General features: G+C 60.8%; 110 protein-coding genes (1 of these 110 only partly in view). 60 read left to right on the top strand and 50 right to left on the bottom strand.

Annotated elements, in window-relative coordinates; translation table 11 throughout:
* From K5E37_RS15335 to K5E37_RS15325, 3 genes are all read right to left on the bottom strand, one after another.
* Positions 1-544: the 5' portion of an ABC transporter substrate-binding protein gene (locus K5E37_RS15335; RefSeq protein ID WP_221534335.1), read on the bottom strand. Its footprint begins 473 nt before the window's first position; 544 of the gene's 1,017 nt are visible here — the first part of the coding sequence; its start codon is at positions 542-544; its stop codon lies beyond the left edge, outside the window.
* Positions 545-672: 128 nt separating this feature from the next.
* Entirely contained in the window at positions 673-870 is a 198-nt protein-coding gene (locus K5E37_RS15330) for a hypothetical protein (protein WP_085602906.1), read from the bottom strand.
* Positions 867-1,337, bottom strand: coding sequence for a hypothetical protein (locus tag K5E37_RS15325; protein ID WP_007950541.1), 471 nt, complete (start codon positions 1,335-1,337; stop codon positions 867-869). Before K5E37_RS15325 ends, K5E37_RS15330 begins: the two co-directional genes overlap by 4 nt.
* Positions 1,338-1,745: 408 nt before the next feature.
* Between K5E37_RS15325 and K5E37_RS29445 the strand changes: the two genes are divergently transcribed.
* Both K5E37_RS29445 and K5E37_RS15320 read left to right on the top strand, forming a co-directional pair.
* Positions 1,746-2,009 (top strand): hypothetical protein, encoded by a 264-nt coding sequence (locus K5E37_RS29445; RefSeq protein ID WP_085602904.1) that lies wholly within the window; start codon positions 1,746-1,748, stop codon positions 2,007-2,009.
* A gap of 39 nt (positions 2,010-2,048) precedes the next feature.
* Positions 2,049-2,285 (top strand): DUF2789 family protein, encoded by a 237-nt coding sequence (locus K5E37_RS15320; RefSeq protein ID WP_221534332.1) that lies wholly within the window; start codon positions 2,049-2,051, stop codon positions 2,283-2,285.
* Between the two features lie 6 nt (positions 2,286-2,291).
* Here the strand turns inward: K5E37_RS15320 and K5E37_RS15315 are convergent, their stop codons facing one another.
* From K5E37_RS15315 to K5E37_RS15300, 4 genes are all read right to left on the bottom strand, one after another.
* A complete protein-coding gene (locus K5E37_RS15315; protein WP_221534331.1) occupies positions 2,292-2,495 on the bottom strand; it encodes a hypothetical protein in 204 nt (67 codons plus the stop codon).
* A 113-nt stretch (positions 2,496-2,608) separates the two neighbouring features.
* On the bottom strand, positions 2,609-3,832 hold the full coding sequence (locus K5E37_RS15310; RefSeq protein WP_409348066.1) for a methyl-accepting chemotaxis protein: 1,224 nt from the start codon (positions 3,830-3,832) through the stop codon (positions 2,609-2,611).
* A 609-nt stretch (positions 3,833-4,441) separates the two neighbouring features.
* Positions 4,442-4,846 (bottom strand): TraR/DksA C4-type zinc finger protein, encoded by a 405-nt coding sequence (locus K5E37_RS15305; RefSeq protein ID WP_039767046.1) that lies wholly within the window; start codon positions 4,844-4,846, stop codon positions 4,442-4,444.
* Positions 4,847-5,301: 455 nt separating this feature from the next.
* Positions 5,302-6,570, bottom strand: coding sequence for a hypothetical protein (locus K5E37_RS15300; protein WP_221534328.1), 1,269 nt, complete (start codon positions 6,568-6,570; stop codon positions 5,302-5,304).
* Positions 6,571-6,920: 350 nt separating this feature from the next.
* On the opposite strand from K5E37_RS15300, the gene K5E37_RS15295 reads away from it, so the two are divergent.
* From K5E37_RS15295 to K5E37_RS15285, 3 genes are all read left to right on the top strand, one after another.
* Complete coding sequence (locus K5E37_RS15295; protein WP_221534326.1) at positions 6,921-7,526, top strand: glutathione S-transferase; 606 nt, start codon at positions 6,921-6,923, stop codon at positions 7,524-7,526.
* A gap of 2 nt (positions 7,527-7,528) precedes the next feature.
* Entirely contained in the window at positions 7,529-8,632 is a 1,104-nt protein-coding gene (locus K5E37_RS15290) for a DNA alkylation repair protein (protein WP_221534324.1), read from the top strand.
* A gap of 64 nt (positions 8,633-8,696) precedes the next feature.
* A complete protein-coding gene (locus tag K5E37_RS15285; protein WP_085602893.1) occupies positions 8,697-8,936 on the top strand; it encodes a hypothetical protein in 240 nt (79 codons plus the stop codon).
* Between the two features lie 566 nt (positions 8,937-9,502).
* On the opposite strand, the gene K5E37_RS15280 is transcribed toward K5E37_RS15285, so the two are convergent.
* Positions 9,503-10,156 carry a DUF2931 family protein gene (locus K5E37_RS15280; RefSeq protein WP_085602891.1) on the bottom strand — a complete coding sequence of 218 codons (654 nt, stop codon included), beginning with the start codon at positions 10,154-10,156 and terminating at the stop codon, positions 9,503-9,505.
* Complete coding sequence (locus tag K5E37_RS15275; protein ID WP_221534322.1) at positions 10,156-11,697, bottom strand: DUF2235 domain-containing protein; 1,542 nt, start codon at positions 11,695-11,697, stop codon at positions 10,156-10,158. Before K5E37_RS15275 ends, K5E37_RS15280 begins: the two co-directional genes overlap by 1 nt.
* Positions 11,698-11,869: 172 nt before the next feature.
* On the opposite strand from K5E37_RS15275, the gene K5E37_RS15270 reads away from it, so the two are divergent.
* Positions 11,870-12,226, top strand: coding sequence for a hypothetical protein (locus tag K5E37_RS15270; RefSeq protein WP_221534320.1), 357 nt, complete (start codon positions 11,870-11,872; stop codon positions 12,224-12,226).
* A 109-nt stretch (positions 12,227-12,335) separates the two neighbouring features.
* Here K5E37_RS15270 and K5E37_RS15265 read toward each other — a convergent pair whose 3' ends face one another.
* The 6 genes from K5E37_RS15265 to K5E37_RS15240 form a co-directional block, all read right to left on the bottom strand.
* A complete protein-coding gene (locus K5E37_RS15265) occupies positions 12,336-12,623 on the bottom strand; it encodes an antibiotic biosynthesis monooxygenase (protein ID WP_221534318.1) in 288 nt (95 codons plus the stop codon).
* On the bottom strand, positions 12,620-13,615 hold the full coding sequence (locus K5E37_RS15260; RefSeq protein ID WP_221534317.1) for a zinc-dependent alcohol dehydrogenase family protein: 996 nt from the start codon (positions 13,613-13,615) through the stop codon (positions 12,620-12,622). The genes K5E37_RS15265 and K5E37_RS15260 overlap by 4 nt, the downstream gene beginning before the upstream one ends.
* A gap of 63 nt (positions 13,616-13,678) precedes the next feature.
* Complete coding sequence (locus tag K5E37_RS15255) at positions 13,679-13,981, bottom strand: helix-turn-helix transcriptional regulator (RefSeq protein WP_007950555.1); 303 nt, start codon at positions 13,979-13,981, stop codon at positions 13,679-13,681.
* Positions 13,982-14,096: 115 nt separating this feature from the next.
* Positions 14,097-15,335: a DUF2599 domain-containing protein gene (locus K5E37_RS15250; RefSeq protein WP_221534315.1), complete on the bottom strand. Its 1,239-nt coding sequence runs from the start codon at positions 15,333-15,335 to the stop codon at positions 14,097-14,099.
* Between the two features lie 75 nt (positions 15,336-15,410).
* Positions 15,411-17,102 (bottom strand): DUF2599 domain-containing protein, encoded by a 1,692-nt coding sequence (locus tag K5E37_RS15245; protein ID WP_221534314.1) that lies wholly within the window; start codon positions 17,100-17,102, stop codon positions 15,411-15,413.
* Between the two features lie 135 nt (positions 17,103-17,237).
* Positions 17,238-17,786 (bottom strand): cytochrome b, encoded by a 549-nt coding sequence (locus K5E37_RS15240; RefSeq protein ID WP_221534313.1) that lies wholly within the window; start codon positions 17,784-17,786, stop codon positions 17,238-17,240.
* A gap of 206 nt (positions 17,787-17,992) precedes the next feature.
* Here K5E37_RS15240 and K5E37_RS15235 point away from each other — a divergent pair, with 206 nt between their 5' ends.
* The 7 genes from K5E37_RS15235 to K5E37_RS15205 are packed head-to-tail and all read left to right on the top strand — an operon-like array spanning position 17,993 to position 24,284.
* Positions 17,993-18,667: a thermostable hemolysin gene (locus tag K5E37_RS15235; RefSeq protein WP_221534312.1), complete on the top strand. Its 675-nt coding sequence runs from the start codon at positions 17,993-17,995 to the stop codon at positions 18,665-18,667.
* Positions 18,657-20,138, top strand: coding sequence for an AMP-binding protein (locus K5E37_RS15230; RefSeq protein WP_221534311.1), 1,482 nt, complete (start codon positions 18,657-18,659; stop codon positions 20,136-20,138). The genes K5E37_RS15235 and K5E37_RS15230 overlap by 11 nt, the downstream gene beginning before the upstream one ends.
* Positions 20,135-20,809 (top strand): TenA family transcriptional regulator, encoded by a 675-nt coding sequence (locus K5E37_RS15225; protein WP_221534310.1) that lies wholly within the window; start codon positions 20,135-20,137, stop codon positions 20,807-20,809. The genes K5E37_RS15230 and K5E37_RS15225 overlap by 4 nt, the downstream gene beginning before the upstream one ends.
* The gene (locus tag K5E37_RS15220) at positions 20,796-21,605 is read left to right on the top strand and encodes an SDR family oxidoreductase (protein WP_085602871.1); all 810 of its coding nucleotides are present in this window, start codon (positions 20,796-20,798) and stop codon (positions 21,603-21,605) included. The genes K5E37_RS15225 and K5E37_RS15220 overlap by 14 nt, the downstream gene beginning before the upstream one ends.
* Complete coding sequence (locus K5E37_RS15215; RefSeq protein ID WP_221534309.1) at positions 21,602-22,246, top strand: tetratricopeptide repeat protein; 645 nt, start codon at positions 21,602-21,604, stop codon at positions 22,244-22,246. The genes K5E37_RS15220 and K5E37_RS15215 overlap by 4 nt, the downstream gene beginning before the upstream one ends.
* Before the next feature lie 11 nt (positions 22,247-22,257).
* Positions 22,258-22,920 carry a response regulator gene (locus K5E37_RS15210; protein ID WP_085602867.1) on the top strand — a complete coding sequence of 221 codons (663 nt, stop codon included), beginning with the start codon at positions 22,258-22,260 and terminating at the stop codon, positions 22,918-22,920.
* Entirely contained in the window at positions 22,917-24,284 is a 1,368-nt protein-coding gene (locus K5E37_RS15205; protein WP_085602865.1) for an ATP-binding protein, read from the top strand. Before K5E37_RS15210 ends, K5E37_RS15205 begins: the two co-directional genes overlap by 4 nt.
* A 21-nt stretch (positions 24,285-24,305) precedes the next feature.
* Here the strand turns inward: K5E37_RS15205 and K5E37_RS15200 are convergent, their stop codons facing one another.
* A complete protein-coding gene (locus tag K5E37_RS15200) occupies positions 24,306-25,568 on the bottom strand; it encodes an MFS transporter (RefSeq protein ID WP_221534371.1) in 1,263 nt (420 codons plus the stop codon).
* 99 nt (positions 25,569-25,667) lie between these two features.
* Entirely contained in the window at positions 25,668-26,555 is an 888-nt protein-coding gene (locus K5E37_RS15195) for a LysR family transcriptional regulator (protein WP_221534307.1), read from the bottom strand.
* Positions 26,556-26,688: 133 nt separating this feature from the next.
* On the opposite strand from K5E37_RS15195, the gene K5E37_RS15190 reads away from it, so the two are divergent.
* Both K5E37_RS15190 and K5E37_RS15185 read left to right on the top strand, forming a co-directional pair.
* Positions 26,689-28,338, top strand: coding sequence for a GMC family oxidoreductase (locus K5E37_RS15190; RefSeq protein WP_221534305.1), 1,650 nt, complete (start codon positions 26,689-26,691; stop codon positions 28,336-28,338).
* A gap of 81 nt (positions 28,339-28,419) precedes the next feature.
* Entirely contained in the window at positions 28,420-30,042 is a 1,623-nt protein-coding gene (locus K5E37_RS15185) for an MFS transporter (RefSeq protein WP_085602859.1), read from the top strand.
* A 49-nt stretch (positions 30,043-30,091) separates the two neighbouring features.
* Here the strand turns inward: K5E37_RS15185 and K5E37_RS15180 are convergent, their stop codons facing one another.
* Complete coding sequence (locus K5E37_RS15180) at positions 30,092-30,460, bottom strand: DUF427 domain-containing protein (RefSeq protein ID WP_085602857.1); 369 nt, start codon at positions 30,458-30,460, stop codon at positions 30,092-30,094.
* Positions 30,461-30,884: 424 nt separating this feature from the next.
* Here K5E37_RS15180 and K5E37_RS15175 point away from each other — a divergent pair, with 424 nt between their 5' ends.
* From K5E37_RS15175 to K5E37_RS15150, 6 genes are read left to right on the top strand one after another with little or no spacing between them, the layout of a single operon-like run.
* Positions 30,885-31,565, top strand: a complete 681-nt coding sequence (locus tag K5E37_RS15175; protein ID WP_221534303.1) for a bifunctional 2-polyprenyl-6-hydroxyphenol methylase/3-demethylubiquinol 3-O-methyltransferase UbiG — start codon at positions 30,885-30,887, stop codon at positions 31,563-31,565.
* 34 nt (positions 31,566-31,599) lie between these two features.
* Positions 31,600-33,141, top strand: coding sequence for a class I adenylate-forming enzyme family protein (locus K5E37_RS15170; RefSeq protein WP_221534301.1), 1,542 nt, complete (start codon positions 31,600-31,602; stop codon positions 33,139-33,141).
* A 16-nt stretch (positions 33,142-33,157) separates the two neighbouring features.
* On the top strand, positions 33,158-34,192 hold the full coding sequence (locus tag K5E37_RS15165; RefSeq protein ID WP_221534298.1) for a class I SAM-dependent methyltransferase: 1,035 nt from the start codon (positions 33,158-33,160) through the stop codon (positions 34,190-34,192).
* On the top strand, positions 34,185-35,366 hold the full coding sequence (locus K5E37_RS15160; RefSeq protein WP_221534297.1) for an acyl-CoA dehydrogenase family protein: 1,182 nt from the start codon (positions 34,185-34,187) through the stop codon (positions 35,364-35,366). The genes K5E37_RS15165 and K5E37_RS15160 overlap by 8 nt, the downstream gene beginning before the upstream one ends.
* 36 nt (positions 35,367-35,402) lie before the next feature.
* Positions 35,403-35,789, top strand: a complete 387-nt coding sequence (locus K5E37_RS15155; RefSeq protein WP_085602846.1) for an ectoine synthase — start codon at positions 35,403-35,405, stop codon at positions 35,787-35,789.
* A 45-nt stretch (positions 35,790-35,834) separates the two neighbouring features.
* Positions 35,835-37,049: an MFS transporter gene (locus K5E37_RS15150; protein ID WP_085602844.1), complete on the top strand. Its 1,215-nt coding sequence runs from the start codon at positions 35,835-35,837 to the stop codon at positions 37,047-37,049.
* 93 nt (positions 37,050-37,142) lie between these two features.
* On the opposite strand, the gene K5E37_RS15145 is transcribed toward K5E37_RS15150, so the two are convergent.
* Positions 37,143-38,549, bottom strand: coding sequence for a serralysin family metalloprotease (locus tag K5E37_RS15145; RefSeq protein ID WP_221534295.1), 1,407 nt, complete (start codon positions 38,547-38,549; stop codon positions 37,143-37,145).
* 278 nt (positions 38,550-38,827) lie between these two features.
* On the opposite strand from K5E37_RS15145, the gene K5E37_RS15140 reads away from it, so the two are divergent.
* Together K5E37_RS15140 and K5E37_RS15135 are read left to right on the top strand one after the other, a co-directional pair.
* Complete coding sequence (locus tag K5E37_RS15140) at positions 38,828-40,771, top strand: DNA topoisomerase III (protein ID WP_221534294.1); 1,944 nt, start codon at positions 38,828-38,830, stop codon at positions 40,769-40,771.
* Positions 40,772-40,818: 47 nt separating this feature from the next.
* Positions 40,819-41,322 (top strand): GNAT family N-acetyltransferase, encoded by a 504-nt coding sequence (locus K5E37_RS15135; RefSeq protein WP_221534292.1) that lies wholly within the window; start codon positions 40,819-40,821, stop codon positions 41,320-41,322.
* 12 nt (positions 41,323-41,334) lie between these two features.
* Here K5E37_RS15135 and K5E37_RS15130 read toward each other — a convergent pair whose 3' ends face one another.
* Positions 41,335-41,706, bottom strand: a complete 372-nt coding sequence (locus K5E37_RS15130) for a hypothetical protein (protein WP_052026217.1) — start codon at positions 41,704-41,706, stop codon at positions 41,335-41,337.
* A 127-nt stretch (positions 41,707-41,833) separates the two neighbouring features.
* On the opposite strand from K5E37_RS15130, the gene K5E37_RS15125 reads away from it, so the two are divergent.
* On the top strand, positions 41,834-42,163 hold the full coding sequence (locus tag K5E37_RS15125) for a hypothetical protein (protein WP_085602835.1): 330 nt from the start codon (positions 41,834-41,836) through the stop codon (positions 42,161-42,163).
* Positions 42,164-42,237: 74 nt separating this feature from the next.
* Here K5E37_RS15125 and cynR read toward each other — a convergent pair whose 3' ends face one another.
* Positions 42,238-43,116 (bottom strand): transcriptional regulator CynR, encoded by an 879-nt coding sequence (cynR, locus tag K5E37_RS15120; RefSeq protein WP_221534290.1) that lies wholly within the window; start codon positions 43,114-43,116, stop codon positions 42,238-42,240.
* Positions 43,117-43,236: 120 nt separating this feature from the next.
* Between cynR and cynS the strand changes: the two genes are divergently transcribed.
* The 3 genes from cynS to K5E37_RS15105 all read left to right on the top strand — a co-directional run bounded on the left by cynS (position 43,237) and on the right by K5E37_RS15105 (position 44,694).
* Entirely contained in the window at positions 43,237-43,701 is a 465-nt protein-coding gene (gene cynS / locus K5E37_RS15115; protein WP_221534287.1) for a cyanase, read from the top strand.
* 85 nt (positions 43,702-43,786) lie between these two features.
* Complete coding sequence (locus K5E37_RS15110) at positions 43,787-44,023, top strand: DUF2790 domain-containing protein (protein WP_221534285.1); 237 nt, start codon at positions 43,787-43,789, stop codon at positions 44,021-44,023.
* A gap of 11 nt (positions 44,024-44,034) precedes the next feature.
* A complete protein-coding gene (locus tag K5E37_RS15105; protein ID WP_007950573.1) occupies positions 44,035-44,694 on the top strand; it encodes a carbonic anhydrase in 660 nt (219 codons plus the stop codon).
* A gap of 48 nt (positions 44,695-44,742) precedes the next feature.
* Here the strand turns inward: K5E37_RS15105 and K5E37_RS15100 are convergent, their stop codons facing one another.
* Positions 44,743-46,245 (bottom strand): aldehyde dehydrogenase family protein, encoded by a 1,503-nt coding sequence (locus tag K5E37_RS15100; RefSeq protein WP_221534281.1) that lies wholly within the window; start codon positions 46,243-46,245, stop codon positions 44,743-44,745.
* 69 nt (positions 46,246-46,314) lie between these two features.
* Entirely contained in the window at positions 46,315-47,223 is a 909-nt protein-coding gene (gene glsB / locus K5E37_RS15095; RefSeq protein ID WP_085602824.1) for a glutaminase B, read from the bottom strand.
* 241 nt (positions 47,224-47,464) lie between these two features.
* Here glsB and K5E37_RS15090 point away from each other — a divergent pair, with 241 nt between their 5' ends.
* Both K5E37_RS15090 and K5E37_RS15085 read left to right on the top strand, forming a co-directional pair.
* A complete protein-coding gene (locus K5E37_RS15090) occupies positions 47,465-47,668 on the top strand; it encodes a hypothetical protein (protein ID WP_007950576.1) in 204 nt (67 codons plus the stop codon).
* 57 nt (positions 47,669-47,725) lie between these two features.
* Positions 47,726-48,241 (top strand): DoxX family protein, encoded by a 516-nt coding sequence (locus K5E37_RS15085; RefSeq protein ID WP_221534279.1) that lies wholly within the window; start codon positions 47,726-47,728, stop codon positions 48,239-48,241.
* A 289-nt stretch (positions 48,242-48,530) separates the two neighbouring features.
* On the opposite strand, the gene K5E37_RS15080 is transcribed toward K5E37_RS15085, so the two are convergent.
* A complete protein-coding gene (locus tag K5E37_RS15080) occupies positions 48,531-48,731 on the bottom strand; it encodes a hypothetical protein (protein WP_221534277.1) in 201 nt (66 codons plus the stop codon).
* Here K5E37_RS15080 and K5E37_RS15075 point away from each other — a divergent pair.
* Positions 48,730-49,470 carry a hypothetical protein gene (locus tag K5E37_RS15075; RefSeq protein WP_085666530.1) on the top strand — a complete coding sequence of 247 codons (741 nt, stop codon included), beginning with the start codon at positions 48,730-48,732 and terminating at the stop codon, positions 49,468-49,470. The two genes, K5E37_RS15080 and K5E37_RS15075, sit on opposite strands and share 2 nt — an antisense overlap.
* Positions 49,471-49,500: 30 nt before the next feature.
* Here the strand turns inward: K5E37_RS15075 and K5E37_RS15070 are convergent, their stop codons facing one another.
* Positions 49,501-51,114, bottom strand: coding sequence for a murein L,D-transpeptidase (locus tag K5E37_RS15070; protein ID WP_085602816.1), 1,614 nt, complete (start codon positions 51,112-51,114; stop codon positions 49,501-49,503).
* A 151-nt stretch (positions 51,115-51,265) separates the two neighbouring features.
* On the opposite strand from K5E37_RS15070, the gene K5E37_RS15065 reads away from it, so the two are divergent.
* The 4 genes from K5E37_RS15065 (at position 51,266) to K5E37_RS15050 (ending at position 54,480) form a co-directional block, all read left to right on the top strand.
* Positions 51,266-51,979, top strand: a complete 714-nt coding sequence (locus K5E37_RS15065) for a murein L,D-transpeptidase catalytic domain family protein (protein ID WP_007950579.1) — start codon at positions 51,266-51,268, stop codon at positions 51,977-51,979.
* A gap of 147 nt (positions 51,980-52,126) precedes the next feature.
* Entirely contained in the window at positions 52,127-52,384 is a 258-nt protein-coding gene (locus tag K5E37_RS15060) for a DUF2790 domain-containing protein (protein ID WP_085602814.1), read from the top strand.
* Between the two features lie 12 nt (positions 52,385-52,396).
* Complete coding sequence (locus K5E37_RS15055; RefSeq protein ID WP_039767117.1) at positions 52,397-53,068, top strand: heavy metal response regulator transcription factor; 672 nt, start codon at positions 52,397-52,399, stop codon at positions 53,066-53,068.
* The gene (locus K5E37_RS15050; protein WP_221534274.1) at positions 53,065-54,480 is read left to right on the top strand and encodes a heavy metal sensor histidine kinase; all 1,416 of its coding nucleotides are present in this window, start codon (positions 53,065-53,067) and stop codon (positions 54,478-54,480) included. Before K5E37_RS15055 ends, K5E37_RS15050 begins: the two co-directional genes overlap by 4 nt.
* Here K5E37_RS15050 and K5E37_RS15045 read toward each other — a convergent pair.
* Complete coding sequence (locus K5E37_RS15045) at positions 54,425-55,825, bottom strand: MFS transporter (protein ID WP_221534272.1); 1,401 nt, start codon at positions 55,823-55,825, stop codon at positions 54,425-54,427. The genes K5E37_RS15050 and K5E37_RS15045 overlap by 56 nt on opposite strands.
* Positions 55,826-55,928: 103 nt before the next feature.
* Between K5E37_RS15045 and K5E37_RS15040 the strand changes: the two genes are divergently transcribed.
* Positions 55,929-56,816 carry a LysR family transcriptional regulator gene (locus K5E37_RS15040; protein WP_221534370.1) on the top strand — a complete coding sequence of 296 codons (888 nt, stop codon included), beginning with the start codon at positions 55,929-55,931 and terminating at the stop codon, positions 56,814-56,816.
* Here the strand turns inward: K5E37_RS15040 and K5E37_RS15035 are convergent.
* A complete protein-coding gene (locus K5E37_RS15035; protein WP_085602809.1) occupies positions 56,813-57,433 on the bottom strand; it encodes a cell wall hydrolase in 621 nt (206 codons plus the stop codon). The two genes, K5E37_RS15040 and K5E37_RS15035, sit on opposite strands and share 4 nt — an antisense overlap.
* Positions 57,434-57,632: 199 nt before the next feature.
* Between K5E37_RS15035 and K5E37_RS15030 the strand changes: the two genes are divergently transcribed.
* On the top strand, positions 57,633-58,484 hold the full coding sequence (locus K5E37_RS15030) for a CAP domain-containing protein (RefSeq protein WP_085602807.1): 852 nt from the start codon (positions 57,633-57,635) through the stop codon (positions 58,482-58,484).
* 85 nt (positions 58,485-58,569) lie between these two features.
* Here the strand turns inward: K5E37_RS15030 and K5E37_RS15025 are convergent, their stop codons facing one another.
* The 4 genes from K5E37_RS15025 to K5E37_RS15010 all read right to left on the bottom strand — a co-directional run bounded on the left by K5E37_RS15025 (position 58,570) and on the right by K5E37_RS15010 (position 63,595).
* Positions 58,570-58,725, bottom strand: a complete 156-nt coding sequence (locus K5E37_RS15025; protein WP_102687029.1) for a DUF2474 domain-containing protein — start codon at positions 58,723-58,725, stop codon at positions 58,570-58,572.
* Entirely contained in the window at positions 58,712-59,728 is a 1,017-nt protein-coding gene (gene cydB / locus K5E37_RS15020) for a cytochrome d ubiquinol oxidase subunit II (RefSeq protein WP_007950588.1), read from the bottom strand. The genes K5E37_RS15025 and cydB overlap by 14 nt, the downstream gene beginning before the upstream one ends.
* A 17-nt stretch (positions 59,729-59,745) precedes the next feature.
* On the bottom strand, positions 59,746-61,161 hold the full coding sequence (locus K5E37_RS15015) for a cytochrome ubiquinol oxidase subunit I (protein WP_221534270.1): 1,416 nt from the start codon (positions 61,159-61,161) through the stop codon (positions 59,746-59,748).
* A 109-nt stretch (positions 61,162-61,270) separates the two neighbouring features.
* Positions 61,271-63,595, bottom strand: coding sequence for an FdhF/YdeP family oxidoreductase (locus tag K5E37_RS15010; RefSeq protein ID WP_221534268.1), 2,325 nt, complete (start codon positions 63,593-63,595; stop codon positions 61,271-61,273).
* A 357-nt stretch (positions 63,596-63,952) separates the two neighbouring features.
* On the opposite strand from K5E37_RS15010, the gene moaA reads away from it, so the two are divergent.
* Together moaA and K5E37_RS15000 are read left to right on the top strand one after the other, a co-directional pair.
* Complete coding sequence (gene moaA / locus K5E37_RS15005; protein ID WP_221534265.1) at positions 63,953-64,951, top strand: GTP 3',8-cyclase MoaA; 999 nt, start codon at positions 63,953-63,955, stop codon at positions 64,949-64,951.
* Positions 64,952-64,980: 29 nt separating this feature from the next.
* Positions 64,981-65,880 (top strand): bestrophin family protein, encoded by a 900-nt coding sequence (locus K5E37_RS15000; protein ID WP_127798524.1) that lies wholly within the window; start codon positions 64,981-64,983, stop codon positions 65,878-65,880.
* Positions 65,881-65,912: 32 nt separating this feature from the next.
* Here the strand turns inward: K5E37_RS15000 and K5E37_RS14995 are convergent, their stop codons facing one another.
* From K5E37_RS14995 to K5E37_RS14985, 3 genes are all read right to left on the bottom strand, one after another.
* Positions 65,913-67,199 carry an ATP-binding protein gene (locus tag K5E37_RS14995; RefSeq protein WP_221534263.1) on the bottom strand — a complete coding sequence of 429 codons (1,287 nt, stop codon included), beginning with the start codon at positions 67,197-67,199 and terminating at the stop codon, positions 65,913-65,915.
* Positions 67,200-67,907: a response regulator gene (locus K5E37_RS14990; protein ID WP_007958821.1), complete on the bottom strand. Its 708-nt coding sequence runs from the start codon at positions 67,905-67,907 to the stop codon at positions 67,200-67,202.
* Positions 67,908-68,047: 140 nt separating this feature from the next.
* On the bottom strand, positions 68,048-68,656 hold the full coding sequence (locus tag K5E37_RS14985; RefSeq protein WP_085602796.1) for a tRNA-(ms[2]io[6]A)-hydroxylase: 609 nt from the start codon (positions 68,654-68,656) through the stop codon (positions 68,048-68,050).
* A gap of 159 nt (positions 68,657-68,815) precedes the next feature.
* Between K5E37_RS14985 and K5E37_RS14980 the strand changes: the two genes are divergently transcribed.
* Entirely contained in the window at positions 68,816-69,679 is an 864-nt protein-coding gene (locus K5E37_RS14980; RefSeq protein ID WP_085602794.1) for a universal stress protein, read from the top strand.
* Between the two features lie 110 nt (positions 69,680-69,789).
* Here K5E37_RS14980 and K5E37_RS14975 read toward each other — a convergent pair whose 3' ends face one another.
* Positions 69,790-70,260, bottom strand: a complete 471-nt coding sequence (locus K5E37_RS14975; RefSeq protein WP_221534261.1) for a DUF1289 domain-containing protein — start codon at positions 70,258-70,260, stop codon at positions 69,790-69,792.
* A 469-nt stretch (positions 70,261-70,729) separates the two neighbouring features.
* On the opposite strand from K5E37_RS14975, the gene acnB reads away from it, so the two are divergent.
* Entirely contained in the window at positions 70,730-73,339 is a 2,610-nt protein-coding gene (acnB, locus tag K5E37_RS14970; protein ID WP_045121882.1) for a bifunctional aconitate hydratase 2/2-methylisocitrate dehydratase, read from the top strand.
* 301 nt (positions 73,340-73,640) lie between these two features.
* On the opposite strand, the gene K5E37_RS14965 is transcribed toward acnB, so the two are convergent.
* From K5E37_RS14965 to K5E37_RS14955, 3 genes are all read right to left on the bottom strand, one after another.
* Entirely contained in the window at positions 73,641-74,921 is a 1,281-nt protein-coding gene (locus K5E37_RS14965; protein ID WP_221534259.1) for an HAAAP family serine/threonine permease, read from the bottom strand.
* Positions 74,922-75,176: 255 nt separating this feature from the next.
* Positions 75,177-75,347 carry a hypothetical protein gene (locus tag K5E37_RS14960; protein WP_167748742.1) on the bottom strand — a complete coding sequence of 57 codons (171 nt, stop codon included), beginning with the start codon at positions 75,345-75,347 and terminating at the stop codon, positions 75,177-75,179.
* A 51-nt stretch (positions 75,348-75,398) separates the two neighbouring features.
* The gene (locus K5E37_RS14955; RefSeq protein WP_074688773.1) at positions 75,399-75,593 is read right to left on the bottom strand and encodes a hypothetical protein; all 195 of its coding nucleotides are present in this window, start codon (positions 75,591-75,593) and stop codon (positions 75,399-75,401) included.
* Positions 75,594-75,866: 273 nt separating this feature from the next.
* Here K5E37_RS14955 and K5E37_RS14950 point away from each other — a divergent pair, with 273 nt between their 5' ends.
* Together K5E37_RS14950 and K5E37_RS14945 are read left to right on the top strand one after the other, a co-directional pair.
* Positions 75,867-76,250, top strand: coding sequence for a tautomerase family protein (locus K5E37_RS14950; protein ID WP_007958838.1), 384 nt, complete (start codon positions 75,867-75,869; stop codon positions 76,248-76,250).
* Positions 76,251-76,421: 171 nt separating this feature from the next.
* Entirely contained in the window at positions 76,422-77,390 is a 969-nt protein-coding gene (locus K5E37_RS14945; RefSeq protein WP_007958849.1) for a 2-hydroxyacid dehydrogenase, read from the top strand.
* On the opposite strand, the gene tssA is transcribed toward K5E37_RS14945, so the two are convergent.
* From tssA to K5E37_RS14920, 5 genes are read right to left on the bottom strand one after another with little or no spacing between them, the layout of a single operon-like run.
* Positions 77,387-78,475 (bottom strand): type VI secretion system protein TssA, encoded by a 1,089-nt coding sequence (gene tssA / locus K5E37_RS14940; protein ID WP_221534258.1) that lies wholly within the window; start codon positions 78,473-78,475, stop codon positions 77,387-77,389. The two genes, K5E37_RS14945 and tssA, sit on opposite strands and share 4 nt — an antisense overlap.
* Entirely contained in the window at positions 78,472-82,293 is a 3,822-nt protein-coding gene (locus K5E37_RS14935) for a type VI secretion protein IcmF/TssM N-terminal domain-containing protein (protein ID WP_221534257.1), read from the bottom strand. The genes tssA and K5E37_RS14935 overlap by 4 nt, the downstream gene beginning before the upstream one ends.
* The gene (locus tag K5E37_RS14930; protein WP_085602784.1) at positions 82,290-83,054 is read right to left on the bottom strand and encodes a DotU family type IV/VI secretion system protein; all 765 of its coding nucleotides are present in this window, start codon (positions 83,052-83,054) and stop codon (positions 82,290-82,292) included. The genes K5E37_RS14935 and K5E37_RS14930 overlap by 4 nt, the downstream gene beginning before the upstream one ends.
* 18 nt (positions 83,055-83,072) lie before the next feature.
* Positions 83,073-84,404 (bottom strand): type VI secretion system baseplate subunit TssK, encoded by a 1,332-nt coding sequence (gene tssK, locus K5E37_RS14925; protein WP_221534256.1) that lies wholly within the window; start codon positions 84,402-84,404, stop codon positions 83,073-83,075.
* Positions 84,405-84,450: 46 nt separating this feature from the next.
* Entirely contained in the window at positions 84,451-84,897 is a 447-nt protein-coding gene (locus K5E37_RS14920) for a type VI secretion protein (RefSeq protein WP_085605091.1), read from the bottom strand.
* 228 nt (positions 84,898-85,125) lie between these two features.
* On the opposite strand from K5E37_RS14920, the gene tssB reads away from it, so the two are divergent.
* The 13 genes from tssB to K5E37_RS14855 all read left to right on the top strand — a co-directional run bounded on the left by tssB (position 85,126) and on the right by K5E37_RS14855 (position 100,597).
* Positions 85,126-85,668, top strand: coding sequence for a type VI secretion system contractile sheath small subunit (tssB, locus tag K5E37_RS14915; RefSeq protein ID WP_007958861.1), 543 nt, complete (start codon positions 85,126-85,128; stop codon positions 85,666-85,668).
* 29 nt (positions 85,669-85,697) lie between these two features.
* Positions 85,698-87,182 (top strand): type VI secretion system contractile sheath large subunit, encoded by a 1,485-nt coding sequence (gene tssC / locus K5E37_RS14910; protein WP_007958864.1) that lies wholly within the window; start codon positions 85,698-85,700, stop codon positions 87,180-87,182.
* Between the two features lie 76 nt (positions 87,183-87,258).
* Positions 87,259-87,756: an Hcp family type VI secretion system effector gene (locus K5E37_RS14905; protein ID WP_007958866.1), complete on the top strand. Its 498-nt coding sequence runs from the start codon at positions 87,259-87,261 to the stop codon at positions 87,754-87,756.
* A 15-nt stretch (positions 87,757-87,771) separates the two neighbouring features.
* Entirely contained in the window at positions 87,772-88,215 is a 444-nt protein-coding gene (gene tssE / locus K5E37_RS14900; protein ID WP_221534255.1) for a type VI secretion system baseplate subunit TssE, read from the top strand.
* Positions 88,199-89,992, top strand: a complete 1,794-nt coding sequence (gene tssF, locus K5E37_RS14895; RefSeq protein WP_221534254.1) for a type VI secretion system baseplate subunit TssF — start codon at positions 88,199-88,201, stop codon at positions 89,990-89,992. Before tssE ends, tssF begins: the two co-directional genes overlap by 17 nt.
* Positions 89,956-90,981 carry a type VI secretion system baseplate subunit TssG gene (tssG, locus tag K5E37_RS14890; RefSeq protein ID WP_221534253.1) on the top strand — a complete coding sequence of 342 codons (1,026 nt, stop codon included), beginning with the start codon at positions 89,956-89,958 and terminating at the stop codon, positions 90,979-90,981. The genes tssF and tssG overlap by 37 nt, the downstream gene beginning before the upstream one ends.
* Before the next feature lies 1 nt (position 90,982).
* On the top strand, positions 90,983-93,523 hold the full coding sequence (gene tssH / locus K5E37_RS14885; RefSeq protein WP_221534251.1) for a type VI secretion system ATPase TssH: 2,541 nt from the start codon (positions 90,983-90,985) through the stop codon (positions 93,521-93,523).
* A 77-nt stretch (positions 93,524-93,600) separates the two neighbouring features.
* Positions 93,601-95,097 (top strand): hypothetical protein, encoded by a 1,497-nt coding sequence (locus tag K5E37_RS14880; protein ID WP_221534250.1) that lies wholly within the window; start codon positions 93,601-93,603, stop codon positions 95,095-95,097.
* Positions 95,098-95,222: 125 nt separating this feature from the next.
* Entirely contained in the window at positions 95,223-96,056 is an 834-nt protein-coding gene (locus K5E37_RS14875; RefSeq protein WP_085602770.1) for a hypothetical protein, read from the top strand.
* Positions 96,057-96,092: 36 nt separating this feature from the next.
* Positions 96,093-97,007, top strand: coding sequence for a hypothetical protein (locus K5E37_RS14870; RefSeq protein WP_085602768.1), 915 nt, complete (start codon positions 96,093-96,095; stop codon positions 97,005-97,007).
* A gap of 20 nt (positions 97,008-97,027) precedes the next feature.
* A complete protein-coding gene (locus K5E37_RS14865) occupies positions 97,028-97,978 on the top strand; it encodes a hypothetical protein (RefSeq protein ID WP_085602766.1) in 951 nt (316 codons plus the stop codon).
* A gap of 54 nt (positions 97,979-98,032) precedes the next feature.
* The gene (gene tssI, locus K5E37_RS14860; protein WP_221534248.1) at positions 98,033-100,042 is read left to right on the top strand and encodes a type VI secretion system tip protein VgrG; all 2,010 of its coding nucleotides are present in this window, start codon (positions 98,033-98,035) and stop codon (positions 100,040-100,042) included.
* Between the two features lie 12 nt (positions 100,043-100,054).
* A complete protein-coding gene (locus K5E37_RS14855) occupies positions 100,055-100,597 on the top strand; it encodes a toxin-antitoxin system YwqK family antitoxin (RefSeq protein WP_221534246.1) in 543 nt (180 codons plus the stop codon).
* A 1-nt stretch (position 100,598) separates the two neighbouring features.
* On the opposite strand, the gene K5E37_RS14850 is transcribed toward K5E37_RS14855, so the two are convergent.
* A complete protein-coding gene (locus tag K5E37_RS14850; protein WP_007958887.1) occupies positions 100,599-100,994 on the bottom strand; it encodes a DUF4280 domain-containing protein in 396 nt (131 codons plus the stop codon).
* Positions 100,995-101,184: 190 nt separating this feature from the next.
* Between K5E37_RS14850 and K5E37_RS14845 the strand changes: the two genes are divergently transcribed.
* Positions 101,185-102,252 (top strand): phosphotransferase family protein, encoded by a 1,068-nt coding sequence (locus K5E37_RS14845; protein ID WP_221534244.1) that lies wholly within the window; start codon positions 101,185-101,187, stop codon positions 102,250-102,252.
* Between the two features lie 38 nt (positions 102,253-102,290).
* Positions 102,291-103,058 (top strand): SDR family oxidoreductase, encoded by a 768-nt coding sequence (locus tag K5E37_RS14840; RefSeq protein ID WP_085687598.1) that lies wholly within the window; start codon positions 102,291-102,293, stop codon positions 103,056-103,058.
* A 45-nt stretch (positions 103,059-103,103) separates the two neighbouring features.
* Here the strand turns inward: K5E37_RS14840 and K5E37_RS14835 are convergent, their stop codons facing one another.
* From K5E37_RS14835 to K5E37_RS14810, 6 genes are all read right to left on the bottom strand, one after another.
* Positions 103,104-103,700 (bottom strand): trimeric intracellular cation channel family protein, encoded by a 597-nt coding sequence (locus K5E37_RS14835; protein WP_254778409.1) that lies wholly within the window; start codon positions 103,698-103,700, stop codon positions 103,104-103,106.
* A 916-nt stretch (positions 103,701-104,616) separates the two neighbouring features.
* Positions 104,617-104,859, bottom strand: a complete 243-nt coding sequence (locus K5E37_RS14830) for a DUF1652 domain-containing protein (protein ID WP_084776931.1) — start codon at positions 104,857-104,859, stop codon at positions 104,617-104,619.
* Between the two features lie 179 nt (positions 104,860-105,038).
* Positions 105,039-106,529 carry a helix-turn-helix transcriptional regulator gene (locus tag K5E37_RS14825; RefSeq protein ID WP_221534242.1) on the bottom strand — a complete coding sequence of 497 codons (1,491 nt, stop codon included), beginning with the start codon at positions 106,527-106,529 and terminating at the stop codon, positions 105,039-105,041.
* Positions 106,530-106,606: 77 nt separating this feature from the next.
* The gene (locus tag K5E37_RS14820; protein ID WP_179694516.1) at positions 106,607-107,497 is read right to left on the bottom strand and encodes a LysR family transcriptional regulator; all 891 of its coding nucleotides are present in this window, start codon (positions 107,495-107,497) and stop codon (positions 106,607-106,609) included.
* Between the two features lie 6 nt (positions 107,498-107,503).
* Positions 107,504-109,711, bottom strand: a complete 2,208-nt coding sequence (locus K5E37_RS14815; protein ID WP_221534240.1) for a xanthine dehydrogenase family protein molybdopterin-binding subunit — start codon at positions 109,709-109,711, stop codon at positions 107,504-107,506.
* On the bottom strand, positions 109,711-110,175 hold the full coding sequence (locus tag K5E37_RS14810) for a (2Fe-2S)-binding protein (RefSeq protein WP_221534238.1): 465 nt from the start codon (positions 110,173-110,175) through the stop codon (positions 109,711-109,713). The genes K5E37_RS14815 and K5E37_RS14810 overlap by 1 nt, the downstream gene beginning before the upstream one ends.
* A 118-nt stretch (positions 110,176-110,293) precedes the next feature.
* Here K5E37_RS14810 and K5E37_RS14805 point away from each other — a divergent pair, with 118 nt between their 5' ends.
* From K5E37_RS14805 to K5E37_RS14795, 3 genes are all read left to right on the top strand, one after another.
* Positions 110,294-111,184, top strand: coding sequence for a LysR substrate-binding domain-containing protein (locus K5E37_RS14805; protein ID WP_221534236.1), 891 nt, complete (start codon positions 110,294-110,296; stop codon positions 111,182-111,184).
* A 229-nt stretch (positions 111,185-111,413) separates the two neighbouring features.
* A complete protein-coding gene (locus K5E37_RS14800; RefSeq protein WP_007952852.1) occupies positions 111,414-112,343 on the top strand; it encodes an amidohydrolase family protein in 930 nt (309 codons plus the stop codon).
* A gap of 4 nt (positions 112,344-112,347) precedes the next feature.
* On the top strand, positions 112,348-113,253 hold the full coding sequence (locus tag K5E37_RS14795) for an amidohydrolase family protein (RefSeq protein WP_007952854.1): 906 nt from the start codon (positions 112,348-112,350) through the stop codon (positions 113,251-113,253).
* Positions 113,254-113,373 lie beyond the last annotated feature (120 nt).

Raw genomic sequence — 113,373 nt, 5'->3', positions numbered from 1 at the left:
AAGCCGTGAGCTTCTGCTTGTTCACCACCTCCGACGTCCAGCCGATCGGACTGTTGAGGAACCGGCCCTTGCTCGGGGTTTCCGGGTCCTTGAACACGTCCTTGTACTTCTTCAGATCGCTGACGCTGCGCAGGTCTGGCGCCAGTGGCTTGATGCCCTTGGCCGGGTCGCCCTTGATCACGTATTCCGGTACCCACCAGCCTTCGGTGGCGCCTTTGACCGTGTCGCCCAGGCTGGCGACCTTGCCTTCGGCCTCGGCCTTGACCCACACCGGACTGCGTCCGGCCCATTCTTCGCCGATGACCTGAATGTCGTTGTTGGCCAGTGCGGTCTCAAGAGTGATGGTGGTGCCCGGCAAGGTGTCGGTCGGCAGGCCGTAGCCCTTCTCGACGATGATGCGCAGGACATCGGTGATCAGGCTGCCGCTTTCCCAGTTCAGGTCGGCAAAATGGATCGGCGCCTGTGCCGCGCTCACCGCAGGCACCGCCGTCATCAAGCCGAAGGTGGTCAGGCCAGCGGCCAGCAACCGTCGAAATCCGTTCATGCTTTTGCACCTCGTGCTGTTCACAGCAATAGCAGGATGGCCTGACAGAAGACCGCAAGCCTCTGAATACTCAGTCAACTGACTGTAGACGAGGTTCCTGCTTTTTCAGGGGCATGACACGGACAAGGCTACTTTTCAGAAATTTCCTGCAGGCTCTTCAGCTCGCGTCTGACCATGCTGGCGTATTCCGCAGGCTGCAAGGCATAGATCTGCGAGGCGACCCATCCCAGCCAGGCGCCCTTCAATTCAGCCTTTGCCGTGAACAATCGACGTGCTTCCTCACGGGCGCTGTCGAGGTTCTGCAAATGGAAATCGGCGCGGCTCACTCGCTGGCCTTGAACGTCACCAGTTCGCCCTTGCGCCACTTGGCGGCTTTGGCGGTGACGGCTTTCAGGGTCTTGGTCAGGCCTTCCTGCAACTGCTCGTTGGCGGCAAACACGGTGACCGCGCTGTGGCCTTCCTTGAACACGATGGCATGGCCGTCGGCCGTGGTGACAAACGCGTAGTCGCCCAGACCATACACGGTCATTTTGATTTCGCGAAAGCGGATGTCCATCTTGCCGCCTTCACGGCTCGGCAGCACCGATGCGCTGAAATGATCGCCGACCTTGAGCTTGAGGCCAGGTTTGTCATCGACCACCAATGCGCTTTCGGTGTCGATCTCGGCAACGTAAATGCCTTCGGCGTTCTGCTCGGTGATGTAAACAAAACGCGATTGAAACTGCTTGACCAGCTTTGCCCGCAAATCACCCAGCACGAACAAAGCATGCATATCGAGGTTACTGACTGCCAAAGAAACATCCCCACACTTGAAAAGAGTGCCGTACGCGAAAAGCGCGCACGGCAGAAAAAGTCGGCCAGGCCGAAGGTGTTGCGCGATGACTCGAATATACGCCTGAGCGAGCAAAGTGCTCATTCAACGCGAGTTGCACAAGACTACTGGAATGCCACTCGCGAAACCTGCAAAGACGTTCTCCAAATGTTGAAGGAAAACGCGTCACGGCCGGCCAGAGAAAACTGACTACGAACTTTAGGGAAAAAACTCACCAAGAAAATCACTTTTCCGACATATCGCACGCAAAAAATTGCTTTAGATAGCGCCATGCCGTCAACAGGTGTTGGCGATTCTAGAGCAGCGATGCTGTTCGCGACTACCCGCAACACCCTGTAAATGCGGGTCAATCCATGAAAAGGACTTCATATGTGCACTATGACGCATTTTGCCGTGACTCACGAACCCGCCTTTGCCTTGAACGCTCCAGTGTTCGAGACAGTTCCTACAATCGAGTCTTGCGGTCAGGCACCGTTGTTTCAGGTGATCCCGGCGGGCAACGGCTTTTTCCATATCAGGGAAAAGTCGACGGGGCTTGTCAGAGGTTTCCGCGAGAATCACAACGCCGCCTGCGCCCTCGCCCGTTCACTGGAATCCCGGATCGAACTCCTGGCCAGCGAGCACCTCAGATAAAGAGAGTGACCGACCCCGCCATCCTTCAAGGAGTACACCATGGAACTGCCTGCCTACAACCTGACCACCCTGTTCGATCAATTAGGGCTGCCTTCGGAGGAAACGGCGATCGACGACTTCATCGAAGCCCATCCGCTGGAAGCTGATACCAAACTGATCGACGCCGAATTCTGGAGCCCGCAGCAGGCGCAATTGCTCAAGGAATGGCTGCGTGCCGATGGCGAAGAGGCAGTGATGGTCGATGAACTGAACGTGCGCCTGCACCGGGGCAAATGATTTCAATCAGTGCAGGCTGTCTTCGGCCCTGGCGCTCAATTGCGCGAGCCACGCCGCCCTGCACTCCTCGGCTTCGTCGCGACTGGCAAAAGCGGTGCCGCGCTGCTCGCCATTGAGCAGCACCACCCAGCAGACACTTTGCCCCATCGCGCGCAGCCCGGCGGGAACACCGCTGCCGATCATCACCGCGACATCGACTCTGCATTGCATGCTGACCTCCCAACTTCATTAGCAACCTAACTATGTAGGCATGTTAATGATTTGGATCAAGAGGAAACAGCGACGCCGCTGCACAGCTTAATTGCAGTTCCAGCAACAATGCCTCAGCGCGGATTTTCGGGTTTGTAGCCCAGACGCAACCCGCCCCAATGCCGGCCCTTGACCATGATCGGCACCGACAGGTCGTGCATCAACTCGCCGGTATCGCGGGTGTAAGTCTGCAACAGCACCGGTTGCTGATGGCTGCCGCAGCGGATGCCGGTGCGGTCGGCGAATTTGCGTTTGGTGCGATTGTTGACGGTGTCGACCTGTGCATCCCCGGTCAGCGGCTGGCTGAACGCCTGATTGTGGGTCGGCACATAACCCTGCTGCGTACAGGCGATGGCAAACACCAGACCTTCGTGGCGCGGCAACAATGGTTCCTGAATGGCCGGCAGCACCTGATCGGTGTAGCGGTCGAAACGGGTCTGGAACTTCGCGGGTTGTGTATCGGGAATCGGCTGATACTGGCGGTCGAACAGGTCTTCAAGGCTGATACGCCCTTGTTCGACATCGGCCTCGAACCGCGCGGCAATCTGACTGGCCCCTTCGCGGGCGAGGTCGTAGATGCGCTGGTGATAGTCATCCAGCCCGACTTCAGCCAGACGTTCGCTGATGGTTTCTGCCTGCCCTTCCATCTGCACGGCCGCCTCGGCCAGGCGCCGGGTCTGTTGGTCGCTGATCGCCAGATCGCTGCGCATCTGCTCGATGGCGGTGAACAGGCTGTCGAGCTGCTCACGATTGGTTTCTGCGCCTTGGGCGATTTCGCCGACCTGGGTTTCCACCCCGGCCGCCAGTCGCGCGATGTTTTCCAGGTGCTGACCGGTGTGTTCGACCTGCTCGACACCCGTGTGCAAATCGTCGGAGAGCTGACGAATCTGCTCCACCACCTGCGCCGTGCGTTGCTGGATGTCGGCGACCATCTCGCCCACTTCGCCGGTGGCCGTCGCGGTACGGGCCGCCAGACCGCGCACTTCATCCGCCACCACCGCAAAACCGCGACCGTGCTCACCGGCCCGGGCCGCTTCGATGGCGGCGTTCAATGCCAGGAGGTTGGTCTGGCTGGCGATGGATTGAATCACCAGCGTCACGCGCTGAATGTCATCACTGCGCTGGCTCAAGGCTTCGATCAGTTCGCGGCTGGCATTGGCGCGCTGGCTGAGCTGATGCATGCGCGAGATCGAATCCACCAGTTCGGTGCGCCCCGCTGCGCTGCTGTGATGGGCTTCGCTGGCAGCGCCCAATGCCTCGCGGCTGAGCTGCGAAGTGGCCTGCTCAGTGGCGATCATGACTTCAGCGTTGTTGACGATCTGCGCGGCGGCATCGAGTTGTGATTGCAGCTTGCCGGCCAGCTCCTTGACGGAAAATGCCACGCCGGCAGCTGACAGCGCGTTATGGCTGGTGGTGTAGGAAAGATCGCGAGTCAGCTCGGACATCGCGCTGCTGCTGTCGACAGGTTCCGCATCGGGGACCGCCCGGGAACGCAGGCGCGGCAGCCAGACAATCAGTACCGCCAGCGGCATGCCGACGTACAAGGGCCATTCGCCCAGGCTCATCCCGGCCAGCAACAGCATCAGGGCGATGCTTTGCAGGGTCGGCGTCAGCCAGCGATTCTTCGGCAAAACAACTGGTGCAGGCAGAGCCGCAACCAGAGATCCATCTCTCGTCATTTCGTTACCCCACGCTTGTTCTCATTGTTGTGACTGCATTAAACGCCACTACAACGCCATTATCCATGGTCCGTTAGTCGTGGGTCTGTGGCAGGTCAATGGAATCGTGCGGGGACTTTCCGGCAGACGAGAAAAAGCAAAGATCGCAGCCTTTTGCAGTTCCCGGGGGAGCTGCAAAAGGCTGCGATCTTTTCGCGACGACCCGCATTGAAGGGGTCGCCTCAGGAATCAGGCCTGACGCTGGTGCTTGTCGATCTGCTCGTGACGCTCTTGAGCTTCGATGCAGTACTTGGTGGTCGGGCTGATCAGCAGGCGTTTCAGGCCGATCGGCTCGCCGCTGTCGTCGCACCAGCCAAAGCTGTCTTCCTTGATACGCTCAAGGGCCTGCTCGAGTTGCGGCAGCATGCGCTGGTCGCGATCGATCGCGTTTACCAGCCAGGTGCGCTCTTCTTCCACCGATGCGGCGTCCGCCGGGTCAGCCGGGGTGTCCAGGCTTTCGATGGCAATACGGTTCTGCTCAATGCGCTCATGGGTTTCGACTTTCATGTTCTGCAACAGCTCTTGAAAGAAAGCGTGTTGCTCGGCATTCATGTAGTCATCTGCCGGCATGGCCAGCAACTTGTCCTTTGTCATTGATATCTCTATAAAAAACGTGCATTAAGGCGAATTAGGGAGCGTTCCGGCGAACCGCCTGCGGTCATCGGAAAGGCATCGTTTATTGCAAACGCCACCCGGCACTCAATTTACGAAGGGGCGGCAGTCTAAGGCCCGTTTGAGGCCTCAGCAACTGTAAATACCGGGAATTTGTCCGACAAGGCCCGGAAACTGCTCTGACACAGGCTTCACAGCGCTCATCGGAGTGCGTTTATAGCAAGAAATTCAGTCGAGCGGCTGTATATAGAAGACAAACGTCGGACGAGCGGCGCTTTGTCGCATTTTTCCCGTCTTGCAACCTTACCGTTCCGCATTCAGCGACATTGGCACTGATCTCGAGTCAGGCTAACGATGAGATAAGCCGGAGCAAATCCGGACCCAGGATTGAGAAGGTCTCGCCGACCTGGCGCAGCAGATCGGCAATGACCCATCACTCATTCAAACTCGACGTTGATCGTTTTTTTCAATGGATAGGTTGTGATGCTCGGTTTTTCGACGACGTTTCCCGACTCCTTAAGCACTTCAATGTCGATGTTGATGCCCGAATAGCCTATGGCCACTGGATACTCGAATACTTGACGCAATGTCAGACTTGACGCGGTGGATTTCACGACCGACCCAGTGACACCAGGCATTGCGGGGGTAATAGCCTCCACACGTTTACGGATATCGGCATTGATCTGCGCCAGCTCTGCCTGTTTCTGGTTAATCGCTGCTTGATTGGCCGCAGGCGCGTCTGCTTTCTTGGCCCCCACATCACCGGCCTTTGGAACAACCGCTGCCTTGGCGGCGGCTGCAGGCTTCGCCGCTGCCGTGCCATCGCCGCCGCCATCTGCGTCAGCTGCCGCACCACTGTCTTTTGACGGTGGAGACTTCAGGCCGCGTAACTGAGCTTCCACCGCAGTTTTTCGCTCATCCAGATCAGTCAGCGCTCGCGTGACGGCTGACAGTTGTGCACCACTGCTGTCGGTCGAGGAAATAACCACATCCATTGATCGGGCCAGATAAACCTGAGTCACCAGAACAAGCACAGCGGTTGTGTCTTTGTCGTCACCCTTGACCTCGTTTTTCAAGGAAATGACCGCGCTCTCCAATTGTTTGTAATTGTCGGCCTTGTATTTGTTCATGTGCGTATTGGCTGCCAGCAGCGCATCTCGATATCCCACGCCATAGGTTTCCGCCAATGGCACAGAGTACGCTACCGAATAGGACGATTTTTTTGCACCACTGAACAGTGCACCAATCGCACTGTTCGAAACCCCCAGCCCCAATTCATATTCCCCCAGAGAAGCAAACGTAAAGGCCGGGAACGCAACGAGTGAATTTATTCGGGTTCGCGTTTTCGGCACGAGTAGTGCCGGAACGCCCGTCGGGACCACCAGCCCGGACTTGTCCTCCGGTGTCTTGGCAGGCGAAATATGAGGAGCAAACTTAATCAGTTCGTTGTCGAGGTTCATTCGATCAAACCAAACCGAACTCATGTAGTAGTTCGCGGTTTTCATCTTGGTGCCGGCGTTGGCAGCCCGAACAACATAAATGTCACCGACTTCAAAGTTTCCACGGGGTGGAAAAATCGGTCGCAAATTCAACTGCTCCGTATTGGTCACCCACTCCTGAACCACAATCCCTTTCTCCGGCCGGTTGCTGCAAGCCACTAGACCAATGCACAAAACGCCCACCGTCACTCGCTGATAGTTGTTCATCCCATTTTCCCCTGCCTGGTTTCTCTCCTCCCGTCACGCCTTTATCCAGCGCACAGGTCACCGCCTTAACGATCGAGGGGTCTTGGACTACAAGGGAGTAATACAAACGAGTACTGAGTCAGAGGGCCTGAACTCGCTTAACTTTTCCATCCCTGGTCGGTGCTGGCACTTTGACTATAGATCCGGCAAAGACCTCCGCAAGGGCCGTCCCGGCCTTTATTTTCGGGTGTTTCATCGGTGATACGCTCAGCAACGACCGTCGGCCCGTTGTCACGAGGTAGTCAGCCCACAGACTTTGCCGCTACATTCGTCACCCACATCACCAGATCGTCGCCTCCAGGGAAGTGCACATGAAACTGATCGGAATGCTCGACTCACCGTATGTCCGCCGCGTGGCGATCTCCGCCAAGTGCCTGGGTATTGAACTGGAACACGACCCGGTATCGGTGTTTCGCCATTTCGAGCGCTTCCAGCAGATCAACCCGGTGGTCAAGGCCCCGACTTTGGTGCTCGATGACGGCGAAGTACTGATCGACTCGACCCTGATCCTCGACTACCTCGAATCCCTGTCCGGCAAAACCCTGCTGCCCGCTGACCTGTCGCAACGGGTCAAAGCCCTGCGCCTGATCGGCCTCGGCCTCGCCGCCTGCGAAAAAGCCGTGCAGCTCTACTACGAACGCAACCTGCGCCCGACCGACATCCAGTACCAGCCGTGGGTCGAACGCGTCGAAGGCCAACTCGCCGCCGCCTTCACCGCCCTCGAACACGAACTCGAAAAACACCTGCTGCCCACCGACGGCCCCCTCCAACAGGACGGCATCACCCTCGCCGTCGCCTGGAGCTTCACCGGCCTCGTCGTCCCCGACCAGATCGACGCGGATCGCTTCCCGCGCATCGCCCAATACACCGCGTACGCCGAAAGTACCCAAGCGTTCATCAGCACCCCGATGACCTGACCATGAGCACCACCGAAACCGCCGCCCCGGCCCTCAAAGAAATCTTCAACGCCGAACGCCTGCAACACATCGCCACAGAAATGAGCGCCGTGTACCCGGCGTTCAAGGCCAAAGCATTTCTCAAACACGCCCATAACGGCCTCGCCGATCTCTCCGTCATGCAACGCATGGCCCGCGTCAGCGAAAGCCTGCATCACGTGCTCCCGCTGGATTACGCAGATTCCCTCGACGTACTACGCGAACTTGCCCCACGCCTGAACAGCGGCTTCGTCAGCATGTGCCTTCCGCACTACGTCGCGAGCTACGGCACGCACGCGTTCGATACATCGATGGACGCCCTGAAGTACTTCACCACCTTCGGCTCCTCCGAATTCGCCATCCGCCACTTCCTGCGCAGCGACCTGGAACGCTCGCTGGAACTGATGCACGACTGGACCCGAGACGAAAACCACCACGTCCGAAGACTTGCCAGCGAAGGCAGCCGCCCTCGTCTGCCGTGGTCGTTTCGACTGGAATCGGTGCAGGCTGATCCGCTGTTGGCTGCCGGGATTCTCGACCGGTTGAAGGCGGATGAGAGTTTGTATGTGCGCAAGTCCGTGGCGAATCATTTGAATGACGTGACGAAAGAACATCCGGAGTGGGTGCTGGATACGGTTGAGGGGTGGTCGCTGGAGAACAAGCAAACGGCGTGGATTGCCAAGCATGCGTTGCGGAGTTTGATCAAACAGGGGGATTTGCGGGCGCTAGCAGTTATAGGCGCAGGGGCGAAGGCTGAGGTTGAGTTGCTGGATGTGAAGGTGGAACCGGCGATTGTGCGGCTTGGGGAGACGATTACCTTGTCGTTTACGGTGAAGTCGTTGGTGCCAGTGGAGCAGCGGTTGGTGATTGATTATGCGATTGACTATGTGAAGGCGAATGGCGGGACATCGGCCAAGGTTTTCAAGTTGAAGATGTTGGAGTTGGCGGGGTTTGGGAGTGAGGTTGTTGCGCGGCGGCAGGTGATTAAGGATTTCACTACGCGGAAGCACTATGCGGGGATACATGCGGTGCATGTGGTGGTTAATGGGGAGCGGTTGGGGAGTACAGCGGTTGATATCAACTGCTGACGAACTGTAAGTTCCTCTCTGACGTTGCTCTCGGACGCCAACAAAGTAAAAAGAGGACCTGGCCATGAAGCTTGAACAAACAATCGATTGCTTTTTTAAATATGCGATTGAACAGAGAAATCCGTACAACAGCTTCCCGCTCACTACTGAAGCCGATGAGTTTGGCGGGCCATATATTGAAATTTCCGACTCAGGAAAACTGGCTATCGTTGCGCGAGATCGCGGTTATGAAGTGTTGAGAAAAGAGACAACATCACCAGAGGAGCTGGCTAAATTGGTGTATGAAATGTTCAACAAGAGATAAACCTGCAAATTTTTTCGTTATTCCGTTTGATCCAGCTGGACGCCTTCAACTTTTCGCAACCTTTCAAACAGGGACGAAATTACTTTCTGACTGATTTTTACCAGAAGTATCTACAGACGCTTGGCAATCCCTCCAGCCGGCTTCAGGCGGGAAGGAATGTCAAACTTTCAAGATCGATCTCGGTTCAACACCCTATATCCCCCTGGTAAAGCGAAACCCTGGACACTCCCAGCTCGGATTGTAAGAGCTCGACTAGCGTTCTGAGCTTTTTATTTTTAGACATCGATGTCGGGCGCACTACCGTTGCCTGTCCGGGTTCGTCATCGTAAATCCTGATCAGAAACATGTCCTCTTCGCTCTGTATTTCATAGTTATAACCACGATACTCATACCCGAGGTCGTGGTCGACGTCATCAAAGCGAGTAGCTTTTATTATCTTCAAAGTGGCATCCAGTATTCGATCACTGTAGAAGGATCGTTTCAAAAAAAACATGCAAAAAACAGGACGCATCTATTTATCAAGAGATCCGTCCTATCTTCTTCGACTCACCCCCGTTTTCCAAGAATTACCAACTGCCATAAGGAATGCCGAATTTTTCGATATAACGCTTGGATTTTTCACTGACCGGATAGGCGTAACGTCCCTGGTTTTTGCCTTGGCTTGGACCCAGCGGTTCAATCTCAGCTTGCGCCCTAGCCACTTTGACCGGGTGATGACAAGAGTCCCTAACCCACACTTGCACAACTCCGCCCGGCGCCAACCCCAGATAAACTGAAGAAATATAGGTCGCCGTTTCCTCCGGCGTTTTCGCGCATCGCTGGTTGACAGATGTCAGCATCAACTGCCTGGCTTCTTCCGGTATATCAACCCAAACACGATAGGTCTGAGGCTCCACAATAGATTGCCAACGAACAAAGATACGCTTGGGAAGATCGGCCCCTACCACTGCTTTTGCAGAGCCGCCTACGCCATGCCAACCTCGGGCTGACTCTGTGCCATCCTCTGGTTGCCCGCCCGAGGCGGATCCCCCGCCGGTGCGTAGGAACGTTTTTCCTTTGATGTCTTCCACCGAAGTATCTTCCACCCAAACCTTCATGTAGTGAGGCTCTGTGAAACCCAGCTCCCACCATGGGGATTTTGGGTCGTTTTTCGCTGAAAGCGGGTCTGCGGAACAACCGGTCGTGAGCAGTGTGCACAGCAGGGTTACAAGTAGCTTCATTACCAAAGCGTCCAGTCAGGTACGTGCGGGTGTTTTACTCGAATTGCATCTGACGTGGGAGCGTTGATGTAAACCGCTTTCACGCCACTTCCATCCCTTCGGCCAAGTGGGTGGTTCCAGTTGGCTGACGTATGAATGTACTTGAGTTTGAGGATTTGCTCCTCTTGTGGGGTGGTGCTGTAGTCGCCAGAGACAAAACGATCACACAAAGCTTGAAGCTCCGCAGGAATAGAAAACTCGGGAGTCTCAGGAATATCGTTGAAGCGAACTCCCTTGGCTTTCGCCTGTTGATGCATCACGCGTAAACACACTCTGGAAAGCATCCCGCTCACAGGGCGTTTGAGCTGAACGGCGGCATAGACGCGCTTGATCTGTGGACTAGATCGATCCTGTGGACTATTCGGCATAAGGAGTGGCGGTGGCGTGACGATTTCCAGCATTTCTGAAGGCCAGCCATTGGCGAGCCACTGATTTTTCACAGTTAAAGCATCTTGATAAATCGAGGTGGTTACGACATCAGTGTTAAGCGACACCTCAAGCGTCTGCATCGGGCTGACGAGTACGCACTCATCCGCTTCCTCGAGGTAGCCCCCACCAATATCGGAATGAACACCGGGCAAAATAATCTCCTGGTGATCTGGCGTTACACAGCTGAGGGCGAAATTTCCCCTGCACTCATCACGCGCGACCAATTGGAGGACATCAGTGAAATAGCGTTGATCCAGATAAAGCTTGATACCTGTTGCAACGGGGCTTTTGATGTTGCCCAAATTGGACCAGCCAGCAATGGAAGGAACGGTATCGAACAGGCCTATAAATCCCATATTGATATCGCTTTCATATTGATCGCTGAAAGTCGAACTCAAGGAAGCTGCGTTATTTCGAAGGATCTCTCCTAAAGGACCCTGTTTGCCGCGCACGACTTCATTTGCAAAATGCCGAGCGGCTGCCGCACCACGGCTGAAGCCGAAGGTGTCGAATGTCAGGGAGACAATTTCACAGCCCGGATTTTCGTCCAGCGCCTCCTTGATCCGCTGCTTGATCAATACGAACGAAGATTGAACACGACCGGCAACTCCGGTTTCGCCACGCCCAGTACCAGCTCCCAAGGTGCTGTCTTTTTCACCTGAAAGGGTGCCGATCCCTTCGACATACACCATGCGAAAAGCACGTTTTCGCGTGCCCTCACCTTCGGCTGCCTCAGGCGTGTCATACAGCTCACTCAGCTTTTTGATATTGCTGACATCATTGCCATAACTACTATCCGGATCACTCATATACGGCTTGCAGCTTGCATCGATATCTTTAGCCGCTATCGGATGATGAGCACCACACAGAAGTCCGGCCGCAGCGTTATTGGCATTATTCCCCGTCCCATCGAAGAACACTCCGATCCGCAGGGCTATGCCGATTTTTTCACGTGCCGATGCAGGTTCCTTCCCGTGCTTCTCATACTCAGCCCAATGCTGGGCATGAATATCGACGGGGTCGGTTCCTTTGTTGCGATAGTTTTTAGGCGGGTTGGGAATGTAGCCACTCAATCCTTGATTCCTTCTTCTGATCCTTGAAGAACGGGCCGAAGGGTGACAGCGGAAATCGGGGGACGCAAGGCGTGGCCGCGTGCCAGCACTTGGCGCTCTTTCTCCCTGCCTGCAATGGTGGCGCCGAGCCACGAATGATATGGTTCAGCCTCAAAACCAGGGACGACACCTCGTGCACAAACAATGTCTGGCAACAGCAGTCACCTTCGCCATCAGTTTTTCCGCCCTTGCCTCTCCCGTACCGCAGGAAGAGCTCGAAGAGTGCCAACGAATAGAAAACTCGGCCAAACAGGTCATGAAAACCAGGCAGCAAGGCGTGCCCATGGCTTCGGTGTTGGAATTGGCCGAAGCGGCAGGTAAGCAGAACGAGTACGTGGGTGAGGTGTTCAAGTCGTTGATCCGCGAGGCGTACGAGATTCCTCAATACTCAAGCGAGAGCTTGCAGCAGAAAGCGATCAGCGATTTCCATTCCAATTTCTACAAGGCTTGCATCGTGACGGCGGAAAAGAGAGCAAACGCCAACGGTTGAGCTTAACGAACAAAAAAGGGAGCAGATTCAGGTAGTGAATCTGCTCCCTTTTTCTGAAGGGCTCCTGTTTCAGTTTCCGGGCCAAAGCCCCCCATCACCTTCACCCGCACTAACCCGCCCCCTCAATGTGATAAACCTGCGGCTCCTCCGAAAAATACTCCTCCAGCCCCAACATAAAGACCCTGTGATCCTCCCCCGCCTCAAACTCCGCATGAGCCTCAAGCGATTCCCACCGCACGATCAAATTGAACCGCTCCGGCGTTTCAATCCCCTGCGCAAGCATATGCCCGCCATACCCATTCGCGCGGCGGAGCAAAGGCGCGACCTCGGCAAATGCACGCCGGAACTCATCAACACGTTCTGCGTGAACAGGCAACAAAGCGATCTCATAAATCATGACGCATCCCCCACAGAACCTGCCCGAAGCCCCGGCTCGACCGCAATCGCAATCTTCCCTTGAAGACCGTTATTGGGACTTTCCAACCGAGCATGGGCCAGCGGAATCTCCGCAAGCGAATACACCGCGCCAACATGTGGTCGCAGTTGACCGCGCTCCACCAGGGCACTCAATTCATCGAGCTTGCCGCGGTTCTGGCGGGTGAAGACGAAGTGATAGCTCGCGTTCTTGCCCCAGGCCTGAACGAGGTTTTGTGGTTTGGCGATGTCGACGATCGAGACCACGCGGCCAAGTTGTGCGAGGGCGTCGGGACTGCGCGAGAGTGTGTCGCCGCCGATGGTGTCGAATACCACGTCCACTCCGAGGCCATTGGTTTCTCGCAGGATGGCGTCGACGTAGTCGTCCTTTTCGTAGTCGATGATCACGTCGGCGCCCATGCGGCGGACGAACCCGGCGTTTGCTTCGCGCGCAGTGGTGAACACTTTGGCACCCATCGCTTTAGCGAGCTGGATGGCGACGTGTCCGACGCCTCCCGCGCCGCCGTGGATCAGAATGCTCTCCCCCACTCTGAGCGCCGCCCGCACGATCAGCGCTTCCCACGCCGTCCCGCCGACCAGGCTCAGGCTGGCCGCTTCGAGATGGCTCAGCGAGGAAGGTTTTTTGCCGATGATGCTGGCGGACGCCACGTGGTAATCGGCATAGCTGCCGGGGCCGTCAAAGATTTGCGGCGTGTACCAGACTTCGTCTCCGGGGGCGAAAGCCGTCACGCCGGGGCCGACGGCTTCGACTACGCCGGAGACGTCATGTCCGGTGATGGCCGGCAGTGGCACCAGGTCGGAATAGTCGCCGCGTCGGACTTGATAATCCAATGGATTGATCGAGGTGGCGTGTACCCGGACCAGCACTTGCCCCGCTTCCGGCACGGGTTTGGGCACGTCGCAGAGTGTGAACGATTCCGGGTTGCCAAATGATTCAAGCAGCATCGCTTTCATGGTGAATCCTCGTATCGACAATAAGGGATATCGAGATATCTCGATATAATGCGGTAAATTTTTTTACAGCTCTTTCCCTATGACCTCGGCCAAAGCGCTGATGTTGGCTTCATTGCGCTTGTAGTAGGTCCACTGACCGATGCGCCTGACTTCAACCAGGCCCACGCGCTGCAGCGTTGCAAGATAACCGGACACCGTTGACTGCGAGAGTCCGATGCCCTCTTGAATACTGCTCACACACACGCCCACCGTGTGAACGTCGCCCTCGTCCTGCGGGGGGAAGTTCTTTACGGGGTCTTTCAAGCCTTTCAGGATTTCAAGCCGTACCGGGTTTGAGAGTGCTTTGAATACTTCGATCAGGTCCATGCCGCGAGAATATCGAGATTATTCGATATGTCAATACGCTGATTGACCAGCGGAAAACAGAACGGTCTGCCGACACCCACGGCATCAGCAGACCGGACCTCATCGCAAAAAAACCTCAGTACGGATTACACCGCTGCGCCACCGCCGTCGCCTGATCCACATACGGCCGCGCCGGTTCAAGGTTCCACTCCGGCTTGTTCCTCACAGGCTTGCCATCAAACGTCGCTGCCAGATGACAGACCAGCTGCCGGCGCAATGACCCGCCGTTGACGCTGTACTGGCGCCATTGCTCGTCGTTTTTATGTTTGTTGTACAGCTCGGCAAACATGCGGTCGGTCTGGTCGTCTTTGATCGCGCGACCACAGGCGGTCGGCACGACTTCCAGAGACCAGGTTTTCGGCCCGAGTTTAGGGTCGTCACGCTGAACCCAGGTGCTGGACTCGATGTACTTCTCGCAGAACTGTTGCGCCGGTGGCGCTGCCGTCTGCATGCACGAGAACGTGGCCTTGGCGGTCGGGGTTCTCGGGAAGTCGATCTTGACGATGTTGCGATCCTTGCCGGTCTTGGCTTTGTAGTCGCGCTGGTTGGCCAGGGCATCGTTCAAGCCCCGTGAGTCGCTGTAGAAAAACGCCAGGATCGGCAATTCATCGGTTTTCGGGTTGCCCAGGCGCAGCTCGGTCTGGGTCTGGAACTCACGGGTGTTGATGACGCGCCGGGCGCCCATGAAGTTCTGGAACGCGTTGACCCGATCCTGGCTGCTCATCGGATTGCGCATGTTGAAGCCGCATTGCAGCTGATCCTGCTGGCGGTTGTTGTTGAACTTGGTGAAGTGCGCGACCCACGCGTTGACGTTGGTGATCGGCGGCGCCATGGCCTGGCAGACCGCTTCGGTCGGGCTGGTGTTCTTGTTGTTGCCGCAGCCGCGATCGTCGCGAAAATCGGTCCAGGCATCGTTGGGAAATGCGCAGTAAACATGCACCGGATTTTCCGGATCGCGCACCATATCGACCGGGGTGATGATGTACCCGTTCTGGGTGCTCATGCCGGGGTCTTCGTAGCTGATACCATCAGCCCGCATGTAGGAGGCGGCAAACGTGCCCAGTTCGACCGCTTTGGGGCTTGGGTTCCACACATCCCACTTCTGCCCTTTCGCCGGGTCGGCCCGGTGCGTGCCCCGGATCAACAGACCCGAGCAGTCCGACGCCGGATCTCCTCCGCAACTGGCAACAGTTTTGTTGTACAAGCTTTCAACGCGTTTGAGGGTTTCTTCACAGGACTCGGCACTGGCCGAGGTCGCGTGCAGAAACAATGGAACCGCGAGTAACGGGACGATCCTGTTCCAGCGCTCTTTCATGACGTGTTTCTCCCTGATGGTGCTTCTGACCTTCCCTGCTCAACCCGATGCGACGTCCTGCTGCATCGGGCGGGCTTAACGCGAAACCGGGTTGCAACCTGCCGAGCGGGTCTCGTTGTCCGAAAGCGCAGGCCGGAAGGGTTCAAGATTCCATGGCGTCTTGGCGCGGTAATTCACCAGTACGCAGTTCAATTGCTGACGCATGCTGCCGACGGATTTCTCGTTGTCGCGCCAGTTGCCATCGGCGCCTCTGAGGGCAAATAACTGCTGGTACAAGACGTCGATCTGTTCGTTGGGCAAGGCACGTCCGGCGGCGGTCGGCACGACGCTCAAGGTCCATTCATCCTGACGGGTGCCCGGGTCGTAGCGTTTGACCCAGTCGGCAGATGCGATGTATTGCGGTGCCTTCACCGGCAGCGGATTACAACCGGCCTTCGCCGCTTCCTGAGGGGTGACCACGGGACGGAACGGTTCCAGATTCCATTCGGTCTTGCCGGGGTAGTTCTGCACCAGGCAGCTCAATTGCTGACGCATGCTGCCGGCGGATTTTTCGTTGTCGCGCCACTGGCTGTCGGCACCGCGCAGCGCGAACAATTCCTTGTACAAAGCCTCCTGATCGCTGGCCTGAATCGCCTTGCCCTGAGCGGTGGGCGTGACGTTCAGGGTCCACTCGTTCTTGCCCGTGCCGGGGTCGTGGCGTTCGACCCAGTTGGCCGAAACAATGTAGCGAGGCACCGGAGCCGGCGTGGTTTGCCCGTTGCCAGCGGCTGTCAGATCAATCGCCTGATCCGCCGCAACGTAGCTGAAACGCTGCTCCGGCGGCTTGGTGAAGTCCAGCCGCAGGACCGGCACGCTGTACCCCTGAGCCTGGAGTTTCTTCTGGAAGTTGCGCGCGCTGTTCAAGCCGTTTTCCGGTTTCGGCGGCGCCTGATCGCCGCGGGTGGCGAAGTTCTGCGTGCTGTTGACGTTGTAGATGAAGGCGTCGATGTACTTCATGTTCTCGCTGCCGTCGTTAGTCGACGAAGCGTTCTTCAACATGAATTCGTTGACCTGCGCACTGAAGGCGAAGGGGTCTTTGTTGGTGGTGTTCACCCGCGATTCGTGGACGCGGATCATCGCATTCCAGTCGCTGGGCTTTTCCGCGTTCCAGGAACACTGGCCGTACTGGATCGGCCCTTTCATCAACCCGGTGTACTTGTTGGTCCACTGCTCGGCGGTGGTCACGCCGGCTTCCGCGCAGGTGCCATAGGCCAGCGCGGCGTTCTTGTTGTTCATCGTTCCCTGAGCGGCGCGCGGCGGTTCGCGACTGTCGAAAAAGCCGCAGCCATACCACTTGCGCTCGGGCCCGGTGCCGCCATCGAAGGCGTAGATACAGGTGAAGCCTTGCTCCTTGACCGGCAATTGCAGCGCCGCCGCATCAGTGGGATTGCGCAGGATGAAACCGGCCGGGTGAATGAGGATCCGGGTGCTCAGATCCTTGCGGATCCACGAGTAGGACGTCGCGCCGATCTTGATCGCGTAAGGGCTGTAGTCCCACGGGTTGAACGGCCCGTCGTTGACCATTCGCAGCGTCACCCCGCTGCAGTAATAGAGCCCGCGAGCAGCACCGGTGTCGGGCTCCTGACAGGCATCCTTGAGGGTGTTGTAGTTGCGGTTGATGCGGTTCAGGGTTTCCAGCGGATCGAGGGGTGGCTGGGCCGCCATGGCGCTGAATGCCAAGGGTAGAAACAGGCCCAGAATAAAAGGCGAACGAACGGCTGCGCGCATAACCGACACTCCTTGTCGTGCGAGATGACACTTCCATGAAGGGCAGCGTAGTTAGCTCAATCCATACGGTCAAACCGCTGACCGAAACGTTATGAAAATGTCCTCACTTCTTGAACACTTAACTCAACACCGAACTCACCGCTGACGCGACGGCAGCATGCGCAGCAGCGTGTTGTCCCGCACCCAATAGTGATGAAACAGTCCCGCCGCCGCGTGCAGGCCGATCAGCCAATAGCCCGTACTACCCAGCAGTTCATGCCAATACTTGATCTGTTTGGCCATGTCCGGATCGACCGCCACCGGCGCCGGTAAATGAAAGCCGAAGTACGGAAAGGGTTTGTCGCCGGCGGCGAGCATCAGCCAGGCCAGCACCGGTGTGACGATCATCAGCACATACAGGGCCAAGTGCATCAGGTGAGCGATTGCGGTCTGCCAGGCAGGAGGTTTCGGGGTAATCGGTGGACGCGGCGACAGGCGTCCGAGGAGGCGGACCCATACCATGACGAAGATGCTCGCGCCAAACACCCCGTGCAACCCCATTAACAGGCCTCGCGCTTCGCTGCCTTTGGGCATGAAGCCTTTGATTTCAACGCAAGCGTATACGCCGACGAACAACGCCAGCATCAGCCAGTGCAATGTGATCGACAGTTTTCCATAACGGGGTGCGGCCATGTCGTGGGTCATAGGTGCCTCGTGATTGTTGTGAGCGACGGCCGACTCGTTCGGCCGTTTCGATCCGGTTGCCGGGCGAACCGACGGCGTTACCCTGCCCTGAAAGTCTTAAGACAGTCTGAAGATCAACGGTTTCGTTAACCTTTTTTCACCTTCAGACTTCGTTAAGAAATGGTCCGGATACTCCACTCAAACCTATTGAGGGAGGCGTTCAGCCCATGCCCGATTCTGACTGGAACATCCCCCTGCCCCTGCACTTCGGCCATGCCGAAACACTGATGCGATTGTCCAGCTCGCTGCCGGGCGACGCTCAGCGGGCACCGTTCGAAGCGTTCATTCAACAGCGTTTTCGCAAGGCCCATGGCGCCGATATTCGTCATTTCATGCCCGAACTGTTTGGCGTGCACAACGACTCCGGCGACCTGTGCGCGGTGGCCGGCGTACGCCGCGCGCATCTTGAATCGCTGTTTCTCGAACGCTACCTGGATGAGCCGATCGAGCCGTTGATCAGCGCGGCGGCCGACCGTCCGGTGGATCGTGGCGGCATTGTCGAGGTCGGCAACCTTGCTGCCAGCGACACCGGCAGCGCGCGCCTGAGCATCATTGCAATCACTTACCTGCTGGCCATGGGCGGTCTGGAGTGGGTGACATTCACCGGCAATATCGGGCTGGTCAACAGCTTCCATCGCCTGGGTCTGAAACCGGTGACGCTGTGCACCGCTGACCCGGAACGGCTGGGCGATGACCGTCACCACTGGGGCAGTTACTACGAAAGCAAACCCTGGGTACATGTCGGCAATATCCGCGCCGGCTTTATCCATCTGCGCAACATCGGTCTGTTCAGCCGGCTGGGATTGCCGACATCCGTTGAGGGAGCCTGCCATGTCGCTTGAACGTCAACGATTTCAGGAAACCCTGCGCAGCCACGCGGGGCGCAATGACAACGCCCTGGCGTTGTGGGGGGACTCGCTGAAAATCAGCTACACGACGCTGTACGCCGAAGTGATGTACCGCCAGCAGCGCTTGCGCGATGAAAACGTGAAGGTTATTGCCCTGGCACTGGAAAACGGCGTCGAGGCCATACTCTGGGATCTGGCGGCGTTGTTTGAAGGCTTGGCCTGCGTGACGCTGCCGCCCTTTTTCAGCTCCGCGCAGCGAGCCCATTGTCTGGAACAAAGCCAGGCCGAACGGGTGATCGCTGAACCGGAGTTGGAGAGCGAACTGCTCGCCGCCGGTTATGAACAACGCGGTGAATTCTGGTGCCGCGCTTTTGAAGGCCCGAACCGCCTGCCGGCCGGCACTGCCAAACTGACGTTTACTTCCGGCACCACCGGTACACCGAAGGGCGTGTGCCTGAGCGCGGACAGTCTGCTGCGGGTCGCTCGGGAGCTGGAAGAATCCAGCAAACCCACAGCCCCTCAACATCACGTGGCGTTGCTGCCGCTGGCGATCCTGCTGGAAAACCTTGGCTGTTACGCGGCCCTGTACGCCGGCGCGACGTTGAGCGTGCCGAGCCAGAAAACCCTGGGCATCCAGGGCGCCAGCGGCGTCGACCTGCCGCGCTTGCTCGGCTGCCTGGCCCACCGGGCGCCCGAGAGTCTGATCCTGGTGCCGCAATTGCTTTTGCTGTTGGTCAGCGCTGCCGAACAGAAAGCCTTCGATCCGCAATCGCTGCGTTTTGCCGCCGTCGGTGGCGCACGGGTTTCCGAGGATCTGCTGCACCGCGCGCAACGGGTCGGCCTGCCGGTCTACGAAGGCTACGGCCTGTCCGAGTGCGCCTCGGTGGTCTGCCTCAACCGGCCCGGGGCTCGGCGTCCGGGCAGTGTCGGCCGGCCCCTGCCCCATCTCGACGTACGCCTTGCCGAAGACGGAGAGGTGTTGATCAAGGGCTCGACACTGATCGGTTACCTGGGCGAACCGGCATTCAGTGATGAATGGTGGCCCAGCGGTGATCTGGGCGAATTCGATCCGGAAGGTTTTCTCTACCTCAAGGGCCGCAAGAAGCATCAGTTCGTCACCAGCTTCGGGCGCAACGTCAACCCGGAATGGGTCGAGTCCGAACTGACCCAGCGCCATCACATCGCTCAGGCCTTTGTGTATGGCGAGGCCTTGCCACACAACCACGCCCTGCTCTGGCCACATCGCCCTGATTGCACCGATGCACAACTGGAAGCCGCCGTCGCCGCTACCAACGAGGTATTGCCCGATTACGCCCAAGTGCATCACTGGACGCGCCTCAAACAACCCTTCACCGCCGCCAATGGCCTGCTCACCGCCAACGGCCGCCCGCGCCGCGATGCGATCGTCGCGCAGTACCGCACCTTGCTCACTGAATCAGTCCTTTCCGAGGAATCGGCACCATGAGTTTTTTCGACACCCTGCAAGAAGCCACACAACAGGAACGCCACGAGTTGTTCAACCTGCCGGTGATTCTCGACGCGCTGCAAGGCAAGGTCAGCCTTGAAAGCTATCGCGCGTTTCTCGCCCAGGCCTACTACCACGTGCGCCACACCGTACCGCTGATGATGGCCTGTGGTGCGCGACTGCCGACGCACCTGGAATGGCTGCGCAAAGCCGTGTGCGAATACATCGAGGACGAATACGGTCATGAGCAATGGGTACTCGACGACATCGCCGCTTGTGGCGGTGATCGTGACGCGGTCCGGGACGGTCAGCCTTCGTTGCCGATCGAGCTGATGGTCAGTTTCCTCTACGACCTGATCGCCCGGGGCAACCCGGTGGGGTTGTTCGGCATGGTGAATGTGCTTGAAGGCACCAGCATCGCTTTGGCCACACACGCGGCAGGCAGCATTCGCGAACGACTGGCGCTGCCCGAAACGGCGTTCAGTTATCTCAGCTCCCACGGTTCGCTCGACATCGAGCACATGCACACCTATCGCCGGTTGATGAATCAGCTGGAAGATCCGGCCGATCAGGCGGCGGTGATTCATGCCTCGAAAGTCGTCTATCGGCTCTACACCGACATGTTCCGAAGCCTGCCCCGTGACACGGAGGTTCAACATGCAGCTGCATGAAGCCCGTGTGGTGCTGACCGGTGCCAGTGGTGGCATCGGACTGGCCATCACCCGTGCCCTGTGCGCCGCCGGTGCGCAAGTCCTGGCGGTGGCGCGACATCAGGAATCGCTGCGCCCGTTGCTCGATCTTTACCCACAGAATCTGTGCTGGGTCGCTGCCGACCTGACATTCCTCAGCGACCGGCGCAAGGTGCTGGCCGCCGCCGAGGCCATCGGCGGCATCAACCTGCTGATCAACGCCGCCGGGGTCAATCACTTCGCAATGCTGGAACAGCTCGACGACAGCGACATCAACGCCATGCTGGCGGTGAACATCAGTGCGCCGATCTGCCTGACCAAACTGTTGCTACCGCTGCTCAAGCAGGCCGACAGCGCCATGGTGGTCAATGTCGGCTCTACCTACGGTTCAATCGGCTATCCCGGTTATGCCAGTTATTGCGCAACCAAGTTTGCCTTGCGCGGATTTTCCGAGGCCTTGCGCCGGGAACTGGCGGACACCCGGGTCGGCGTGCTGTATGTCGCACCGCGCGCCACCCGCACCAGCATGAACAGTGCCGCTGCGCAGGCATTGAACGATGCACTCAAAGCCAGCGTCGACGATCCGCAGGCCGTCGCCGCCGCCGTGATCCATGCGATTGCCGGTGATCGCCGCGACCTCTATCTGGGCTGGCCGGAGCGCTTCTTCGTACGCCTCAACAGCCTGCTGCCCAATCTGGTGGATCGCGGTCTGCGCAAGCAATTGCCGTTGATCCGTCGCCTGAGTGAAAAACCTGAAAACGAGACGCCGAAACCATGAAAAAAATTCTCGCCTGTTTGCTGCTGGGCGCCCTCAGTCAAAGTGCCTGGGCGCTGGACGCTGCCGATCAACAACGCCTCAACAGCATCCAGCAGAGCTGGGCGCACATCCAGTACGAAACACCGGAAAAACAGCGCGCCGCTGCATTTGAACAGTTGGCCGTCCAGGCAACGCACTTCGCCACGGAACGTCCGGCCGTCGCCGAGGCCTGGATCTGGAAAGGCATCGTCACCAGCAGTTGGGCCGGTGCCGAGGGCGGGCTCGGGGCCCTGGGCAAAGCCAAGGACGCCAAAGCCGATCTGGAAAAATCCCTGACCCTCGACCCCAAGGCATTGCAGGGTTCGGCCTACACCAGCCTTGCCGCGCTGTACGACCGGGTACCGGGCTGGCCGATCGGTTTCGGCGACAGCGACAAAGCCGAACAACTGCTCAAACAGGCTTTGCAACTCAACCCCGACGGCATCGACAGCCTGTACTTCTGGGGCGACCACCTCTACCGTCAGAAACGCTACGCTGAAGCCAGGGCAGCGCTGCAAAAAGCCCAGCAGGCCGCTCCCCGTCCGGGCAGGGAAAGTGCGGACGCCGGGCGCCGCAAAGAGATCGCCGCGTTGCTGGTGGACGTGAACAAGAAACTCGACTGACAGGGGTTCGTGTGCGTTTATTACTGATCGAAGATGACGAGGCCCTTGGCGAGGGCATTCATCAGGCGCTGGGGCGCGAGGGCTACACCGTCGACTGGCTCAAGGACGGCAGCAGCGCCCTGCACGCCCTGCTCAGCGAGACCTTTGACCTGGCGGTGCTCGATCTCGGCCTGCCACGCATGGACGGTCTCGAAGTGTTACGCCGTCTGCGCGCCAGTGGCTCGAACCTGCCGGTGCTGATCCTCACCGCACGCGATGCCACGGAAGACCGCATCGCGGGACTGGACGCCGGCGCCGACGACTACCTGATCAAGCCCTTCGACCTGGCCGAGCTCAAGGCCCGCCTGCGCGCCCTGCTGCGACGCAGTGCCGGACGCGCGCAGATGCTGATCGAACACGCCGGCATCAGCCTCAACCCCGGCACCCAGCAAGTCAGCTATCTGGGCCAGCCGGTGATACTCACGCCCAAGGAATATCAGCTGCTGCATGAACTGTTGTCGCCACCCGGCCGGGTCATGACCCGCGATCACTTGACGCAACTGCTCTACGGCTGGAACGAAGAAGCCGAAAGCAACACCCTGGAAGTGCACATCCACCACCTGCGCAAGAAATTCTCCACCGACCTGATCCGCACCATCCGCGGTGTGGGTTATCTGGTGGAGGAGCGTCGATGACCTCGATCCGACGCCGTACCCTGACCCTGATCATCGGCCTGATGCTTGCCGGGCTGACAGTGCTCAGCCTGTTCAACCTGCACGACAGCAACCACGAAATCGCCGAAGTCTACGACGCGCAACTGGCGCAGAATGCGCGTCTGCTGCAAGGCGTGATGCGCATGCCGTTGCCGGGGCAGGAACACGCGGATCTGTATCGGGCGTTCAACTCGGCATTGGCTGAAGCTGTGCCAAAAGGTGACGGCCACCCCTACGAAAGAAAACTCGCCTTTCAGGTCTGGAATACCAAGGGCGAGGTCCTGGTGCATACCGCCAGCGCGCCCTCCTTCAGCACGCCGCCGATCCAGCCTGGCTTCAGCGACGTGGAGGATCTGAACAAGCGCCACTGGCGGGCCTTTATCCTGGAAGACAAACAGAACGGGCTGCGCATCTGGGTGGGCGAACGTGGCGACGTGCGAGCGGATCTGGTTGACCGGATCGTCCGCCACACACTATGGCCGAACGTGATCGGCAGCCTCGTCCTTGCCGCGATGATCTGGCTGGCCATCGGTTGGGGTCTCAAACCCTTGGCCAACATGGCCGCAACCCTGCGCGCCCGCCACAGTGGCTCCCTCGAACCGCTGCAATTGACACCCCTGCCCAGCGAGCTGGAACCGATGCAGGCCGCGCTCAACCGCATGCTCGCGCAGATCCAGGAAGTGCTGGGCCGTGAACGGCGCTTCATCGCCGACGCCGCCCACGAAATGCGCACGCCATTGGCGGTACTGCGTGTCCATGCGCAAAACCTGCTGGAGGCCGGCACTGAACAGGAGCGGCGCGAGTCACTCGAGTTTTTGATCGCCGGGGTGGATCGCACCAGCCGCCTGGTCAATCAGTTGCTGACCATGGCCCGCCTCGAACCAGAGGCCAAGGCGCCTGCCAACAAACGCATCGATCTCGGTGAAATCGTACGCAACAGTCTGGTGCAACTGACGCCGTGGCTGTTGAGCAAACATCTGGAACTGGCCTTCGACGTCAGCGCCCCCTCCTTCAATGCCCTCACCGATGCTGCCGCCATCGACATCGCCCTGAACAACCTGATCACCAACGCTGCCAATTTCTCTCCCGAACAGGGCGTGATCGGCGTGCAATTGACCCAGGCCGACGGCTTCTACCATTTGAGCGTTGAAGATCAGGGGCCGGGAATCGATGAAGCGGATCGAGCGCGGTTGTTCGAACGGTTCTACAGCCGGGGCAATCCCCAAGGTGCGGGGCTGGGGCTGACCATCGTCCATACCATCGCGACCCGTCTGGGCGGGCGAATCACACTGGAAAACCGGGTCGAGGGCGGTCTGAGGGCGACGCTGTCGATTCCCGCCGGTTGAACAAGTCTTGCGACCGTTGAGTCATGGCGCAACCATCGGTGGCGCCTTGCTGTGCAATGCCTTTGATTCGGTATTGGAGCGCGACACCGTCTCCGGCACCGCCACCCAAAGCAGCACCAGCGCCGCCATCGCTACCCCCGCCAAGGTCAGGAACGCAGCGCTGTATCCCGCCTCCTGAACCACAATCCCCGCAAGGCTGTTGCTCAGCGCAGCCCCCAGACCAAACACCGTCGAAATCGCCCCAAGGCTGACATTGAAATGCCCGGTGCCCAGCGTCAGGTCTTTCACCACCACCGGAAACAGCGCGCCGAAAATCCCCGCGCCGATGCCATCGAGCAACTGCACCGAAACCAGCCACCACGGATCGTTCGACAGCACATACAACACGCCGCGCAATGGCAGGATCAGGAACCCTGCCAGCAACAACGGCTTGCGTCCCCACAGATCCGCTTTCGCCCCCACCAGCAGTGCAACCGGGACCATCACCAGTTGCGCCGCGACGATGCAGGCGGACGTAAGCGGCGTGGCCATCTGCAGATTGGCCTGCGCCAGTTTCTGACTCACCAGCGGCAACATCGCCGCGTTTGCCAGATGAAACAGCGCGCAGCAAATCGCGAACATCAGCAGCGGTCTGTTGGTGAGCAACACGGAAAGCCCCGAAGGCTGCTTGCCCTGCCCCGTTTCGCTGGGCTCCAGACCTCGGGCGAGATCGTGGTCAATCGCGTCGGCCAATACGAACGAGACGGCAATCACACTGGCCAGCGCCATGACTGCCATCAGATAAAACACCGCGACCGGGCCGAACAGGTACGCGGACAAACCAGCCAACAACGCGGCGCAAGCGTTGCCGGCGTGGTTGAAGGTTTCGTTGCGCCCGGTTCTTCGCGTAAACGCGCGAGGCCCGGTAATGCCAAGGGTGATCGCGCAAATGGCTGGCGCGAAGATCGAAGCGGCGACGGCACTGATGGCTTGCGTCACCGCCACCAGGCTGAACGACGTCACGAACGGCAGCAGCAGACAGCTTCCGGTGACCACCAGCGCAGCAATCGCTATCAGCGCCCGTTTGAAGCGTGTGCTGTCGACCAGCGCGCCTGCCGGGGTCTGCGTGATGAGCGCAGCGATCCCGGCAATGGTCATGACCAGACCAATGCTCGCCGGCTCCCAGTGGTGAACCGCCAACAGGTAAATCGCCAAATAGGGACCGAGCCCGTCACGCACGTCGGCGAGGAAGAAATTCAGGCTGTCGAGGGACAGGTTATTGCGGCGATCGAGGTGAGTGGCCACGGGTAACGTCTTCATTGTCGAGGTTCTGCGAGATGACTCAACCTCCGCAAATCGAATGACCTTTTGCCTGGCGTTTTAGTTGCATGAAACAGCCGTCCGTTACTGCCCCATCAACAACTCGCGCTCGCCTTCACACAAACCCACGACGTAATCCCAAACCACCCGCAACCGCACCGACTTGTGCAACTCCCGCCGCGTACTGATCCAGTAACTGCGCTCGATGCTCTCATCCGGAAGCAGCGCCACCAGATCCGGATCCGACGCGGCCATGTAACAAGGCAGCACCGCAATCCCAAGCCCCGAGCGCGCCGCCTGTTGCTGGGCGATCACGCTGGTACTGTGAAACACCACCCGCGGATTGCGACAGAAGCTGTTGAGAAACATCAGCTCCTGACTGAACAGCAGATCATCGACATAACCGATCCACGCGTGCCGTCCAAGATCTTCGCGACTGCGCAGCGGCGGTGCGCTATCCAGATAGCTTTGGCTTGCATAAAGCGCAAGCCGGTAATCGGTGAGTTTGCGGGTGACCAGCATGTCCGCCGCCGGCCGTTCCAGGTGAATGCTGATTTCCGCCTCACGGTTGAGGATGCTGACGAAACGCGGCACAGCCACCAGTTCCACTTCCAGCCCCGGATAGCGCTCGAACAACCCGATCATGCGACTGGCGAGAAACATGATGCCCAGGCCTTCGGTGACACCAACGCGGATCTTGCCCAGCGGTGCCGTGGATTGGGTGATTTCTTCCTGGGCCAACAGCGCGACGTTTTCCATGGCTTCGGCATGTTTGAGCAGCGCCTCCCCCGCCGGGGTCATTTCGTAGCCTTGGGCGTGCTGGACGAACAGCGCGGTGCCGAGGCTTTTTTCGATGGCTTCGATATGCCGGGCGACGGTGGCGTGCGTGGTGTTCAGGCGGCGGGCAGCCGTGAGCAAGCGGCCGCTGCGTTGCAACTCGAGAAAGAACCGCAGGTCGTTCCAGTCGAACATGGCTTGTCCTTGTCGGCTATCGTCAGGAAGCGCTGTTTGAAAACGCACAGCGGCTGCGCAAAAACTAACATTCTTTTGACGAAAGCTAACAACTAGGATGACTGACAACAAAAACAATAAGCGAGGTCAGGGAATGCAGACTTCCCTCGATGAATTCGATTACATCGTGGTCGGCGCCGGGCCGGCCGGGTGTTTGCTGGCCAATCGACTGTCGGCGGATCCGCAGCAGCGCGTGCTGTTGCTGGAGGCCGGCGGGCGCGACAACTATCCGTGGATTCACATCCCCGTGGGTTACCTGTTCTGCATCGGCAACCCGCGCACCGACTGGTGCTTCAAGACTGAAGAGCAACCGGGCCTCAATGGCCGCGCGCTGAGTTATCCGCGCGGCAAGGTGCTGGGCGGCTGTTCGTCGATCAACGGCATGATCTACATGCGCGGCCAGGCCAACGACTATGACGGCTGGGCTGCCGAGGGCAATCCGGGCTGGGCCTGGAATGACGTGCTGCCGCTGTTCAAGCAGAGCGAAAACCACTTCGCCGGTGCGGCGGATTTTCATGGCGACAAGGGTGAGTGGCGAGTCGAACGCCAGCGCCTGTCGTGGCCGATTCTCGATGCGTTCCGCAGCGCTGCCGAGCAAAGCGGCATCGCCAGCATCGATGACTTCAACCAGGGCGACAACGAGGGTTGCGGTTACTTTCAGGTGAACCAGAAGGCCGGGGTGCGCTGGAATGCGGCGAAGGCGTTTCTGAAGCCGATTCGTGATCGGGCCAATCTCACGGTATTGACCGACGTCGAGGTGGATCGCGTTCTATTCGAAGACGGTCGCGCCTCGAAGGTCAGCGCCCGTTGGCAGGGTCAACAAAAGAGCTTCAAGGCGCGCAAGGAGATCGTGTTGTGCGCAGGCTCCGTGGGCTCGCCGAGCATTCTGCAACGCTCCGGAATCGGCCCGCGTCCGCTGCTGGAAAAGCTCGGCATCGGCGTGGTGCATGAGCTGCCGGGCGTCGGCGGCAACCTGCAGGACCACCTGCAACTGCGGCTGATCTACAAACTGGAAAACGCCCGCACCCTCAACCAGATCGCCGGCAGCGTGTGGGGCAAGATGGGCATGGGCCTGCGTTATCTGTATGACCGCAGCGGGCCGTTGTCGATGGCGCCGAGTCAGTTGGGCGCATTTGCCCGCTCCGGGCCGGAACAGACTTCGGCCAACCTCGAATATCACGTGCAGCCGCTGTCGCTGGAGCGCTTTGGTGAACCGCTGCACAGCTTCCCCGCGTTCACCGCGTCGGTGTGTGATTTACGGCCGCAGAGCCGGGGCCGGGTCGAGATCCGCTCAGCCGATCCGCAAGAAGCCCCGCTGATTCAACCCAATTACCTCAGCCATCCCGAAGACCTGCGCGTGGCCGCCGATGCGATTCGCCTGACCCGGCGTATCGTCAGCGCCCCGGCCCTGCAAGCCTTCAATCCGGTGGAATACCTGCCCGGCGCCAGCCTGCAGACCGAAGAGCAACTGCACGAAGCGGCGGCGAAGATCGGCACGACGATTTTCCACCCGGTCGGTACCTGTCGCATGGGTAACGACGCGGACGCGGTGGTCGATGCGCAATTGCGAGTGCACGGCGTGCCGGGGCTGCGGATTGCCGATGCGTCGATCATGCCGCGCATTACCTCGGGTAACACTTGTTCGCCTACGCTGATGATTGCTGAAAAAGCGGCACAGCTGATTCTCAACCCAACCGCCCGGAGTTTTCCCGCCGAAGAAAAAGCACTGACCGCACTCTCTTGACCAAAGGAACAGCGGCGCACGCCCAGAAGGCCGGCGCCGACAGTGGAAACAACAAAAACAATCACTGTGAGGGATACCGATATGTCAGAACACGTTCAGCCTCTGGACGCCGTGCGCAGCACGGACGCCAGCCCCGATACCCGAAAGGTCATCTTCGCCTCGTCCCTGGGGACGGTATTCGAGTGGTATGACTTCTTTCTTTACGGCGCCCTGGCGGCGGTCATCAGCAAACAGTTTTTCGCCGGGGTCAACGACACCACCGCGTTCATCTTCGCGCTGATGGCGTTTGCCGCAGGCTTCATCGTGCGGCCGTTCGGGGCGCTGGTGTTCGGTCGGTTGGGGGACATGATCGGGCGCAAATACACCTTCCTCGCGACCATCATCCTGATGGGTGTGGCGACATTCGCCGTGGGCTTGCTGCCGACTTACGCCAGCATCGGCATCGCCGCGCCGATCATTCTGGTGATACTGCGCATGCTGCAGGGCCTGGCCCTCGGCGGCGAATACGGCGGCGCTGCGACTTACGTGGCGGAACACGCGCCGATCGGCAAGCGCGGTTTCCACACCAGCTGGATTCAATCCACCGCGACCCTCGGTCTGCTGCTGTCGCTGCTGGTGGTGCTCGGCTGCCGCTACTTCACTGGCGATCAGTTCGAAGTCTGGGGCTGGCGTATTCCGTTCCTGCTGTCGATCGTGCTGCTGGGCATTTCCACCTGGATTCGCCTGAGCCTGCACGAGTCGCCGGCCTATCTGAAAATGAAAGAGGAAGGCAAGACCAGCAAGGCGCCGATCCGCGAATCCTTCGGTAAATGGGAAAACCTCAAGGTCGTGCTGATCGCGCTGTTCAGCATCAACGCCGGCCAGGCGGTGACCTTTTATGCGGCGCAGTTCTACGTGCTGTTCTTCCTCACCCAGTTCCTGAAAATGGACCCGGCGGTGGCCAACAGTCTGCTGATCATCAGCGTGGTGATCGGCGCGCCGTTCTTCATCATTTTCGGCTGGCTGTCGGACAAAGTCGGACGCAAACCGGTGCTGATGCTCGGCCTGCTGCTGGCCACGGCGCTGTACTTTCCGATCTTCAAATCCCTGGCCCACTACGCCAACCCGGCCATCGACCACGCCAGCCAGCAGGCACCGATCACCGTGGTGGCAGACCCGGCGACCTGCACCTTCCAGTTCGATCCGGTGGGCAAGGCCAAATTCGACAGCCCGTGCGACAAGGTCAAGACCTTCCTGGTCAAGCAGGGCCTGCCCTACTCCAGCGTCGCCGCTCCGGCGGGCAGCGCGGTGCAGGTGAGCGTCGGCGATGTGAAGCTCGACGGTTTCGACGAGGCGGCACTGCGCGGCGCCATCACCCTCGCCGGCTACCCGCAACAGGCTGACCTGCAGCAGATCAACAAACCGATGATCGTTGCCCTGATCGTCGGCCTGATCATCATCTCCGCCATGTGCTACGGCCCGCTCGCGGCGCTGATGGTCGAACTGTTCCCGACCCGCATCCGCTACACCTCGATGTCCCTGCCGTATCACATCGGCAACGGCTGGTTCGGCGGTTTCCTGCCGACCGTGTCGTTCGCGCTGGTGGTGTACACCGGGGATATTTTCTACGGGCTGTGGTACCCGGTGCTGATTACCGGGGTGAGCCTGGTGGTGGGAATGATCTGTCTGCGTGAGACGAAGAATATCGATCTGGACAAGAACTGATTGATCGGCGTGTGGCGGGGGCGCAATGCCCTCGCCATCCTGCGGAATTTCAGACCTCCGCCTCCAGCAATTCAAATTTCACCTGATCGGGATAGAACGCCACGTAGTCCTTGATCTGGCTGACCGAAATCTTCGGATGTTCGTACGTCCACACCGCGTTCGCCCCTTCATGCCCTGGGACTTGCAGACTGAAATAGTTGGCGTCTCCCTTGTACGGGCAGTAGGTGGTGTGGTCGGTGCGGGCGAAGTACTTCTCGTCGATGTCCTCGCGCGGGATGTAGTAGACCGGCGGGTAATTGGCTTCGAGCAGCACCAGTGCTCGGGCCGAGGCGGCGACTTGTATGCCGTGGAATTTCACAAGCAGGCAGCCTGGCTGCTCGGCGATGGTGATGACGGGACTGGGACCGGAAGTTTTCATCGGTTTCTCCTGACTGCGGCGAAGAGAGCGTTTCAGGTATAACCCATGCGGCCGGATCACGCCGGGTTCGCAGCCGAACGGTTTTTGCCGAGCAAATAAAATCGTGATCTGTGGAGACTGTAACTTTGATGGTCACCAACTTGTGACAAAAATAACTCACACCCTGCCGTAGTTCGCCTTGACAGCGCCAGCCACGCGATGGAAATATCCCCTCCGTTATCGAGCAACTTGCAATTTCCGATAACCATGGACGCTCTCAAAAAAATAATGAAATGGAGTTTCAGCATGCCTTGCTTCCGCCAGTTACATTCTCCCTCCTTCATAAATACTTCATATTTCCCGCCCCCAGCCTGATCAATTGATCGCACGCTTTTACCCAGCGCGTTTTCCTGCGTGGCACATCTATCGATGCCAGAGAATAACTATGAAAGTAGTGAACAGTTCCGTCCTGAAAGAATGGTATGACAGGGAATACAGCGCTTGCGACAACGGCACCCTGTTCGGTGAGTTGCGCGATGAGTTCAAACAATTTCTGGCCAGTCTACCCGACGGCCCGGGTTGCGCACTGGAATTGGGTTGCGGCGACGGTCGCAACCTCACGGCCCTTGCCCGCAAGGGCTACAGCCTCAGCGGTGTCGACATGGTCGACAGCACGATTCAGAGTCGCAGGCACAATCCGTGGTTACGCGAGCTCGACTTTCAGCAGGCGGACATCCTCGACTATGACCCCGCCCCTGCAACTTACGATGTACTCGTCTGTTCCGAGGTGTTGCACTTCTTCAATCAGGAAGAACTTCGCATCGTGATGCCCAAGATCATCAGCGCTGTAAAACCAGGCGGTTATATATTTCTCGATCTGTTATCCGACCTGACTCGTTACTTCCAGGCAAGCGGTGAGCCTTTCATCTGGGACAAGGAAGCCGGATTATCCATTCAAGACAGCGAAGGTTTCTTTGATGCCTGGCTGGGTGATTTTGATATTTACGCCTTCAATAAGTTTTTCGATAAACAGAGTTGGCCATTGAGCAACTCTGAAAACTTGCCGATCGACCCTTACACCTGGCAAGGCACCTATGTTTCGGTGTGCGCAAAAAAACGCCATTAACTCCCCGAAGTTGTGCTTGAAAGGATATTGAGCCATGCAACTTTTTCATCAGGTCATCGCCGATAACGCCCGCCAATACCCGACCAAACCGGCCATTGTTCTGGATGGCGCCGCGACCTCTTATCAGCAACTGCAGCAACGAGCGGACGCCATCGCCACTCTGCTACCGAACCTGGGAGTCGCCCCGGGCGAACGCGTTGGACTGTATTCGGCCATCTCCGTCGAGCTGATCGCCGTCTACCTCGGGGTGCTTCAAGCCGGGGCGATCACTGCCGCCACCCATCACACGTTGAGTCGCGCAAAGCTGATTCATCAGCTCAAGCATTCGGGCGCCCGGGTGCTGATCACCGATTGCACCGACGACCTGCCCGGACTGATCGAGTCCGCCGGACTGGACCTGGTCCTGCTGACCGTTCCCGCCCCCGACGCTACACCAAAGATCATCCCGCTGGCCGATGCCCTTACCGCGCACCAAGCACAAAATACCTCGGTCACCGCCCCACTGGAGGCGCATCCGGAACGTCCCACCTCGATCTTCTATACCTCGGGTTCGACCTTCAATCCCAAAGGCGTGCTGGTCAATCACCGGATCATGCTGGCGGCCTCCCGCCGGGTGACCACTTACCTGCAGAACACCCCCGACGACCGCATCCTCAGCTACTCGACGCTAGCCTCCGACTACGGCGTCTACAACGTGATGATGCCGCTGTTCGCCGGCGCCACCAGCGTCATCGAAAGTCGTCCCGCCAGCAGCGCCGAAGATGTCCTCAGGGTAGTCGAGCGCGAATCCGTCACCGCCATGCACGTGTTTCCCCCGGTGTTTTTCCTGCTGGCCAATACCGGCTCGCAGTGGCAGACAAGGGTTCCGAGGCTGCGCTATATCTCCAGCAGCGGTCAGGCCCTGCACACCCGGCATATCCAGCGGATCCGCCAGGCACTGCCGCAAGTCCAAATCTTTTCCAACTACGGGCTCACCGAGTGCAAGCGCGTCAGTTACCTTCCCCCTGAAGAGATCGACCGCCGCCCGACGTCGGTGGGCAAACCCCTGCCCGGCGTCAGCCTGTATCTGGTCGACGAACAGGGTAGGGCCATCGACGAACCTGGGCAGGTCGGCGAACTGTTGGTGACCAGTGACTACCTGATGCTTGAGTACTGGAACATGCCCGAGGCCAATGCAAAGGCCTTCGTCCACGATGTGTTCGGCCATTCGCGGTTGTACCGCACCGGCGATCTGTTCAAACGAGACGCGGACGGTTACCTCTACTACGTGGCGCGCAAGGATGACGTGTTCGCGCGCAACATCTGGAACGTCAACCCGCGGGAAATCGAGCAGTGCCTGGCCTCGCATCCGGCCGTCGCCGAAGTGCTGGTGGTACCGGTCGCCGACGAATCCGCCGGGCACGTACCCAAGGCCTGCATCGTACTTGACATCGACCATCGCGAGACCAGCGAACAGGCCCTGCTCGATTACTGCAAGACCCGCCTGGACTGGCACATGGTGCCGACCCAGTGCGTATTTCTCGAAGCCTTGCCGAAAACCGACTCGGGCAAGTTCACCGCCAAAGGACTGATCTGACAGCAGGAGCTACCCCATGAACACTTGTCCGCAGCCGCCACTGGATGACATCAGTCTGGACCGGAACCTGCAACAAAGCGCCATGCTGAAACTGGCCGGGCACTTCCACAGTCTGGCCACGGGCGCCAGTCAGGTGCCCTTGCAGTCTCTGCACAGCCACTTGACGTCGGAGATCAAAGACCCACAGATCCTCGACTACCACGATCGTCTGATCAAAGGTGCGGGTCCTTTGTTCTCGCACTTTCTGGCCAGCGTGCCGTACATCCTCGAAGAACTGTCGAGGATCGGCGTGGCCCTGACCCACCTGGCCCGCACCAACACCCGAAGCGCCGACCAGACCTTCAGCCTGTTCGAGGTGGACGCTTTCGATGGCAGCAATGGCCGTGCGCTGGCCGGCCACTCGCAGGGCCTGATCCGCAGCTTCACCTCTTCGCCCAACCAGGCCAACCGGATTTCGTTCGATCGGCATGCAGACCCTGCACTGTCGCTGTTCTATCCGCAATCGGTCTTCAAAGTCAGCCCGGCCCTGCTGCAAAGCCCCGAATACGAACGCTTCGCCCAGGGATTCGATTTCATTTATGAAATGGCCGCGTTCCAGTTCTATACCCGCGATCGCGAGCGGCAAATCGCCCATATCAAGCAGTTTCTCAAGCCTGGGGGTCTGGTGTTTTTCCTGGAGAAGCTCAACCACCCCGACCCGCAGGAATACCTGCGGCGCGAGCAGATTAAGGACGAGGTGTTCAAGACCCGCTACTTCAGCGAGGAAGAGATCCGCTGGAAACGCCAGCAAATGCTCGAGCAGATGCAGAACGGTCAGGTCACCCTGGAGGAACTGGTCAGTGCCCTCTCGGGCCGTTTCAAGCATGTCCACTTGCTGTGGAGCAGCAGCAATTTCTGCGAATTCGTCGCCTCGGACGATCAGGAACAAATAGAACGCTTCCTTGGTCTGCTGGGCCCGGTGATACAACCCGCAGCGTTCTGTTTTGAAGGGGCGCGCCTTGGCAACCTGTCAGCGCCCCACGACGCTGCCGCGGAGTCAGGCGATGATTGATTGCACCGGACAAGCGTTCTACCACGCCGCATCACCTACCCTGTGCCAACGGGCCGTGGAGCACCTTCCGGCCTGGCGCGAACGCGCAGCGGCGGCGGAAAAAAACCGCCGTTTGAGCAGCAGCACCTTCAGCGAACTGTTCGCCGGCGACTGGCTGGACCTGCTCTCGCCACGTGCACCGGTCACCCGCAGTGGGCACTGGCCAACGCTTGTGGAAAGCGCGCGCATCGCCGCCAGAGCCTGTGCCTCCACGGGCTGGATGCTGGCCCTGGTGGGCGGCCACGCCTGCATTGCCCGGCGCCTGCCACCGACCTGTCAGGATCAGTTGTACGCCGAGGGCCCCCGGCAATTGTTCGCCTCGGCATCCGCCAGCGCCGACAGCCGGTTATCGTGGGAGGCCGGCGGTATTCGGGTCAACGGGCGATGGCGCTTCAGCTCGGGTATCGAAGACGCCACCTGGATGATGCTCAATGCCCCCTGCCCGAATCACCCGGAGGCCGAACAGGCCCCGCGCTTCCTGCTGCTGGTTGCTGCGGATGAAGTTCAGCGGCTCGACAGTTGGGACAGCTGTGGCATGGCGGCGACCGGTTCCCACGATGTACTGACCCACCAGTTACTGGTGCCCCACGAACGGGTGTTCGCCCTGCACGAGGTGTTTGCCCGGCATCCGCCTTCGTCCGCCACCGACTACATCGACCATGCGCCGTTGGTGCCCTACCTCACGACCTCGATCATTGGCCCGCTGCTGGGTTGCGCCGAAGGTGCCCATGCCGCGTATGTGGCGGCGCTCGCCGGATCGGCCCTGGCGAGCGATCCACGGATCGCCGAGCAGACAGCTCACTCGGCGGCGCAGTTGTACAGCGCCGGGCTGTTGTATGAATCGCTGGTTTCCCGACTGCATGAAGCAGGTATTCAGGATCGCCCACTGGACGCCGGGCAGGTGTTACAGCTCAAGCGCGACCGGGCCTATCTGGCACAGCAATGCGTGCAAGCGGTACGGCGTCTGGTGGAACGGCTCGGCGCTTCGTCGCTGGTGGCCGGCAACCCGCTCCAGCGTCACTGGCGAGATGTCCAGGCCATCGCCGCGCACCGCGATCTGGTCTGGAGCGACGCAATGCTGGCTTGGGGCGAGGCCCTCCTGCGCGCCACCAATGCCGGCGCCGAACCGGCCTGACCGTTTTTCACTATCGACTTTCTCAGAGAGGCTCACATGTTCATTCGCAACAAATCCGAAGTAGAAAAAACCCCGTACTTCGTCGAATGGGGCGCCGGCACCAGCCATCGCCTGCTCACCGAACGCGATGCCATGGGTTTTACCCTGTGTCACACCGTGGTCCGCGCCGGCACCGAATCGCTGTTGCACTATCGCAATCATCTGGAGGCGTGCTATTGCATTGCCGGGGAAGGCGAAGTCGAAGATATGCAGGGAAATATCTACCCGATTCGGCCTGGCGATGTGTATGTGCTCGACCAGCACGATCGCCATTATCTGCGCGGGGGCAAGGAACAGGATCTGATTCTGGTCAGCGTGTTCAACCCGCCCCTGCGTGGCGACGAGCGACATAACCTCAACGACAGCTCGGGCTCGGCTTACTGATGTTGCGGCAGCCCCGCCAGGCCGCCCACCCACAGGAGTGTCATCATGCGTAAGGATTACCTGGCTTTTTTCATCTCGCTGTTCCTGTCGCGGCTGGCGGATCAGATCCTGTTGTTCATCGTGCCGTTGGTGGTATTCCAGACCACCAACAGCGCGTCCTGGGCGGGGCTCGCATTCTTCGTCGAGTCGCTGCCTCGCTTTCTCGCGTTTCCGCTGTGCGGGGCCCTGTGCGACAAGTTCTCGCCCATCAGAATCCTGCACATCAGTCAGGTCTACCGGGCGCTGCTCTGCGTGCTGGCAGTAGGGCTTTATGCCGTCTTCGGCGGTATCGCATGGCTGGTGGTGCTGTCAGCGCTGTGCGGCGTGCTGACGACTCAGGGCATCATGGCCCGCGAAGTGCTGATGCCGCATATCTTCCAACACTACAGCTACACCAAAACCCTTTCCTACTCGCAGATAGCCGACCAGACCGGACTGGTTCTGGGGCCCTTGGTGGCGGCATTGCTGCTGGAGGTTTCGGCCTGGCACTGGGTGGTGCTGTGGGTGGCCGGACTGTTCCTGCTGGCCGACCTCAGCATGCTGGTGTGGCAACGTTTCAGCCGTATCACCCTGGAGGTGTTCGAGCAGCATCAGGACATCTGGCTGCAGCCTCTGCGCATCGCTTTCAGGCATATCCGCGAACTGGCGGAGCTGAAAAAGATCATCACCCTGGCAGTCGGGGTCAACCTGATTGTCGGGGTCACCCTGGCCACTTCGGCGGCCATGGTGCTCGGTCAATACAGCGCCGGCAAGGACGACTACGCCGTGCTGCAAGCGGCTGGCGCGGTGACCACCATCGTGATTCTGTTTTTCCTCGCCCGGGTGGTATTGCCCTTGCGCGTACTGGGTGGCGTTGCCTATTCGATGCTCGCCGCCGGCGCCTTCATCAGCGCCCTGAGCCCGAACCTGGCGGGTTATGTGCTGGGTTTCCTGCTGATCGTCGGCTTCGACAAGATGTTCAACGTTTACATGCGCAGCATTCGCCAGCGAGTCATTCCCCCTCAGGACTTCGGCAAGACCGTGGGCGTGATCACCCTGCTCAACAACTTGTCGCAACCGCTGGCCGGTCTGCTGGTCGCACTGCTCGCCGCGCCATTGGGGACGCAACGTGTGATTCTGATTCTGGCCGTGCTGGCGACGCTGCTGGGCGTGGCGGCTCTCTGGTGGTTTGCCAGAGTACGTAATGCCCACGCCACGTCGATCCTCGAGACCGAGCAGTAACGGATTTCACTGTCGTAGAGCGATGTCCAAAAACAAAAAAACCGCAGCCTGCGAAGGACTGCGGTTTTTTCGTTTCAGATTTCCGTTTTCAGATCAGGCGACGATATCGGTCGCCACGGCCTGCCCCACCACACCCACGGCGAAATCCACCGAACCCTGGCCTGTGAGGTCGATCATCAGGCTGGTCTGGTTGGTCTGTTCGAAGTACGTGAGGATCGCGTCGCCGGCGTGCCCGGTGAAGCCGCTGACGAAGTTCAGCGTGGCTGCGCCGGTGGCGAACCCGGCGATGCCCGACAGGTCGATCTTGTCCAGGCCGCTGGTGAAATCCATGATCCAGTCCGGCGCGGTCATGGTCGAGTCGCTGGCCGCGCCGAACACGAAGGTGTCTGCGCCTTCACCGCCCCACAGCGAATCACCGCCGCCACCGCCGTAAATGATGTCGTTACCGGCACCGCCGATCAGGTCGTTGGCCGCCGCGTTGCCGATCAGCAGGTCATTGCCCGAACCGCCAATGGCGTTTTCCACGGTCACGCCGTGGGCGATGGACACGTTGCCCACCAGACCGCCAACATCGGAGAACGAGCCTTCGTTGAGGTTGATCTTCTGGTTCTGGTTGAAGCCGGAGAAATCCAGCGTGTCGTTGCCGCCGCCGTCCCACACCGAGAACACCACTTTGGAGGTGTTCTCGGTGGCGCTGTAGAAGTCGCGATCGGCGTTCGAGTTGAAGCCGTACACGGTGTTGTCGGCACGGGTTTCGAAGTTGGCGCCGTAGAGTTTCTGCACAGCGACGATGTCGTCCATCAACGGTGCCGAGGCGTAGGCACCGCTGCCGTCCTTGCTGAAGTTCTGGTCGGTGTTGGCCTCGCTCCAGTAGCTCATCAGGCTGTAGCCACGGGTGTCTTCGGCGTATTTGGCGTCACCGTAGGTCGGGTTGCCGTTGCCGGCGTTGTAGGCGCCCGGGTGCGACAGGCCAAGGGTGTGGCCGATTTCGTGGGTCAGGGTCTGACGCCCGTAGTTGTTGGTGTCCGGAGTCTTGTTGACCTGGTATTGATCGTTGATCAGGTACCACGATTGGCCGTCGTAGCTGCTGCCCTGTGGCAGGTAGGCGAACGCTGCGCCGCCGGTGCTGACGTCGTAGTTGCCGAAGGTCATGTGACCGTCGCCACCCTTGCCTTCGGTGAAGGTGACATTGGCCACGTCCGACCACGATTGCATCGCCAGCACGGCCTGTGCTTTCTGCTGGGCGCTGAACTCGCTGAAGTTGCCGAGTTTCGGGTTGTAGTTCGACGGCTTGTCGGTCAGGAACGTGTAGGTCAGATCAATCTTGCCGTCGGCATTCTTATCCTGCCACGACATGCCCTTGCGCAGGATTTCGTCGGCGGCCTGGTCGGCGGTGAACGACGGTTTGCCATTGACGGTCCCGGTGCCACGGTCATACAGGTGGCTGAAGGTGTCGACGGCGGTGAAGGCGCTGCTGGCCTGGGAGGAAGGTTGAGACATGGTGTACGTCCTTGTTTCTGAAGAGTCAGTATCAGACAGAAAAACGGCGATCTTCTGGCGAGATCGTCCTGTCACTCGCCCTGTTAGGCAGATTGAACCTGCCACAGCCGCCAACGGGGGCGCTAATCAATTTCTCGATAGCGTCCCGGATTGCCCCGACGCGGGCTGTCATGACCGGCAATCCTTTTATCTGTATATCCATACAGATAAAAGTTGCCCGATCGCCCGACTCAGGCCATCCTGTGCGCCTCTTCGGGCAATGATCGACGACGGTGGTTATGCGGCTGTACCTCTGTGAAAAACCCTCCCAGGCCAAGGATATTGCGGCCGTACTCGGCGCAAAGCGTCGGGGCGACGGCTGCTGGCTGGGAACGGACGTCACGGTGACGTGGTGCATCGGCCACTTGCTGGAAACCGCCCCGCCGGACGCCTACGACGCCAAATACAAGCGCTGGGTACTGGCGGACCTGCCGATCATCCCGGACAAATGGAAAATGACCGTCAAGCCGCGCACTGCCAGCCAGTACAAAGCGGTCAAGCGCCTGCTCGGCGAGGCCAGCGAACTGATCATCGCCACCGACGCCGACCGCGAGGGCGAGATGATCGCCCGGGAGCTGGTCGAGCACTGTCGCTATCGCGGGCCGATCCGCCGTTTGTGGCTGTCGGCGCTGGACGAAGCCTCGATTCGCAAGGCGTTGGCGGCGCTGAAACCGGGCGCTGAAACCTTCAGCCTGTATCACTCGGCACTGGGGCGCTCGCGGGCGGATTGGCTGATCGGGATGAACATGAGTCGACTGTTCACCCTGCTTGGCCGGCAATCCGGCTATCAAGGCGTGCTGCCGGTGGGCCGCGTGCAGACGCCGACGTTGCGGCTGGTGGTGGATCGCGACCGCAGCATCGCCGATTTCGTGCCGGTCGCGTATTGGGCCATCGATGTGCAACTGCTGCACAACGGCACGCCGTTCACGGCGCAATGGCGTGCGCCGAACGATGCCTGTGACGATCAGGATCGCTGCCTCAATCAAGCCCTCGCTCAGCAAGCAGCCGCCGCAATCAGCAGCGCTGCCAGCGCCCGAGTGGTCAAACTGCGCACCGAGCGCATGCGCGAAGTGGCGCCCCTGCCCTTCGATCTGGGCACCTTGCAGGAAGTCTGCTCGAAGAAGCTCGGCCTCGGTGCCCAGGAAACCCTCGACATCGCCCAGGCCCTCTACGAAACCTACAAAGTCATCACCTACCCGCGCAGCGATTGCGGCTACCTGCCCCTGAGCCAGCACAGCGAGGCGCCGGGGATTCTCGCGGCGTTGCGTCAGGCCGACCCTAGCCTCGAAGCGCTACGCGAGCATCTGGAGCCGCAACGCCGCTCCCGCGCCTGGAACGACGCCAAGGTCAGCGCTCACCACGGCATCATCCCGACCGCTGCCGCGAAAAATCTCGAACGCCTGACCGGCAAGCACCGCGCGGTCTACACGCTGATTCGCGCGCGGTATCTGGCGCAGTTCCTGCCCAATCACGAATACGACCGCACCCAGGCCGATTTCGATTGCGCCGGTGAAGCCTTGCGCGCGGTTGGCAAGCAGATCATCGAACCGGGCTGGAAACGCGCGTTGCCCGAAGCGCTGGCACCGGCCAAGGGTCGTGAAGCGCCGGCCCCGCAAACCTTGCCGACGTTCACCCAAGGCGCCGAGTGCGCAATCGCAGACGTGAAACTCAAGGACCTGTGGACGCAGCCGCCCAAGCCCTACACCGAAGGCGACCTGATCAAGGCGATGAAGAACGTCGCCAAACTGGTGGAAGATCCGCTGCTCAAGCAGAAACTCAAGGACACCACCGGCATCGGCACCGAAGCCACCCGCGCCTCGATCATTCAAGGGTTGCTGGATCGTGGTTATCTGGTGAAGAACGGCAAGGCGCTGTCCGCCACACCTGCCGCGTTCAGCCTGATCGACGCCGTGCCGCGCGCAATTGCCGACCCCGGCACCACAGCGATCTGGGAGCAGGCGCTGGACATGGTGCAAAGCGGCGAGATGAGTCTGGAAGAGTTCGTCACCAAGCAGGCGGCGTGGATGAGCAAGCAAGTGACCCGCTGTGCCGGGCTGAGCCTGACCATCAGCGGCCCGCCGCCCGCAGGCAAGGCCGCTGCGCCGTGGAAGAACAAACGCAAGACCACCCGGCGTAAAACCACCGGAACCAGCAAACGCTCGGCGAAACCGGCAGCCAAATAGCCCGCCGCACGCTACTGTTTCTGCAGTGATGGTCAGGAGTCAGCGGCATGTCTGTCATCGAACTGCGCGTCGCCCGGCGCGACGAACTGGACACCCTCGAAAACCTGATGCAGTTCTACACCTATGACTTCAGCGAGTGGCTCCCGCTGAAGCTCGGCGGGCATGGGTTCTTCCCGATCCAGTTGAAAGACGATTACTGGCGCCAGCCGGCGACGCGACCATTCCTGATCCACGTCGACGGCGAACTGGCGGGATTCGTGACCGTGGATGACCACCTCCTCATCGAAGGCGCCGACTACAACATCGGCTATTTCTTCGTCAGCCGACGCTGGCGTGGCCAAGGCGTCGCGCAGTTTGTCGCCTCTGCCCTCTTGAGCCACCTGCCCGGTCGATGGCAGATTTTCCATGTCGACGCCAACCTGCCTGCACAGCGGTTCTGGGCCCGGCTCATCCCCGAGCTGAGCGGCGGCGACTTTACCCGCCAGACCAAAACAGTGGACGGCTATCCCTGCACGTTCTACTGCCTGCGCAGCCCTTCTCCCGCTGCTTGAAGCCCCCTTTTTTCATTCCAGAATGACTTTGTCCGACAATATGTAGTGACCAAAAATAATCACTACAAAACCGTTGACGGCGTCGTTTTGCTTTTGCATGATGCAGACGTCTCCCCGATCGGGAGCACTGGCAACACGCTTGAGCAAGCTCGTCTGACCGCCGAGCTGTTTTTTCCGGATACACGCTGCCCACAAGGCAGATTGAAGAAGCTGACCTGGCCTGAACGTCCAGTACAAGGACGAGAAGCGCTGGCGAAAATTCTCAAGACGCTTGTGGTCGACCCTGAAAACGTCGTCAAGGAGCCTCCCGGTTTTCGCTGCTTCTCCTCGTTGTGACGCTATTGCGTAGCAGTTATTCAACACGACTACATGCAACAGACGCATGACCCCGTACTTCACACGGGCGACCGCTGACGTCCTGGTTTCGGTGCCAGGGATCAACTAACCGATGGGCTACCTGTATTAGCGAATCAACTTTGAAAGATCACCAGACTGGTCAAGGGGCAATATCATGAATCTGAACAATCAACCTACTATCGAAGAACTGGCTCGTATGTTCGCTGCGCAAAAAGACAGCCACGACAGCCATATTCTGTGGATCAGCAAGTCGGGTCAGGTCCATATCGACTGCCTGTCGCCCCATGCTGGTGAAGAAGAGTTCGACCGGAACAACCAGAACCTGCTGGCCCGCCTGAAGATGTACCGCCGCGGCCACGGCTATGTCGGCAAGAAAGCCGCGGCCGACAAGGACTTCATCGGTAATGTTCTGCAAACGCTGAAACAGGCGTGGGACTCGATGCAGAACAAGAACGAAGTTCGGGTGATTGATCGGTTCTACTGAGTTGTAACTTCAATAAACAAAAGGGCCTGCTTCCGATAAGGAGCAGGCCCTTTTTTATTGCTCGCAAACAATGCTCATGAACGGGTTTCCAGCACCATCTCCATGAACGCCACCGATGCCGCACTGTGGTAGTTGTTCTGGCGCCGCAACAACGCCGCTCCCCGCTGTGGCGCCTCGCTCTCCACACGCAACCGGCGCAACGCGCGGTCCTCGGTCGCAAGCGCTTCCGGCAACATGGTCGCAATCGGCGCATGCCGGATCACTTCCAGCAACGTACTCACCGAATTCACCTCGATCTGCACCTTGGGCGTGATGCCGTTCTGGCGGAAGTACTCATCGATCGACAGGCGAGTGAAAAAGTCCGGCGCCAGCAAGGCGAAATCCAGTTGCGCAATGTCACCCGGCGTCAGCACAGAAGCGCTGTCATACAACGGATGTTCACGCCCGACCATCACCCCCAACGTCTCGACAAACGCCGGAATGCACTCAATGTCCGGATTGCGCACCGGCGTGAAGGCAATCGCGATATCCAGCGAGTCATCCGCCAGCCCGGCCTCGATGTCGTCCATCGACAACTCGAAAATCTCCAGGTGAATCCCCGGATACCGCGCCACGTAGTCGCGCACCAACGGCCCCACCAGGTACGCCATGAACGTCGGCGTCATGGCCAGCCGCAGTGAGCCTCGGGACAGATCTTTCACGTCATGCAACGCGCGCTTGCCCGCCTCCAGCTCCACCAGCACCCGTCGCGCGCATTCGATATAGGCCTCCCCGGCGTCAGTCGGTTTCACCGAGCGCGAGGTGCGGTCGAACAGATCCACCCCGAGGCTTTCCTCCAGTTGGCGGATCTGTTGCGACAGGGTCGGCTGCGACACATGCAGCGCCTCGGCCGCCCGGGTGAAGCCGCCGTGATCGGCCACGGCCAGCAGGTATCGCAAATGTCGCAGCAGCATGGAACGCTCCATCTATAGGCAGTGCTTATGCTTTGCATTGTATATCGGTCTTGGACGCTATGGATCAATCGGCAGAAGATGAATTCCACACAGCAAGCCAACCCCGAAAGGAGAAGCACCATGCAATCCCAAGCCTACAACGACAGCCGCATCGCCCTGACCACTCGCGCCCTGGATGCCAAGGCACAGAAAAACCTGTCGTGGCAGGATCTGGCCGACGACACTGGCCTGAGCCTGGCCTACGTCACCGCCGCCCTCCTCGGCCAGCATCCACTGCCGAAAGCCGCGGCCGAAGTGGTCGGTGACAAGCTTGAGCTGAGCGCCGAAGACGTCGCCGCCCTGCAGATCATCCCGCTGCGCGGCAGCCTCGACGGTGTGCCGACCGACCCGACCATCTACCGCTTCCACGAGATGATCCAGATCTACGGCACCACCCTGAAGGCGCTGGTTCACGAGCAGTTCGGCGACGGCATCATCAGCGCGATCAACTTCAAACTCGACATCAAGAAAGTCGAAGACCCTGAAGGCGGTTCCCGCGCCGTGGTCACCCTCGACGGCAAGTTCCTCCCGCTGCGTCCGTTCTGATCCATCCCGGGCCCGCACCCCGCGTACGGGCCCCTCCAAAACCTGAATCGCCAAGTCGTCACCACATCTGTCTGGAGGCTGCCCCATGCAAAAAATCCTGCTGACCCTGGCCCTGCTCGCCGGCCTTGCCGCCCAGGCCCAGGCTGATGAAGAGGCCATCGCCTATCGCTACGGCATGTCTCTGGATATCGCTGAAGTCGTGAGCATCACCCCGGTCGCCGACGTCTGCGGCGTGGTGCCGGTCGAGATGACTTACCTCGACAGCCACGGCGCAAAGCACATTCTTCAATACAGCGAATTCGGCACCGGCTGTTCGAACTGAGAGGACACACCATGAAAAACCTGATCGAAGGCTTCCTGAAGTTCCAGAACGAAGCGTTTCCGCAACGCACCGAACTGTTCAAACACCTGGCAACTACCCAAACCCCGGGCACCTTGTTCATCACCTGCTCCGACAGCCGCGTCGTCCCGGAACTGCTGACCCAGCAAGAACCCGGCGAGCTGTTCGTGATCCGCAACGCCGGCAATATCGTGCCGTCCTACAGCCCGCATCCGGGCGGGGTTTCGGCAACGGTGGAATACGCGGTAGCCGTGCTCGGCGTGACCGACATCGTGATCTGCGGCCACTCCGATTGCGGCGCCATGACCGCCATCGCCCAGTGCAAATGCATGGATCACCTGCCCGCCGTCAGTGGCTGGCTGCAACACGCCGAGTCGGCGAAGGTGGTCAACGAATCGCGGCCGCACGCCAATGACGCAGCCAAGCTGAGTTCGATGGTGCGGGAAAATGTGATCGCGCAACTGGCGAACATCCAGACTCACCCGAGCGTGCGCCTGGCCCAGGAGAAAGGCCTGCTGAATCTGCATGGCTGGGTGTACGACATCGAGACCGGCTCGATCGACGCGCTGAGTGCCGACCGCCGTACCTTCGTCTCGCTGGCCGAGCAACCGTCGACGTGCGCGGTGTACGGTCAGGCAGTCGATGCTGCTTGAAAACACAACGCCGCACCCGTCATTGCGACGGGCGCGGCGTTGTTCTGTTCAGCGTTTTACGCCCAGATCGATCTGCGTCATGCGGCTGCGTACGGTGAACACGCCGTCACCGGAGAGGATCGCGCTGCGGGCAAACAGGCGGCCGCTTTCCCAGTTCGAAAGGCCCAGTTCCGGCTTGTTCAGCGCGTACTGGCCATCGACCCAACGGGTGATGCCGTTACCCACGAACGGCGCGTTGACCGCGCTGTAGAAACGCTCCTGAACCGCCGCATCTTCGCTGATCAACGACACGGTGAACTGCGGGCTGTAGCGATTGAACAGCGCGATGGCCTGATCCAGATCGTCGACGATCATCAGGCTGGCTTCCGGGGTTTCTTCCCATTCCCACTCGCGGCCCAATTGCGCTTCCGGCAAGGGTTCGGCCAGGGCTTCGGTCTGGTAACCCTCGGCCCGATAGACCTCGACCGTCGCGTTCTGCCAGTCGCTCGGCAGGTAGCTTTCGCTGCCTTCGACGATGTGCAGTTTGCAGCCCTGACCGCGCGCGGTACCGGCTTGCTGCAAGGCGTCGAGGAACAGCGGCACCAGTTCGGCGGCGCGGTCGCGCTGGATCAGGCAGACGTTCAGCGTGTTGCAAACCTTGCGGTCCAGCGAGTTGCGCACCACAGCGGCAAAGCGCTTGGCGTCGGCATCGCGATCAGCAATCAGCCACGCGCCTCCGGTGCCGTGCAGGCTGACGGCGGTGCCGGCCTGTTGGGCGATGCTGCCCAACTGGCTGACCGCACGGCCCGAACCACGGGCCACCGCCAGCGACAGACGCCGGTCGGCGAACATCGCCCAACCGGCGGCGTGGTTGACGCTCTCCACCAGCGACACCGCACCCGCCGGCAGACCGGCATCGGCCAGCGCCGGGTTCAAGGCGTGAGTGACAATGGCTTGCGCGGTGCCCAGCGCATCGCTGCCAATGCGCAGCACGGCGGTGTTGCCGGTGCGCAATACACCGGCGGCGTCGGCGAAGACGTTTGGCCGGCCTTCGAACACGAATGCGACGATGCCCAGCGGCGACACCACCTGCTCGACCTTCCAGCCGTCATGCTCGACGCTGCTGATCACTTTGCCACGGGTGGCCGGCGCATCACGCCAGGCGCGCAGGCCGGCGATCATGTCGCGGCGCATGCGCTCGTCGGCGAGCAAACGGGTAGTGGAACGACCGCGAGCCTTGGCTCGTTCGATGTCGGCGAGGTTGGCGGTTTCGATCAGCGCCCAGGCGTCCGGGTTTTCCAGACGTTGCGCGAACAGATCAAAGAAGCGGCTGATGGCCTCATCCGGCACAGCGGACAACGCAGTAAACGCCGCCGCTGCACGCTCGATCGCCACCGATGCGGCCTGCTGATCCACCACCGGAATCAGCAACAGCTCGCCGCTCACCTGCTCCACCAGCAGGTGGTCGCCGGGTCGGAAACGCTCGGCCAGTTCGGGGCTGACCACGGTGACGCGGTTACCGGCGAAAGGGATAGGCGTGCCAGCGACGAGACGTTCGAGCGCGAGAGACATGGAGCGGATTCACCATATTGAGGGCGGCCGGAAAATGTATAGGTTGGCCTCCCTCAAAGCAACACGGCCTCAGAATACCGACCAGCCAATCCGCGAACTGAGCATTTCCAGCGCCGCCATCCCTGCCAGCGAATTGCCCGCCGTGTTCAGTTCCGGCGACCACACGCACACAGTGAACTGCCCCGGCACCACCGCAACGATACCGCCACCGACGCCGCTCTTGCCGGGCAGGCCGACGCGGTAGGCAAAGTTGCCGGCCTCGTCGTAGAGACCACTGGTGGCCATGATCGAGTTGACTTGCTGGGTCTGGCGGCGAGTAAGTATCTGCTCGCCGCTGTGCTTGCAGAAACCGTCGTTGGCCAGGAAACAGAAGGCCCGGGCCAGGTCGATGCAGTTCATGCGCAACGCGCAGTGGCTGAAGTAGCTGCGCAGCACCGCCTCAACGTCGTTGTGGAAGTTGCCGAAGGATTGCATCAGGTACGCCATCGCCGCGTTGCGCGCGCGATGCTGGTATTCGGAATCGGCGACCTTGCCGTCGACCATCACCTGCGGGTTGCCCGACAACCGTCGCACGAAATCGCGCATCGACAATGCCGGTGCCGCAAAGCGCGACTGGTTGATGTCGCAGATCACCAGCGCCCCGGCATTGATGAACGGATTGCGCGGGCGGCCGCGTTCGAATTCCAACTGCACCAGCGAGTTGAAAGGCTGGCCGGACGGCTCGTGGCCCAGGCGCTCCCAGATCGCCTCGCCGGAATGTTCGATGGCCTGCACCAGGCTGAACACCTTGGAAATACTCTGCACCGAGAACAGCGTCTCGGCGTCACCGGCGCAATACATCTCGCCGTCGTTGCCATACACGGCGATGCCCAGTTGATTGGCCGGCACGGTGCCGAGGGCGGGAATGTAGTCAGCCACCTTGCCCTGCCCGATCAGGGGCCGGACAGCGTCAAGGATCTCGTTCAACAGCGCTTGCATGCCGGGTTCCGAAGTCTCGCCCCATGGGATTGCGGGGACACCGTGGCTAGACGCTGCGCCCGGCAATCGAATCACACCGGGTCTGTGTATCGCAGTGTGTACGGCCCGCTACCCGACACATCCCGCGCACAAATCCGGCCCTTCGCGACACATCAGCGATACAGCCCGGCGTTCAAATGAACCTGTCGATCGGCAGCCCCGATCAAGCCTTTGAACTCAAACATCGCATCGGAGATTCACCATGACCAAGCTCTCGAAAACCTCCCTGACTCTCGGCCTGCTGCTTGCCGGTGGCCTGGCCCTGTCCAACGCGGCTTCGGCCTCGGAAGCGTTCAGCGTCAAGCAACTGGATCACGGCTACAGCCAGACCCAGGCCAAGGCCGACTCTGCGGAAAAAACCTCGGAAGGCAAATGCGGCGAAGGCAAGTGCGGCGCCGGCGAGTAACCCTTTTTTCGGGGCACGTCGGTGCCCCGTTTTCTCTTGAATGAATGGAGCCTTCCCATGACCACAGCTCTCTCGTCGGCCGTCAAAGGCCTGCATGTGAACCTCGACCGCGCCGGCCAGTGGCTCGCGCCGCTGACCTTGCGCCTGTTCATCGCCTGGGAATTTTTCGAATCGGGACTGGAGAAATTCAACGGCCAGAACTGGTTCGAAGACATTCAGGAGCGGTTTCCGTTTCCCTTCGACCACTTGCCCGCCACGCTGAACTGGGAGCTGTCGATGTGGGCCGAGCTGATCTGCGCACTGGCAATCCTGGTCGGATTCGGCACGCGGATTTCGGCGATTTCGCTGATTGTCGTGACCGTCGTTGCCACCGCTGCCGTGCACTGGCCGGCGGACTGGTCATCGCTGAGCGAGCTGGCCCAGGGTTACGCGATCACCAACAAGGGGTTCGGCAACTTCAAACTGCCGGCGATTTATCTGGCTGCGCTGGTGCCGCTGGTGTTTGCCGGGGCAGGCAAGTTGAGCGTGGATGCGTGGCTGGCGCGGTTCTTCTGGAAGCGCACCAATCGTTGAAGCTCACCCTCCGCCGCCAGTGCGCACCCGCCAACTTCTGCTAGGCTCGATTGAGATCCCACGGGTGCTGCCGTGGTTTCTTCCATGCGTGACAACAGCAGGGTCAGGGAATGACACATTTCTATCAATGTGAAGGCATGCACTGGTGCGCCAGTGATGAAAAGATCATCGAGTCAGAATGGGGTCTTGCGGTTTGCAGCCAGTGCAATCGGAGAATAATCCGATCCGAGCACCACATGATGCCGCCCTCCACACTCAGCAGCATGCCCTGTGTGCGCATCAACAGCGCTCATAACACCGTGCCGTTGAATATGCCGGGCACATCGTTTCCACCTTCAATTTCGCTCGGCGGGAATCCGTTTTCTTCAACACTTGCGCCATTCATCGGCGCGCCATTTTCCACCCCGTCCCCATCATCAAGCCCTTCGTTCGGGTTCGCTTCATCCTCAGATCCGATGATGGCGGCAGCAGCCTCATCCTCGATGGCCATGGAAGTGACCGAATACAAACAGCGGGACGACGAGCTATATCTACATCATCGGGCGGTGATCAAAGAGAGCGAATCCCAAGCGGTGCTCTATGAGGTGTTGCAGGGGGTCGGCTACACCTTCCTGCGACGGGACAAAAATTTCGGCGCTTACAACCCGGGATCGGAAAGCACCTGCACTGTTCCTGAGCCAGGTGTCACCGGAGATGGGGCGTTCACTGTCAGACAAACTTCCGGTGGCGAATTGGTCATCGGTCGCGAAGAAAATCCGATGGCAGAAGGTTACTGCCAGGCGGGAAGAGTCTCCTACCCGGACTATTTCGTCATGTTGAACAGCGTTTTTTACGCCATCGAACTGAAAACGCCGCGAGTCAACAACTTCAAAATCTATATGTCCGATACCTTCTGGACAGACAAGGGATTTGGCGGGCGCAGCATTGAGAATCAATTGACGGCTAGAAAAAAACTGATGGGGAGCAAGGTCATGCAGATCCTGCTGTTCGACGTCCGAAACATGTCCGATCTGGTCAATGCCAGTGCCGATGCCGTCCTGACTGACCTCAAGAACAGTATTTGCCATCTGAAACTCCGGAGGGCGTTTTTCGAGGCAACGGTGAACGGTGTCATGCTCTACAACGGCGGCACCTACAATCCCAGCAAGTTGTTTTCCATGAGCGAAATCCTGAGCGGCGCCGCTTCGAAAGGGACACAGACAAACATCCTGTCCTTCCTCAAAAAATGACCTGCCGCCAGGCGAGTCAAACCGCAAAAATCAATGCGCCCGGTCCAGCCCCGCCAGCAACGCGCTGTCTCGGCTGTAGATGTCCGGCGCGTAAAGCACACGACCCTGGCCATCGACCTGTGCCGTCCAGTAAGTCATGAGGATCGGCACCGGATTGCTCAACCGGAACTCGTGAGTCGTGCCGGTGGCGAGCAAGGTGTCGGTGCGCGCCTTCTCCGCCGGGCTGAGCAGGAAGTCGCGCAGCTTCATCGGATGCTCGACCCGCACGCAGCCGGAGCTGAAAGCCCGTGGCCCCTTGTCGAACAGCGCCTTGCTCGGCGTGTCGTGCAGGTACACCGAGAACGGGTTGGGGAACCGAATGACCATTTGCCCCAGCGGGTTGCGCGGCCCGGCGTCCTGACGCAGAAGGATGTTGCCGGGGTTGTCCCAGTCGATGTCGGCGGCGGCCAGCGGCTGGCCGTTGGCGTCGAGCACTTGCAGGTTCTGACGGCTGAGGAAGGTCTGGTCCTTGCGGATCTCCGGCAGTTTGTCTTCCTTCCAGATGGTCGGCGGCACGGTCCAGGTCGGGTTCAGGGTCAGGCGTGTGACTCGGGATTTGAGCAGCGGGGTCTGGCGCTCGGCGCGCCCGACCTGGGTGCGGGTCTGCCACACCGGCAGGCCACCCTGATAAAGCGTCAGTTCGGCAGCGGCGACGTTGACCAGCAGACCGTCCGGCTCCATGTCCTGAGCCATCCAGCGGAAACGTTCAAGGTTGACCCGCAACTGTTCGCGACGGGTCAGCGGACTGATGTTGAGTTCGGCAATCGTTCCCGGACCGACCACTCCGTCGGCCTGTAACGAATGGTTGGCCTGAAAGCTCTTCACCGCCTCCACCAATACGCCGTGATAAGCGTTGTCCGGCGTGCCGACCACACTGCTCAGGTAGCCTTCGCTGTACAGCCGTCGGGCCAGTTCCGGCACGCGTTTGTCTTCCATGTCCGGACGCAGCAACGGGCCGTTGCCCACCGATGTCCACTGCGGCAAGGCTTTCAGGCGTTGAGCTGCGTAGAGATGACGCAGATTCTGGTACTGCGCCAGCTGCGGGCGGGCCAGATCGAAGGCGGCCGGAACGTTGCGCACGCCCGGTACGGCGATGGCGAGCAATTCGGCCTGTCGGTCGCGTGGCGTTTCGTCGGAATGCCACAGCGGTTCGAAGTGCGATTGCAACAGGCGGCCGTAATGCAGATCTTGCAGGGCTTGCAGGTAGTAACGGCTGATCTCGATGTCGGCGCACAGTTCGCCGTCCTGCGGGGCAGTGAGCGCCACCGGGTAGCGTTTCGGGTTCAGGCCATCGTCGGCCAACAGCTGCAATTGCGCATGCAAGGCCGGCAATTGCCCGCCATCGGCCCATACCGGCAGCCAGTCCTGCTGCTGGTAGAAGGCGCGCAACTGATCCAGCGCCGGGCCGCTGAGGCTGGTGCCGATCGTCGGGCACGCCTGGGGCAGACTGATCAGCGCAGCCTGCAACGGGCTCTGCGGCTCGATGGGCATTTCCGTCGGCACGGGCGGCAGCGTCGGGAGTCCCGGCAACGGCTCTTCGGCGCAAGCGACAAACGGCGCAGCGAGCAAACAAATGCTCAAGTAGCATGCGTACTTTTTGAACAACTGCTTTACTCCAATCCATGGCCGTCCTGATTGACGGTCAACCTTACCTCAGGTGCGGTGAACAGTCAGGCCCGATTCGCGGGTCTGCCGGGGACGACTGGACGTCAGGAGCCTAAGTGCCAAACAAGTAGCAAGTGGAGACTCACGTTAAATGTTGACGTTTTTGCGCCGACTTCTGCTGACTGCCACCGCCATTGGCGTGCTGACCAGTCCAGCCTTTGCCGCCGGCACCTCTTCGCCGGTTCTGTACACCAGCCTCGCGCACGCCGCTCCGGAACTCAATCCCCAGGCGCTGAAAGGTGCCTTGAACGCCATGCAATGTGCGATCAACAACGGCGCGAAGCAGTCCCGTCACCTGGCGATCATCGACTATTCGCAGCCGTCCACCGAGCGCCGGTTGTGGATCTTCGACCTGACCCGGAAAAAACTGGTGCTGCGCGATCTGGTCGCCCACGGTTCGAACTCCGGGGAAAACTTCGCCACCCGGTTCTCCAACCGTGAAGGCAGTTTTCAGTCCAGCCTCGGCCTGTTCCGCACCCAGGAAAGTTACCAGGGCACCCACGGTTACTCGCTGCGCATGGACGGTCTGGAACCGGGCGTCAACGACATGGCCCGTGACCGCGCCATCGTGATCCACGCCGCCGACTACGTGAACCCGTTCTGGAGCAAACGTACCGGCCGTCTGGGCCGCAGCCAGGGTTGCCCGGCGGTGCGACCGCAGGTTGCCAAACGGGTGATCGACAGTCTGAAGAATGGCCAATTCATGTTCTCCTGGTACCCGGATCAGCAGTGGCTGAAATCCTCGCCGTACCTCAACTGCCAGCCACAACAGATCGCGAGCATTCTCAGCACCCACGCCAGCTGAATACTCTGTGGGAGTGCGCTGGCTCCCACAGGTTCGGTTTATTACAGATTTGTCATCGAGTTGTCGGTTTGCCGAGCGGATCGCCCGGTAGCTTGAAGTTGTCCCGGCCAGAACGCCGATCAACTTCAACGACTCGAGTGACCCATCATGAAAACCCTGATCCTCGCCTTCACCGCCCTCCTCGCCACCGGTTCCGTGTTCGCCGCTGAAATGCCTGAGCGCACGGTCATTCACGACACCAACGGCTTCTACGTGCACCTGGATGTCGACAAAGTCCTCTCCAGCACCGATATTTCCCAGGCTTGCGGCGTGATCCCCGCGCAGCTCAACTACCTCGACCACCAGGGCCGTGAACATGTGCTGGACTATCAGGTGCAAGGCAGCGGCTGCATCAATGACAATTGAGGCACAGTGCCCATGAATATCCTTGTTGTCGAAGACGAACCCAAGGCCGGCAATTATCTGCTCAACGGCTTGCAGGAACTGGGCTACAGCGTGAGCCTGGCCCGGGACGGCGCCGACGGTCTGCACCTGGCGCTGGAGTTCGACTTCGACGTGATCGTGCTGGACGTGATGATGCCGAAAATGGATGGCTGGGAAGTCCTGCGCCGGCTGCGCAAGGAAACCGACACGCCGGTGCTGTTCCTGACTGCCCGCGACGACATCGCCGACCGGGTCAAAGGCCTGGAACTGGGCGCCGACGATTACCTGATCAAGCCGTTTTCCTTCGCCGAACTGGTGGCGCGCCTGCGCACCCTGACCCGGCGCGGGCCGATCCATGAAGAGGAGCAATTGCAGGTGGCCGATCTGCAGATCGACGTGCTCAAGCGTCGGGTCAGCCGCGCCGGCAACCGGATCACCCTGACCAACAAGGAATTCGCCCTGCTGCAACTGTTCGCCACCCACACCGGGCAAGTGCTGTCGCGTTCGCTGATCGCCTCGCGGGTGTGGGACATGAATTTCGACAGCGACACCAATGTGGTCGATGTCGCCGTGCGCCGCCTGCGGGCGAAGATCGACGATCCTTTCCCGCTCAAGCTGATCCACAGCGTGCGCGGTATCGGCTACCGCTTCGATACCCAGCCATGAAAGTCGCCGGCACTTATTCTCTGACTTTGCGTCTGGCGCTGGTCTTCGCCGTGCTTGCCTTCGCCGCGCTGGCAGGCCTGGGCGCGGCGCTGTACAACCAACTGGAAGCAGCGCTGATTCGCCGCGACGACATTCAGTTGGTCAGTCGCGTCGATCAGTTGCGCACCTTCCTCAACGACAGCAATACCCTGGAACTGATCAAGAACAAGCCGGCGCTGTTTCAGAACATGCTCGGCAACCGCGAAGCCTTGCTGACCATCGGCGCACCCGGCCAGCCGCCGCTGCTGGTGGTCAACCCCGGCAACCTCGCCACCCCGAACTTGCCCGCCGTACCGATCGATCATCCGATGGCCCTGAGCGATGTACAGCACTTGCCGAGCGTCGACGGTGTGCCGTTTTCGGCGGTGGCGGCGACCATCGACTCGGGCGATCTGGGCAACCTGCAGGTGCTCACCGGACGCCTGATGACCGAGCGCACGGCAATGCTCGCCAATTACCGGCTCAGTGTGTACGGCCTCGCATCATTGGCCGCGATCGTGCTGGCGCTGGTCGGCTGCCTGCTGGTGTATCGCGGCCTGCTGCCGTTGCGGCGAATTGCCCGGCATGCCCACGGGATCGGCATCGCCAACCTCGGCGAACGCCTCGACCGCCAAGGCACGCCCCGGGAATTGCAGCCGATGATCGAAGCCTTCAATGCGATGTTGGACCGGCTCGACCGAGGGGTTGCGCAACTGAGCCAAGTCTCCACCGACATGGCCCACGAACTGCGCACGCCGATCAACAACCTGCTCGGTGAAACCCAGGTCGCGTTGCAACAGAATCGCAGCGTCGACGCCTATCAGCAGCTGCTCGCCTCCAACGTCGAAGAACTCGAACGGCTGGCGCGGATGCTCGACAACATGCTGTTTCTCGCCCGCACCGACCCGGCCAGCGCGCTGAGCCAGCGGCAGGAACTGGACGCCGGCGATGAGATGCAACGCATTGCCGATTACTTCGAAGGCCTGGCCGCCGATGTCGGCGTCACCATCGAGGCCAGTGGCAGCGGCGTGATCTGGGCCGAGCCGATGCTGCTGCGTCGGGCGCTGGCCAATCTGTGCGCCAACGCGATCAAGTACGGCGCGGCGGATTCAACGTTGCAGGTCGAAGCCATCGCCGAAGCGGACGGTAGCTACCTGCGGGTACGCAATCAGGGCGCGACGATTCCGGCGGAACATTTGTCGCGGCTGTTCGAGCGTTTCTATCGCGTCGATCCGTCCCGCGAGCGCTCCGCCCAATCCAACGGGCTGGGCCTGTCGATTGTCGCGACCATCATGCAGTTGCATCAGGGCCGCTACAGCGTCAGCAGCGCCGACGGCATCACCTGCTTTGAACTGTTCTTTCCGGCACGGGAGACGCGAGACGCAGGTGCGTGAAGGCACCGAGCGCAAACGCCGCGAACATCAACGCCGTGGCCACACCGAAGGTCATGTGCAAGCCGCCTGCGATGACCGCGGTCGGTGCCTGAGTCGGATCGTCCGTGGCCAGTGCAAACACCGCGCCCATCGCCGCCGCCCCGGTGATCAGGCCCAGATTGCGCGACAACCCGAGCATGGCCGAAACCACGCCGCGCTGATCCTGAGCAACGCCGGACATCAACCCGGTGTTGTTGGCAGCCTGGAACAGCGCGTAACTCAAGGCAACCACCGTGATCGGCAGCACGTATGCAAGCACTCCGAAACTCACCGGAAACAGCGCCAGCAAACCGCAACCGCAAGCCAGTCCGAGCAACGCGCCCGGCACCATCCGCCGCGCGCCGAAACGATCCACCAGCCGCCCGGCCGGTACGCCGCCGAATGCCGCCAGCAACGGCCCGATCGACAACACCAGGCCGACCTGAGTGCTGGTGAGCCCCAAACCTCGGCTCAGGTAAAACGGCCCGACCACGAGCGTGGTCATCATCACCGTCGTGACCAGCAACGTCAGCGCCAGACTGCTGCTGATTCGCGTGTCGGTGAACAATGACAGGTGAATCAGCGGCGCCTTGCTCCGTTTCTCGACCAGGATGAACAACCCCACGCCCAACAGACTGAGCAACAGCAACGTCGGGGTAAGTCCTTCGATTGTCATCGCCAGCGCATAGGCCGCCAGCGTCAGCATCAGTACGGCGGTGCCGGGATAATCAAATGCAACACCCGAACGTACGATCCGATCCTTCGGCAGATAGCGATACACCAACCACGCATTGAGCAAGCCCAACGGCACGTTGATCACAAAGATCGACTGCCAGCCGACATGCGCCATCAACAGCCCGCCGAGCGACGGCCCGAGGGTGGTGCCGGTCGCTGACATCGTAGCCAGCAAGCCCATCGCACTGCCGGCCCGGGATTTGGGCACCGCGTCGGCCACCAGCGCCACCGTCAACGCGAACATGATCGCCGCGCCCAGGCCCTGCACCGCCCGCGCACCGATCAGCGAGGCCAGGCTCGGCGCCAGTGCACAAGCCAGCGAAGCGGCGGTAAAAATGCCGATGCCGATCAACAGCAAGCGCCGCCGCCCGAACCCATCACCCAAACGCCCGACGCTGACAATCAACGTGGTGACCGCCAGCAGATAGGCCAGCACGATCCACTGCACTTGTTGAAACGTCGCATCGAACGCCGCCGCCAGCGTGGGCAGTCCGGCGTTGGCGATGCTGGTGTCGAGCGACGGCATCAGCATCGACAGCGCCAGACTGGTCAGCGCCCAGCGGGCTGAAGGGCTCAGGGGTTCTCGGTGCATGGGGGGCTCACTGGGCAGAAGTCATGGGACATAGCCTGAGCCTCGACAATACAAGGCGCAAGACGCATGCTTTGCACTTGATACCTGCATGGAACGCCATGTCATGAATGCGCCGGATCTGAACCTGTTGATCACCCTCGACGTGCTGCTGAGCGAAGGCAGCGTCGCCCGCGCCGCCGAACGCCTGCGCTTGAGTCCGTCAGCCATGAGCCGGGCGCTGGCCCGGCTGCGCGAAACCACCGGGGATCCGCTGCTGGTGCGCGCCGGTCGCGGACTGGTGCCGACCCCGCGTGCGCTGGAGCTGCGCGACCGGGTCAGTTATCTGGTGCAGGAAGCCGAAGCGGTTTTGCGCCCGGCAGAAGTGCTCGATCCCGGCCAGTTGCGCCGCACCTTCACCCTGCGCAACACCGACGGTTTTGTCGAAACCTTCGCCGCCGCCCTGCTCGCCCGCATCGCCGAAGAGGCGTCCGGCGTGCGCCTGCGCTTTGTGCAAAAGGCTGACAAAGACAGCACGCTATTGCGCGTAGGCCGGGTGGATCTGGAAACCGGCGTGGTCGACGACAGCACCGACCCGACGCTGCACAGCCGCATTCTGTTCCGCGATCAGTGGATTGGCGTGGTGCGTGAAGGGCATCCGCTGAGCAGCGGCAAGGTCAGCGCCAAACGCTTTGCCGCAGGCCAGCACATTCTGGTGTCACGCCGTGGACGCAGCAGCGGACCGGTGGACGAAGCACTGCTTGCCTTCGGCCTGACGCGGGATATCGTCACCTCGTTCGGCGGGTTTTCGGCGGCGCTGACGCTGGTCCGTGAGTCGGACCTGATCGCCACCGTCCCGGAACGTCACACCAGCAAACTGCGCACGGGTCTGCACAGCTTCGCCCTGCCATTCCGGATGCCGGACATCAGCGTGTCGATGCTTTGGCACCCGCGCATGGACGCCGATCCGGCGCATCGCTGGCTGCGCAATTGCGTGCGGGAAGTCTGCGCCTAACGCGCATCCCCGCCAGTGGGTTTATAGAAAAGGAATTTCTTGGTCTCGGCGGTCTTGGTGTATTCCTTCGCCCAGCTCGGATGAACATTGCGGTCGTGGAAATACAGCGCGCCGTGGGTGCGATCGGTGAGCTGTCGGTTCAGCGCCTTGCCGGCGATTTCCTTGGCCAGCGCGTATTCGGCATCTTCCTTGACCTGATCCGGGCGCCCGTCGCACCACCAGGAAAACTGGCAGCTCTTGGTTTCCGAGCCCTGTTTGACCACCTCGCACACCGTACCTGGAAAGCCGTCATGCCCGAGGCGATTCATCACCACGCTCGCCACGCCTTCCATGTCGGCGTTGTCCTTGCCTTTGGCTTCCCAATAGATACTGCGTGCCAGACAGGTGATCGGATCGTCCAGCGGTGCAGCGCCGGCGGGGTCGACCGCCTGTGCTTCGGTCGGCGTGATGGCTTCGGATTTGGGTGCCGGGGGCGCGTCGGGTTTGTCGGCAGCCTTCTCTTCCAGAACCTCGGCTTTCGCTTCGGCCTTTTCCTTGATCGGAGCCTGATCGGTGGCCAGTGCCGCGCCGCTCAGCAGGGTCAACGCAAGACAGCAAAGCAACCCGTTCAATCGCATGATCATCCTTCCGGCAGGGCCCGATGCGGGCGAAGTGTTATATGGCTGAGACGCCCGGATCCCGGGCTCTTCGCGAAGTGTAGACGGCAATTTTCATGGCATCGTTCCGCAGAAAAATCAGCGCCATGAAGAAAAAGACATTGCACGAACCGGGGCCCTTTCGCGCATGATGTGCGCACTCAGCCCAAGGGAGATTTCCATGCGCTTCATGCCATCCGTTCTGCGACTCGCCGCGTTGTCCGTGGGCCTGGCGCTGGCCACTTCGGCCATGGCCACCGACGAGTCGCAATTGATCGAATCGATCAACAGCTACCGCAGCCAGCCGCAGCGTTGTGGTAGCCAGGCGTCCAGTGAGTTGCCGCCGCTGTCGGCCGATCCGCGCCTGATTCTGCCGGCCAGCGGCGTGGTGGATTTGCAGCAGGCGATGTCCAGCGCCCGCTACCCGATGGTCAATGTGCAGGCGATTACCCTGAACGGGCCAAGGGATGCGGCGTCGGCGATGAAGGCGATTCAGGAGAGCTTCTGCCAGGTGGTGCTGGATCCGCAGTTCGTCGATATCGGCGTCAGCCGCGCCGACCGTGACTGGCGCATCACCCTGGCCCGACCACTGCTGTCCGCCCGCCTCGGCGACGGTCAGGCTGAAGGCCAGAAACTCCTCGAACAACTCAACGCCGCCCGCGCCCAACCGCGCCAGTGCGGCGGTCAGGCCTTCGCAGCGACCACGCCGCTGGCGTGGAACGCGGTGCTCGGCGGCGTCGCCCAGGAACACAGCCGCGAGATGGCCAACAACAATTATTTCGACCACAAGGACCGCGACGGCCGTACCCCCGGCGACCGCGCGGAACTTGCCGGTTACAGCGGCCAGCAGGTCGGCGAAAACATCGCCGCCGGGCAGGATACGGTGCAGAAAGTCGTCGCCGGCTGGCTCGCCAGCCCCGGCCATTGTGCCAATCTGATGAACCCGCAGTACCGTGAACTTGGTGCTGCCTACGCAGTCGATCCGAAGAGCAGCGCCGGGATTTACTGGACGGCGATGTTTGGCGGGGAATAAACCTCAAGGCAGTTCCTCCCCCGAGGGGAGGAAATAAACCGCAGGCAATAAAAAACCGGAGCCAGGCTCCGGTTTTTTTTTGTGGTCAATGCGTCCTCATCCCCGCCGCATACATCGCCAGTTTCAGCAGGCTCGCCACCACCGCCAGCGAGACCACGCTGCCCAACCAGATCAGCAGCAGCCAGCCCAGACGCTTGTACCAGGGGCTGGATTTCACCTCACGCGAATCAATGGTAGCCATCGCCAATCCTCACTTTGCCGCGGAACACGTAGTAGCTCCAGAAGGTGTACATCAGGATCACCGGCAGGATGAACAGCGCGCCGATCAGGGCGAACAGCTGGCTGGTGGCCGGTGATGCCGCCGCCCACAGGCTGACCGACGGCGGGATGATGTTCGGCCAGATGCTCAGCGCCAGGCCGATGTAGCCGAGGAACATCAGCACCAGGGTGAACACGAACGGCCAGTGAGTGTGGCGCTGACGCAGCGAACGCAACAGCCCGAACAACGCCAGCACCGCCAACACCACCAGCCCGGCGAACACGGTCAGGTGCGCATGGTTGAACCAGCGGCCGGCCAGTTCCGGGTGCAGTTGCAGCGTCCACGCGCCGATCACCACCACCATCGCCAGCAACAGCCACGCCAGCGGACGGCTGTAGTGACGCATCCGCGACTCCAGCATGCCTTCGGTCTTGACCAGCAGCCAGGTGCTGCCAAGCAAGGCGTAAGCAATCACCAGACCGACGCCGCAGACCAGCGGGAACGGCGCCAGCCAGTCGAGACCGCCACCGGCGAACTGCCGATCCACCACCGGAATCCCCGCCACATACGCGCCGATCACCACGCCCTGAGAGAACGTCGCCAGCAGCGAACCGCCGATGAACGCCCAGTCCCACAGATGACGTTTTTCAGCCGGCGCCTTGAAGCGAAATTCGAATGCCACCCCACGGAAAATCAACCCCGCGAGCATGAAGATCAGCGGCAGATACAGCGCCTCCAGAATCACCCCGTAGGCCAGCGGAAACGCGCCGTACAGCGCCGCACCGCCGAGCACCAGCCAGGTTTCGTTGCCGTCCCAAACGGGTGCGACGGTGTTCATCATCACGTCGCGTTCCTGCTCGTCGCTGATCATCGGGAACAGGATCCCGAGGCCCAGATCGAAGCCGTCCATGATCACGTACATCATCACCCCGAAGGCAATGATCACGCCCCAGATCAACGAGAGATCGATACCTTGAATACCCATGACTCAACGCTCCTTTTTCAGTGGATCCGGGTCGCGGATTCGAGGTTGTCGGTAACCGCCGAAAGTGGCCGGCGCGGGGTCTGCACCTGAGTGCCTTCGGGCGGATGTTCGTGGTGCGGCTGCGGGCCCTTGCTCACCAGTTTCATCATGTAGCCGATGCCCACGGTGAACACCGAGCAGTAGATGACGACGAACAGCGCCAGCGAGGTGCTCATCTGCGCCACCGAGTGATGGGACGCCGCGTCATGGGTGCGCATCAGGCCGTAGACCACCCACGGCTGACGCCCAACTTCGGTGGTGATCCAACCCGCCAGCAGCGCAATCAGTCCGCTCGGCCCCATCAGCAGCACCAAACGCTGGAAGCCGCGATGACGGTAGACCTTGCCGTTGCGCCGCAACGCCAGGCCCAGCAAACCGACCAGAATCATCAACATGCCCAGCCCGGCCATGACGCGGAAGCTCCAGAAAATCACGGTCGAGTTCGGCCGGTCTTCTTTCGGAAAGCTCTTGAGCGCCGGGATCTGCTTGTCGAGGCTGTGGGTGAGGATCAGGCTGCCGAGGTACGGAATCTCGATCGCGTATTTGGTCTTCTCCGCCTGCATGTCCGGGATGCCGAACAGCACCAGCGGGGTCGGTCCGTTGTCGGCGTTTTCCCAGTGGCCCTCGATGGCGGCGATTTTCGCCGGTTGGTGTTCCAGGGTGTTCAAGCCATGAGCGTCACCGACCACCGCCTGAATCGGCGCGACGATCAGCGCCATCCACAGCGCCATGGAGAACATCTTGCGCACTGGTTTGCTGTCGTTGCCGCGCAGCAAATGCCAGGCTGCCGAAGCGCCGACGAAGAACGCCGTGGCAACAAACGCGGCAATCGCCATGTGCGCCAGACGGAACGGAAACGACGGGTTGAACACGATGGCCAGCCAGTCCAGCGGCATCACTCGACCGTCAACGATTTCGAAGCCTTGCGGGGTCTGCATCCAGCTGTTGGAGGCGAGAATCCAGAAGGTCGAAATCAACGTACCGATGGCGACCATCACTGTGGCAAAAAAGTGCAAGCCACGGCCGACGCGGTTCCAGCCGAACAGCATCACCCCGAGGAACCCGGCCTCGAGGAAGAACGCGGTCAGCACTTCATAGGTCAGCAACGGCCCGGTGACGCTGCCGGCGAAGTCAGAGAATCCGCTCCAGTTGGTGCCGAACTGGTACGCCATGACCAGCCCCGACACCACGCCCATGCCGAAGTTAACGGCGAAGATCTTCGACCAGAAATGGTAGAGATCGCGGTAAGTGTCGTTACGCGTTTTCAGCCACAGGCCTTCGAGAACCGCCAGGAAACTCGCGAGACCAATGGTGATCGCCGGGAAAATGATGTGGAACGAAACCGTGAACGCGAATTGAATTCGCGCCAGGTCCAGTGCCTCCAGGTTGAACATGATGATGTCCTCATCAAGGCTGAAAAGCGGCAGCACACGGCCGGGCCACCGCCAGGCGCGAACGCCTGCAGCCAGTCAAATTGCAAAAGGGTTGGATCGCGTGGGTCGGTCAGGCCACCGACGACGGGATCAGGTTGCTCGCCTCGGCGGCTTCGAGGCGGATCGCCACGAATTTCGAGGTCGGCGTGTAGGTGCGGTCACCGTAGCTTTCCAGCGGCACCAGCGGATTGGTTTCCGGGTAGTACGCGGCAGCTTGCCCGGCCGGAATGTCGTAGGCGATCAGAGTAAACCCGCTGACCCGACGCTCGCGCTCGTCGCCCCACAGCGCCACCAGATCGACCTTTTGCCCCGGTTCGAAACCCAGTCGGCGGATGTCCTGCTCGTTGGCGAATACCACGTCGCGCATCCCATATACACCGCGATAACGGTCGTCGAGGCCGTACAGCGTGGTGTTGTACTGATCGTGGGAACGCATGGTTTGCAGGATCAGATGCGGTTTGACCGGCAGGTTGCGCACGCCTTCACTGATCAGATGCTCCGGCAGCACGCAAGGGGTGAACTGGGCCTTGCCGGATTCGGTTTTCCAGACCCGGTCCGAGGCATTGTTGCCGAGGTGGAAACCACCGGGGATCAACAGCTTCTCGTTGAAGTTCTCGAAGCCCGGAATCACGTCGGCGATCAGGTTGCGGATACGCCCGTAGTCGCCCACCGCCCATTCCCAATCGATCGGGTGCTTGCCCAAGGTGGCAGCGGCGATCCCGGCAATGATTGCCGGCTCGGATTTCAGGTGCGCTGACTTCGGTTTCAGTTGACCGAAGGACAAATGCACCATGCTGAAGGTGTCTTCCACGGTCACGCCTTGCGGGCCTTCGGCCTGGACGTCGATGTCGGTACGGCCCAGGCACGGCAGGATCAGCGCGTCACGGCCGGTCACCAAATGGCTGCGGTTGAGCTTGGTCGAAATGTGCACGCTCAGGTCGAGTTTGCGCATCGCCGCGTGGGTGCGCGGGGTGTCCGGCGTGGCCTGGGCGAAGTTGCCGCCGAGCCCGATAAACACCTTGGCTTCGCCTCGCTCCATGGCGCCAATCGCCATGACCGTGTTGTGGCCGTGCATGCGCGGCACTTTGAAGTTGAAGCGTTTTTCCAGGGCGTCCACCAGTTCGGTCGGGGCCAGTTCGTTGATGCCCATGGTGCGGTCGCCCTGCACGTTACTGTGGCCACGCACCGGCGACAGCCCGGCGCCCGGACGGCCGACGTTGCCGCGCAACAGTTGCAGGTTGATGACTTCCTGCAGGGTCGGCACCGAGTGCACGTGTTGGGTCAGGCCCATGGCCCAGCACATGATCACGCTCTTGGCCCGGGCATACATGCGCGCGGCCAGTTCGATGTCATGCAGCGGCACGCCGGACTGCTCGACGATGTGCTCCCAGCTCGTGGCATCGACTTCAGCCAGATAGCTGTCGAGACCCGACGTGTGCTCGGCAATGAACGCGTGATCGAACACCGGTTCGCCGCCGGTGGCCTGGGCCTCACGTTCCCATTGCTGCAAGAACTTGGCCATGCCACGGATCATCGCCATGTCGCCGCCCAAGGCTGGACGGAAGTACGCGGTGTTGGTCGCTTCCCAGCCGTTGCTGAGCATCTCGATCGGGTTTTGCGGGTTCTGGAAACGCTCCAGCCCACGCTCCTTGAGCGGGTTGATGCACACCACTTGAGCGCCGCGCTTCACCGCTTCACGCAGCGGTTCGAGCATGCGCGGGTGGTTGGTGCCGGGGTTCTGGCCAATCACGAAAATCGCGTCGGCGTGGTGCAGGTCTTCATAGACCACCGTGCCTTTGCCGACGCCCAGGCTCTCGCCCATGCTCACCGCACTGGCTTCGTGGCACATGTTCGAGCAGTCCGGGAAGTTGTTGGTGCCGTAGGCGCGGACGAACAATTGATAGAGAAACGCCGCCTCGTTGCTGGCGCGACCCGAGGTGTAGAACTCGGCCTCGTGGGGCGATTTCAGACCTTTGAGGTGTTTGGCGATCAGCGCGAAGGCGTCATCCCAGGTGGTTTCGACATAGCGGTCGACCCGCGCGTCGTAGCGCATCGGATGGGTGATCCGGCCCTGATATTCGAGCCAGTAATCGCTTTGCTCGGCCAGGGTCGAGACTGTGTACTTGTTGAAGAACGCCGGATCGACCAGGCGGCCGGTGGCTTCCCAGTTCACCGCTTTGGCGCCGTTCTCGCAGAACTTCAGCATGCTCGCGCCGGGCGCTTCACCCCAGGCGCAACCGGGGCAGTCGAAGCCGCCGTTCTGGTTGGTCTTGAGCATGGCGCGGATGTTTTTCAGGGCGTTTTCACTGCCCAGCCAGTTCTTGGTGAGGCTGATGACAGCGCCCCAACCCGCAGCGGCGCCCTTGTAGGGTTTGTAACGGTCGACTTGTGACATGGGACTTCTCCATGACGATGCACACAGGCAAAAACCTGATCGGGTTTAAACAGCGACGACTGACTTTCAAGTTAAAAAAGCGGTCGTTTCGTTTGACGGGGCCAAGGATAGGAACCGCTGCAAAAACTTGTCTAATCGCTATTAATGACTGTGTTATCGAAAGCATCTATCACGGCTTTAAACCCTTTAAATACGGGCACTTGCAAAACCAAGAAGCGATAAATCCGGAATAATTACTTCATCATCGACAGCATCAATCGGCCGGTCATTAAGAGTGATTGGACGCTGTCTCAAGTTGCTCATAATCTGCGCCAACCCAATCCCTTCAATAGCGGATTTCACCCAAGCGAGGCTGTCATGTCAGAGCGCGTCTTGATCGATGGTTACAACCGCCGCGTCGACTACCTGCGCATGTCGGTCACCGACCGCTGCGACTTTCGCTGCGTGTATTGCATGGCCGAAGACATGCAGTTCCTGCCGCGCCAACGGGTACTGACGCTGGAGGAGATCTATCAACTGGCGCAGAGCTTCGTCGCACTGGGCACCCGCAAGATCCGCCTGACCGGCGGCGAGCCGTTGATTCGTCCCGGCGTCGTCGGCTTGTGCAAGCAGATCGCCGCCCTGCCCGGCCTGCGCGAACTGTGCCTGACCACCAACGGCTCGCAGCTCGGCAAACTCGCCAGTCCGCTGTTCGACGCCGGGGTCAAACGCCTCAACGTCAGCCTCGACAGTCTCGATGCCACGCGCTTCAAGCAGATGACCCGCACCGGTGACCTCGCCCAAGTGATCGACGGCATCGACGCCGCGCGCGCCGCCGGATTTACCCGCACTAAACTCAACTGCGTGGTGATGCAGGGCCGCAACGATCACGAGATCAACGATCTGGTGCAGTTCGCCATCGAGCGCGATCTGGACATTTCCTTCATCGAGGAAATGCCGCTGGGCATCATCAGCGAACACAGCCGCGCCGAGTCGTTCTTTTCCAGTACCCAGGTGCGCGAAAAGATCGCCGAGCGCTACACCCTGATCGATTCTGCCGAGTCGACCCAAGGCCCGTCGCGCTACTGGCGGCTAGCCGAAGCGCCGCACATTCGGCTGGGGTTCATCTCGCCCCACAGCCACAACTTCTGCGGCACCTGCAACCGGGTGCGGCTGACCGTCGAGGGGCGTTTGCTACTGTGTCTGGGGAACGAGCATTCGGTGGACTTGAAGGCAGTGCTGCGCGCTCATCCGGGCCAACCGGAACGGCTGGAGAAAGCCATCATCGAAGCGATGAAACTCAAGCCTTACCGGCACAACTTTGAAGTGAACGACGACGTGCAAGTGGTGCGTTTCATGAACATGACCGGCGGCTGACCCGCCACGTTTTCAAGGCAGAGAGCCGCATGATCATCCGACCCAAGGTCAATCAATTCGCCATTCTCTTCACCCTCAAAGGCTCGATTGCCAAACGCATCGCCCTGCGCGCCCTGATGGTGACGCTGCTGGCGTCGGCCATCGTGCTGGTGGAAATGCTTCACCCGAGCAACTTCACCAAGGTCAACGCCACGCCGTTCACTTTGCTTGGTCTGTCGCTGTCGATCTTCATGAATTTCCGCAACAACGCCTGCTACGACCGCTGGTACGAAGCGCGCAAGGCCTGGGGCGAAGTGATCGTGCATGTGCGCTCGGTGATCCGCGAAACTCACGTCATTCGCGAATCTGCGCAACGCCGCCTGTTGCTGCTCAACCTCGCTGGTTTCGCCCATGCGCTGAATGCGCGGTTGCGCCGGGAAGATGAAGCCGCCGCCAGCGCCGAATGGATCACCCCGCAACACGATGCGCAGGTGCCGGACTACAGCGGGCGCATCCTGCAAACCGTCGGCCAGCAATGCTCTGATCTGCACGAATCAGGCGATCTCAGCGAATGGCGCTACATGCTGCTGGCCAATCACCTGACCAGCCTGACCCAGGCACAAGCAGTGTGCGAGCGGATCAAGAACACGCCGCTGCCCTTCCCCTACACCTTGCTGCTACACCGCACGATTTACCTGTTCTGCATCCTGCTGCCGTTCGCCATGGCAGAACCGCTGGGCTGGCTGACGCCGCTGTTCACGGCGATTGTCAGCTACACGTTTTTCGGGCTGGATGCGATTGCCGATGAACTGGAAGACCCGTTCGGCCGGGATGAAAACGACTTGCCAACCGATGCGCTGGTGCGGGGTATCGAGCGGGATATTCTGGCGGAGCTGGGGACTGAGCCTTTGCCGCCGGCGCTGAAACCGGTGGACTACGTCCTCAGTTAATCGACTGCCCCCCTTCGGGGGAGCGAAAGTCATCAATCAAGATGCGCCCAGGTCATGCGAAACGATGCCCCGCCCCACGGTGAATCACCGACCTCGACCTGCCCGCCATGGGATTGCGACACCCGTCGCACCAGCGCCAGGCCGAGGCCGAAGCCGCCCGTACGGCGGTCGCGGCTGGCGTCCAGGCGCGAGAACGGTTCGAAGATTTTCTCCCGTCCTTCCAGCGGCACGCCCGGCCCGTCGTCGTTGACCTGCACTTCGTATTGATCGCCGATACGCACCAGCGACACCTCGACCCGCTGCTCGGCATATCGAATGGCGTTGCGCAGCAGATTGATCACCGCCCGCGCCATGAACCGCGGCTCGATCCGCACTTCATCGACCCGGCAATCAACGATCAACAGCTGCACCCCCGCGGCCTCGGCCTCCAGCGCCACGCTGCCGACCACGCTGTCGAGCCAGTTGGCGGCCTGAATATTTTCGCGGGTGATCACGGTCGCGCCACGTTCGAGGCTGGCGTAGGTCAGCAGTTCGGAGACCATTTCTTCCAGCTCGCCAAGGTCGGCGTACATGTCGGCGATCAGTTCGCGGTTCTGGCTGGCGTCCGGTTGCTGCTTGAGCTGATCGAGCTCGAACGACAACCGGGCAATCGGCGTGCGCAGTTCGTGGGAGACCGCGTTGGTCAGTTCGCGCTGATTGGCGATCAGGCCTTCGATGCGCGCCGCCATCAGGTTGAAGTGGCCGGCCAGGTCGCGGATGTTCGAGCGTTTGGACAGCTGGATCCGCACCGAAAGATCGTTGTCGCCGAAGCGCTCGGCGGCCAGGCGCAGCTTTTCCAGATCGCGCCAGTGCGGGCGAACCCAGAAGTACAGGACGATGCCGAGCAGCACGGCCAGCATCAGGTAGGCCCCGGCAATGTAGAACGGCATCAGGCTCGGCTCGGGAGGCAGCTTGATGCTGAGCAACTGCGAACCACCGTCGATGTTGCTGATGAACTGGGTGTAGTCATCGCGGATCACCAGCAGATCCTGGGCCAGTTCGGCTTTCTCCTGATCGTTGAGGTTCAGTTGGTCAGCCTCGACCAGGCTCAGCGTCAGCCCGTAGTGCGGCCGTAACGCCTCCAGTTGCGCCTCGCGCGCTGAGCCCTGCTGGTCGCGCATGTGTTCGATCAGCGACCACGCCTGTCCGCGTACCGCCTCACGGTTGTAGGCCTGCATCTGGTTGTCGAGCAACGCGTTGAAGGTGTGTTCGACGGTTTGCAGCGCCGCCACCAGCCCGACCGTCATCACCAGAAACAGCCCGAGAAATAACCGCAGCATCTACAACTCCCACGCGAACGGATTGAACAGGTAACCCTTGCCCCACACGGTCTTGATGCACACCGGTTCGCGAGGGTTGTCCTTGAGTTTGTTGCGCAACTTGCTGATGTACACGTCGACGCTGCGATTGAGGCCATCGAAGGCGATGCCGCGCATGCGGTTGAGAATGTCATCGCGCGACAGGATCTTGCCGGCAGCGCTGGCCAGCAGCCACAGCAGCTCGAATTCCATGGTGGTCAGCTCGATCAGCTCGCCCGCCAGACGCACTTCGCGGCAACTGCGATCAATGATCAGGTTGCCGAACTCCAGCGAACTCACTACGCCGCTTTCCGGGACTTGCCGGCGCTGCAGGGCACGCAGGCGCGCGAGCAGGACGGGCGGCTTGATCGGTTTGATCACGTAGTCGTCGGCCCCGGACTCCAGGCCCAGAATATGGTCGAGGTCGTCTTCCTTGGCCGTCAGGATGACAATCGGCGTGTCCGACACGCTGCGGATTTCCCGGCACACGTGCAGGCCGCTCTGCCCCGGCAGCATCAGGTCGAGCACCACCACCTTGGGCTTGAATTCGAGAAACGCGGCCACGGCCAGATCGCCGCGATGCACCGTGCGCACCTCGTAGCCGTGTTGTTCGAGAAAGTGGGCGATCAGCGCGGCCAGCCGCTCATCGTCTTCCACCAGCAGGACTCTGCCAAAACCCAGGTTATCCATAACAACCGCCGCCAACCGCTTTGTGAAGTGGGCGACATTATGCGGGCATTCAATGGCGAGACGTTTATCGCAGGCAGCAAAAACCGGCCTCCGGGGCCGGTTTTCGTTGAAGTTTCATACTCTTAAGAGTTTTTAACAATTCATGCCGCGACGGGTACACCGCTGTGGAAACGGAATTCTTCGTCCGGCGATTCGATCAGGTCCTGCTCGGCGGCGCGGACTCTCTCGATCACCTGCGCGATGTCCTTGGCGTCGCCGTACTGGTAGGCCAGTTTCAGGTAACCCTGGAAATGCCGGGCCTCGCTTTTCAGCAGGCCGAAGTAGAACTTGCCGAGTTCTTCGTCCAGATGCGGCACCAGCGCTTCGAACCGCTCGCAACTGCGCGCTTCGATGAAGGCGCCGACCACCAGGGTGTCGACCAGTTTTACCGGTTCGTGGCTGCGCACCACTTTGCGCAGGCTGGAAGCGTAACGCCCGGCGTGCAGCTGGCGCAGTTCGATCTTGCGTCGCTTCATGATGCGCATCACCTGTTCGTGGTGCACCAGTTCTTCCCGGGCCAGACGCGACATCATGTTGATCAGATCGACGTGGGAATGGTACTTGGCGATCAGGCTCAACGCGGTGCTGGCGGCCTTGAACTCGCAGTTCTTGTGGTCGATCAGCAGGGTTTCCTGATCGGCCAGCGCGGCTTCAACCCAGGCGTCGGGCGTGCGGCAACCAAGGAATTCGTGGATTTCGGGAAGGATCATGGGGCTCACGGTCAAAAGGTGTTCGAGCGAAGGGCGCCGATTATACCGGCCTGCCCGCAGACCACCAGCCGCCCGCGTTGATATGCATCAAGTCGCAGACGGATGCGCAGCAACTATAGTTGTGCAACGCCGTGCCTTTTCATTGCTGGAGACTCACTCATGCAAGCCATTCGCAGCATTCTGGTGGTCATCGAACCCGAACACGCGGAAAGCCTGGCGCTCAAGCGCGCCAAGCTGATCGCCGGGGTGACCCAGGCCCATCTGCACCTGCTGGTCTGCGACAAGAAGCACGATCACGCCGGCATGCTCAGCGTGCTCAAGGCCGCGCTTTTGGCGGACGGCTACAGCGTCACCACCGAGCAGGCGTGGAACGAGAGCCTGCACGAAACCATCATCGACGTGCAGCAAGCCGAAGGCTGCGGGTTGGTGATCAAGCAGCACTTCCCCGACAGCTCGCTGAAAAAGGCCCTGCTGACCCCGGCGGACTGGAAACTGCTGCGCCACTGCCCTACCCCGGTGCTGCTGGTGAAAACCGCCGGCTCATGGAAGGACAAGGTGATTCTGGCGGCGGTCGACGTGGGCAATGCCGATGGCGAGCACCGTCACCTGCATACCACCATCATCGACCATGGCTTCGACATCGCCAGCCTGGCCAAGGGGCATCTGCACGTGATTACCGCTCATCCGTCGCCGATGTTGTCGGCGGCGGACCCGACGTTCCAGCTCAAGGAAACCATCGAGGCGCGCTATCGCGAACAATGCCGGGCGTTTCAGGCTGAATTCGATATCGACGACGAGCATCTGCATGTCGAGGAAGGCCCGGCGGATGTGCTGATTCCGTTCATGGCGCACAAGCTGCAGGCGGCGGTGACGGTGATTGGCACGGTGGCGCGCAGCGGGGTATCCGGTGCGTTGATCGGCAATACGGCCGAACAGGTGCTGGATCAACTGGAAAGTGATGTGCTGGTGCTCAAACCGCAGGAGGTTGAAGACCATCTGGTGGAGTTGGCGGTGAAACATTAAGTGTTGCGGCGTTTGTCATGTCCCCTTCGCGAGCAAGCCCGCTCCCACATGGCTTTGTGAACGACACCGGCCTGATGTGGGAGCGGGCTTACTCGCGAAGCTTTTGACCTTCAGTCGCCGAAGGCATCCTTGAGGAAACCGGGCGCGATGTAGCGCTGATAGTGCGCTTCCGACAGCAGGAAAAATTCCCGATCAATGGCATCGCGCAGTTCCGGCAGGTTCCAGTCGCGAAACTCCGGCAACAGCACCATCCCGTAGGCTTCCAGATTAATGATCACCCGCGCGCCCCGGGCAATCAGCTGATAGGCCCAGCAATATTGCGACTGATGCGGCACGAAGCGGATCTTGCGCTGTTCCAGTTGCAGGCGCAGACGCGCCGGATCGAAGACCTCGACCTTGCTGGCCATCACTTGTGACAGCAATTGCTCAAGACGCAGCCAGACCGCGCGCTTTTCTTCCTCGTTGTAACCGTTCCAGTGGATCACTTCGTGGTGGAAACGCTTGCAGCCACGGCACACCAGATCACCGTAAACGGTGGAGCAGAGGCCGACGCAGGGGGTCTTGATGGTCTGATTGGGCATAGAATGGGCAAAACACTTGAAACGCGGAACAGGTCGGCATGTTAGCCCTTTGTCCGCCATTCATCACCCCTCAAACGTCAGGGACAAGCGCTGGATCAAGGTTTGCCCCAGCCGCGCACAACGCAACCAAAGTCCAATAGAGCGCGACTTACCTTTAAATTTTTTTTGCCGTAGAATCAGCCAGCCTTTTTAGGCGCCAATGTCCGTTAGAAGCTGTTTTCAAAGCGTCACGAGCACAGTCGTTCCTTCAGAGCGGTGTTGGCGTAAGGTTTTTCCAGCGGGGAAAAGCCAAACGCCAACCCTCATCAGCTCCCCGTTCTGCAGGCGTAAAACTTTGAAAGCAGCTTCTGTAAGGAATTGCCGGTAATTCTGGCCGAACGACCCACAACGTCGTGAGGAGCATGAGTACGGCAATTTCGGGATGAGCGTCCCGGACACCCATTTGGGACCACTGATGAGGGTAATAACTGTGCTTGAAGCCTACCGCAAACATATCGAAGAGCGTGCAGCCCTGGGTATCGTTCCCCAGCCGCTTAACGCCGAACAAACTGCAGGCCTGGTCGAGCTGCTGAAGAATCCTCCGGCTGGCGAAGAAGCTTTCCTCGTTGACCTGATCACCAATCGCGTACCACCAGGAGTGGACGAAGCCGCCTACGTCAAGGCCGGTTTCCTCTCCGCACTGGCCAAGGGCGAAGTCTCCTCCCCTCTGCTGGACAAGAAACGCGCTGTAGAACTGCTCGGCACCATGCAGGGCGGCTACAACATCGTGACCCTGGTTGAACTGCTGGACGACGCCGAGCTGGCGCCAGTGGCTGCCGAAGAACTCAAGCACACCCTGCTGATGTTCGATGCCTTCCACGACGTGGCTGAAAAAGCCAAGAACGGCAACGTTCACGCCAAGGCCGTGCTGCAATCCTGGGCTGACGGCGAGTGGTTCAAGAAGCGCCCTGTGCTGGCCGACAAGATCAGCCTGCGCGTCTTCAAGGTGACTGGCGAAACCAACACCGACGACCTGTCCCCTGCTCCAGACGCCTGGTCGCGTCCTGACATCCCGCTGCACGCCCTGGCCATGCTGAAAATGGCCCGTGACGGCATCGTTCCGGACGAGCAAGGCAAGACCGGCCCGATGAAACAGATCGAAGAAATGCGCGGCCAGGGCTTCCCTATCGCCTACGTCGGTGACGTGGTCGGTACCGGTTCCTCGCGTAAATCGGCGACCAACTCGGTGCTGTGGTTCTTCGGCGACGACATCCCTTACGTGCCGAACAAGCGCGCTGGCGGTTTCTGCTTCGGCAGCAAAATCGCTCCGATCTTCTACAACACCATGGAAGATGCCGGCGCACTGCCAATCGAGTTCGACGTATCGAACATGAACATGGGCGACGTGATCGACCTGTACCCGCACGCTGGCAAAGTCTGCAAGCACGGTACCGACGAAGTCATCACCACCTTCGAAATGAAGACCCCGGTCCTGCTGGACGAAGTCCGCGCCGGCGGCCGTATCCCGCTGATCATCGGCCGTGGCCTGACCGAGAAGGCTCGCGCCGAACTGGGTCTGCCAGCGTTCGATCTGTTCAAGAAGCCGGAAGCTCCGGCTGAAAGCACCAAGGGCTTCACCCTGGCGCAGAAAATGGTCGGCAAGGCTTGCGGTCTGGCAGAAGGCAAAGGCGTTCGTCCTGGCACCTACTGCGAACCGAAAATGACCACCGTAGGTTCTCAGGACACCACCGGTCCAATGACCCGTGACGAACTGAAAGACCTGGCGTGCCTGGGCTTCTCCGCTGATCTGGTGATGCAGTCCTTCTGCCACACCGCGGCTTATCCAAAGCCGATCGACGTGACCACCCACCACACCCTGCCTGACTTCATCATGACCCGCGGCGGTGTTTCCCTGCGTCCGGGCGACGGCATCATCCACTCGTGGCTGAACCGCATGCTGCTGCCGGACACCGTCGGTACCGGTGGTGACTCGCACACCCGTTTCCCGATGGGCATCTCGTTCCCGGCCGGTTCCGGTCTGGTCGCGTTCGCCGCTGCCACCGGCGTCATGCCGCTGGACATGCCGGAATCGATCCTGGTGCGCTTCAAAGGCAAAATGAAACCTGGCATCACCCTGCGTGACCTGGTTCATGCCATTCCTTACTTCGCCATCCAGAACGGTCTGCTGACCGTCGAGAAGAAAGGCAAGAAAAACGCCTTCTCCGGCCGCATCCTGGAAATCGAAGGCCTGGAAGGTCTGACCCTGGAACAGGCGTTCGAACTGTCCGACGCCTCGGCCGAACGTTCGGCTGCCGGTTGCACCATCAAGCTGTCGAAAGAGTCGATCACCGAGTACCTGCAGTCCAACGTCACCCTGCTGCGCTGGATGATCGGCGAAGGCTACGGCGACGCGCGTACCCTGGAGCGTCGTGCTCAAGCGATGGAAGCCTGGATCGCCAACCCGCAACTGATGGAAGCCGATGCCGACGCCGAATACGCCGAAGTCATCGAAATCGATCTGGCCGACATCAGCGAGCCTGTACTTTGCGCGCCGAACGATCCGGACGACGCCCGTCTGCTGTCCAGCGTTGCTGGCGAGAAGATCGACGAAGTGTTCATCGGTTCGTGCATGACCAACATCGGTCACTTCCGCGCTGCCGGTAAACTGCTGGATCAGGTCAAGGGTCAGCTGCCAACCCGTCTGTGGCTGTCGCCGCCGACCAAGATGGACGCTCACCAACTGACCGAAGAAGGCTACTACGGCATCTACGGCAAGGCCGGCGCACGCATGGAAATGCCAGGCTGCTCGCTGTGCATGGGTAACCAGGCACGCGTTGAGCCGAACAGCACCGTGGTGTCGACTTCGACCCGTAACTTCCCGAACCGTCTGGGCGACGGCGCGAACGTCTACCTGGCCTCGGCTGAGCTGGCGTCCGTTGCTTCGATCCTGGGTCGCCTGCCGACCGTCGAGGAATACATGGAATACGCTGGCAAGATCGACAGCATGGCGGCCGACGTTTACCGCTACCTGTCCTTCGACCAGATTGCCGAGTTCCGTGAAGCTGCTGCGAACGCCAAGATCCCTGTCGTTCAAGCCTAACGCTGCAACGCAATGAAAAACGCCGCCCATCGCGAGATGTGCGGCGTTTTTTTTATGCCTGCCGGATGGGGCCTCGCCCCGCGCTGATCGTTCCCACGCTCCGCGTGGGAATGCCTCTTGTGACGCTCTGCGTCACGGTTCAGGACGCAGAGCGTCCTTGGCTGCATTCCCACGCAGAGCGTGGGAACGATCATCTTGGGACCGAACCTGCCCGCGAAGATCGCAGGCACAAAAAAGGCCGACCTGCGAGGCAGATCGGCCTTTCTTTTTCACAAGATCAGACGGGATCTTGTGTTGAGCCTCAAGCAGTCAGCGAGTAGATCAACGCCGAAATCGCCACCAGACCCACCGCGGTGACAAACACGTTCGACATCTGCCCACGATAACGGGCCATCGCCGGCACTTTACGGATCGCGTACATCGGCATCAGGAACAGGATCGCCGCGATGACCGGGCCACCGATGGTTTCGATCATGCCGAGGATGCTCGGGTTCAGGGTCGCCACGATCCAGCACACCACCAGCATGAACGCCGCCACGATGCGGTCCAGGGCCTTGGCGCCTGGACGCTTGCCGCTCTTGACGATCAAGCCTTTCAGGCCTTCGCTGGCACCGATGTAGTGACCGAGGAACGACTTGGAGATGGCCACGAACGCAATCAGCGGCGCAGCGAACGCGATGGTCGGGTTGCTGAAGTGGTTGGCCAGGTACGACAGGATCGACAGGTTCTGCGCCTTGGCTTCAGCCAGTTGCTCCGGCGACAGGGTCAGTACGCAGCTGAACACGAAGAACAGCACCATTACCACCATCAGCAGATGGGCGCGGGACAGTATCTGCGAGCTACGCTCGTCGGCGTGGACGCCGTAACGACGCTTCTGGTCCACCGCAAACGCCGAGATGATCGGCGAGTGGTTGAACGAGAACACCATCACCGGAATCGCCAGCCACAGCGTGTGCAGCAGCGCCGACGGCGCCGGCACTTTCGAAGCCGTGGTCAGGATGCCGCCGTTCCAGTGCGGAATCAGGTACACCGCCAGGAACAGCAGCGCGACGATGAACGGATACACCATCAGGCTCATGGCCTTGACGATCACTTGCTCGCCGCAGCGCACCACGGCCAGCAGGCCGAGGATCAGCACGAACGACAGTAGCGCGCGCGGTGGCGGCGTGATGTGCAGTTGGTGTTCGAGGAAACTGGCGACCGTGTTGGTCAGGCCGACGCTGTAGATCAGCAGGATCGGGAAGATCGCGAAAAAGTACAACAGGGTGATCAGCGCGCCGGCCTTGATGCCGAAATGCTGTTCCACCACGTCGGTGATATCGGCGCCTTCGCGACCGGAAAGCACGAAGCGGGTCAGGCCGCGGTGTGCGTAGAACGTCATCGGGAAGGCCAGCAGCGCGAGGATCACCAGCGGCCAGAAGCCACCCAGACCTGCGTTGATCGGCAAAAACAGGGTACCGGCGCCGATGGCCGTCCCAAACAGTCCCAACATCCAGGTAGTGTCATGGCGATTCCAGCTCGACAGTTCGGCTGGTGCTGCCGCCTCAAAGCGTTGTTCGACGCTATTGGCCTGATCATTCATCCGGTCGGATCTCCGCATTCCGGTCACTTGCCACTCGGTCAGGACGCGTCGGAAAAAACCGACAGACATGCTCCGGCCGAAACAGGGGCGCGATTCTCCGCGATAAATGAGCAGAAGCAAAGACTTAGCTGAGGAATGGTTGTGCGGAGCAGATCGGAGGCTTGTCGCTTTTGGGAAAAAGACTGTCGGCGCCAGATACGCCATATGTCGTTTTATGGAATGTACCGGCGCCGAATGAGCCATGGGAAAGCCCGATCAGATCGATCGGGCCAATATGAAGCCAAGGGACATGCAGAAGATGCCGAAGCCAAATAACCCCAACATCGGAAGCATTTCACCTTTGTGTTTGATGCGCATTCTTTCGACCCACTCATCGTGCTCTCGCTCTGAGCGTTCCATTCTGGCCTTGCGGTCATATGTACTCATGCTGATCTTCCTCTGGGTTCCCTGGGACTGACTGTTTTGAAAGGCGAACACTCAAAATTTGAAAAAAAATCCTGCTACTGCAGTGAATGCAGTCAACACCCCACCAAATACCGCGACTGGATACAGGTTCGCCTCCCATCTCAGCTTCTTTTCCTCCGCCAGCAGCTTTTGTCTTTCAGCCACGAGCTTTCGTGACTCATGTTCCAACCTGTCGAGTTCCAGGCTTTCACGATCGTTATGAAGCATTGGCCTTCCTTGGCTGATGGCAATTTCCGTCCGGATTACTGCTTCGTCATGAAGAACGCATCCCGCCCTGCTCTCTATAATTCCGCGCTTCTCACCCCGCCGCATAGCGGATGAATCCGGCAGCACTCGTAGGCAACATCCGTAAATCCCGCAGGACGGTGCGTCCATTTCCTAACGTTTTTAAACAACCTCACCGTCAGGCATTTTTCGGCTATACCCAATGGCGAATTGACTGACATCCCCGTCCAGTCCCCTCGCCTGTGGAGCCATCCCATGCCTCTCGTCCGCGTCGACATCAAGAAAAACCCGGACCCGACGTTCGCCAAACGCATTGGCGAAGTGATCTACGCCGCCCTGCGCAGCGAGATCAACGTGCCGGAACACGACAACTTTCAGGTGCTGGCCGAGCACGACGACCAGCACTTCGTCTATGACCCGCAATACCTGGGGATCCAGCGCAGCGACGGCATCGTGTTCATCCAGCTGACCATCAGCGAAGGCCGCACCGTGGAAATGAAACAACGGCTGTTCCAGACCATTGCGCGCAACCTGAACCAGCAACTGGCCGTGCGCCAGGAAGACGTGTTCATCAATCTGGTGGAAGTGAAAAAAGAGAACTGGTCGTTCGGCAACGGCATCGCCCAGTACGTGACCTGATCCTGTGACCGCCAGCGCCGACATCACCTTCTGACGAAGCACCCGCGCGCTCCCCGCATCAGCTCCTACACTGCCTGATGCGGGGCCGTGCCAGCCATTGCCAAACCGCTCTGGAATCAGCACTCTGAACCGACTTTTGCGCCCAAGACAGACGATCACAGGAGCCGAGCAATGCCCGCCACCGTTCTGGTACTGGTTGAAACCATCAATGACTATTTGCCGATCCTCGAACGTCAGGGTTTTCACCTGATTCTCGCGCCGACCCCTGCCGAGCGCGCGCAAGCCATCGCCACCCATGGGGCAAGGATCGACGCGGTGCTGACCCGTGGCCCGCTGGGTTTATATGCTGAAGAAATCGCGGCCTTGCCCGCGCTGAAAATCATCTGCGTGATCGGCGCCGGTTACGAGCAGGTCGACCTGCAAGCCGCCAGCGACCGGGGGCTGACCGTGACCAACGGCGCCGGTGTCAACGCTTCATCGGTGGCCGACCACGCCATGGCGATGCTGCTGGCGCTGGTGCGTGACATTCCGCGCTGCGATGCCGCCGTGCGTCGGGGCGAGTGGCCGAAAATCATGCGCCCGTCGCTGGCCGGCAAGCGCCTGGGGATTCTCGGGCTGGGCGCGGTGGGGATGGCGATTGCCAAACGCGCCGGTCTGGGCTTTGACATGGAGATCAGTTACCACAACCGTCAGGTGCGCAGTGACGTGCCTTACGCGTTCTGCTCGACCCCGACCGAACTGGCCCGGGCCTCGGATTTTCTGGTGGTCGCCACGCCCGGCGGCATCGGCAGCCAGCATCTGGTAACCCGCCCGGTGCTTGATGCCCTGGGGCCCAACGGTTTTATCGTCAACATTGCCCGCGCCAGCGTGATCGCCACTGCCGACCTGATCAGCGCGCTGGAACAGCGTCGAATCGCCGGCGCAGCGCTGGATGTTTTCGATCACGAGCCGCAAGTACCCGATGCACTGAAGGGTCTGAGTAACGTGCTTCTGACCCCGCACGTCGCCGGGCTGTCACCGGAAGCCACCCAAGGCACCGTGGAGCTGGTGGGCAAAAATCTGGTGGCGTTCTTCTCCGGACAACCGGTACTGACGCCGTTGCAGTTGCCGCCGAAACTGAACAATCAGCGCGTGCACTAAAGCACGCCGAGCAAAGTCCACAGGCGCCGGGATTCGGCGTCTGCCGAAATCAGCTCGCCAAGCAGCTCGCTCAATGGTTTGTTGCCCCACTCCACCCCGCGCCGGATCAGATATGGCACCGGGCTGTGGGGCTCGGTGCGGGCCAGGTACTCGGCGATCAGCAGCAATTGCCGATAAGCCTCTTCGCGGCTGGCCGGTTCGCGCGGCACTGGCGCGGCTTCGGGCGTGGCCGTGACAGACGCTTCAACCGGTGAGACCACGACCGGCGCAGGCGGCGGTGCCGACAGTGGTTGTTGTGGGTGCATGGCGATGAACTCCTGAACCAGGGTCAACAACGCTTGAAGGGTGTCCTGCAACGGCCCGAGCCCCGGCCCCTGATCCCCCAGATACGCATCGCACCAGGCATCGAGACGCTGCAGGTGTTGCAAGCTCAGCAGCAGATTGCCTTGATGGCGCAGCCAGAACGCCATGGGCGTGGCACGCACCTGCTCGATGAGTTTCTTGTGCTCGCTGCGCGCCGTTTCGGCCGACGCCTTGGCGCCTTTGGAGTCGTTGGCCTGCACCTGCTGCACCTGAATCCGCCGCCAGGTTTCGAGGGTGTAACCCTCAAAATCGCTGTTGTTGGCGCCAAACAAAGGCACCCGGGTCAGCAGCACTTCGCTGTAGCGACGCACCAGCCATTCCAGCGGAATCGCCCGCCACGACTGGTCGCCGTCGTCGGCCTGCGGGTGCAGATGTTCGGGATAGCGCTCACACAGACCGGCGATCAGCGCCAGACTGCCCGGCAGCCCATCGAGTGCCTGCAAATGCAGCCAGGCCTCGCCCAGCCACGCACTGAGCATCAAGTCCTTGCTGCGTTCGAGCAATAACGTGGTGGTCAGCCGCTCGACTTCAGGCCAGTTGGCGCGTTTCAGGGTCGACTGCCAGACACCCGTGGGCAAACTCGCGTCGTCCTCGCGGCGCAGATCGCGCAACTGGTCGTACTCGCGCTCATAGCGCAGATCCGCACCACAGGGCGCGTCGTCGCTGATGGGCGCGAGCAACTGATCGATCAGGTCCGGCAACGGGGTCGAGGGCAGGCTCACAAATCCTCCTTCTGCGCTTCAAGGGCGGCGGTGGTGCCGGTCACCTGAAACGGTGAGCGCGGCGCGCGGGTCGGCAACGGTGGAATCGACAATGGCAATTTCGAGCCCTGACTCATCAGCGACACGCGCACGAACATCCGGGTGAATTCGCTGGTGACGCTGTCGTTCTGCGCAGTAACCGGCAGGCGCAGGCTCAGCGGGAAATCGGTGTAATCCATGCTCGGCTGGCGCTGCACCGAGAAGTGCGCGCGCATCAGGCGCAGCAGCGACCACGGCCCGCCATACTCCCAGCCGGCCTCCAGATCGCGCACCACCAGGTTCGGCTGCAGCGGGTCGTTGACCGGGCGCTCCTTGCCGTTGCGCGCCCAGCGCAGGGTCAGGCGGATCGGCTGACCAGGCATCCAGCGCAGGTTCGGCTGATCGGCAGCGGGATAGCTGATCTGCTGATTGCCGGCCAGCAAGCCCCAGGCAATCACCTGATCGGCGCCCTTCTCTTCTTCGCGATCGGTGCGCCAGCGCACGTCCAGCTCGACGCCGAGAATGCCGCTCTTGTCGCGTACGAACAGCGGTGTCAGCCAAACGCTGGCCTGTTTCACCCGGTTGAGAAAATCCTCTGCCGCCAGCCGCTCCGGGGTCTGGCTCAGGACCAGTCCGGCCTGGGCCACCGGCAAGCGCTTGTCGATGATTTCCAGAAAGTGCTGGACCCGCGCCGGGTCGGCATCCTGCGCCTGCACGCCGTTGGCAAACGGAAAGCGGTCGGCCAGGTATTGATTGAAGTAGGTGGCGAGCTCGTTCCACGCGGCGGCCGCCTGTTGCTGTTGCAGAAACTGGCAGCGTTGCAGGGCCGACTGTTGCAGCTCCACCGCCCGCATCGCCAGGGTGCCGCGTCCGCCGGTCAGATTGGCGGTCTGCAACACCTGCACGCAGGAACCGGTGTCCATTTCAATGAAGTCGCGGCTGACCAGTTGCTCGATCTGCGCCGGCGAACTGGCCGGGTTGGAATCCTTGTACTTGAGCAATTCGTCGTTGAGCGCGCTGAACTGGGTCACGCGCTCGTAATCCAGCGCCGACAGGTTGCCCTGCTGGGTCTTCAGCCACTCCAGCGCCGGGGCACGACGCTCGGTGATGCCGAGCATGGTGTTGAATTGCTGCTTGAGGCTCAGCTTCAGATCCTGCACGTCGCTCGCGCCATAGAGTTGCAGGCCGAGGTTTTTCGAGCCGTCCCACTGGCTGATTTCCGTGCGGCCACCGAACAGCGGCTGCGCGGTGATTTCATCCAGCCCGCCAACAATCTGCGCCATCGCCCGGCGGTTCAACGCCCCTTGCAGACGCGCCGCCAGATCACTGCGATGGACCTCGACAAACGCCTTTTGAAGGTTCATCGCCTGCACGGCCTGCACGTTGAACACCGCGTAGGGATGAGTCTGGTCATCGTGATCCTTGAGACTCAACCACATCGCCTGCGCGGCGGCGGTTTCGGCCGCTTGCAGCAATGCTTCGCGGTAGGCCGGCGGAATGCGCGGCAGCTCTTCGGCGACGTAGCTTTTATAGCTGGCGAAATAATTCAGCGACTCGTTGAGGTCATCGCCGTCCACGGTCTGGCCTTGCCGGTTGACGCTGTCCTGACTGGCGCGCAGGGCAATCGAGACGAAGTCACGCTTGAACAGCGCCTGCACCGCGTTGTTGAGCTTGACCACCTGATCCTGCAACGCCAGTTGCCCGCTGCCCTGCTGCACCAGCAGATTGCCTCGCGAACCCACCTGGGCAATCCATTGATCGCGAAAGCTCTGCTGCAACTTGCCGGCCTGCGCATCGAGCTGTTGTTCGACGGCCGGGCCGAGCAATGAACTCTTGCGCACTTTGTCGAGAAACTCGCGATAACCCGGCACCAGCTCCTGACCCTTGCCGCGACTCCAGGTCGAGTTGGTCAGGGCGATCGCCGCTTGCAGGTCGTCGATCAGCGCGCGCAGGTCTTCCAGTTCGGTGAGGCTGTTGCCACTCCCGGCTTCAAGCTGTTCCAGATGCAACTTGAGGTAGCCGGCCTTGCTGACGAAGTTGTCGGCCAGAAAATACTGATCGAGCCAGCGCTCCATCAGCCCGGTGAAATTACTCACGATCAACGGCCGTTCAACGCTCAGATCCAGCGCCTGCAAGTCGCCGCCATCATTGGCCGCGAGCAGTCGGTTGTAGTAGGCGGCGTGGGGCAAGGTGCCGGCGTTGAGGTTCAGCGACAGCGCGCTGTTGCTCAGTTGCGCCAAGTCTTCCAGCGGCACCCGCTGATTGTTCTGCACCTGGGCGAACAACTGGTTCTGTTGTTCCAGACGCAAGGCCCGCTCGACCAGATCCGTGGCCTTCTGATAATTCTGCCACTGCGCCGGGTCTTCACTTTCGACGCTGGTGCGTCGGTCGGTGGCGCGAATCGCCTTGATTTTTGCCAGCTCCGCGACCAGCAGATCGTGCAGCGGTTGCAGCATGTGGCGCTGGGTCGACCTGAACACTTCCTGTTCGAGTCGCCCGTCCAGCGAAGAAAACCACGACGTCGGAAAGGCCAGCGAAACGTAGTGCCAGTGCGGCGCCCTCTCCAGCACCCGCCAGAAGTTCTGCACGTTGCGCCGGGTCGGCTCGACCCGATGCTCGTCGTCGGTGACCGCCACGTAATTTTTCTGCGCGCTTTGCAGCAGTCGCGCCAGTTCATGGGCGTCCTTGACTGATGCGTGCCAGACCCAGAGCATCGCCACCGCCCACACCACCCCGACCACTAGCGCCACCCCGGCGGTCACTCGCTGCCAGCGCTGGCGCAAGCGCAACAGGCGCGGCACGCCCTGGGCCAGTCCGCGTTCGCCGACTATTCGCTGGCGCCACAACTGACGCACAAACGCACTTTGCTGCAGGCCGCTGTCATCGGCAGAAAAACCGTCCAGCGCATCGTCGGCCGGCTGATTCGCCGTCAGGTAAACCCCACGAAAACACGGTGCTTCGCCCTGAGCGTTGCCTTGAAACACCGGCTCCAGCACGTTCTGCAAACCACGGCGCAGGGTTTCCAGACGTTCCGGCAAGGCGTACAGATCGGCACTCAGATGCCCGGACAAGGTGCCGATTTCGATCACCGCTTCCGCCACCGCGCGGTGCAGCCGATCCAGCGCCTGATCACTCCATTGCCCCTGCCACACCGCATCGCGGGCATAGGGCGACGACCAGCCCAAGGTGCGATCGCGGGCCTCGTCCGGCAAGGCGCTGATCAGCTCCTGAAACCCCGGCAGTTCTTCCAGTCCGGTGATGACCACGTACACCGGCAGGCTCAGACCAAAGCGCTGCAACAGATCGATGAAACGCCGACGCGCCGCCAGCCCCAGTTGCGTGGCTTGCTCCAGGTTGCTCAGCCGACTGACCGGCACTGTCCAGATCACCCCGTCCAGCGGACGCTTGCTGCGCAGGCGCAGGATCAGCCCGAGCAGGCGCCACCAGCCGCCGCGCTGCAGGTGCATGCCGTCTTCCGGCAGAAACAGCGCCTGCGGCACCACCAGCACCGCACCTTCGGAATCCGACCACCAGCGACCGAACCACGCCGGTTTGTCGGTGGGTTGCAGACGCCATTGAGTGGCAAGTTGCGCGCCCTGGGTTTCATCGCCGAGCATCAGCAGCCACGGCATCTGGTACCGGTCGTGGGCGCCCTGCTCCTGTTCCATGTGCCGCACGGCAGCGTAGAAACTGCGAATCGCGGCGCCGCTCTGGGTGCGCAGCCACCACACCGCCACCGCGATGATCACCAGCAGCAGAAGGATGGCGACCACCCAGGCCACGATCGTCAGCGTACTCATGAGTCTTGCTCCGGCGCCGTCAGCGTATCGGGCGCCTGCAACACCGGCTCCAGTTCCTGACGGATGTCGCGCCACAGAAACTGCCCTAACCCGGTCAGCAACAGAATCATCGCCAGTATGCCCAGCGCCAGACGAAAGCCGTCGGGCAACGCTGTGCGTACCGGCAACTGCAAGGGTGTCGCCAGCGAAGGCTGTACCAGTCGCTGACTGACAGCGGCGTAATCGGCCTCGTCCTGCCAGGCAAACGTGAACAGCGCCCGCCGCCATTTTTCCCGTTGCACCTGACCCTGCTCACCGCGCAGGCGTCCGTGGAACCCGAGGATCAGGCACTGCAAATACACGTTGGCCAGATCGCGGGTGGTGGGTTGCTGTTCATCGAGCAAGGTCTGAATCGCCGCCGGCACTTGCTCGCCGGCCTGACGGCTGGAATACAGTCGCGACTCCAGGGGCTTTTCCTGCCAGGCACTCTGGCCCGGCCACGGGCTGAACAGCAGGGTTTCATCGACCAGCGCGACAAACGCGTACACCAGTGCCTTGACCTGTTCGGTCGCCGAATCACCCACCTTGGCAAACGCGGTACGCCACAGCCGTTGCGAAGCCTGGGTCGAGAGTTCGACCACGGTTTCGACCAGCGCCGCTTCGTCCTCGCTGTCCTTGGGCAACTGGCTCCAGTCCTGCGACCACTGTTGCCAGGTGTGGCGGAACGCACTGCTCAGCGGAGCGTCCTGCAACCCGAGGCTTGCGGCACTTCCTTGCGACATACGACGTTCCTTGTGTGATCAGGCACGTTCACTGTTCTGGGCGACAAACAACACCACTTGCCACGGACTGCTGGTCAACTTGGTGGCCGGCGCGGCGATCGTCAGCGGCTGTTGCGCGTCGAACCAGCTGCCTTCGGCGGTCACCACGAACAGCCGGGTGTCGTCGCCGACGCTATAAGCCACCTGCTCGCTGCGGCTCATGGCCTGATGCGTCAGACCGCTCATGCGCTGGCGGCTGAGCAACGCGATGTGCGGCGCCGAGGCGATGATCGCCCCTCGCAGCCATTCGCCGGCCGCCTGCTCGCTGGCCCCGTTGGGCATGCGCAGGCCGATGACCAGACGCTGGCTCGGTTGCTCGTCCGGCAACTGAATGGAAAAACTCTGCTCACCGCGCTCGAACGCGATGCTGCGGTAACCGGCGCGGATCAGTTCCAGGGTGTTTTCCAGCCAGTCGAGCAGCGGTTCGTAACCGCGCTGCAATTCGAGGAAATCCAATGGCGCAAAAGCCGGCACACCCGCCAGCGGATCCAGCGCCGACCACGCACCGGCGAGTCCCAGCAGTTGCACATAAATGCTTTGCGGATGAGCAACACGGCTGATCAGCGCCCCTTCCACTTCCGGCAGCCGCGCCCATAACGCCGTCATCTGCCGGCGGATTTCCAGCGCGTCATCCTGATTGCCGGCCTGCTGCGCCTGACGCAATCGCCCGCCGAGAAACAGGCACTTCTCCCGCGCCCGTGCGCAGAGCCCGGCCACTCGCCGACCCAATGGCGATTCAGGCAATAACACCGGTGTCGGCGGTGTGTACGGCAACGGCAGGAAACCACCGCCCTCCTTGCGGATTTTCAGCAGCGGCAGGCAGATTGAATCGGCTTTGTTCAGTTGCGTGCACAGGCGTGGATTGGGACGCCACACCGTGATCGATTCAGGAAATTCGCCGCTGGTGAGGTCCGGTAACGCCTCGCCGACCACCGATTGCAGACGTCCCTTGAGCGGCAGCAACTGACCGGCGCGCCACAGCGGACTGATCGCCAGATAAACCGTCACCGTCGCATCGTCCGTGGCGTCGATCGCGGCAGCGACGTCCAGCTCCAGCGTCGGGTCGACACCGACTTGCAGATTGACCGGCAGACCGTCCGGCATCGTCCCTTGCAACGACAGCACCCGCACCACCCCGGCGCTCATCGCCGACGGGTCGAACTCCATGTGGCTGACGCCAAAAAACCACGGATTGCACGCCTGAGCCAGATGCGCGCCGAGCGCCTCGGCCCGCAGGCCCTGTAACTGAAAATGCTGTGGCAGCAATTGCATGCCTTCATGCCAGCAGACCGCGTCAGGTAGCAGACTCATACGACTCCCTTCGACTGCACCGCGAACCGGCGGCGGACGGTGTGTTTCAGTTTTCCTTGCTGACCAGGCTCATCTCGCGACTGTCGAACTTGAGCCATGCGTCGCTCTGATCGTCCAGCCGCAGGCGGTGCGCTCCGGGAGTGTTATAGCTGGCGAAGACCAAAAGTCCAGCCGCCCGCTTGCCCCCCAAAGGGAACGGCTGGCGGTCGATGAATTGCCCCGGCACCAGCTCCAGCCCCCACACGCTCATCAGCTGACGATAGTCGCGCTGATACTGCTCGCGCTCGGCAAACCACTGGCGGGCACTGATGCCCGACAGTTGCTTGAGCAGATCCGGATCGTTGACCGCGATGAAATCCACGGCGATCGGGGTGTCGTCATTGGCCTTGGGCGCGACGTCGAGGGTCAGGCTGTCGAGATCGACTTTCGGCCCGAAAAACGAACAGCCGGCGAGCAGCGCAAACCCGATCATTAGAAAAAGTCGTGCAGACAAAATGAATTTTCCTTTTCGCCAGTCAGTCCAAAAAAGTTTTTCGCTTGCATTTTTATAGACCTGTTCTAGCGTCTTGGGTAGTTCGGTTCCTACAGCCGAATGAGGAAGGTTTGTCAAAGGAACGACAGGTCATCTGCCACCCTTTCTAACCTGTGGTCCAGCAAGGGAAAGCGATGAACGGGCCTCCCCGATGCATTGCGCCCGCTCATCGCATCGGAGTCCGCCGACATGGCAGAAAGTACCCAGCACAAGCTCGACCGGGTTCGCCCGCCCCGAGTGCAAATCACCTATGACGTCGAAATCGGCAACGCCATCGAGAAAAAGGAATTGCCGCTGGTGGTCGGCATCCTCGCCGACCTCTCGGGCAAGCCGCTCGAACCCTTGGCAAAACTGACCGAGCGCCGTTTCACCGAAATCGACCGTGACAACTTCAACGACGTCCTCGCCTCCATCGCTCCCCGCGCCACGCTGCAAGTCAACAACACCCTCAGCGGCGACGACAGCAAGCTCAACATCGAACTCAACTTCAAGCACATCGACGACTTCGACCCGGTCAAGGTGGTGGAGCAAGTCACGCCGCTGCGGCGCCTGTTCGAAGCCCGACAGCGCCTGCGCGACCTGCTGACCAAACTCGACGGCAATGACGATCTGGACAAGCTGCTGCGCGACGTCATCGCCAACACCGAAGGCTTGCAAGAGATCAAGTCGGCCCGCCCGGACACCGCTGTCCCGGCCGCTGATGCCGAAGCTCCGGCCGAACCGCAAGCCTGATCGTCCACCTGACCGAGGAAGAATTCGCCATGCCCGCCGCCGCCCAGAATCAAGCCAGCGAAAATGCTGCCGCCGAGACTTTATCCCTGCTCGATCGAATCATCGCCGAGGGCCGCATGGCCCATGACGACAGTCAGCAGGATTACGCCCGCGACATGCTCGCGGAATTCGCCACCCAGGTGCTCGACGAAGGCATGGCCATCGACAAGGACACCGTGGCGATGATCAACGACCGCATCAGCCAGATCGACGAGCTGATCAGCGCCCAGCTCAACGAAGTGCTGCACCACCCGGACCTGCAAAAACTCGAAGCGTCCTGGCGTGGCCTGCACATGTTGGTGCAGAACACCGAAACCAGCACCCGGCTGAAACTGCGCCTGCTCAACGTGACCCAGAAAGAGCTGCAGAACGATCTGGAAAAAGCCGTCGAGTTCGACCAGAGCGCCCTGTTCAAGAAGATCTACGAAGAGGAATACGGCACCTTCGGTGGCCATCCGTTCAGCCTGCTGGTGGGTGACTACACCTTCGGCCGGCACCCGCAGGACATCGGCCTGCTGGAGAAACTGTCGAACGTTGCCGCCGCTGCCCACGCTCCGTTCATCGCTGCCGCAAGCCCGCGTCTGTTCGACATGAACAGCTTCACCGAACTGGCCGTGCCACGTGATCTGTCGAAAGTGTTCGAGAGCCAGGAGCTGATCAAGTGGCGCTCGTTCCGCGAAAGCGAAGACTCGCGTTACGTCTCCCTGGTGCTGCCGCACTTCCTGCTGCGTCTGCCTTACGGCCCGGACACGTCGCCGGTGGAAGGCATCAACTACGTCGAAGACACCAACGGCACCGACCACAGCAAATACCTGTGGGGCAACGCCGCGTGGGCGCTGTCGCAACGCATCACCGAAGCCTTTGCCAAGTACGGCTGGTGCGCGGCGATCCGTGGCGCTGAAGGCGGCGGCGCGGTCGAAGGCCTGCCGGCGCACACCTTCCGCACCAGTTCCGGCGATCTGTCTCTGAAGTGCCCGACCGAAGTCGCGATCACCGACCGCCGCGAGAAGGAGCTCAACGACCTCGGCTTCATCGCCCTGTGCCACAAGAAGAACAGCGACGTCGCGGTGTTCTTCGGCGGCCAGACCACCAACAAATCCAAGGTCTACAACACCAACGAGGCCAACGCCAACGCACGGATCTCGGCGATGTTGCCGTACGTGCTCGCAGCCTCGCGTTTCGCCCATTACCTGAAGGTGATCATGCGCGACAAGGTCGGCAGCTTCATGACCCGCGACAACGTGCAGACCTACCTCAACAACTGGATCGCCGACTACGTACTGATCAACGACAACGCGCCGCAGGAAATCAAGGCGCAGTACCCGTTGCGTGAAGCGCGGGTAGACGTCACCGAAGTCGCCGGCAAGCCCGGTGCCTATCGCGCGACGGTGTTCCTGCGGCCGCACTTCCAGCTCGAAGAGCTGACCGCGTCGATCCGCCTGGTTGCCACGCTGCCGCCACCGGTAGCCGCCTGACCTGCCTGCGCCCGCCGGATTTCCTGCGGGCGCTTCCCTGTTTGCCTGGCACGACACCTTTCAGGAGTTTCAAGCGATGGATGCAATCATTCTCGACCTCGGCGGCGACATCAAAGGCGACAGCCTGCTCGAGGGTTACGCGGACAAGATCGAAGTCATGTCCTACAGCCACAACGTGGCGATGCAAGTCACCAACGACGTCAGCAACTCGGAGCGCACCTCCGGCAAGCCCCACGTCGGCGAGTTCACCCTGACCAAATTCGTCGACACCTCCACACCGTCGCTCAACGAGTACTGCTGCGCCGGCAAGCCGATCCCGGAAGCCAAGATCACCATCGGCCGCAACGCCGCCGAAGGCAGCGGGCAACTGCTGCCGTTCATCATTTACACCCTGACCAACGTGGTGATTTCCAACGTCAGCGTCAGTGGCGGTACCGGCGGCAAACCGGTGGAAACCCTGTCCCTGAACTTCACCAAAATCAAATGGGAACTCACCGCGCAGAAAGACGACGGCACCAAGGAAGGCACGGCTGCCTCGACCTGGGACATGGCCGCCAACAAGCTCGTCAGCTAACCCGGCGGCGCGGCCATGGCAGGCACCGGCTTACTTCCACCGCTGTTCGAACGCCTCGCCTCGAGCGAGGGCGACGGGACGCGGGAGTTCGATCGGCAGGATCTGCTCGACTCGGTGCACACCGAGCTCGGGCGCCTGTTCAACACCCGCCGTGGCCCGCGCACCCTGACCTCCCCGCCCAGTGTCATCGACTACGGCATCGCGGACTGGAGCGCCCTGCAACAACAGCGCAGCGATGACCGTCGTCGGCTGGCGCGGGACATTCGCGAAGCCATCACCCATTTCGAACCACGCCTGCTGCTCGGCGAGGTTCAGGTCAATCCCCTGCCCGAGCACCCGCAGCGCCTGAGCATTCGCCTGCTCGGCGAGTTGCGCAGCGGCTCGCAGCACTGGCCGGTGGCATTTGTCATCGAGCCCGGCAATGAAGGGCTGGAGGTGCGCCATGAGCGACTCGATTGACCCGCAACTGCTCGACTACTACCAGCGCGAACTGACCTGGCTGCGACATGCCGGCGGACAGTTTGCCGAGCGCTATCCGAAAGTCGCGCGACGTCTGGAGTTGTCTCCCGGCGAATGCCCGGACCCGCACGTCGAACGATTGCTGGAAGGTTTCGCCCTGCTCGCCGCACGCCTGCAACGACGGCTGGATGACGACTACGCCGAATTCAGCGACGCATTGCTCGAACAGCTTTATCCCCTGGCCATGCGCCCGTTGCCTTCGTGCGCGATCGTCCAGTTCGAGCCGGACCCGAGCAAAGGCAACCTCGACGGCGGCTATCCCCTGCCCCGGGACACGCCGTTGTTTGTCACCACCAGCAAGGGCGAAAGCATCCACTTTCGCACCAGTGCAGCCGTGCGGCTGTGGCCGGTAGAAATCAGCGAAGCCTTGTTGCTGGGTAGCGATGAAGCCCAGGCGCTGACCGGTGTGGCGCAGTCCCGCTCGGCGTTGCGCCTGAGTCTGCGTTGCCTCGGCGACAGCCAATGGTCCGAGCTTGGCATCGAACACTTGCGCATTCACCTGGCCGCGTCACCGGTGGTCAACGCCAGCTTCTATGACCTGCTCGGCGCCCACGCGGTGCAGGTGTTGGCCGGCTCGCCGGGGAGCATTCCAGCCCGCGTGAAAGGCCTGCCGAAGGTGGTCGGATTCGCCGACGACGAAGTGCTGCTGCCGGACGAAGATGGCGTGCATCCGGGCATGCGTCTGCTGGCCGAGTACTTCGCATTCCCGGACAAATTCCACTTCTTTGATCTGCCGCTGTCCGGTGTTTCGAGTGACAGCCAGACGCTGTATCTGTACATCGTTTTTGATCGTGCTCCGGCCGGCCGATTGCACTTGCAGGCCAGCGATATCGCCCTCGGCTGTGCGCCGGTGATCAACCTGTTCCCGCGCACCTCGGAGCCGCTGCGGCCCGATGGCACCCGCAGCGAGTATCGACTGGTCGCCGACAGCCACCGGGAAAACAGCGTCGAAATCCACAGCATCCGCAGCGTGCGCGCCAGCTCCGCCAGCGGTGTGCAACGGCTGCCGGCGTATTTCGGCAGCCAGCACAGCAGCGGTGACCGGCAACGTTACTGGCACGCGCGACGGGTCAACGGGCAGACGCCGAACCGGCTCGGCAGCGATCTGCTGATCAGTGTCGTCGACACCCGTTTCGAACCGCAGACCGACCTGCCCGATTACAGCCTGACCGCCGAACTGTTGTGCACCAATCGGCATCTGGCCCAGAGCCTGCCCGCCGGTACGCCGCTGGGTTTCGAACGGCCGGGGCCGGTGGCGTGGGCACGCCTGCGTAATCCGCCGAGCCCGCAAAGCCTGCCGCGTCTGGACGGTGATTCGCGCTGGCGGCTGGTCTCGCAACTGACCCTCAATCATCTGTCGCTCGTCGAAGGGCCACAGGCGCTGGATGCGCTGAAGGAAATCCTGACCCTGCACAACCTGCGCGACGAGGCCAGCGCCCTGCGCCAAATTGAAGGTTTGTTGAGCCTCGGTTGCGAGCGGGTGATCGGCCATGTCGGCGCCGACGCCTGGCGCGGCTGGCGCAACGGGCTCGAAGTGCAATTGCAGCTCGATCCACAGCATTTCGTCGGCAGCAGCGCGGTGTTGTTTTCAGCGGTACTCGCGCAATTCTTTTCGGTGTACGCCACGGCCAATCGCTTTGTGCGCACGGTGCTCATGCAGGCAGACAAGGAGGTCAAGGCATGGCAACCCCAAGCCGGCATGCCCCTGTCGCTCTGACCCTGAGCCAGCGCCTGCGCCGTGATCCGCAGGCGTTCGAATGGTTGCAGGCGTTGCTGTTGCTGGAGCGCGAACAGCCGCAGGCCGACGCCCTCGGTTCGGGTACATCGCCACAGGCCGAAGCGCTGAAATTGCGCGGGCCGCTGACGCCATTGTTCGCCGCCAGCCAGATCGAAAGCCTGGAGGAAAACCCCGGTGAACCGCTGACCCTGAACTCGCCGATGTTCGGCCTCGGCGGCCCCGACGGCCCGCTGCCTTACGCCTATCAGGAATGGCTGCAGCAGCGGGCGCGGGCCAAGGATCATGCGCCCGCCGAGTTCCTCGACCTGTTCCAGCATCGGCTGTTGAGCCTGCTGTACAAGGTGATGCGCAAACACCGGATCGCCCTCGGTTTCACCACGCCCGGCGCCTCGCCGGTGCAGGCGCAACTGCGGGCGCTGACCGGGTTGTTGCCCAAGTCCCTGCAGGAGCGCCAGGCGATTCCTGACTGCGCCGTTCTGGCCTGCACGGCGTTGTACGCCGATGGCCGCCGCTCATTGGCGGGGTTCGCGGCGATTGTCCGTGAGCAGTTTTCCGTGGCGGTGGAACTGAGCGCCTATGAAGGGGCGTGGCGTGAGATTCCACGCGCCAGCCGCAGCGTCATGAAAGCCGGCGGACGCAATCTGCAACTGGGTCGCAGCGCTGTTGCCGGGACTCGGGTCTGGGATGAACACGCCGGAATTCGCCTGACGCTGGGGCCGCTGCCATCGACGCAGGCCGCGCGCTTCTTGCCGGACGGCGAAGCGCATCCGGCACTGGCGAGCCTCGCGGCACTGTATTTCGGTCCGGATCTGGACGTGAAACTGATGCTGCTGGTGCGCGGTGCCGGGCCACTGCAACTCGGCCGCCAAACCCCGGCTCTGTTGAGCTGGAACGGCGGCCTGCAACGGCAGACCAGCCTGGCCGTGCAACGGATCGAAACCCGCCTGCGTCAGCTGGAGATCACCTGAAATGGAACTGGCCAGCCTGATCGGACGCCTCAACCCGGACAACCGCCGCGCCCTCGAACGTGCCGCGCAACGGTGCTTGCAGCGCGGGCATCACTTTGTCGAGATCGAGCATCTGTTGCTGGAGTTGCTGGATATCGAGGGCGGCGATTTTGCCTTTCTGCTGCCGCGCTTCGGGCTGGAGCGTGATGCGCTGACGGCGGAGATCAACAAGGCGCTGGACCTGTTCAAGGCTGGCAGTACGCGCACACCGGCGCTGTCTTCGCACACGCTGGGATTGCTTGAAGACGCGGTGGTACAGGCCAGTGTGCTGGGGATCGACAGCATTCGTTCCGGGCTGCTTTTATTGGCGTTGATTGATCGTGACGAGCGCCGCAGCCTGCTGCTCAACAGTGCATCGTCATTGCTGCGAATTCCGAAAGAAGCATTGCGCGCAAACCTGCTGGAGTGGACGGAAAACTCCCGCGAGCATGTCGGCCCGCGTTCCGTGCCTTCGGGGAGTCCAACGCCACGGCAAGACTCGGTGCTCGATCAATACACCCAGGACCTGACCGCCGATGCTCACGCCGGGCGCATCGACCCGATCGTCGGTCGCGATGGCGAAATTCGCCAGTGCATCGACATTCTTCTGAGACGCCGGCAGAACAACCCGATTCTGGTCGGTGCGCCGGGCGTAGGCAAAACCGCCGTGGTCGAAGGCCTGGCGCTGCGCATCGCCGCGGGGGATGTGCCGCCGTCGTTGCAGGAAGTCAGTTTGCGGGTGCTCGACCTTGGTTTGCTGCAGGCCGGGGCCGGGGTCAAAGGTGAATTCGAACAGCGACTCAAAGGCGTGATCGACGCGGTTCGCAGTGCCGACAAGCCGATCATCCTGTTCATCGACGAGGCCCACACCTTGATCGGCGCTGGCGGTGCCGAAGGTGGCAGCGATGCCGCCAACCTGCTGAAACCTGCACTGGCCCGAGGCGAGTTGCGCACGTTGGCCGCGACGACCTGGATGGAATACAAGAAATACTTCGAGAAAGACCCGGCCCTCGCCCGCCGCTTTCAACTGGTGCAGGTGGAAGAACCGGATGAAATCACCGCCGTGGAAATGCTCCGTGGCGTCGCCGCCAAACTCGAACAGCATCACGGCGTGCAGGTGCTGGATGCCGCGATCCATGAGGCGGTGAAACTCTCGCATCGCTACATTTCCGGCCGCCAGTTGCCGGACAAGGCCATCAGCGTCCTCGACACCGCCTGCGCCCGGGTCGCCCTCGGCCAGCATGATGTACCGCCGCCGCTGGAGAGCCTGCGCCACCGTCAGCAAAGCCTCAAAGAAGAAGTCGAACGCCTGCGCCGGGAACAGGCCACGGGGCTTGATCACCGCGAGCGCATCACCCTGCTGGAAAGCGAATCGAAGACCAACGTCCAGGCCATCCGCGAACTGGAAACCCGCTGGAGTGAAGAGCGCGTGGCGGTGCGCGAACTGCTCGACACTCGCCGCGAATTACTTGACCTCAGTGAACGCGCCGACAGCGACAAACCGGATGAAGCTACCGACAGTCGCATCGATCATCTGGCCGCCGAACTGCTGCGTCTGGAAGCCGGGCTCGATGCGATCCGCCAGGACGATCCGCTGGTGCCCGAGCAGGTCGACGGCAAAACCGTCGCTGCCGTGATCGCCGGCTGGACCGGCATCCCCGTCGGCAAAATGCTCGCCGACGAAGCCCACGCCGTGCGCACCCTCGGCACACGCATGGGTCAGCGAGTGATGGGCCAGAGCACCGCACTCAACACCATCGCGCAACGTTTGCAGGCCTATCGCGCCGGGCTCACCGATCCGCAAAAACCGGTCGGCGTATTCCTGCTGGTCGGCCCCACTGGCGTGGGCAAAACCGAAACCGCGTATGCGTTGGCCGACGCGCTGTATGGCGGCGAACGCAATCTGATCAGCATCAATCTCTCGGAGTATCAGGAAGCCCACACCGTCAGCCAGCTCAAGGGCGCGCCACCCGGTTACGTCGGTTACGGCAGCGGCGGCGTGCTGACCGAAGCCGTGCGGCGTAAACCGTATTCGGTGGTGTTGCTGGATGAAATCGAGAAGGCGCATCCGGATGTGCTGGAAGCGTTTTACAACGTGTTCGACAAGGGCTTGATGGAAGACGGGACGGGGTTGGTGGTGGACTTCAAGAACACCGTGATGCTGGCCACCAGCAATGTCGGCGCCGAGTTGCTGCTCGATACACCGACCGCACAACTCGGCTCGGAAGCGTTCAATGAGGCGCTGCACAAAGTCCTGCTGCAAGCCTTCCGCCCGGCGTTTCTGGCGCGCATGACGGTGGTCGCGTATCGGCCGCTGGATGAGGCGACGCTGGAGGGGATCGTGTTGGCGAAGCTGGAAAAATTGCGCGGTCGCTACAAGGCTGCGACGGGCAAGCAGTTCGAGTTTGATTCGGGAATCGTCAAAGCCGTGCTCGCCAAATGCAGCGCAGCAGGCGCGCGGGATGTCGAGAACGTTTTGATGACGCAGGTGACAGGGAAATTGGCGGAGTGGGTGTTGGAGTAACGCCCCGCGTCCGCAGCAAGTGCACGAAAACCGTGATGAAAGGAAGGCGTTCTTCCAAAACTGACAAGGATAATGTCATGAAAAAAAGCCTGAAATACCCGATGAGTCTGCTGGGCGCCTGTATCGCAATACCGTTGTCCGCCCAGGCGGACACTCGACATTCGGAAGACGAGCTGGTGGGCAAGGTGTCCTTCCTGACCTCCACGGTCGAAAAGCTCAATGACGCAAACTTGCAGATCGACCCCTTTCTCACTTCGGCCATTTCCCCGCCGCCGGATTACAAGGGGCCGCTGTTCACGCTCAGCCATGATTATCCGACCCAATTGCCGACCGGCACCTCATTCCCGTGGAGCAAGACCACCGGCAACGGCAAGATCACCCAGGCCAACGCCGGCGCCTACGTTCAGGCACTCAAAGACTACGTCTCGCCTGACATGCGCAAGATCGTCTACGACTACGCCAACTGGAACTACAAGGGCAGCGGCTGGTTCGACTCGATCTGGCTGGGCATAGAGCGTGAGCCCATTCGTGGCGTGTATGTCGGGTCAGGTTTTCCCGCCGGCACGCTGACGGATCAGACCCTGCCCGTGACCACGTATGTGCTGACGCTGTACGACACCCGCGCGGCGAAAACCCTCGGCGATATCTGGGGCAAAACCCCTGAACGCGCGATGAATCCAGTGCTGGAAACGAGCACCACGCAGTTTGCCGAAGGCAGCGTCATCATCAAGTTCGCGATGGTCAGTGCCTGTGGCAGCGATTGGGCCCCCATGGAAGGCGCCGCCCAATGGGAAATCTACGCACCGGTAAACACCAGCAATGGCAGCGCGCTGAATAAAACACAATGCGTCGACAAAGACTTCAAGGGCACCACCACTCAACCGGCGATGACCAAGGTGTCGCTGATGCAGTTCGACATCATCGTCAAGGACAGCGTCGCGTCCCCGCAAACCGGGTGGGTGTTTTCGACGCTGGTCTACGACAAGAACGCACCGGGTAAAGACGCCTGGGACAAGATGATTCCGCTGGGCGCCACCTGGGGCGGCAACCCGGACGTCATCAACACCGCGCCCACTGCGCTGACGCCTCCCGTCACGGTCAATCAGAAACTCAGCGAAAACTGGGTCAATCCCAAGTCGCCGGCCTATTCGGTTTCCACCCTGGGATGGGACGGCCGATTGTCAGGCCCGAATGACGGCGCCGTCGTGACTCCCGCTTGGACTGGATCGCACTACTTCCCGGCCGGACTGGCCAGCGCTGGATGCCTGGGCTGCCACAGCAGCGCCCAGTATCCGATGACCGCTTTCTTGCTGCCCACCTCCAGCTACCCACCGCAAACCATCGATCCGCCGCTTTCGGGCAGCGATCCTGACGCAGCATTGGTCATGGCCGAACCCGGCTCGAAACTCTGGATGAGCTGGTTCCAGAGCCGTGACGGCAAGACCCCGATGGGGCCGAACACCGCGCAAGGCGCGAAACCGGTGGCGCTGGATTACGACATGGTGACCGCGTTCAAGGCGATTCCGATGTGGCAACAGGCCAAGGCGGCTGAGGCTAAAAATGCCGGGAAGTGATGGGTAAGCGTACGTGACAGGAACAGGACGGTGGAAAAGCGCCGTCCTGACTTCTTGCGGGATGCTCAGAACAGTGCTCGCCAGGCGCAGCGCAACGGTTACGCGGGTAAGGGAGAAAACACGACATGGCTTGTTCACCCATCATCACAACTCGCTTTCCGAGCAACGGCCACCGGGAATGGGTTCACTCCGACCTGACGGTGCAATATTCAAGGAAGATTGATCTGGTGCCGGAAACAACACAGCGTTCATTCCCGTTGACCTGGCATCACCAGATACCCTTCAACAGTTTGAGAGATTTCTGGAACTGGCTGTATGTCATAGCCGATGACGATCTGCTCGACATGTGCGTAGATCTTTTCAGCCAGCGAGCCAGAGGTGGGCGCTTCCCGGAGATCAAAAGAAAGCTAAAGGCAATCAAGACCACCTTGATGCCCTCCCCGCAGTTGGAAACCCAGACCTATGCACAATGGAAAGCGGTGGTTGGACAAATTGCCAATGGTCTTCTTGCTGTCGCCGATGAACTTGACGGTGAGGAACAGTCCGACCTCTTTGAAGCCATTTCATGGTCAGCGTGGAATATTCTCGAAGGCCCGCTTCCCCAACATCGCAGTGATGATCCAGGGGATGCCAACGTAGACGACTTCAGTCGTTTGAGAGAAATAAAGTTCTCGAAACACTTTGTAAAAGCCGCCGAGCTATATGCCTCCATGGTGCTTTTTACCAATGAAATGAATGCCCAGCAGAATCAAAATTACAGTAAAGCCTGGGTCAAGGATCGCGCCAAAAAACTACTCACGATACTGACCGGTGCGGACCAGCTTCTGTCCGGCGTCAAGATCACTTTCTTCAACAGGAAGCACTGGAGCTATCAGGAGCAGATGACCGGGCGCACGCCTGTGAGGGCGACTGTGCTGGACAATGGAGCGACCTGGTATCGGTGGCGCCGTTGCATCTAGGTTCGCTGAATGTAACGAAAACTCAGGGAGGCGTGCATGTACTCGATCATGATCTGGAACGCCCAACACTTCGATAATCAAAAGGGTATCCACTCGCAAGCCTATGCCGATAAAAAGAAGTTTTTGGATTTTTATATCGCGCAGAAAAAGCCGCATATCATCGCGCTGTTCGAAGCGGGTAAAACCGGAAACATCAATGAAAGCCTGATTGCCGATCTGACCGGCAGTTACACCGCCATTGCAATATTGACGCAGGAAGGCGGCAAGAAAAAACATACGACCCTCGGCTCCATGGTGTTGATACGGAACGATGTCAGTGCCGAGTTCGAGAACGTTACCGACAACTATATTTTGTCCCACACCGAACAACGCGCGCCGCTGATCATACGGCACATCAAATCAACTTTTGGTTTCGCTTTCTATCATGCCAATGCCTCGTTCATGGCGCCGGGCAATATCGTGGACACGATCGGTTTCATCCAGGAAAACGCCGAGTTGCTTGGCATCAAGAAACTGCTGTTTTTTGGCGGTGACCTGAATCTGATACCCACGCAGACGTACGCGCAAATCAAAGGCATGGATCGCCTGGTGCCGACCAGCCCGGGCTACACCCACCTGAGCATAAAGAACGTAACACTCGCAAAAGCCACTCACGAGCTGGGCATCCTTCAAGGCTACGGCCATGACACACAACTCACGGCCAAAACCTATCTGCCCGACTATATGTTTACTCAAGGTATCGAGGTCTGTGAGCTGCAGCCGGTTCTGTTGCTGCTCGACTATGCCTACGTCTTGTTTGCCCAGCATTGGCGGGCAGAGTGCGATGCGAGCCTTCGCCAGACCAGCGACTCGTTCGGCAACATCCTGGAAATTGCCCCGTATTGTCTGGGACATCCAATCCGCAGTGATCACTTCCCCGTTATTTTCACCCTCAACGCCAGCCTGGAATAGTTCGGGCCACAAGGACGTAAATGCCAATTCCTGCCTATAACAGTAAAGACCTGGTGGCGATTTCAACCGTAATCGCCTCTGCTGCCCGTCAACTGAATTGGGACGGCGACCTGGACAACAACTCCAGTGTGAAAGTCGAGGAAGTGCAGTGCATGAGAATGGGCGAGAGTTTGTATTTCGCCTGTAACAAAGGCGAGCATGTGGCGGTTGCAAACCTGTTCAGTGCCTTTGGCGTCATCGATCACGCTACCCTCGTGTCATGCGTGCGCTATTGCAACGCAATTCTGGGGCCGGATTACTCCACCAGTAAACGGAAGAAAAAGTTCGGCAAGGGGTACACCCTTAAATACAGTGGGCCGGAACAACAGTCATTCAGGTATGCAGGATTGCCTGCTCAATTTCCTGCATTGACAGTCACGGAAGTGGCAGATGCACACCGACTCATTACCGGTGCAACGTTGCCGTTGACGGCCACGGCCCAGGAAAGTCGTATCGCTTGGTGCTTGCGTAAATTCACCGAAGCCGGTGCCATGACCAACCTGGCTCGTCAGGCAAAAACCAAGTCTTTGCTGCTCCACACTTACAACGCCGGGGCAAATGAGATCAACATTATCAATGACAGCCGCGAAGTTCATGCCGAGTTGAAACTTTTGCGCATATTGACCGAATCAAAATTGGGCGTCGGCTCATTCAATCCCCATACACAAGTTGCTTTGGGTGGTCTGAAAAAAGCGTGCGCATATTGCAATGCCTGGATCGGCTTCTATAAACCCTGGATCAAGGCTCAGTACCGCGTCGATCTGGAAACACCTCAAACCGATAATCGTGATGAGGGAGGTGGAGAAGGAGATCGGCCCGAAATTGATAAAACGCATCTGAGTCGGTTCGGTCTCTACGTAGGCACGTTGTTTGATGGTAAAAAAAACGACATGTGCACCAGTGTCGGGCTACATCAGGATAGTGAATGGTAGCCACCATGAGCTTCCGGGATGCTGGAAAAGGGACACCCCTCAAAGGATTACGCCATGCCCCGTTCCACCGACAGCAACACTACCCTCTCCCTCACTGCTGCCGCGGTGTCAGCGCTTTATCCCGAGTCATTGTCCGGCGACGAAGCGCTCAATGTGCTGGGTTCGCAGGTCCTCAACGGACTCAACGACGGCACGCCTCTCACCCTGACCAGCGCTATCGCCAGCCACGTCACCACTACCCTGCACAACGACGCCCAACTCCGTCCCTTCGACGCACTGGTCGCCGAAATCCGCCAGCTCCCCGCTGACGCCAGCGCCGAGCGCTATCAGCTGGTTCTAAGGCCATGGCTCTGGTGGCTGACCCTGGCCAGCAATAACCGGGTGTTCCAGAACCTCGCGACTTCGGACATCGTCACCACGATTTTCAAGGCTCACGGTTTCACCGATTTCAAACTCTCGTTGACCGGCAGTTACACCCCACGCGAGTACTGCGTGCAGTACGGCGAAACCGACTTTGCCTTCGTCTCGCGGCTGCTGGAAGAGGAAGGCGTCTTCTGGTTCTTCACCCACGAGGACGGCAAGCACACGCTCGTGCTCGGCGACAGCAACGACGCTTTCGTACAGATCCCCAACGGGCCGACGGTCAAGTATCTGGGCCAGCAAATGGGCGAGCGCGAGCTGCACGGCATCCGCTCAGGCCAGGTGTGTCTGCAAGCGGTGGCCGGGGTGTACAAGGCGACGGATTACGAGTTCACCACACCGACCACCTCACTCTATGGCCAGGCCGAAGCCGTGGCCGGGCCGCGTTCGATCTATGAGCATCCCGGCGGTTACAACGCCAAGGCTCGGGGCGATGCGTTGACCAAGCAGCGGGTCGACGGTTTGCGAAGTGAAGAGAAACGCTTCGTCGGCGAGAGCGACTGTCGCTGGCTGATCCCGGGACATTGGTTCACCCTCGATGGCCACGAAGACGCAAGCCTGAACATCGATTGGGTCGTCACGCGAGTCACCCACGACGCCAGCCACGAAAGCTATCGCAACCGCTTCGAAGCGATCCCCAAGGCCACGCCGTTTCGTCCGCAACGCCTCACGCCCAAACCGCGCATGCATCCACAAACTGCCATCGTCGTCGGCAAGTTCGGCGAGGAAATCTGGACCGACGAATACGGCCGGATCAAGTTGCAGTTCCCGTGGGATCGCGACGGTAAAAACGACGAAACCAGTTCCTGCTGGGTCCGCGTGGTGCTGCCGTGGAGCGGCAAGGGTTTCGGCATGCAGTTCGTGCCGCGTATCGGTCAGGAAGTCATCGTGACCTTCATCGACGGCGATCCGGACCGGCCGCTGGTGACCGGTTGCGTCTACAACGGTGACAACGCCCTGCCCTACGCCTTGCCGGCGAACCAGACCCAATCCGGGATCAAGACCCAGTCATCCAAGGGCGGCGGCGGTTTCAACGAGCTGCGTTTCGAGGACAAGAAGGATGCCGAAGAGGTGTTCCTGCAAGCGCAGAAAGACCTGAAGATCAACGTGCTCAACGACACCACCGCCACCGTCGGCCACGATGAAACCCTCACGGTGCAGAACGCCCGCACCCGCACGGTCAAGGACGGCGATGAAACCGTGACGCTGGAGAAAGGCAAACGCAGCGTCACGATCCAGACCGGCAGCGACAGCCTCGATGTTAAGGACAGTCGCACCGTGAAGGTCGGCGCCGACCAGAACCACAGCACCGGCGGCAATTACACCGACAAGGTCACCGGCGATTACAGCCTGACGGTGGACGGCAACCTGACGATCAAGGTCAGCGGCACCCTCACCCTGCAAAGCGGCGGCAGTTTCACGATCAAGAGCGGCGCGGATCTGGCCACGTCCGCCAGCACCTCGATCACGCACAAGGCCGGCACTGCCTTGACCAATCAGGCCGGCACCTCGCTGGACAACAAGGCCGGAACAACGCTGACCAACGACGCCGGCATCAGCCTGACCAACAAGGGCGCGGCCTCACAGACCGTGGACGGCGGCGGCATGCTGACCATCAAGGGCGGGTTGGTACAGGTCAACTGACAAGGAGAAGCCATGGCGATCACACCGCTGGATCTGCAGCAGGATGACAAGCAGCTCAAGGGGCGTTTGCAGGACGGTCGACTCGATGGCCCGTTGAACATCAAGGATGACGGGCGTAAACAAGCCGATCTGAATTACAGCCAGGGTGAACTGCAAGGTACATCGCTGCTCTATCACCCCAACGGCAAGGTATCGGCGCAGATGCCGTTCGTGCGTGACAAGTTGCAAGGCATCGCCAGTTTCTACGCACCCGAGGGCTGGTTGCAGCGCAAGGCCACTTATCGGCGTGGGTTATTGCATGGCGAGTCGTTCAATTACTTTCCCGACGGCCAAGTGGCGGAAGCCGAGTTCTATCGTGACGGCGTGCGTGAGGGGCGTTATCAGCGCTTTCATCCCAACGGCAAACCGGCGGTGGATGCGCGTTATCTGAATGGGCAGTTGATGGAACCCGAACAGGGGTTCGCCGAGGACGGACGGCCGCTGGATGCCGATGGCAAACCGATTTCCCGGGTGCGCTGGTGGTTTCGCAAATGGACAGATCCGGCGCAGGCCTGACTCAGGGAATCAACATCTGCATCTGCCCCGGCATCACGATCTTGATCACCCCCGCCCAGTTGCACATCAACGTGCTGTTGGCATCGATCGCCGGCATCCCGCCCAGCAGCAGGGTCGGCGCTCCGCCGGGGATCCACGGCGTGGCGGTCGCCGGAATGCATGGCATCGGCGTCAGTACGCCCAGCGCCGCAGCCGTGGCAGCGGCGACCATCGGGTTGGCCATGCTCATGCACATGCCAAACGTGGTGACGTTGACCAGCGGAATATGATCCATGATGTTCGCCGCCGGCATCCCGCCGGTCAGCGTGCGGTTGACCGGCAGCACGTTGAGCACCGCCGGTGCGGCGCCGAAACTGCATTGCAGGGTGGCGCTGGCACAGACTTGCGGGCAGCCCATTTCAAAGCTCCTTCGTGAACAAGGCATACCCGCTAAACCTTAGTCGCCAGCGGCCCGCCGCGCACATTCCCAAAGGTGATTATCGTCCAACACGCTAACCTATAAGACCGAACCGCGCTTGTGACGACCCGAGCGCGCCATTAGATTAGCCAATGATGTCTGGCCTCCAAAATAAGCAGAAGGGATAAGCATGGCGCTTACTGACCAGTCCACCCGTATCCGCTCTGGCGAAGAACTCGATGCCAGCCTGATCGATCCGTACCTCAAGGCGCACATTCCGGGCCTGACCGGCACGCCGCAGATCAGCCAGTTTCCCGGCGGCGCGTCGAACCTGACCTACCTGCTGGAATACCCGGACCAGGAATTTGTCCTGCGCCGTCCACCGTTCGGCCACAAGGCCAAGTCCGCCCACGACATGGGCCGCGAATTCCGCATCCTCAACCAGTTGCGCGATGGCTTCCCGTATTGCCCGAAAACCTACGTGCACTGCACCGACGATTCGGTGATCGGCGCCGAGTTCTACGTGATGGAACGGGTCAAGGGCATCATCCTGCGCTCGGACCTGCCGCCGGAACTGGGCCTCGACCCGGCCAAAACCGAAGCCCTGTGCAAGAGCTTCATCGACCGTTTCGTCGAACTGCACCGCGTCGATTACAACGCCTGCGGCCTCGGCGATCTGGGCAAACCGGAAGGCTACGTCGCTCGCCAGATTAAAGGCTGGAGCGAGCGCTACGAAAAAGCCCTGACCCCGGACGCACCGCACTGGGAAAAGGTCAAAGCCTGGCTCAACGACAAGATGCCGGCCGATCACCCGACCTCCAGCATCGTGCACAACGACTACCGCTTCGACAACGTCATCCTCGACCCGAACAACCCGATGCAGATCATCGGCGTGCTCGACTGGGAACTGACCACCCTCGGCGATCCATTGATGGACCTGGGCAACACCCTCGCCTACTGGATCCAGGCCGACGACCCGGCACCGGTGCAACTGATGCGCCGCCAGCCAAGCCACGCGCCGGGCATGCTGACCCGCCGCGAATTCGTCGACTACTACGCCGAGCGTTCGGGCATCCAGATCGACAATTTCGACTTCTACTACACCTACGGCCTGTTCCGCCTGGCCGGCATCGTGCAGCAGATCTACTACCGCTTCTTCCATGGCCAGACCCAGGACAAACGCTTCGCGCAGTTCATTCACATGAACAAACTGCTGGAGCAGATGAGCCTGCAGGTCATTGCCAAATCTAGCCTCTGATGACGGCGTTATAACAAGGCTTACTACAAGGGAATCCCATGTCCAAGACTCAGTTGTTCGACCTCGACGGCAAGATCGCTTTCGTCTCCGGCGCCAGCCGCGGCATCGGTGAAGCCATCGCCAAACTGCTGGCCCAGCAAGGGGCCCACGTCATCGTTTCGAGCCGCAAACTCGAAGGCTGCCAACACGTGGCCGACGCCATCATCGCCGCCGGCGGCAAGGCCACGGCGGTCGCCTGCCATATCGGTGAAATGGAACAGATCAGCCAGGTCTTCGCCGGGATCAAGGAACAGTTCGGGCGCCTGGACATCCTGGTCAACAACGCGGCGACCAACCCGCAATTCTGCAACGTGCTGGACACCGACCTCGGCGCCTTCCAGAAAACCGTCGACGTGAACATCCGCGGCTACTTCTTCATGTCGGTGGAAGCCGGCAAGCTGATGCGCGAAAACGGCGGCGGCAGCATCATCAACGTGGCGTCGATCAACGGCATTTCGCCGGGGATCTTCCAGGGCATCTACTCGGTGACCAAGGCCGCCGTGATCAACATGACCAAAGTCTTCGCCAAGGAATGCGCGCAATTCGGCATCCGCTGCAACGCCCTGCTGCCGGGCCTGACCGACACCAAGTTCGCCTCGGCCCTGGTGAAAAACGACGCGATCCTGAAGCAAGCCCTGACCCAGATCCCGCTCAAACGCGTAGCCGACCCGAGCGAAATGGCCGGCGCCGTGCTGTACCTGGCAAGCGACGCTTCGAGCTACACCACTGGCGTATCGCTGAACGTGGACGGCGGTTTCCTGTCCTGATCCGCTTCTGACGCAAAACAAAAGGCAGCCCATGGGCTGCCTTTTTCATGCCTCCAGAACCTTCGGCAACTGCCAGCCAAAATGCACCGACAACAACCGCAACAACAAACACGCCGCCCCCGCCAGCAACGCAGCCGCCACCGGCGGCACACCGAGCCTGCGCCCGACAATCAACACCGCCGCCCCGACAAACGCCGAACTGGCATACAGATCCGCCTGCAACACCACCGGCACCCGCGCCAGCACAATGTCACGCAGCACCCCGCCGCCGACCCCGGTAATCGTGCCCATCAGCATGGCCACAAACGGCGAGATCCCGAAATTCAACGCCTTCTGCGCCCCGGCCACCGCAAACAACGCCAGCCCCGCCGCATCCAGCACGATCAGAGTCGAACCGGACCAGCCCAGCACCCGCTCATGAAAAACAAACGCCACCCCGCCCATGGCAAACGCCAGCGCCGGATAGCGCCAGTCCGCCACAGCCTTGGGCGGCGTCGCACCGATCAACAGATCACGCGTCACCCCGCCACCGAGCGCAACGATGAACGCAATCACCATCACCCCGAGCAGATCGAGCTGACTGCGCATCGCCGCAATCGCGCCTTCAACCGCAAACACCGCTGTTCCGACCAGATCGGCCACCAGCACAATCCACTCGACCCGCGCCTTCACAGGCGCCCGGCTTATTGAGTGACGCAACGGGTCTTGGTGATGTGTCGAGTCACTTGCCCGTCGGCATACGCATCACCGGCGACCTCGGTATTTTCCATGACCTGACAAGTCCGCTCAGGCGGCGGAGGCGGCGCTGCCGGCGGAGGGGGTGGAGGACTGGCGCAACCACTGAGCAGCACCAGACCGACAGCCGACAACAACGAAAAACACACGCGTTTCCCAGGATTGTTCATAGGATGACCCGCGATGAATGGAAGAAAACTCCCGTCGCCGAGCAGGACAACGCCCGGTTATGGAAACCGAACCACTCATTCCTTATAGACCAGTGGACTGCAAGTGCCAGTGAAATGGCTCGAACTGGCAGGATTTGCTGTCGATTTTCGGGATGAGTCGACTAATCCATCACCACCGCCGACAAGCCATCACCTACAGGTGAATGTCAGATTGGGACGCAGAGCGTCCCGGGCTGCATTCCCACGCGGAGCGTGGGAACGATCAAAGCAAACGCAGTCCGCTCTTCGCTTCTCACCACTCACGACGATGAGCGTTAGCTCGAGTACCGCTTTTGATCGCAGGGCCCGTCGGCAGGCTGAGTGGAGGGATTGATCCGGGGGTGGGAGCGCAGCGACCGTGCGGCGCAGCCGCATGCATCGAGAGGAGGTGCAGCGAAGCAAACCGTAGGCGATGCCCCCGGATCAATCCCGGAGCGAAGGAACCCCGAGCCTCAGCGAGGGGCCGTACGTCAGGGTAAAGCCTTTTCGGTTACCTTTTCGGCGTTTGGAAAAGGTGACTCGCCGTAAGGGCGAAACCGCCAGCAACTGCCCCCGAAGAACCGGATATTCACCCAAACCGAACAAGAACCTGGTCGGCCCAAAGGCCGCCAAGTTCAACTGGGCGACCGCAAAGAATTACTCTCAAGCTCATACCGCAACTCACCAATCAAAGCATCCACCGCTTCCGGAGTACGCAAGGCACCAAGGCTCAACCCACTAATCACCAGATCCACCCGCCCCGAAACCGGCTCATACAACTTCACCGTAAGCGAATGATCCCCATCCACCACACACTCACAAGCCAACGGCGAAAAACTACGCTCAAGCCGAGCCCGTAACTGCGCCAGATAAATCATCGCGCCAGCTCCGCACAACCAGACTCAACAACCAACAACACATTCATAAAGGGCTGATCCATTAGCAGGTTCCAAAAAGACACGATCACCAAAAAAATGCATCGCACCTCACCAGACTAAGAACACCCCGCCCGATCAAACACCCGAATTTGCACCCCATGAACTAGTGCATTTGCACCTTACCGCTGCCCCCGACCGCCCCCCGAAAACAACCCACGCTCCCGAGCCCAGACAATCGCCTCACTGCGACTGTGCACATCCAGCTTCGAATACACCGTCGCCACATGATTGCGCACCGTGTTCGGCGCCAGTTTCAACCGCGCAGCAATCTCCTTGTCCGCCAGCCCCTCACAGATCAGCCCCAGCACATCACGTTCGCGAGCCGTAAGATCAGTGAACGACACACTCGGCAGTTGCGGCGAATTGACCTTCTTCACATTGGCCAGTTTTTCGATCAGCGTACGGCTGAACCACGAAGCATCCTTCATCACCTCTTCAATCGCCGCCACCAGCTCAAGCTCGGTGCGCTTGCGCTCGGTGATGTCCATCAGCACCAGCAGATAGCACACCGTGTCCTGAATGTTGACGGTATCAGCGGACACCGCGCACTCCAGCAGCTCGGCGTCTTTCCTGCGGATCCGCATATCGACGCGATCAACGCGGCCGGTCTTCTCCAGCGCCGCGAGCAACCGGGCGCGCTCCGCCGGTTCATCAATGAAGTCCAGTTGCGCGACGGTCTTGCCGAGCACCTCGTCGCTCTCGTACGCCAGGGTATCGAGAAACGCCTGATTGACGTCGATCAGCCGCTGCTCGTCGGCGCTGCAAATCAGGATCGGCACCGGCGTCAGGCGAAAGGCCTTGGCGAATCGTTCCTCACTTTGGCGCAGCGCAACTTCGGCCTTATGCCGGGGCTCCATGTCGACAAAGGAAAACAGCATGCAGTCCTCGTCATTGAGCACCAGCGGCTGCCCCGCGACGATCACCTGTTTGCTGCCGCCGTCCGGCAAGCGCAATTCGGCCTGCATCTGCGGAATGGTCGCGACATCGCGCAGGCGCTGGATCGCCAGGTCCTTGCGCTCGGCCTGTTCGAGAATATCCAGCTCATAGGTTGACGCGCCGATCACCTGATCGCGGGTATAGCCAGTCATCTCCAGAAACCCCGGATTGACCTTGATATAACGCAAGTCGCTGAGACGGCAGATCACCGCCGGCGCCGGGTTGGCGTTGAAGGTTTTTTCGAAGCGCTGTTCGGCGTTGGCCCAGTCGGTGACGTCGCTCATGATCAACACCAGCGACTCGATGTCGCCGTCGCGATCGGTCAACACCATGCTGCGCACGCTGTGCACCCAGGTGCGTTCCTCGTCATTGTGTGGGGTGACTTCGACCAACACGTCGCTGAAGGTTTCGCCGGTGGCTACGCGGCTGATCGGGTATTGCTCCGTTGTCAGCGTGTGGTTGTTGCGATAGCGCAGGTTGAAGCGCTCGACGTATTCCCCGGCATTGTTGCCCAGCTCGCCGATCCGGCTGACGCCATGCATCGCCAGTGCGGCTTCGTTGGCCCAGAGAATCGTCTGGTCGAGCTCCAGCAGAATCACCCCGTCGGACAGCCCGGCGATGATCTGCTGCAACTGACGGCGATTGGTTTCGGTGGTCAGGACGTCCCGGCTCATTGGTTCTCCACAAGTTCGCGCATGTGAAGTTTACGACCGCAGGCCGTTGTGATCGTGCCGGGCAACTTTGTCCCCGATTACCGAGCGCTGTGATCGACCAGCTCGCGCAGCGTATCGAGAAACAGCTTGAGCACCGGCGAGGCATCGTCGGCCCGATACGTCGCATACAGCGGCACTTGTGGCAGCGCCGGGGTCAGGCGCCGGAACACCAGCCCGGCCGGAGCCAACTGCTCGATCGATGCGGGTAACAGCGCCACGCCAAACCCGGCGCGAACCAGACTGAGCAAGGTCTGCACCTCGATCACCTGCTGGCGGATCTGCGGGGTGAACCCGGCCTGGATGCAGCACTGATAGAGAAAATTGGCGAACCGCGACTGCTTCAGTTCCAGCGCCACAAACGGCTCCTGCGCCAGATCAGCCGGCGCCAGCACCTCGCGCCGGGCCAACGGGTGATCCTGCGGCATCACCACATGGATCGGCTCATGGATCAGCAATTCATTGCGCAATTGCGGGTCGTCATAACCGACGCGGAACACGCAGGCGTCGATGCGCTTCTCCTTCAGCGCCTTGACCTGCGCCGCCGGGGTCATCTCATGCAGACGCCAGGTGACCTGCGGATAGCGCTCGCGAAACAGGTGCAGCGCCTTGGGCAGCACGCCGACCATCACCGAACTGATCATGCCGATTTCCAGCTCGCCGAGTTGCCCGCGCCCGGTCTGGCGGGTCAGATCCAGCGCTCGCTCGAGTTGCTCGAACACCAGCGGCGCCTGTTCCTTGAGCATCTGCCCCGCCGCCGTCAGCTCAACCCGATGGTGGCTGCGCTCGAACAGCGGCGTGCCGAGTTCTTCCTCCAGCAAACGGATCTGCTGGCTCAGCGGCGGCTGGCAGATGTGCAGCCGCTCGGCGGCGCGGCCAAAGTGCAGCTCATCGGCCAGCGCCATGAAGTACCGCAGCAAACGCAGGTCCATGGCGGCTTACCCCAGGTTCAGTGGCGTGGAACGCTGACGCACCCCGGTCAGGCTGAACAGCGCATTGGCAATTGCCGGGACCACCGACGGGCTGCCCAGCTCCCCGACGCCACCCGGTTTGTCCGGCTGGCCATCGAGCACGAGAATGTCTACCGGCGGCATGTCCGACATGCGCGTGACGCGATAGTCGTGGAAATTACTCTGCACCACCCTGCCCTGCTGGATGTCGAGACGATCGAATAGCGCGTGACCGAGGCCCCACATCAATCCGCCGTAAATCTGCTCCTCGACCCCGCCGGGCGACACCGCCAGACCGCAATCGACCACGCAGGTCAGCTTCTCGACCCGCGCCTTGCCGTCCACCTTCGCGACACGCGCCACCACGGCGATGAAACTGGTGTAGCCCTGATTGGTGGCGATCCCCAGCGCCGTATCCGGCGGCAGCTTCTGGCCCCAACCGGCGCGTTCGGCGGCCTGTTTCAACACCGCGACATGCCGTGGCCGCTCCTGCATGTTGGCAAGACGGAACGCCAGCGGATCTTTGCCGGCCGCATGGGCCAGTTCATCCATGAAGCTTTCCACGGCGAACACGTTGGGAATGAAGCTCACCGAGCGATACCAGCCGCTGGGCACGTTGCTTTCGTGTTTGACCCAGTTCAGTTCCAGGTGCGGCGGACGGTAGGCGAAGTCCCACGCGGTGATCGCTTCGGTGGTGCTGTAATCCATGTGATCCGGGCGCTCGAAATAACCCGGTTCCCACTGTTCCGGCGAGGCCGGTGACACCGCATGCAGTTGCAGCGCGGTGAGTTTGCCCTGGGCATCCAGTGCGCCTTTTGCCCGATGAAGCGTGGCCGGGTGATTGAACAGCGCGTGCATTTCGTCTTCGCGGCTGTTGAGCAGTTTCACCGGCACACCGGTTTTCTGCGCCAGATACGCGACCTCGAACAACCAGTATTTGGCTTCCCGCGCACCGAAGCTGCCACCGGACACCAGCTCATGGATGGTGACCTTGTCCTTGCCGATGCCGCACACGGTCTGCGCCGCTTCCAGCGCCGACGACGGCACCTGCACACCGCCCCAGTAGGTGATCGCCTGGTCCTTGACCTGCGCGGTGATGCAGATCGGTTCCAGCGGGTTTTGCACCTTGTAGGGCATGGTGTAATCGGCTTCGAGCAGCTTCGCAGCACCCGGCCATTGCCCGGCGACATCGCCCTGGGCCATGGCTTTGACGGTTTGCGTTGCCGGGTCGCTGATCGCCGCGATCTGCGCTTTGCTCAGCTCGGCGCTGTCGAAGCCGGCCAGCGGCGAGTCGCTCCATTTGATCTCCAGCAACTGGCGTCCCTGCTGCGCAGCCCAGAACGTTTCGGCCAGTACCGCGACGCCTTCTAGGTTGCCACCGAGCACGTCCGGCCGACCGGGAATCGCGATCACCTTGCGCACACCCGGCACCTGCAACGCGGCCGCCGAATCCACGGCGACAACCTTCGCGCCCACCACCGGTGCGCGCTGAATCACTGCCACCAGCATCCCCGGCAACTGCACGTCGATGCTGTACTTGAAGCGCCCGCAGACCTTCGCCGCCGCATCGCGTTTGTGGCGCAACTTGCCGATGTATTTGAACTGCGCCGGATCCTTCAGCGTGACGTTCGTCGGTGCTGGCAGATGCGCCGCCGCGCCGGCCAGTTCGCCGTAGCCGAGGCTGCGTTTGCTCGACGCATGCACGACCCGGCCTTCCTCGGTGGAGCAGCTGTCGGGGCTGACTTTCCACTGCTGCGCCGCCGCACTGATCAGCAGCGCCCGTGCCGTGGCGCCGGCCATGCGCAGGCGATCGTATTCCAGTGAAACGCTGGTGCTGCCGCCGGTGGAGAAGACTTTCCAGACCGGATGAATGTAGGTTTCGAAGAACGGGTCTTCCGGGGTGATGACCTGCACCGTCATCGGGTTCACGTCCAGTTCCTCGGCCACGCACGCGGCCAAAGCCGTCTGGGTGCCGGTGCCGGAATCGTGCTTGTGCACCACCAGTTTCACCGTGCCGTCGGGCAGCACGCGCACCCAGGCGTTGGGTTCGAATTCAGTGGCTGTGGTTTTCGCTTCAGTCGCCGCCGCACCGGAAGGCAGGTACAGCGCAATCGCCAGACCGGACGCCACCGTCACCGCCTGTTTGAGAAACACCCGGCGCGAGGGTTCTTGAAGGGTGCCGTCGATGAGGCTCATCACGCCTCCTTCGGCGCATTCGCCGCCCGTTTGATCGCTTTGTTGATGCGCCCGTAAGTGCCGCAGCGGCAGATATTCCCGGACATCGCGTTGCGGATCGAGTCGTCGTTGACCGGTGCGCCGGTGTTGAGAAGCGCGGCGGCGGACATGATCTGCCCGGATTGACAGTAGCCGCATTGCGGCACATCTTCGGCGACCCAGGCCAGTTGCAGCGGATGGTTTTCGCTGGGCGACAGGCCCTCGATGGTGGTGATGCTGTGGCCCGCGACGGCGGCCAGCGGCAACTGGCAGGAACGCACCGCGACGCCGTTCAGGTGCACGGTGCAGGCACCGCACAGGCCCATGCCGCAACCGAACTTGGTGCCGGTGAGTTTCAACTGATCACGCAACACCCATAACAAGGGCATGGAGGGGGACGCCTCATCCAGCTCGCGTCGTTCGCCGTTTACCGTGAGTGCAATCATTGTCAGGCTCCAAAAGAGCGGCCCGTCTTTGTGCGGGCCTGGTGACCGATTATTGGAACCCCCGGCAACGCGCGGCCAGCGACGATTTCTGCCAACCGGTGTAAGCAGGACTAACAACATGTACAAGCGATACCCGTCGGTGCAGTCCATGAGCGCGTTCATCCACGCGGCGCGCAGCGGCAGTTTTTCCAGTGCCGCGCGCAAGCTCGACCTGACCCACAGCGCGATCAGCCAGCAGATCCGCGCCCTGGAAGACTTCATCGGCCAGCCGCTGTTCGTGCGCGAAGGCGGCGGCAGTAACCTGACCGACGCCGGGCAGCTGTTTGCCAGCGTGCTGTCGGATGGTCTGGCGCAAATTGATCGCGCGTTGTCTTCGGTGAAAAACCGCAGCGTGGCTCAGCGACTGACCCTGGATGTGGACAGCGAACTGGCGCAGAGCTGGCTCAATCCGCGCTTGCCGCAGTTGCTCGACGGCTTGCCGGATTACGAAGTGACGTTGCTGTCGATGCCCCGCAGTGATCGCAGCACGTTCGAACGGGTGGATTTGTCGTTGCGCTATGGCTATGGCGATTGGGACGATTGCGAGATGACCCAGATTTGTGGGGACCGGGTGTTGGCGGTGGCGTCCCCTGCGCTGCTGGAGCGGGATGGTTTGCAGCTGCCATTGAGCCCGGCGCAGATTCTTGAACTGCCACTGTTGGGGTATACGCGCAGGTCGTGGATTCCGTGGCTGGATGCGGCGGGGATGCCGGCGGTGGAACCTGCTGCTCGCGTCGTTTTTGATAACGCGGCGAATTTGATTGCGGCGGCTGAAGCGGGTGTCGGTGCGGGGCTGGTGCGTGGATTATTGGCCGCCGATGCGTTGCGCAGCGGGCGGCTGGTGGCGTTGAACGAAGCGCAGATTGCGGCGCATTACAATCTTTATGCGGTGTGGCCGCATGGGCAGGCTGAGCGGGTGGCACCTGTTGTTGAAGTGATCAAGCAGTTGGCCATGCAAACACTTCACTGACGCCATCGCTGGCAAGCCCATATCGAACAAGTATCACCACCCCACCCAATTAATATTGTACGAACCCTCCCCCGCCTTCCAATACTCGCCTCAAGCAACCACCCACCCGGGCCGGATGCGAACAGGCGAGGGAATGCGCGAGTGCTGCGCATAGAAACGGCCGATTGCCCGGGACGTGGATGCTGTGAGCCGCAAGGCTCCCTTCCCCGCTATCAGGAGATCGACTTCAATGATCATCGATATCAGCTGCTATCCCACGGATCTCGTGGACCTCGCCTGGAGGCATGACGGTGACCCGTTCACCGGCGAGCGTCTGCTGGAGATGATGGATGGCCCGTACATGGTCAACGGCAAGCCTCGCCGCATCGACAAAGCCTTCATCCAGCCGCCGCAGGGCAACACCATTTACACCTGGACCGACGGCGAGCTGTCGGGCCGCGAATCCATCGACGCCTACATGGCCTACACCCTGAAAATGGTCCAGACCTACCCGGACCGTTTCATCGGCTGCTTCGTCTACAACCCGCGCTGCGGCGTGGAAAACGGCGTCGAGGCGATCGAGCGCTACGTCAAGGAACACGGTTTCAAGATGGTGCAGATGCAAGCCAACATGCACGCCTACCGTCCCGACCGTGCGCTGGACTGGGTCCGTCCGGCCTTCGAGAAATGCGCCGAGCTGGGCATTCCGGTCAAGCTGCACACCGGCGACGGGCCTTACAGCATCCCGTCGGAATGGGTGCCGATGATCAAGGAATTCCCCAACGTCGATTTCATCATGGCCCACTTCGGCGTGCAGACCGGCGGCGTCTACGTGTTCGAACCGATGCAGTGGGCGATGGAGCTGCCCAACGTCTACTGCGAATCCGGCTGGTGCCTGCAATCGCGGATCGTCGAGTTCGCCAAGGTCCTGCCGACCCACAAGATCCTGTTCGGCACCGACACCCCGCCGAACGAGCCGGGCATGTGGCTGCGCCTGCTCGAAGTGCTCTGCCACGAGCCGCCGCAGGGCCTGAACCTCGACGAGGACACCCTCGAAGACTACCTGGGCAACAACACCGCACGGATGATCGGCCTCGAGCCGTCCCCGCCGCCGCGTTCCGTTTCCGAAGCAGAGGCGCAACTCAAGCGCCCCGTCACCACCCAACTGGCCAGGAGCTGAACCGATGATCATCGACACCCATCTGCACCCCACCAACCTGGTCGACGAGGCCTGGCGCCACACCGGCGAACCGTTCACCGGCGAGCGCATGCTCAAATTGATGGACGGCCCGTACATGATCAACGGCAAACCGCGCCGGATCGACATGGGTTTCATCCAGCCGCCACCGGGCAACACCGGTTATCGCGACGGCAACCGCCGTGGTCGCGAGGGCGTGCGCGACTACATGTCCTACGTCGCCGAACTGTGCGTGAAGTACCCGGACCGGTTCATCGGCAACTTCAACTTCAACCCGCGCTGGGGACCGGAAAACGGCGCGGCAGAGCTGGAATTCCACATCAAGGAATACGGCTTCAAGATGCTCAAGCTGCACGCCAACATGCACGGCTATCGCCCGGATCGCGCACTCGACTGGCTGCGCCCGGCGATGAAGGTTTGCGCCAAGTACAACATCGTGGTGCTGATCCATACCGGTGACGGCCCGTACACCATTCCGACGATGTTCTACCCGATCATCCGCGAGTTTCCGATGGTCAATTTCATCATCGGTCACTTCGGCATCCAGACCGGTGGCAACTATTCGTTCGAGGCGTTCTGGATGGCGATGGACACGCCGAACGTGTACTGCGAATCCGGCTGGTGCTTCCAGTCGCGGATCGTCGAGTTCGCCAAGGAGTTGCCGCGCAACAAGATCGTGTTCGGCACCGACTCGCCGCCGAACGAACCGGGCATGTGGCTGCGCGAGCTGGAAGTGCTGTGCTCGCCGGCGCCGCAGGGCCTGGGGATCGACGAGGATCACCTTGAGGATTACCTGGGCAACAACATCGCCCGGTTGTGCGGGATCGAACCGACCCCGCCGCCCAAGGATCTGGCCGAGGCGGACATTCGTCTGACCACGACCTATCTCTAGGTACACGCACATTCCAATGTGGGAGCGGGCTTGCTCCGGGCGGCGATCCGACGAAAGCGGTGGATCAGTCACCGTAATTGCTAAATGACACACCGCATTCGTCGGATCGCCGCCCGGAGC

The organism is Pseudomonas sp. RIT778, assembly GCF_019718735.1.
In the GTDB taxonomy this organism is placed as follows: Bacteria; Pseudomonadota; Gammaproteobacteria; order Pseudomonadales; family Pseudomonadaceae; genus Aquipseudomonas; species Aquipseudomonas aphyarum.
This window is presented reverse-complemented; position numbering and strand designations above follow the sequence as displayed.

What these genes read in the sequence shown, in the direction of transcription:
- K5E37_RS15065 (WP_007950579.1), top strand. Translation starts at nt 51,266, where the DNA reads ATGTTGACGTTTTTGCGCCGACTTCTGCTGACTGCCACCGCCATTGGC.
- K5E37_RS15255 (WP_007950555.1), bottom strand. Translation starts at nt 13,981, where the DNA reads ATGGACCTGATCGAAGTATTCAAAGCACTCTCAAACCCGGTACGGCTT.
- K5E37_RS15165 (WP_221534298.1), top strand. Translation starts at nt 33,158, where the DNA reads ATGAACACTTGTCCGCAGCCGCCACTGGATGACATCAGTCTGGACCGG.
- K5E37_RS15300 (WP_221534328.1), bottom strand. Translation starts at nt 6,570, where the DNA reads ATGAACAACTATCAGCGAGTGACGGTGGGCGTTTTGTGCATTGGTCTA.
- cynR (WP_221534290.1), bottom strand. Translation starts at nt 43,116, where the DNA reads ATGCTGCTGCGACATTTGCGATACCTGCTGGCCGTGGCCGATCACGGC.
- K5E37_RS29445 (WP_085602904.1), top strand. Translation starts at nt 1,746, where the DNA reads ATGTGCACTATGACGCATTTTGCCGTGACTCACGAACCCGCCTTTGCC.
- cynS (WP_221534287.1), top strand. Translation starts at nt 43,237, where the DNA reads ATGCAATCCCAAGCCTACAACGACAGCCGCATCGCCCTGACCACTCGC.
- K5E37_RS15285 (WP_085602893.1), top strand. Translation starts at nt 8,697, where the DNA reads ATGAAGCTTGAACAAACAATCGATTGCTTTTTTAAATATGCGATTGAA.
- K5E37_RS15085 (WP_221534279.1), top strand. Translation starts at nt 47,726, where the DNA reads ATGACCACAGCTCTCTCGTCGGCCGTCAAAGGCCTGCATGTGAACCTC.
- K5E37_RS15225 (WP_221534310.1), top strand. Translation starts at nt 20,135, where the DNA reads ATGAGTTTTTTCGACACCCTGCAAGAAGCCACACAACAGGAACGCCAC.
- K5E37_RS14845 (WP_221534244.1), top strand. Translation starts at nt 101,185, where the DNA reads ATGGCGCTTACTGACCAGTCCACCCGTATCCGCTCTGGCGAAGAACTC.
- K5E37_RS14955 (WP_074688773.1), bottom strand. Translation starts at nt 75,593, where the DNA reads ATGCTTCATAACGATCGTGAAAGCCTGGAACTCGACAGGTTGGAACAT.
- tssC (WP_007958864.1), top strand. Translation starts at nt 85,698, where the DNA reads ATGCCCGCCGCCGCCCAGAATCAAGCCAGCGAAAATGCTGCCGCCGAG.
- K5E37_RS15220 (WP_085602871.1), top strand. Translation starts at nt 20,796, where the DNA reads ATGCAGCTGCATGAAGCCCGTGTGGTGCTGACCGGTGCCAGTGGTGGC.
- K5E37_RS15080 (WP_221534277.1), bottom strand. Translation starts at nt 48,731, where the DNA reads ATGGCCATCGAGGATGAGGCTGCTGCCGCCATCATCGGATCTGAGGAT.
- K5E37_RS15140 (WP_221534294.1), top strand. Translation starts at nt 38,828, where the DNA reads ATGCGGCTGTACCTCTGTGAAAAACCCTCCCAGGCCAAGGATATTGCG.
- K5E37_RS15205 (WP_085602865.1), top strand. Translation starts at nt 22,917, where the DNA reads ATGACCTCGATCCGACGCCGTACCCTGACCCTGATCATCGGCCTGATG.
- K5E37_RS15160 (WP_221534297.1), top strand. Translation starts at nt 34,185, where the DNA reads ATGATTGATTGCACCGGACAAGCGTTCTACCACGCCGCATCACCTACC.
- K5E37_RS15040 (WP_221534370.1), top strand. Translation starts at nt 55,929, where the DNA reads ATGAATGCGCCGGATCTGAACCTGTTGATCACCCTCGACGTGCTGCTG.
- K5E37_RS15060 (WP_085602814.1), top strand. Translation starts at nt 52,127, where the DNA reads ATGAAAACCCTGATCCTCGCCTTCACCGCCCTCCTCGCCACCGGTTCC.
- K5E37_RS14840 (WP_085687598.1), top strand. Translation starts at nt 102,291, where the DNA reads ATGTCCAAGACTCAGTTGTTCGACCTCGACGGCAAGATCGCTTTCGTC.
- glsB (WP_085602824.1), bottom strand. Translation starts at nt 47,223, where the DNA reads ATGCAAGCGCTGTTGAACGAGATCCTTGACGCTGTCCGGCCCCTGATC.
- K5E37_RS15090 (WP_007950576.1), top strand. Translation starts at nt 47,465, where the DNA reads ATGACCAAGCTCTCGAAAACCTCCCTGACTCTCGGCCTGCTGCTTGCC.
- K5E37_RS15175 (WP_221534303.1), top strand. Translation starts at nt 30,885, where the DNA reads ATGAAAGTAGTGAACAGTTCCGTCCTGAAAGAATGGTATGACAGGGAA.
- K5E37_RS15010 (WP_221534268.1), bottom strand. Translation starts at nt 63,595, where the DNA reads ATGTCACAAGTCGACCGTTACAAACCCTACAAGGGCGCCGCTGCGGGT.
- K5E37_RS14820 (WP_179694516.1), bottom strand. Translation starts at nt 107,497, where the DNA reads ATGGACCTGCGTTTGCTGCGGTACTTCATGGCGCTGGCCGATGAGCTG.
- K5E37_RS14975 (WP_221534261.1), bottom strand. Translation starts at nt 70,260, where the DNA reads ATGCCCAATCAGACCATCAAGACCCCCTGCGTCGGCCTCTGCTCCACC.
- K5E37_RS14855 (WP_221534246.1), top strand. Translation starts at nt 100,055, where the DNA reads ATGGCGATCACACCGCTGGATCTGCAGCAGGATGACAAGCAGCTCAAG.
- K5E37_RS14985 (WP_085602796.1), bottom strand. Translation starts at nt 68,656, where the DNA reads ATGATCCTTCCCGAAATCCACGAATTCCTTGGTTGCCGCACGCCCGAC.
- K5E37_RS14875 (WP_085602770.1), top strand. Translation starts at nt 95,223, where the DNA reads ATGGCTTGTTCACCCATCATCACAACTCGCTTTCCGAGCAACGGCCAC.
- K5E37_RS14965 (WP_221534259.1), bottom strand. Translation starts at nt 74,921, where the DNA reads ATGAATGATCAGGCCAATAGCGTCGAACAACGCTTTGAGGCGGCAGCA.
- K5E37_RS15135 (WP_221534292.1), top strand. Translation starts at nt 40,819, where the DNA reads ATGTCTGTCATCGAACTGCGCGTCGCCCGGCGCGACGAACTGGACACC.
- K5E37_RS14960 (WP_167748742.1), bottom strand. Translation starts at nt 75,347, where the DNA reads ATGAGTACATATGACCGCAAGGCCAGAATGGAACGCTCAGAGCGAGAG.
- K5E37_RS14950 (WP_007958838.1), top strand. Translation starts at nt 75,867, where the DNA reads ATGCCTCTCGTCCGCGTCGACATCAAGAAAAACCCGGACCCGACGTTC.
- K5E37_RS14995 (WP_221534263.1), bottom strand. Translation starts at nt 67,199, where the DNA reads ATGCTGCGGTTATTTCTCGGGCTGTTTCTGGTGATGACGGTCGGGCTG.
- tssB (WP_007958861.1), top strand. Translation starts at nt 85,126, where the DNA reads ATGGCAGAAAGTACCCAGCACAAGCTCGACCGGGTTCGCCCGCCCCGA.
- K5E37_RS14880 (WP_221534250.1), top strand. Translation starts at nt 93,601, where the DNA reads ATGAAAAAAAGCCTGAAATACCCGATGAGTCTGCTGGGCGCCTGTATC.
- K5E37_RS15295 (WP_221534326.1), top strand. Translation starts at nt 6,921, where the DNA reads ATGAAACTGATCGGAATGCTCGACTCACCGTATGTCCGCCGCGTGGCG.
- K5E37_RS15045 (WP_221534272.1), bottom strand. Translation starts at nt 55,825, where the DNA reads ATGCACCGAGAACCCCTGAGCCCTTCAGCCCGCTGGGCGCTGACCAGT.
- K5E37_RS15315 (WP_221534331.1), bottom strand. Translation starts at nt 2,495, where the DNA reads ATGCAATGCAGAGTCGATGTCGCGGTGATGATCGGCAGCGGTGTTCCC.
- K5E37_RS14930 (WP_085602784.1), bottom strand. Translation starts at nt 83,054, where the DNA reads ATGTCGCAAGGAAGTGCCGCAAGCCTCGGGTTGCAGGACGCTCCGCTG.
- K5E37_RS15180 (WP_085602857.1), bottom strand. Translation starts at nt 30,460, where the DNA reads ATGAAAACTTCCGGTCCCAGTCCCGTCATCACCATCGCCGAGCAGCCA.
- K5E37_RS15230 (WP_221534311.1), top strand. Translation starts at nt 18,657, where the DNA reads ATGTCGCTTGAACGTCAACGATTTCAGGAAACCCTGCGCAGCCACGCG.
- K5E37_RS14800 (WP_007952852.1), top strand. Translation starts at nt 111,414, where the DNA reads ATGATCATCGATATCAGCTGCTATCCCACGGATCTCGTGGACCTCGCC.
- K5E37_RS15190 (WP_221534305.1), top strand. Translation starts at nt 26,689, where the DNA reads ATGCAGACTTCCCTCGATGAATTCGATTACATCGTGGTCGGCGCCGGG.
- K5E37_RS14810 (WP_221534238.1), bottom strand. Translation starts at nt 110,175, where the DNA reads ATGATTGCACTCACGGTAAACGGCGAACGACGCGAGCTGGATGAGGCG.
- K5E37_RS15265 (WP_221534318.1), bottom strand. Translation starts at nt 12,623, where the DNA reads ATGATTTATGAGATCGCTTTGTTGCCTGTTCACGCAGAACGTGTTGAT.
- K5E37_RS15280 (WP_085602891.1), bottom strand. Translation starts at nt 10,156, where the DNA reads ATGAAGCTACTTGTAACCCTGCTGTGCACACTGCTCACGACCGGTTGT.
- K5E37_RS15050 (WP_221534274.1), top strand. Translation starts at nt 53,065, where the DNA reads ATGAAAGTCGCCGGCACTTATTCTCTGACTTTGCGTCTGGCGCTGGTC.
- tssE (WP_221534255.1), top strand. Translation starts at nt 87,772, where the DNA reads ATGGCAGGCACCGGCTTACTTCCACCGCTGTTCGAACGCCTCGCCTCG.
- tssH (WP_221534251.1), top strand. Translation starts at nt 90,983, where the DNA reads ATGGAACTGGCCAGCCTGATCGGACGCCTCAACCCGGACAACCGCCGC.
- K5E37_RS15195 (WP_221534307.1), bottom strand. Translation starts at nt 26,555, where the DNA reads ATGTTCGACTGGAACGACCTGCGGTTCTTTCTCGAGTTGCAACGCAGC.
- K5E37_RS15035 (WP_085602809.1), bottom strand. Translation starts at nt 57,433, where the DNA reads ATGCGATTGAACGGGTTGCTTTGCTGTCTTGCGTTGACCCTGCTGAGC.
- K5E37_RS15305 (WP_039767046.1), bottom strand. Translation starts at nt 4,846, where the DNA reads ATGACAAAGGACAAGTTGCTGGCCATGCCGGCAGATGACTACATGAAT.
- K5E37_RS15235 (WP_221534312.1), top strand. Translation starts at nt 17,993, where the DNA reads ATGCCCGATTCTGACTGGAACATCCCCCTGCCCCTGCACTTCGGCCAT.
- K5E37_RS14905 (WP_007958866.1), top strand. Translation starts at nt 87,259, where the DNA reads ATGGATGCAATCATTCTCGACCTCGGCGGCGACATCAAAGGCGACAGC.
- K5E37_RS14850 (WP_007958887.1), bottom strand. Translation starts at nt 100,994, where the DNA reads ATGGGCTGCCCGCAAGTCTGTGCCAGCGCCACCCTGCAATGCAGTTTC.
- tssG (WP_221534253.1), top strand. Translation starts at nt 89,956, where the DNA reads ATGGCAACCCCAAGCCGGCATGCCCCTGTCGCTCTGACCCTGAGCCAG.
- K5E37_RS15100 (WP_221534281.1), bottom strand. Translation starts at nt 46,245, where the DNA reads ATGTCTCTCGCGCTCGAACGTCTCGTCGCTGGCACGCCTATCCCTTTC.
- K5E37_RS15155 (WP_085602846.1), top strand. Translation starts at nt 35,403, where the DNA reads ATGTTCATTCGCAACAAATCCGAAGTAGAAAAAACCCCGTACTTCGTC.
- cydB (WP_007950588.1), bottom strand. Translation starts at nt 59,728, where the DNA reads ATGGGTATTCAAGGTATCGATCTCTCGTTGATCTGGGGCGTGATCATT.
- K5E37_RS15170 (WP_221534301.1), top strand. Translation starts at nt 31,600, where the DNA reads ATGCAACTTTTTCATCAGGTCATCGCCGATAACGCCCGCCAATACCCG.
- K5E37_RS15145 (WP_221534295.1), bottom strand. Translation starts at nt 38,549, where the DNA reads ATGTCTCAACCTTCCTCCCAGGCCAGCAGCGCCTTCACCGCCGTCGAC.
- K5E37_RS15110 (WP_221534285.1), top strand. Translation starts at nt 43,787, where the DNA reads ATGCAAAAAATCCTGCTGACCCTGGCCCTGCTCGCCGGCCTTGCCGCC.
- K5E37_RS15240 (WP_221534313.1), bottom strand. Translation starts at nt 17,786, where the DNA reads ATGACCCACGACATGGCCGCACCCCGTTATGGAAAACTGTCGATCACA.
- K5E37_RS14805 (WP_221534236.1), top strand. Translation starts at nt 110,294, where the DNA reads ATGTACAAGCGATACCCGTCGGTGCAGTCCATGAGCGCGTTCATCCAC.
- K5E37_RS15215 (WP_221534309.1), top strand. Translation starts at nt 21,602, where the DNA reads ATGAAAAAAATTCTCGCCTGTTTGCTGCTGGGCGCCCTCAGTCAAAGT.
- K5E37_RS15250 (WP_221534315.1), bottom strand. Translation starts at nt 15,335, where the DNA reads ATGAAAGAGCGCTGGAACAGGATCGTCCCGTTACTCGCGGTTCCATTG.
- K5E37_RS15185 (WP_085602859.1), top strand. Translation starts at nt 28,420, where the DNA reads ATGTCAGAACACGTTCAGCCTCTGGACGCCGTGCGCAGCACGGACGCC.
- K5E37_RS14990 (WP_007958821.1), bottom strand. Translation starts at nt 67,907, where the DNA reads ATGGATAACCTGGGTTTTGGCAGAGTCCTGCTGGTGGAAGACGATGAG.
- K5E37_RS15310 (WP_409348066.1), bottom strand. Translation starts at nt 3,832, where the DNA reads ATGATCGCCACTGAGCAGGCCACTTCGCAGCTCAGCCGCGAGGCATTG.
- K5E37_RS14935 (WP_221534257.1), bottom strand. Translation starts at nt 82,293, where the DNA reads ATGAGTACGCTGACGATCGTGGCCTGGGTGGTCGCCATCCTTCTGCTG.
- tssI (WP_221534248.1), top strand. Translation starts at nt 98,033, where the DNA reads ATGCCCCGTTCCACCGACAGCAACACTACCCTCTCCCTCACTGCTGCC.
- K5E37_RS15015 (WP_221534270.1), bottom strand. Translation starts at nt 61,161, where the DNA reads ATGTTCAACCTGGAGGCACTGGACCTGGCGCGAATTCAATTCGCGTTC.
- K5E37_RS15105 (WP_007950573.1), top strand. Translation starts at nt 44,035, where the DNA reads ATGAAAAACCTGATCGAAGGCTTCCTGAAGTTCCAGAACGAAGCGTTT.
- tssK (WP_221534256.1), bottom strand. Translation starts at nt 84,404, where the DNA reads ATGAGTCTGCTACCTGACGCGGTCTGCTGGCATGAAGGCATGCAATTG.
- K5E37_RS15150 (WP_085602844.1), top strand. Translation starts at nt 35,835, where the DNA reads ATGCGTAAGGATTACCTGGCTTTTTTCATCTCGCTGTTCCTGTCGCGG.
- moaA (WP_221534265.1), top strand. Translation starts at nt 63,953, where the DNA reads ATGTCAGAGCGCGTCTTGATCGATGGTTACAACCGCCGCGTCGACTAC.
- K5E37_RS15000 (WP_127798524.1), top strand. Translation starts at nt 64,981, where the DNA reads ATGATCATCCGACCCAAGGTCAATCAATTCGCCATTCTCTTCACCCTC.
- K5E37_RS15030 (WP_085602807.1), top strand. Translation starts at nt 57,633, where the DNA reads ATGCGCTTCATGCCATCCGTTCTGCGACTCGCCGCGTTGTCCGTGGGC.
- K5E37_RS14795 (WP_007952854.1), top strand. Translation starts at nt 112,348, where the DNA reads ATGATCATCGACACCCATCTGCACCCCACCAACCTGGTCGACGAGGCC.
- K5E37_RS15055 (WP_039767117.1), top strand. Translation starts at nt 52,397, where the DNA reads ATGAATATCCTTGTTGTCGAAGACGAACCCAAGGCCGGCAATTATCTG.
- K5E37_RS15025 (WP_102687029.1), bottom strand. Translation starts at nt 58,725, where the DNA reads ATGGCTACCATTGATTCGCGTGAGGTGAAATCCAGCCCCTGGTACAAG.
- K5E37_RS15130 (WP_052026217.1), bottom strand. Translation starts at nt 41,706, where the DNA reads ATGCGTCTGTTGCATGTAGTCGTGTTGAATAACTGCTACGCAATAGCG.
- K5E37_RS14865 (WP_085602766.1), top strand. Translation starts at nt 97,028, where the DNA reads ATGCCAATTCCTGCCTATAACAGTAAAGACCTGGTGGCGATTTCAACC.
- K5E37_RS15245 (WP_221534314.1), bottom strand. Translation starts at nt 17,102, where the DNA reads ATGCGCGCAGCCGTTCGTTCGCCTTTTATTCTGGGCCTGTTTCTACCC.
- K5E37_RS14830 (WP_084776931.1), bottom strand. Translation starts at nt 104,859, where the DNA reads ATGATTTATCTGGCGCAGTTACGGGCTCGGCTTGAGCGTAGTTTTTCG.
- K5E37_RS15260 (WP_221534317.1), bottom strand. Translation starts at nt 13,615, where the DNA reads ATGAAAGCGATGCTGCTTGAATCATTTGGCAACCCGGAATCGTTCACA.
- tssF (WP_221534254.1), top strand. Translation starts at nt 88,199, where the DNA reads ATGAGCGACTCGATTGACCCGCAACTGCTCGACTACTACCAGCGCGAA.
- K5E37_RS14825 (WP_221534242.1), bottom strand. Translation starts at nt 106,529, where the DNA reads ATGAGCCGGGACGTCCTGACCACCGAAACCAATCGCCGTCAGTTGCAG.
- K5E37_RS15075 (WP_085666530.1), top strand. Translation starts at nt 48,730, where the DNA reads ATGGAAGTGACCGAATACAAACAGCGGGACGACGAGCTATATCTACAT.
- K5E37_RS15320 (WP_221534332.1), top strand. Translation starts at nt 2,049, where the DNA reads ATGGAACTGCCTGCCTACAACCTGACCACCCTGTTCGATCAATTAGGG.
- K5E37_RS14870 (WP_085602768.1), top strand. Translation starts at nt 96,093, where the DNA reads ATGTACTCGATCATGATCTGGAACGCCCAACACTTCGATAATCAAAAG.
- K5E37_RS15125 (WP_085602835.1), top strand. Translation starts at nt 41,834, where the DNA reads ATGAATCTGAACAATCAACCTACTATCGAAGAACTGGCTCGTATGTTC.
- K5E37_RS15290 (WP_221534324.1), top strand. Translation starts at nt 7,529, where the DNA reads ATGAGCACCACCGAAACCGCCGCCCCGGCCCTCAAAGAAATCTTCAAC.
- K5E37_RS14815 (WP_221534240.1), bottom strand. Translation starts at nt 109,711, where the DNA reads ATGAGCCTCATCGACGGCACCCTTCAAGAACCCTCGCGCCGGGTGTTT.
- K5E37_RS14980 (WP_085602794.1), top strand. Translation starts at nt 68,816, where the DNA reads ATGCAAGCCATTCGCAGCATTCTGGTGGTCATCGAACCCGAACACGCG.
- K5E37_RS14945 (WP_007958849.1), top strand. Translation starts at nt 76,422, where the DNA reads ATGCCCGCCACCGTTCTGGTACTGGTTGAAACCATCAATGACTATTTG.